Source organism: Rhodocista pekingensis (genome assembly GCF_042665545.1).
GTDB classification, from domain to species: domain Bacteria; phylum Pseudomonadota; class Alphaproteobacteria; order Azospirillales; family Azospirillaceae; genus Rhodocista; species Rhodocista pekingensis.
The window spans coordinates 1-111666 of record NZ_JBHTCM010000010.1 but is presented as its reverse complement, the minus strand read 5'-3'; the positions used below and the strand labels follow the sequence as shown (position 1 = coordinate 111666).

The following is a 111666-nucleotide window of genomic DNA, read 5'->3' as shown; positions in this document are numbered from 1 at the left end:
TGCGTGCTGGTACGTCGCCAGGAAGCGGCGGTCGATCCGGTCCTTCAGCCACCAGGCCGCCCGGCCGTGCCACCACAGCCGCCCGCGGGCGGCCAGCCCCGTGCCGTCGCCCAGGTTCATGATCCAGAGATAGCGTTGCTGCGGCCGGTAGGCGCGTAGAACGCCGTCCCCGGCGGCGGCCAGCAGGTTATGGAACAGCACCGGCGCCTGCCGGACGGCATGGACACCGACCTTCGGCAGCTCGTGTCCGTCCAGCGCGATGCAGTCCCCGGCACCGAACAGACGCGGGTCGGCGGGCGAGCGCAGATGCCGGTCCACGATCATCGCCCCCTCCCGGTCCAGCGGCAGGTCGAGGCCGCGCAGCAGCGGCGCGGGCTTCAGGCCGGTGGCGTTCACGAACAGGTCGAAGGGCACGGTGCCGCCGTCCTCCAGCACGGCCGCGCCGGGTTCCACCCGCGCGACCCGGGCCTGCCGCCGGCAGGTCACCCCGCGCGCGGCCAGCACGCGCTCCACCCGCGCCGCGGCGGCGGGGGAGAGCTGTCGGAGCAGGCGGTCGCCCGCGGCCAGCACCGTCACCCCGGCCAAGCCGCCGCGGCGGCGCACCAGGGCCTCGGCATTGGCCGCCAGTTCCAGCGCGGTGACGCCGCCCCCGGCCAGGACGATCCGCAGCGGCCGTGCCGGTGCGGCGGCGATCCGCCGTTCGATCTCCCGGCGCAGGGCCAGGAGCTGCGGCACCGGCTTCACGGCGAAGCAGCCGGGCGTGTCCGCGCTGCCGGGGATGGCCGGTGGGGCGCTGCCCAGGGTGAGCGACAGCAGGTCGAAGGGAAGGGGGGCGCCGTCGGCCAGATGCAGCAGGCCGGCCCGCCGGTCGATGCCGGTGACGCGGTCGCACACGAAGCGCCCGCCACCACGGTGGACCAGCGCCGCCACGTCCACCTGGTCCAGCTCCGGCGGATAGACACCGCCCAGCATTCCCGTCGCCAGACCGGAATACCAGAACGGCCCCGGCGCCACGACGGTCAGGTCGTGGCCGGCACGCGCGAAACAGGCGGCCCGCTTCAGGGAGAACAGATGGGCGTGCCCGGCCCCGACCAGGACGATGCGTCGCCCGGTCCGGGCCCGCCCGCCCGAGGTCAGCTCGCCACCTGGGGCTTCTGCACCTCCGTCGGGTCGCGCAGCACGTAGCCGCGGCCCCACACCGTCTCGATGTAGTTCTCACCCTTGGTCGCGGTGGTCAGCTTCTTGCGCAGCTTGCAGACGAACACGTCGATGATCTTCAGCTCGGGCTCGTCCATGCCGCCATAGAGATGGTTGAGGAACATCTCCTTGGTCAGCGTCGTGCCCTTGCGCAGGCTCAGCAGTTCCAGGATGCCGTATTCCTTGCCGGTCAGGTGCAGCGGCTGGCCGTCCACCTCCACCGTGCGGGCGTCCAGGTTCACGGTCAGCCTGCCGGTGCGGATGATGCTGTCGGAATGACCCTTGCTCCGCCGGACGATGGCCTGGAGGCGCGCGACCAGTTCGCGCTTGTCGAACGGCTTCGTCAGGTAGTCGTCGGCCCCGACGCCCAACCCTTTGATTTTATGGTCCAGTTCCGAAAGGCCGGAAAGGATGAGGATGGGCGTGGTGACACGCGCGGAACGCAGGCGCCGCAGCACCTCATATCCGTCGATGTCCGGCAGCATCAGGTCCAGGATGATGATGTCGTAGTCGTAGAGCTTGCCGATCTCCAACCCGTCCTCGCCCAGCTCCGTAGAGTCGACGATGTAGCCTTCCGAGTTGAGCATCAGCTCGATGCTCTTCGCCATCGAAGGATCGTCTTCCACCAGCAAGACTCTCATGGCATCTCCCTTCCGAAGAATGGTGGCAGACCGTTTTCTGGGCCTTCCGGCGTTGGGGTCTTTTTCCAACGAGGTTAACAGAGGATTGCCGTTCATGCCATGTGTGCAACGGGTCAGGTCGTTAACTTTTGGGGCCATGGAAAGCCGCTGTGCCCTTTAATCCGGCCATGGCATCCTGCGCTCCGGCGGGCAGGGGGTCAGGAGGACGGGCGTGGTGCCGGAGGTGGATCAGGTGATCGCGGAGATCGACGCGCTGCCGGACCACAGCATCTACGGGCGGGTCAGCTCCGTCCTGGGCATGCTGGTGGAGGTCGGCGGCGTCGAGAAGCGCCTGTCCGTGGGCGGGCGCTGCCGGGTCATCACCCGCGGCGGCCGGATCGTCCCGTGCGAGGTGGTGGGCTTCCGCGCCGGCAAGGCGCTGCTGATGCCGTTCGGCACGCTGGACGACATCGGCCTGGGCTGCCGTGCCGAGGTGGCGGAGGGACAGCCGACCATCACCCCCACGCCGGGCTGGCTGGGCCGGGTCGTGAACGCGCTGGGCGAACCGATCGACGGCAAGGGGCCGCTGCCGCAGGGGCCGCGCCCGACACCGATCCGCGCCAGCCCGCCGCCGGCGCACGCCCGCCGCCGGGTGGGCGGCAAGATCGACCTGGGCGTGCGCGCCATCAACACCTTCCTGACCTGCTGCAAGGGCCAGCGCATGGGCATCTTCGCCGGCTCCGGCGTCGGCAAGTCGGTGCTGATGTCCATGCTGGCGAAGTACACGGCGGCGCAGGTCAGCGTCATCGGCCTGATCGGCGAGCGCGGCCGCGAGGTGCAGGAGTTCCTGGAGGCCGATCTGGGGCCGGAGGGTCTGGCCCGTTCCGTCGTTGTCGTCGCCACCTCCGACGAACCGCCGCTGATGCGCCGGCAGGCGGCCTACATGACGATGGCGGTGGCGGAGTTCTTCCGCGACGAGGGGCAGGACGTGCTCTGCCTGATGGACAGCGTCACCCGCTTCGCCATGGCGCAGCGCGAGATCGGCCTCTCCGCGGGCGAACCGCCGACGACCAAGGGCTATCCTCCCACCGTCTTCGCCGAGCTGCCGCGCCTGCTGGAGCGGGCGGGACCCGGCACGGGGGAGGGGACGATCAGCGGCCTCTTCACCGTGCTGGTGGAGGGCGGCGACATGGAGGAGCCGATCGCCGACGCCGTGCGCGGCATCCTGGACGGCCACATCGTCATGGAGCGCCGCATCGGCGAGCGCGGACGCTACCCGGCCATCAACATCCTGCGCTCCGTCAGCCGCACCATGCCCGGCTGCAACACGGAGGAGCAGAACCTCCTGGTTACCCGGGCGCGGCGGCTGATGGCCGCCTATGCGGACATGGAGGAGATGATCCGCCTGGGCGCCTACCGCCGCGGCTCCGACAGCATGGTGGACGAGGCGATCCACTTCCAGCCGGCGCTGGAGAACTTCCTGCGCCAGGGCAAGGACGAGCGCAGCGATCTCGGCACCGGCTACAGCGAACTGGCGGCCATCCTGGGCATGCCGGCCGTCGGCAGCGCCGGCTGAGGCGCGGAAGGGACGGGACTGAATGAAGGACCTGAGCACCCTGATCCGGCTGCACAAGCTGGAGGTGGACGAGCGGCGGCGGGCGCTGGCCGAACGGCAGGCCGTGGAGGAACGGCTGTGCGGCGAGCGCGCCCGGCTGGAGGAGGAACTGGCGCGCGAGCAGAAGGTGGCCGCCGGTTCCTTGCAGGCGGCGGCCACCTACGGCGACTTCGCCCGCCATGTCATCCACCGGCGGGAGCGGCTGGACGACGCCATCGCCCGCGCCCGGGCCGAGGTGGCGCGGGCCGAGGAGTCGGTGGCCGAGGCGTTCCAGGAGCTGAAGCGCTACGAGCTGGCGCAGGAGGAGCGCCAGCGCCAGCGGCAGGAGGCACTGCGCCGCGCCGACACGCAGCGGCTGGACGAGATCGCCTCCATCCGCTTCCAGCGCGGCCGCGACAGCGCATCCTGAGAGCCGGCCCCTGACCAGTCCGGCCTGGCCTGCCCGCCGCGCTGGCGGTCAGGGCTCCGGCCAGGGCTCCGTCGCCGCGGCCGGGGGCCGGTCGGGCAGGTGGCGCAGCACCGTGTCGATGTAGTCGCGCAGCGCCGCCGCCGTGCCGACGTCGCGGCCCGCCGCTTCCGACAGATACCAGCGGTGCTCCAGGATCTGGAAGTACAGCTCCGGATCGTCCAGCCGGCCGCGCAGGTCGTCCGGCACGGAGTCCAGGGCGGCGGCATAGACCTCGTGCAGCCAGCGGTGCGCCACCGCGGCGTCGCTGAGCGGCCGGCCGCCGAGGAACTCCAGTCGCGCGCGGTAGCGGCTGATGTCGTTCAGGAGCTGGCGGCTCTGGTTCTCCTCCGCCTCCAGCCCGGTGAGCTGGTGCAGGCGCCGCCGGTGGTGCCCGGCCTCGACCACCCGCGGCCGCATCACCAGTCGCAGCCCCTCGCCGTCATCGGCCGTGACCAGCTCCAGCTCGTCCACGTCGAAGCCGAAGCCGTTCAGGGCGTTGATCCGGGCCTGGACGCGGTGCTGCTCCCCGGGGGCGAAGACCTCGTCCCGGGTCAGCTCGTGCCAGAGCCGGTGGTAGCGCGCCTCCAGCTCCTCGGCCACGGCGACCGGGTCCAGGTCCGCGGGCAGGCCGGGGCCGGCGGCCAGGTCCATCAGCTCGCCGGCGACGTTGTCGCGGGCCAGCTCCACGTCGTAGCGGCGCATCCCGTCGGAAAGCTCCGGTCGTAGCTCCCCCGTCTCGGCATCCACCAGATAGGCGGCCAGCCGGCCGGCATCGCGCCGGAACAGCGTGTTGGAGAGCGAGCAGTCGCCCCAGTGGAAACCCGCCAGATGCAGCCGGATCAGCAGGTCCACCAGCGCGTCCAGCAGCCGGTCGCCGCGGGCCAGCGGGTCGCCGCTGCCGAACAGCACGCGGTAGGGCAGGGCGCGGTCCAGGTAGCGGGTGACCAGCACCGTCTTCAGCGGCTGGCCGTCGCGGCCCGTCCGGTCGGTGACGAGGCCCGCCCCCTCCACCGCCGGCAGGCCGCGCTCGTGCAGTTGCCGCAGCAGCCCGTATTCGTGCAGCGCCACCCGCTCGGGCAGTTCCTTCAGGGCGAAGACGGACCCGCTCCCGCCGCGGACGAAGCGGACGACGTTGCGGCTGATGCCGCGCGGCATCTCCACCAGCAGGTCGGCCGGCCAGTCCGCCAGCGGCCGGTCCCAGGGCAGGCCGACACCGAAGCCGAAACTGTCCGCGGAGGCGAGTTTGATGCGCACGGTCCGCCTCCGCCCCGGCCGTTCAGGCCGGCATGACCCCCGCATCACCGGGGACGGCGAGCCGCCCGCTCGCCTCGGTCAGCTCGCGCAGGCGCCCGGCGAGCCCGTCCGTCAACTGCCCGGGGCGCAGGCGCCAGGTCCAGTTGCCGTCCGCCTGTCCGGGCAGGTTCATCCGCGCCTCCGTGCCCAGCCCCAGCACGTCCTGCACGGGGGCCATGGCGATGCGGGCGTTCGTCCCGAGGGCGAAACGCAGGAAGTCCCAGTGCGGCTCGCGCCCGTCGCTGCCCATGTAGTCCAGCATGGCACGGCCGGAACGGGACTGCTCCCCGCCGATGGAGCGGAACCAGCCCATGATCGTGTCGTTGTCGTGCGTCCCCGTATAGAACACCCGGTTCCGGGGGAAGCGGTCCGGATCGTAGCTCTCGGGGTGGAAGTCCTCGCCCCACTCGAAGGGGAGCACGCGCATGCCGGGGAAGCCGAAATGGTCCCGCAGCCGCTCCACCTCCGGCGTGATGATGCCCAGATCCTCCGCGATCACCGGCATGTCCCCGAACCGCTCCGTCAGGGACTGGAACAGCTCGTAGCCGGGAACGGGCACCCAGCGGCCATGGATCGCCGTCTCCTCCCCGGCCGGCACCTGCCAGCAGGCGTCGAAGCCGCGGAAATGGTCGATCCGGATCAGGTCCACCTGCTCCATGGTCTTGGCCAGCCGCCTCTGCCACCAGGCGAAGTTCTCCGCCCGGTGGGCGTCCCAGCGGTACAGCGGGTTGCCCCAGAGCTGTCCGGTGGCGCTGAAATAGTCCGGCGGCACCCCGGCCATCACGGTCGGGCAGCCCGCCGTGTCCAGCTCGAACAGCTCCGGTCGGCTCCAGACGTCGGCGCTGTCGGCGGCGACGAAGATCGGCATGTCGCCGATGATGCGGATGCCCTGGGCGCGGGCATGGTCGTGCAGCCGCTGCCACTGGCGGAAGAACAGGAACTGCTGGACCTTGACCTTGCGCACCTCGAACCCGAGCGTGTGCCGCGCCTCGCCCAACCCGATCGGGTTGCGGGTGACGTAGAGCGCGTTCCACTCGGTCCAGGCGCGGCCCCTGTGGCGGGCCTTCAGCGCCGTGTAGAGCGCGTACTCGTCCAGCCAGTCGGCCTCGTGGCGGGCGCGGAACAGGTCGTAGTCCACCCACAGCTCGTCATCCGACGGCCGCTTCAGGAAGGCGGCGCAGACCGTGTCCAGCGCCGCCAGCTTGCGCTCGATCACGGCGCCGTAATCGACATGCTCGCCGTTGCCGGGCAGGTCCTCCAGCACGGAGGGCGGGGCCAGCCCCTCCTCGACCAGATCCTCCAGGCTGATGAGCAGCGGATTGCCGGCGAAGGTGGAGAGGGCGGAATAGGGGGAGTTGCCGGCGCTGGTCGGGGCCAGCGGCAGGATCTGCCAGAAGGTCTGGCCGGCGGCCGCCAGCCAGTCCAGGAAGCGCCGCGCCTCCGGCCCCAGGTCACCGATGCCGTGTCCGCCGGGAAGCGAGGTGGGATGCAGCAGCAGGCCGCTGGCGCGCGCGTCGGTCATCGTCAAGGCTGGCTGTCTCTGGCAGGGGAGAGGGAGTCGCCGATGGCGGCGGGCCGGTCCCTGATAGTAGGGGCCGGGGATTCCCGGTCAAACCCCTTTGTTACGCCCGCCTTGTCACGTCGCCCCTGTTGCGCCGGCCGCCCCTCTGGCCGTCAGGCGGGGGGCTTCACGAAGATCACCGTGGCCAGCGGCGGCACCTCCACCTCGGCGCTGAAGGGCTGGCCGTCCCAGGGAACGCTCTCCGCCTCGATGCGGCCCCCGTTGCCGATGTTGGTCCCGCCATAGAGGGCGGAATCGGTGTTCAGCGCCTCACGCCAGGTCCCGCCCGCCGGCAGGCCGATGCGGTAGCGCGGCCGCGGCACCGGGGTGAAGTTGCACACCACCGCCGCGGCGCTGCCCGGCTGCCGGCCGAAGCGGGCATAGGCCAGCAGGGAATCGTCCGCCGACTGCCCCCGGATCCAGCGGAACCCGTCGGATTCGCAGTCCAGCTCGTGCAGCGCCGGCGTCTCGCGGTAGAGCCAGTTCAGATCGCGCACCAGGTCGCGCACGCCGCGGTGCCAGTGGACGTCCAGCAGATGCCAGTCCAGCCCGGCATCGTGGTTCCACTCCCGGCCCTGGGCGAACTCGCCGCCCATGAACAGCAGCTTCTTGCCCGGATGCGTCCACATGAAGCCGTAATAGGCGCGCAGGTTGGCGAACTGCTGCCAGGGGTCGCCGGGCATGCGCGCCAGCAGGCTGCCCTTGCCGTGGACCACCTCGTCATGGCTCAGCGGCAGGACGAAATTCTCCGAAAAGGCGTAGAGCAGCCCGAAGGTCAGGTCGTCGTGGTGGAACCGCCGATGGATGGGATCGCGCTTCATGTAGCGCAGGGTGTCGTGCATCCACCCCATGTTCCATTTATAGCCGAAGCCCAGCCCGCCGACATAGCTCGGCCGCGACACGCCGGGCCACGCGGTGGACTCCTCCGCCACGGTGACGGCGCCGCCGCCCTGGCCCTCGTCGCTGCCATAGACCAGCTCGTTCATGCGGCGCAGGAAGTCGATGGCCTCCAGGTTCTCCCGCCCGCCGAAGCGGTTGGGCACCCACTGCCCGGCCTGCCGGCTGTAGTCCAGGTAGAGCATGGAGGCGACGGCATCCACCCGCAGCCCGTCCACATGGTAGGCCTTCAGCCAGTAGAGCGCGTTGGCCGTCAGGAAGTTGGCCACCTCCGTCCGGCCGAAATTGTAGATCGCCGTGTTCCAGTCCGGATGGTAGCCCTGGCGGGGGTCGGAATGCTCGAACAGGTGCGTTCCGTCGAAGCGGTAGAGACCGTGGGCGTCGTTGGGGAAGTGCCCCGGCACCCAGTCGATCAGCAGGCCCAGCCCCTCCTGGTGGCAGGCATCCACGAAGGACTGGAAGTCGCTGGGCGTGCCGAACCGGCTGGTCGGCGCATAGAGACCCAGCGGCTGGTAGCCCCAGGAGCCGTCGAACGGGTGCTCGTGAACCGGCATCACCTCGATATGGGTGAAGCCCATGTCCCGCACATAGGGCACCAGACGGCGCGCCAGCTCGCCATAGCTCAGGAAGCCGCCATCCTCCCAGCGCATCCAGGAGCCCAGATGCACCTCGTAGATGCTGACCGGTGCCGAGCGGTCATGGCGGGCGGCGCGGGTCGCCATCCATTCCTGGTCGTGCCAGGTGTGGCGGTCGATGCGGGCCACGACGGACGCCGTGTTCGGCCGCATCTCCCCCTGGAAGCCGAAGGGGTCCGCCTTCAAGGGCAGCAGTTCGCCGCCGGGGCCGATGATCTCGTACTTGTAGACGGCCCCTTCCTCCAGGCCGGGGATGAAGATCTCCCAGATGCCGGCGCCCAGGCGCAGCCGCATCGGGTGGATGCGGCCGTCCCAGTCGTTGAAGTCGCCCACGACGGAGACCCGCTCCGCGTTCGGCGCCCAGACGGCGAAGCGCACGCCGGCCACGCCCTCGATCGTCGTGGGATGGGCGCCCAGCGCCTCCCAGGCTCGCCAGTGCCGGCCCTCGGCCAGCAGGTACTGGTCCATCTCTCCCAGGATCGGCGGGAAACGGTAGGGGTCGTCGATCTCCCGGCAGGTGCCGCCGCGGTCGATGCGCAGACGGTAGGCGAAACGCTCCTGACGGGCGAAGCGCATCTCGAAGAAGCCGCTCTCGTGCCGTCGGGGCATCACGCCCAGTTCCTCGCCCTCGGGGGTGAGCACCGTCACGGCGTCGGCGTCGGGGCGGAAGACCCGCAGCACCAGCCCTCCCTTGGCACCGGGATGGGGGTGCAGACCGAGCACGGCGAAGGGATCGGCATGGGTGCCGGCGGCGACGGCCGCGATCACGTCGGCCGCGATCACGTCGGTTCTGGGGGCCATGGGTCCGTCCTGGGGCTCAAGCGCTGACAAGCTGGCGGTCGTCGCGGAGGGCGGCGGCAGGGCGCCGCAGGGGATCGCCCGTATGTACACCGCGCCGAAGGGCTGCCGCTACCTGAAGGATATCGACGACGGCAAGGTGGGCGATGCGCGAGGTCATCGGGGTATAGGGGCTGCTGTCGTCCGTCGCGTCGACCAGCAGCGGCACCGTGGCCCGCTCGGCCAGCGGGGAGCCGCTGGCGGTGATGGCGACGACCCGCGCACCGCCCGCCAGCGCCAGATCCACGCTGCGCAGCAGCTCGCGCGTCCGCCCGGAGCGGGAGACCGCCAGCGCCACGCCCTGCGGCCCCAGCAGTGCCGCGGCCATCGCCTGGACATGGAAGTCGGTGTAGGCGACGACCGGCAGCCCCAGGCGGAAGAACTTGTTCTGCGCGTCCTGGGCGACGACGCCCGAGGCCCCGAAGCCGTAGCAGTCCAGCCGCCGCGCCTCGGCCAGCACCCCCACCGCCGCTTCCAGCGCGTCGGGGTTGAGCTGGTTGCGCAGCCGCGTCAGCGCACCGATGGAGCGGTTCAGCACCTTGGCCGCGATCTCCGCCACCGGGTCGCCCGGCCGCACCTCGTCCTCCGGCCGGGCGGGGCCGGCCGCGAGGTCCTGCGCCAGCCGCAGCTTGAAATCCTGATAGCCCGAACAGCCGATGGAGCGGCAGAACCGGACAACCGTGGGCTGGCTGACATCGGCGTCGTGCGCCAGCTCCGCCACCGAGGCGTTCACCACCGCATGCGGCTGGCGCAGCACGATGTCGGCGATCTTCTGTTCGGAGCGTCGCAGCCCCGGCCGCATGCTGCTGATCCGGTCGAGCATGTCCCTGTCCCCCCTGTCGGCCCCTGTCGGGGCGGTCGTCTCCAGGGGCGCCCGCCATGGCGGACAGGGGCGTGTAGGAAAACTACAGGCGTGGGCACGGGGGCGCCCTGGTTACCCTCCGAATATTGACCGGACGGCGGGGATGCACTGACCGGCAAAAGGTCGCAAGGGTCGGGCCGGGGGTCGGGCCGGGGTGGAACGGTCCGGTAATCGGATTACCGGAGCGGGAGAGCGCGACGATGGCAGGGCGATGGCAGAGCGTTCTCCGTCCGATGCTGCCCGATGCTGCGCCGCAAAGACCCCTCTTGCGATCCGGTCGCAAACCCGTCAGGCTTCATCGGACGGGGAGGCCTGCGGACAGGGCCTCCAGCGGCATGGATCGAGTGCGAATGGAAGCGGAGAACAGCCGGCCGGATGCCGAAACCCGCCGGATCAGGCGTCGCTGGCATCTGGTCTATGTCGGCCTCGGCTACACCTTCGTCGCCATCGGCGCGGTGGGCGTGGTTCTGCCGGTCCTGCCGACCACGCCGTTCCTGCTGCTGGCGGTCTGGGCCTTCATGCGCTCCAACCCGGAAGCCGCCGCCAAGCTGCTGAACCACAGCCGGTTCGGGCCGCTGCTGCGGGCCTGGCACGAGGAAGGGGCGATCCCCACCCGGGCCAAGATCATGTCCATCTCCCTGATGTTCGGGGCGTGGCTGATCGTGCTCTGGCGGTCGAACGGAATGCTGCTGCCCGCCATCGTCGGCACCATCCTGGTCGGCACCGGCACCTACATCCTGACCCGCCCGGCGCCGAAGAAGAAGCCGGCCGTCTCCTGACCCGCCGGCGCTGACGGACCGCTCACGGACCGCTGACAGACTGCGGCGGCCGCCGGGCTGCCTCCGCCCCGCGGCGGCCGAGGGCGCGCGTGCGGGCGTGTCCGACCACTGTGCGGACGGGGCCTTGCTGCGCCCGCCCGCAGCCCGGATGTCGCCGCCCTGGCGCTTGCAGTTCCCGCACGACCGTTCACAATTCCGCGCCGAACCGCCGCGGCGCCTGCGCGGCCAAGAACGAACGCTCACCGCAGCATCCAGGGAAGGAACGGCCATGCCCGACGCCTATATCTACGACCATGTCCGCACGCCCCGCGGCAAGGGCAAGAAGGACGGGTCGCTGCACGAGATCACGCCGATCCAGCTTGCGACCCAGGTGCTGGCGGGCCTGCGCGACCGCAACGGGCTCGACACTGCCGTGGTGGACGACGTCATCCTGGGCTGCGTCATGCCGGTGGGCGAGCAGGGCAGCAACATCGCCCGCGTCGCCGCCATCAATGCCGACTTCGACGAGACGGTGGCCGGCGTCCAGATCAACCGCTTCTGCGCCTCGGGCCTGGAGGCGGTGAACATGGCCGCGTCCAAGGTCATGTCCGGCCAGTCCGACATGACCATCGGCGGCGGGGTGGAGAGCATGAGCCGCGTGCCCATGGGCTCGGACGGCGGCGCCTGGCCGACCGATCCGGCCGTCGCCATCCGCACCTACTTCGTGCCGCAGGGCATCTCCGCCGACCTGATCGCCACGAAGTACGGCTTCAGCCGCGATGACGTGGACGCCTATGCCGTGGAGAGCCAGAAGCGCGCCGCCCGCGCCTGGGCGGAAGGCCGCTTCGACCGCTCCGTGCTGCCGGTGAAGGACGTCCTCGGCATGTCCGTGCTGGAGAAGGACGAGACGGTGCGTCCCGACACCACGATGCAGACGCTGGCCGCCCTCAACCCCTCCTTCACGGAGATCGGGGCGAACTACGGCTACGACTCCGTGGCCATCCAGAAGTACCCGCAGGTGGAGCGGATCAACCACATCCACCATGCCGGCAACAGCTCGGGCATCGTGGACGGGTCGGCCGGCGTGCTGATCGGCAGCAAGGAGATCGGGGAGCGCCTGGGGCTCAAGCCGCGCGCCCGCATCCGCAGCTTCGCCTCGATCGGCTCGGAGCCGACGATCATGCTGACCGGCCCCAGCTTCTCCGCCGAGAAGGCGCTGAAGCGGGCCGGCATGACGAAGGACGACATCGACCTGTGGGAGCTGAACGAGGCGTTCGCCTCGGTCGTGCTGCGCTTCATGCAGGCGCTCGACATCGACCATGACAGCATCAACGTCAACGGCGGCGCCATCGCCATGGGCCACCCGCTGGGCGCCACCGGCGCCATGATCCTGGGCATCCTCCTGGACGAGATGGAGCGCCGGGACCTGGAGACGGGCCTTGCCACCCTCTGCGTCGGGGCCGGCATGGGCACGGCCACCATCGTCGAGCGCGTCTGACGGTCCGGGGAGGAAAGAAGAATGACGAACGCCATCGCCTACGCCGTCGATGCCGACGGCATCTGCACCCTGACCATCGACCAGCCCGGCCGGTCGATGAACGTGATCGACGCCTCCTTCGCGGACGAATTCGCCGCCGCCGTGGACCGCGCCGTGGCCGATGCCGCGGTGAAGGGTGTCATCGTCACGTCCGGCAAGAAGGCCTTCCTGGCCGGGGCCGACCTGATGCAGCTCGAAGCCCGCTTCGAACAGGCGGCGAGCCTGCCGGTGGACCAGCTCTTCCGCCAGTTCTTCAGCTTCTCCGCCGCCCTGCGGCGGATGGAGACGAGCGGCAAGCCCTTCGCCTGCGCCCTCAACGGCACCGCCCTGGGCGGCGGGTTCGAGATCGCGCTGGCCTGCCACTACCGCGTCGCGGCGGACGATCCCTCGGCCAAGCTCGGCCTGCCGGAGGTGCAGGTTGGCCTGCTGCCGGGGGCGGGCGGCACCCAGCGCGTGCCGCGCCTGATCGGCATCGCGGCGGCGCTGCCGCTGCTGCTGGAGGGGCGCCAGCTCGCGCCGAAGAAGGCGCTCTCCAGCGGCCTGATCCACGCCGTCGTGCCGGCCGACCAGCTCCTGGCCGCGGCGAAGGAATGGCTGGTCAAGAGCCCGAACGCCGTGCAGCCCTGGGACGCCAAGGGCTACAAGGTTCCCGGCGGGGCCGGCGGCATGGACCCGAAGGTGGTCCCGGTCTTCATGGCCGGCAATTCCATGCTGCGGGAGAAGACCCAGGGCAACTACCCGGCCCCGGCCGCCATCATGTCCTGCGTCTACGAGGGCACCCAGCTCCCGATCGACACGGCGCTGCGGGTGGAGGTGAAGTACTTCGCCACGCTGTTCCGCAACCCGGTCGCCCGCAACATGATCCGCACCCTGTTCATCAACAAGGGCAAGGCGGACAAGCTGGACCGGCGTCCCGCCGGCGTGCCGCGGATCACGTTCCGCCGGATGGGCATGCTCGGCGCCGGCATGATGGGGGCGGGCATCGCCCATGTCGCCGCCGTCGCCGGGATCGAGGTGGAGCTGATCGACCAGAGCCAGGAGGCGGCGGAGAAGGGCAAGGCCTGGTCCGCCAAGCTGCTGGCGGACCAGGTCGCCAAGGGCCGGCTCACGCAGGAGGCCGCGGACGCCATCCTGGCGCGCATCCGCCCCACCACCTCCTATGACGGCCTTGCCGACGTGGACATCGTCATCGAGGCGGTGTTCGAGGACCGCACCATCAAGGCCGACGTGACGAAACGGGCCGAGGCGGTGATGCCGGCCACGGCCACCTTCGGCTCCAACACCTCCACCCTGCCGATCACCGGGCTGGCGGAGAATTCCTCCCGCCCGGCCCAGTTCATCGGCATCCACTTCTTCTCCCCCGTGGACAGGATGCCGCTGGTGGAGATCATCCGCGGCAAGGCCACGGACGACGCGACGCTGGCCCGCGCCCTGGACTTCGTGCAGGCGATCCGGAAGACGCCGATCGTCGTCAACGACGCCCGCGGCTTCTTCACCTCGCGCTTCTGCGGCACCTACATCAACGAGGGCCAGACCCTGTTGCAGGAGGGTGTCGTCCCGGCCCTGATCGAGAACGCCGGCAAGCAGGCCGGCATGCCGGTCGGCCCGTTGGCGCTGGCCGACGAGGTCGCGCTCGATCTCTCCTGGAAGATCCGGAACCAGTGGAAGAAGGATCTGGGCGAGCAGTACCGCCCGACCTCGGGCGAGGGCGTCAACGACATCATGGTCGAGAAGCTGGGCCGCATCGGCCGCAAGGGCCGGAAGGGCTTCTACGACTACCCCGAGGGCGAAAAGAAGCGCCTCTGGGCCGGGCTGGGCGAGGTCTGGCCGCAGCGGCCGGAGGCCGACCAGCCGGACGTGGAGGAGGTCAGGACGCGCCTGCTCTACGCCCAGGCCCTGGACGCCGTGCGCTGCCTGGAGGAAGGCGTGCTGACCGATCCGGCGGACGGCGATGTCGGCGCCATTCTCGGGCTGGGCTATGCGCCCTATACCGGCGGGCCTCTCTCCATGATCGACACGATCGGCGTCGCCCGCTTCGTGGCCGAGTGTGATGCGTTGGCCCAGAAGTACGGTGAGCGCTTCAGCCCGCCGACCCTGCTGCGCGACATGGCTGCCGACGGCCGCAGCTTCTACGGCAGCGCCGCCGCCGCCCGCGTCGCGGCGGAGTAAGACGCAGCCACCGTCCAAGGGTTGAAGGGCCGGTCCCCCCGCGGGGCCGGCCCTTTTCCTTTGGCGGGCGCCGCCCTGGGGAACGCCCGCGGGACGGGCCTGTTCGTTCCGGTGCCGGGCCGTCCAGGGGCGGCCGGAGGCCCCCGAGGGAGACGCCCATGACCGCCATCGCCGACCCCGCCGTCGCCAGCCGCCTGGGCCGCGGGTCCCCCGGCCTGATCTGGGCCGGCGGGCTGCTGGGATTCGCCCTGGGCGGGTTCTTCGACGGCATCCTGCTGCACCAGATCCTGCAATGGCACCATCTGCTGAGCGCCCTGGAGGGGGCGGCCTTTGCCGATCTGCGCGTGCAGGTGCTGGCGGACGGGCTGTTCCACGCCGCCATGTACGGGATCGCCGGGGTGGGGCTGTGGCTGCTCTGGCGCCAGCGCGCCCGCTTCGCCCGGCCCGGTGCCGACCGGCGGCTGGCCGGTGCCGCCCTGGTCGGGTTCGGCGTCTGGCATCTGGTGGATGCCGTGCTGTTCCACTGGACGCTGGGCTTCCACCGCATCCGCATGGATGCGGCCCAGCCGCTGGCCTGGGACCTGCTCTGGGCGGCCGTGTTCGGCCTTGGTCCCGTCCTCCTGGGGGTGCGGCTGTGGCGCGGGACGGGACGGGGCGATGGCTCCGGTTCCGGCGGCCCCCGGCGCCGCGCCGTCTTCCCGCTGCTGCTGGCGGCGGCCGTGCTGGTCGGTGGCCCCGTCGCCGCCCGTGCCCCGGACGATGGCAAGGGCTTCGTCACGGCACTGTTCCCGTCCGGACTGTCGCCGCGCGACGGCTTCCTGGTCGCGGCCGACCTCGACGCGCGGGTGGTCTGGAGCAGCGCGGACGGGCAGGTCTGGATGCTCGACCTGCCCGACCCGTCGCGGGTCCACCGGGTCTATGCCCATGGCGGCTGGATCGTCGCCGGGATCGGGCTGCCGGCCGGGTGCTTCAGCTTTGCCCGCCCGGCGTGAGCCGGGGTTCAGAGCCAACCGGCGTAAGCCGGGAGTCAGCGCCTGCCAGCGTAAGCCGATTCATCGGATGCCGTAAAGCTCGCCCGGCAGCCAGAGCGCCAGGGCGGGGAACTGGTACAGGATGAACAGGCTCAGCAGCACGATCGTCATGAAGGGCAGCATGCCGCGGAAGATGTGCGACAGCTCGATCCCCGCCGGTGCCACCCCCTTCAGATAGAAGGCGGACATGGCCATCGGCGGGGTCAGGAAGCTGGTCTGGATGTTCAGCGCCACCAGCACCCCGAAGAAGACCGGGTCGATCCCGTAATTGTCCAGCAGCGGCAGGAAGATCGGCACGAAGATCACGATGATCTCCGTCCATTCCAGCGGCCAGCCCAGCAGGAAGATCAGGAGCTGGGTCAGCACCAGGAACTGCCAGGGCTCCAGGTCCAGCGCCGTGAACCAGCCCTCCACCACATGGTGCCCGCCCAGCAGGGAGAAGACCGAGGCGAAGATGTAGCTGCCGACGAACAGCCAGCAGACCATCGCCGTGGCCCGGCCGGTCAGGAACACGGCCTCCTTCAGCTTGCTCCAGGTGAAGGCGCGGTAGGCGACGGCCAGCACGATGGCGCCCAGCGCGCCGATGCCCGCCGCCTCGTGCGGGGTGGCGAGCCCGAACAGGATGGCCCCCAGCACCGCCAGGATCAGCACCGTCAGCGGCACGAAGCTGGTCAGCAGCATCCAGACGACCCGGCCCACCGGCAGCCGCCCTTCCTCCGGCGGCAGGGGCGGCGCCCGCTCCGGCTTCAGCATCGCCATGCCGATCACGTAGACGATGTACAGCCCGGCCAGCATCAGGCCGGGGATGAGCGCCGCCGCGTACAGCCGCACCACCGATTCCGCCGCCATGGCGCCGTAGAGGATCAGCATGATCGACGGCGGGATCAGGATGCCCAGACAGCCGCCGGCCGCGATCACGCCCGTCGCCAGCCGCTTCTCGTACCCCGCCTTCAGCATCGCCGGCAGGGCCAGTACGCCCATCAGGGTGACGACCGCGCCGACGATGCCGGTCGCCGTGGCGAACAGCGCGCAGGTCGCCAGCGTCGCCACGGCCAGCGAGCCGGGGATGCGCCGGAGCGCGATCTGGATCGAGTAGAACAGCCTGTCCAGGATGTTCGAGCGCTCGATCATGTACCCCATGAAGAGGAACAGGGGCACGGAGATCAGTACGTCGTTCGCCATCACATTGTAGGCCCGCTGCACCAGCAGCGGGAAGATGGCGTCGCCCACGGCGTAGAAGCCGAACATCACCGAGAGCGCGATCAGGGTGAAGGCGATCGGGAAGCCCAGCAGGATGGTGAAGATGAACACCACCAGCATCAGGATGCCGACGGCAGGGTCGCTCATCGCAGACCTCCCGAAGTCTCGGTGTGTTCATGCGCCATGCGGTCGCTGTCGTCGGCGATGGCATGGCGGCGCAGCATCTCCTCCTCCAGCTCCACCACGTCATGCAGCCGTGGCGGCCAGGAGCCCGTGCGCAGGCAGACGATGCAGCGCGCCGCCTCGACCAGCCCTTGCAGCAGCAGCAGCACGCCGGCCGCCGGGATCAGCCCCTTGAAGGGATAGATCGGCGGCCCGTCGGGGGTGAAGGAGCTGTGCTCGTTCATCCGCCAGGACAGGTCGAAGAAGTTCCAGCCCGAATAGATCAGGGTCACGGCCGCCGGGAAGAAGAACAGCAGATAGAGCGCCAGATCGACGCCCGCCTGCACCCGCGGCGGCCACATCCGGTAGAGGAAATCCCCCCGCACATGGCCGTTGCGGGACAGCAGATAGGCGCCGCACATCACGAACAGGGCGCCGTACAGCATGTAGCTGGTGTCGTAGGCCCAGCTCGTCGGGGCGCCCAGCGCATAGCGCATGAGCACCTCGTAGCTGACGACCAGCGTCAGGGCCAGCACGCACCAGGAGAAGGCCTTGCCGACCAGGGTGCTGATCCGGTCGATCATGAAGAGAAGACGTCCCATCGGGTCCCCGCGCCTGTGGCCGGCCTGTCGGAAGGTGTCCGGGAAACTCGGGAAAGGGAAGATACGGTGCGGGGGCCGGGGGAGGGCGGCGCCGACAGCCGGCACCGCCCCGGACCCACCCCGGACCCGCTGCGGCCTCAGCCGAAGAAGTGCTGGAACGCGAGATCCTGCCGGACCTCGTACTCCTGCTCGAACGCGACGACGCGCCGCGCGAAGTCGCGCTGGCTGTCCACCACCTTCTTGAAGAAGGCGTCCTTGGACTTTTCCTCGATCACCTTGTCCCAGGCGGCGAGCTGCGCCTTCAGCACGCTCTCCGGGGTCTTGTAGACCTTCACGCCGGCCGCCTTCATCGCTTCCAGATCGCGGGAATAGCGGTCCATCGCCTTCCAGGACATGTCGGCCGAAGCGGCCTCCGAGGCAGCCTGGAGCACCGTCTGAAGCTCCTTCGGCAGGGCCTGGAACTTGGTCCGGTTGAAGATGACCTCGAAGCTCTCCGCCGCCTGATGGTAGCTGCCCAGCATGTAGACCTTGGACACGTCGGGGAAGCCCAGCGCCCGGTCGGAGGAGGGGTTGTTGAACTCCGCCCCGTCCAGCAGGCCGCGGTCCATGGCCGGCACGATGTCGCCGCCGCCCATGATGGTGACGGCCACGCCCAGCTCCTTGTAGAGGTCGGCCGCCAGCCCCACGGTGCGGTACTTCAGGCCCTTCATGTCCTCGATGGAGGTGATCTCCTTCTTGAACCAGCCCAGCGGCTGGGTCGGCATCGGGCCGTAGAGGAAGCCGACGAGATCGAGCTTCAGCACGTCCTGGAGCAGCTCGTTGTAAAGCTGCTGGCCGCCGCCGTACTTCACCCAGCCCAGCATCTGGTTGGCCCGCCAGCCCCAGGCCGGCGGCGTCCCGAACAGGGAGAAGGCGGGGTGCTTGCCGTACCAGTAGGCGGTGACGCTGTGGCCGCCGTCCAGGGCCCCGGCGATGATGGCGTCCTGCAACTGCAAGGCCCCCACCACGGCGCCGGCCGGCAGCAGGTCCAGCTTCAGCCGGCCGCCGGACAGGGCGTTGACCTTGGCCGCGTAGTCCTGCGCGAACTCGTGGAAGATGTCCCGCGCCGGCCAAGTGCTCTGGAAGCGCAGGGTGGTGCTCTGGGCCCGCGAGACGTTGGGCATGGCGACGGCGCCGACGGCCGTGCCCGCCACGGCCCCCGCCGCGGCGCCCAGGAAGCGGCGCCGGCTGCGGCCGGCCGTGCTGCCCGCCGTGGTGGCTGCCGTGCTGCCCGCCGCGCCCTTGTTCGGCTGTTCCTCAGACATGCGATGCGTCCTCCCGTTCGTTGTTCCAGCATTCCGGGGGACGTCCAGGCGGCCCACGGAAAGCGTCCGGCCCTTGGGGCCGGTTCACGACGCCGGAAGGATCGTAACTTGCTTTTCGGAGCTTTCCAATTTTCCAGAAGCTACCGGGGCCGCGACGCCTTCGTCAGCCGAACAGGGCCGAGAAAAAGCCGATCAGGAAGTCCCACAGCGCGGCCAGCGCCTCGGGGATGAAGGAGCCGACCTCGTAGGCGATGCGGTAGGCTTCCGTGCTGCCATCGGGGCCCGCCTCCGGGGGGACGAGACGCACCCCGTCCCAGAACCCGTCCAGGGCATCGCCGATGACGGGCAGCAGGCCCTGCGCTTCCTCGCCCGCCCGTTCGCCCAGATCGCGGGCCCGGCTGCCCTCTCCAGGGCCGGCCGGCCCGGTGCTGCCGGTAGCGTCCATCGCCGTTCCTCCGTTCCACGCCAGCCCTGCCACGGGCGGTCCGGACGGGGAAACGCCGCCGGCCCGCTCCGGGTTCACCGGCGGGCCGGCCGTGCTCCCGGGGGCGGGCGTCAGCCGGCCGCCCGCTCCCGGTTGGTCAGGCCGCAGGTGCGGTACTGCCGGCCGATCCAGGCCAGCACCTCCTCCTCCGTCGCTTCGACCCAGAGGTCGTCGGTGCCGTCGGCGAAGGCCGCGGCCTCGCTGCTGTCGATCCAGCGCCCGAAGCGCCAGCGCTGCGCCAGCCGGTCCCCGCCCGGCAGCGGCACGAAGCGGAAGGGCCAAGCGGTGCGGCCGGTGCTGTCCAGCGCGAAGAAATAGGCCGCCGGTCCGGTCCCCTCGGTCGGGTGGACGGCGGCGCCGGCGAAAAGCCGGCGCGCCGGATCGGCGGTATCGGAGCACGTCATCGGTGACTCTCCTTGAGGGGGCTCTGGCCCTCGGTGGCGTGTGGCCCCCCGGGTGTGTGCCCTGGGGACCGGCATCATGCGTCGATGGTGGAACGCGACAACGGGCGGGGACCCGTTCCGTTCCAGCAGCGACGGCGGGAGGATGGGCAGAAGTCCCACTACCGGGCTGTGCGAAATATCACTACCTCCGGCCCCCGCGACCCCTTGTCCGGCCACGGCGGCGGTTTCACCTGTCCGGAGAGCGGTGCCGATCAGGCGGGCGGGCGGAAAGCCCCCGGCTGAAGGCCGGGCGAAAGGCCCCCGGCTGAAGGCCGGGCGAAAGGATAGTCCGCCACACCCAGGGTTGACGTTCTTTTCATCTCCCCGTTCCATGGGGATCACCCGTGCGCCGGATGCCCGTTATGTCGTGCGGCCGACGGCCGCGTCACCGCTTCCGCGTGCCCTGCCGGCACGCCCGGACCCCTCTGCTTCAGGAGCCCGCGCCCCGTGACCGTTCCCGCCGACATCCCCCGTTCCGATTCCGGCCGACCCGATCCGGCCCCGTCCGGGCACGGCCCGGACGATATCATCTATCCGTCCACCATTCCCTTCGTGCTTGTGCATATCGCCTGCTTCGCGGCGATCTGGACGGGCGTGACGTGGCAGGCGCTGGTGCTCTGCGCCGGTCTCTACATCGTCCGGATCTTCGCCATCGGCGCCGGCTATCACCGCTACTTCTCGCACCGGGCCTTCAAGACGAGCCGCTGGTTCCAGTTCGTGCTGGCGCTGCTGGCCCAGTCCACGACGCAGAAGGGCGTGCTCTGGTGGGCGGCGAAGCACCGCCACCACCATCGCTGGTCGGATACCGAATTCGACGTGCATTCGCCCCGGCAGGTCGGTTTCTGGCGGGCGCATGTCGGCTGGATCTTCACGCCGCGGCACGAGGACACGGATCTGTCCGTCGTGGCCGACCTCGCCCGCTATCCCGAACTGGTCTGGCTGAACCGCTGGGCCAACGCGCCGGCCGTGGCGCTGGCGCTGCTCTGCTTCCTGCTGGGCGGCTGGTCCGGGCTGGTGGTCGGCTTCTTCTGGAGCACCGTGCTGCTCTACCACGCGACCTTCTGCATCAACAGCCTGGCCCATGTCCACGGCCGCCGCCGCTACGTCACCGGCGACGACAGCCGGAACAACTGGTTCCTGGCGATCCTGACGATGGGGGAGGGCTGGCACAACAACCACCACGCCTATCAGTCGGCAGCGCGGCAGGGCTTCCGCTGGTGGGAGTACGACCCGACCTACTACATCCTCAAGGCGCTCTCCTGGGCCGGCATCGTCTGGGACCTGCACCAGCCGCCGAAGTCCGTGGTGCGGAACGAACAGCGGCTGGGCCGCAAGGTGATCGAGAAGGCGGCGGCCCAGCTCGCCGCGAGTTTCGACACGGGCCGCATCGCCGCCCGCCTGCGCGAGGCGATGGCCGCCGCGCCCGGCCGCAGCGGGATGGAGGACCGCCTCGCCCAGGCCCGCCGCGCGGCGGGGGAGGCGCTGGCCGGGTTGCAGATGCCCGACCTGCACCTGCCGCACCTGCCCGGCCGGGACGAGATCCGGCAGCGGGCGCAGAAGATGTTCGCCCGCACCCCCAGCCTGGACGACATCGTGGACCGCGCCCGCGAGATGCTGTTCGACTCCGTCTTCGCGGAGCTGGAGCCCGACCGGGTGCCGGTGACGTCCCGCCGGCCCTGACGGTCTGTCTCCGGCCGGCCGGTCCGAATCCGGGCCGGTCAGTCCAGCCGGCGCCCGGTGAAGGGGTTCCAGCCCTCCGCCGCCAGCACGGCCCAGGCGGTGGCGCCCAGATGCGGGCGGCGGTAGTAGCGGAAGTCGGGTTCCGTGGAGTCCGGCCCCAGCGCCAGGCCCGTGCTGATGGACGGCGCCCGCGTGGCGTGGAGCAGGCCGCCCGGCGCCCGTTCCGCCAGGGCGACCGCCAGCAGCCGCCGTGCCTCGGCCCTGTGGTTCTGGCCCGCACGGCCGCTGCCCGCCCGGCGCCAGGCCAGCGCCCCCTGCGCCGTGCCCTCGACCCAGAGGCCGTCGCGGTCGCCGTTGAAGTCCAGCCCGCCCTCCGCTGTGTGGGTGGCGGCGACCATCTCCAGCACCCGGCCCCAGCGCTCCGGCCCGTCCGGGAAGGCCAGCAGCGGCCAGAGCTGGGCGTCCAGGTAGCTGCCGGCGCGCGAGGGCGTCACCCCGTCGGGCAGCGTGCCGGTCAGGAAGCGGGCTGCCCTGGCGTCCCACATGGCGGCGACGAAGCGGCCTGCCACCGCGGCCTCCACCTCCCAGCGGTTCTCGCCCGTGGCCCGTGCCAGCCAGGAGAAGGCGGCGAAGGCGTCGATGTTGTGCTCGGTGGAGACCCAGCCCAGCCGCACCGGCGCCGGTTCGTGGCCGTGGAACCCGCCAGTGAATCCACCCGCCGCGGCGGGGTTGCGCACCGTGGCCGCGACCCAGCCCAGCAGCCGCCGCGCCGCCCCCAGCCAGTCCGTCCCGCCGGGCGTTCCGGCTCCGGCGCCACTCCCGGCGTTTCCGGCATCCCCGGCGTTTCCGGTGTCGTCGTGCAGCGCCAGCAGGGCCAGCGCCGCCCAGCAGACATTGCCGGTGGCGGTGCCGACCATGGTCGCGTCCTCGGCCCAGGTGCCGCTGCCCGTGTCCCACCAGCCCGGCGGCAGGGGCGGGGTGCCTGCGGGGCCGGCGCGGTAGGCGTTGCGCACCCGGCCGTCGGCATAGTGCCGGTCGCCCGCGGCCGCCGCGGCCAGGGCCGCCCCCAGCCGCCGCGCCCGGGCCCGGTCGCCGCGCGCCAGCAGCGCCATGGCCGCCAGGGCGTTGTCATAGGTGAAGGCCGCCCCGCGCAGCGCCGGCTCCAGCGGCCCGGTGGCCGGGTCGGGCTCGTAGCTCGCCAGGAACACGGGCCCCTGTCCCGGCACCGCATCCACCCGCGCCGCCAGCGCCGCATGCAGCCCCGCCACGGCCTCGTCCGTCCCCGGCCCGTCCACCGGCCCGTCGCCCTGTGCGGTACCCCCCGCCAGCAGCAGCGGCCCGCCGGCCAGGACCGCCAGCACCCGGCGGCGGGAGAGGAAGGGGAGGGGCATGGGGGCTCCGGGTCTGCGATCGGGGGAGGGCTGCGAACCGCGTCGGCTCGGTATCTCTACCCGGCTTCCAGGCATGGATGACAGGAGATTGACCGCGCAAAGGGATGTGCACGTTGCCCACCAGCCAGGGCGGGGTGAACAACCGCGAAAGACGGCGGTCCGGGACGCTTTGGCGTTCCAGCCTCGCTCTTAAACCTGTGTGGATGACCTGTGCGGATAAACGAAAAGCCCGGCTAAAAGCCGGGCTTTTTCAATCGTTTAGCGGCCACATAGAATTTTGGCGTCCCCTAGGGGATTCGAACCCCTGTTACCGCCGTGAGAGGGCGGTGTCCTAGGCCTCTAGACGAAGGGGACGAGGCCGTCGTGGAGGGGGCTTATAGGGGAACCCTCCGGGGCGATCAAGCCTTTTTTTCACCTTTGTCGGCAGGGGCGCCGGAGGCCAGTTCCCGGGCGGCGGCGACCAGGGCGGCGACGTCCCCGGCCTGGGTGTTCCAGGCCGTCACCAGCCGCACCACGGCCCCGTCCCAGCGGTAGAACTGGAAGCCGCGCTCCAGCAGCCCCTCCGTCACCGCCTCGGGCAGCTCCACGAACACCTCGTTCGCCTCCACCGGCGCGCGCAGCGACGCCCCCGGCAGGGCGGCGAGCCCGGCGCCCAGCGCCTGGGCCATGGCGTTGGCATGGCCGGCCAGCCGCAGCCACAGCCCGTCCGTCAGATAGGCGTCGAGCTGCGCCGACAGGAACCGCATCTTGGAGAACAGGTGCCCGGCCCGCTTGCGCCGGTAGCCGAAGCTCTCCGCCAGCGCGCGGTCGAAGAACACCACCGCCTCCGCCGCCAGGGCGCCGTTCTTCGTGGCGCCGAAGGACAGCACGTCCACCCCGGCGCGCCAGGTCACCTCGGCCGGGTCGCAGCCCAGCGAGGCCACGGCGTTGGCGAAGCGGGCGCCGTCCATGTGGACCTTCAGCCCGTGCCGCTTCGCCACGGCACAGAGGGCGGCGACCTCGTCGGGGGTGTAGACGGTGCCCGCTTCGGTCACCTGGGTGAGCGAGAGGGCCGCCGGCTGGACCGCGTGGACGAATCCGACATGCGCCCGCGCCAGCGCGTCGGCCAGCCCCTGCGGGGTCAGTTTGCCGTGCGCGCCGGGCAGCGGGATCAGCTTGGCGCCGCTCGTGAACATCTCCGGCGCGCCGCATTCGTCCACGTTGATGTGCGCCTCGGCATGGCAGTAGACGGCGCCGTAGGGCGGCGTCAGCACGGACAGCGCCAGCGCGTTCGCCGCCGTGCCGGTGGCGACGGGGAAGGTGGTGACCGGCGTGCCGAACAGGGCGGTCATCCGCCCGTCCAGCCGCGCCGTCACGGGATCGGCGCCGTAGGAGGGCATCGCCCCGGCGGCGGAAACCTCGTTCAGTGCGGCCAGGATCTCCGGCGCCGCACCGCTGACATTATCGCTCATGAAGTTCATCGGAGAGGCCCCGGCGGAACGGTGGTGGGTGTATAAGAGAATCCTGTGACGGGCGTCACGGCGTCGCGGCCGGGCCAGCCGCCATGCTTGGCGGTGCCGTCACAGCGATGCGCACCCGACCGTTGGCAGGGTCGAGGACCTGAATCTGTTCACTGCCGTCCGGAAGCGTCACATGGTAGAGCACGCGGTTGTTGAGAACGAGCATCTGGCCGATCCGGCTGCCGGCGGGCAGCAGGGTGCCGGTGCCCGCGTCCGCGACCGCCGCGGGAGCGCCGGCCGCCGCCGGGGCGGCCCGGCCGAAGGCGCGCGGATGATCGGGGTCCGTGGCGCGTTGGTAGATCTCGAATCCCACGAACGCGAAGCCCAGGACGATCAGGACGCCCATGACGGCGAGGAGAGTTTTCATGGCCTGCACGGCGCCGATGCCTCCGAAGCGGGCCCGGCGGCGATGATCCAGGCGGCCGGGCAGGACTGGGTCGATCCGGACGACGCCCTGCCGGACGACCTTGCCGGCGAGGACGACCTGGAGGACGGGTCCCCGGCTGGCGGGCTCTCCGGCGACCGGCCGTCGGAAGCGGTCCGCCACCAGGTCGAGGTCGCCGCCGGACGGGCGGGGGACCGGCTGGACAAGGTGCTGTCGGACGCCCTGGCCGGGGCCGGCCTGTCGCGCTCGCGGCTGCGGTCGCTGATCGACCAGGGCTGCGTCTCCTCAGGCGGCGAGACCATAGACGACGCCTCCCGGCGGGTCAAACCCGGCCAGATCGTCGAGGTGCTGGTGCCTGCGGCGGAGCCGGCGGTGCCGCTGCCGCAGGCGATCCCGCTCGCCATCGTCCATGAGGACGACGAGCTGCTGGTGATCGATAAGGCGGCGGAGATGGTGGTGCATCCCGCCGCCGGGAACCCTGACGGCACCCTGGTCAATGCCCTGCTGGCCCATTGCGGCGACCGGCTGTCGGGCATCGGCGGGGTGCGCCGGCCCGGCATCGTCCACCGCCTGGACAAGGGCACCAGCGGCCTGCTGGTCGCGGCCAAGACGGACCGGGCGCACCAGGGACTGACGGCGCAGTTTGCCGACCGCAGCCTGTCGCGCACCTATCTGGCCGTCGTCTGGGGCGTGCCCGCGGCGCGCGAGGGCGTGATCGAGGGCAACATCGGCCGTCACCCCGCCGACCGCAAGCGGATGGCGGTGCTGTCGCGCGGCGGCAAGCCGGCGGTCACCCGCTACCGGGTGGTGCGCTCCTTCGGGCTGCTCGCCAGCCTCGTGGAATGCAAGCTGCTGACGGGGCGGACGCACCAGATCCGGGTCCACATGGCCCATCTCGGCCACCCGCTGGTGGGCGACCCGCTCTACGGGCGGCTGCGCCCGCCGCGCAAGGGAACCGCACCGGAGCCGGTGCTGCGCGCGCTGGCGGGGTTTCCCCGTCAGGCGCTGCACGCGGCGGCCCTGGAATTCCGGCACCCGGCTTCCGATCTGAAGCAGGGTTTCACGGCAGCCCTGCCGGAAGACCTCGCGGGACTGATTCAAGGTCTTGAAACGCTATGATGCTATTGCTGAGTGGAGAAGTCGGTTATTCTGACATGCCCGCCCAGTCCCCGCGGACCGGAACGCCGTTCCGCGGGCAATCCAGGCTGAGGGAGGCCCCGAGGGGGTGAAGCCATGAGCAGCACCTTGCCCGCCGTTCCTGTCATCAACTCCGAGAGCAACCTTGCGCGCTATCTCCAGGAGATCCGCAAGTTCCCCATGCTCGAGGCGGAGGAGGAGTACATGCTGGCCAAGAGCTGGCGCGAGCACGGGGACACCGATGCCGCGCACCGGCTCGTCACCAGCCATCTCCGCCTCGTGGCCAAGATCGCCATGGGCTACCGGGGGTACGGCCTGCCGCTCTCCGAACTGATCTCCGAAGGCAATGTCGGCATGATGCAGGCGGTGAAGCGGTTCGATCCGGACCGCGGCTTCCGCCTCGCCACCTATGCCATGTGGTGGATCCGGGCCGCGATCCAGGAATACATCCTGCATTCCTGGTCGCTGGTGAAGATGGGCACGACGGCCGCGCAGAAGAAGCTGTTCTTCAATCTGCGCAAGCTGAAGGGCCAGATGCAGGCGATCGACGAGGGCGACCTGCACCCGGAGACCGTGCGCAAGATCGCCGAGACTCTGGACGTGCCGGAGAGTGACGTCGTCAACATGAACCGGCGCCTCGCCAGCCCCGACCACAGCCTGAACGCGCCCTTGCGCGTGGACGGGGAGGGGGAGTGGCAGGACTGGCTGGTGGACGAGTCCGAGAGCCAGGAAATCCGCCTGGGCGAGCGGGAGGAGCTGGGCAAGCGCAAGGCCCTGCTGGCCGAGGCGATGAAGACCCTGAACGACCGCGAGCGCCACATCCTGGTGGAGCGCCGCCTGCGCGACAACCCCACCACGCTGGAGGACCTGTCGCAGCAGTACGGCATCAGCCGCGAGCGCGTCCGCCAGATCGAGGTGCGGGCCTTCGAGAAGTTGCAGAAGGCCATCCGCAGCGCCGCGGAGGAGCAGCGGCTGGTCTGATCCGGCCGCCGCTCCCCGGCTGGGGAGCGGTCTGTCCCGGACGGTCAGGCCGGGCCGATCCGGACAGGTCCGGCATCCGGGAACGCGGTGGCCTCGCCGCGCTCCCGCCAGGCCGCCAGCTCGGCGGCGCGGGCCGCCATGGTCCGCTCCCACAGCTCGTAGGCGTCGCTCCCCAGCATCAGGCGCAGTGGCGGGGCGTCGCTGTCCACCGCCTCGATCATCACCTCGGCGGCCTTCGCCGGGTCGCCGGCCTGTCGGCCTGCCTGCCCGTAGAGGAACGCCTCGATGGGGGCGACCACGGGCCGGTAGGCGTCGATGCTGCGGCAGGGACGCATGTTGGCGTCGCCCGCGAACCCGGTGCGGAAGGCGCCTGGCTCGACGATGGTGACCCGGATGCCCAGGGGCGCCACCTCGTCGCGCAGCGCCTCGCTCCAGGCTTCCAGGGCGAACTTGGAGGCGCAGTAGACGCCGAAGCCGCCCATGGAGACCAGCCCGCCGATGCTGGTCAGGTTCAGGATGTGGCCCGACCGCTGCGCCCGCAGGGTGGGAAGCACGGCCCGGGTCAGCTCGGCGGCGGCGAAGAAGTTCAGCTCCATCTGCCCGCGGAGCTGGCCGGCGTCAAACTCCTCGACGGCGCCCAGCGAGCCGCGGCCGGCGATGTTGGCCAGCACGTCGATGCGGCCGAAGCGGATCAGCGTGGCCTCCACGGCCCGTTCCCGGGCGATCGCGTCCGTGAGGTCCAGCGGCAGCGCCAGGGCGCGGCCCTCGTGCGCCGCGGCCAGCGGTTCCAGCAGTCCGGCCCGGCGCGCCGTCAGCACCGCGCGCTCCCCGCGGGCCAGCACCGCCTGCGCCAGGGCGTGGCCGAAGCCCGACGACGCCCCCGTGATGAACCAGACCCGATCAGCGTGCGCCATCGTTCTCCTCCGTCGCGGGCGTGGCGGTCGCGGTCGGGCGTCCGCCGGCTCAGGTGCCCCGGGCCGGGGCGGGCAGCAGGCCGCGGACGCGCTCCGTCTCGGCCGGCAGGTCGGCGGGGTCGGCCTCCGGCGTGCGGCCGGCGACCTCGGGACCCCACTCCTCGACCAGCAGGCGCCGCTGCTCCTCCATCTCGCGGATGCGGGTTCCGTCGCGCATGACGACGGCACCGGCGACCAGCGGCGGGATGCCGAAATAGAGCAGCCAGCCGATCGCCGCCCCGCCATACATGACCAGCCAGGTATAGGGGTCGGCCAGCATCCGCATGGTCAGCTCGATCGTGTGCCCGTCCTGCCAGAGCCGGATGGCGAAGGGCATGACGCCGCAGAGATTCATCGCCCCCACCGTCAGCGGCGCCGACTTCTCCGGATCGCGGTCCACGACATAGGCGACCAGGGTGGGGACCAGGGCGGCCAGCATCAGGATCGTCGTCGGCATGACGACCAGCCCGAAGGGCAGGATCAGGGCCAGCAGCAGCAACAGCCCGCCGCCGCCGCGCCGTTCGCCGGCGTACCGGTCGGTGTCGCGCCTCATGGGGTCCCCGCCATCAGCAGGACGATCACGATCAGCATCGCCATGGCGATGACGCTGGAGGTCACGGCGGCGATCTGCCGGCCGGTACCTTCGGCGATGACGCCGCGGTTGTCGATGCCGCGCTTCAGCTTGTCGATCTGGCGGGTCAGGGTCTCATGCTTCTGCATCGCCTGCATGAAGCCGCGCTCGTCGGCCTTCAGGGTCTGCGGATCGTCCAGCAGCTTCAGCAACGCCTCCAGCGAGCCGTCGCGCGCCAGCCGCTGCGCCTCCTGCTTGATCCGCTCCCGGGTCCGGCGGTTCTTGAACCGCTTCAGCGCCGGGTCCAGCAGCGACACCAGCCACTGGCACAGATTCGGCAGGCTGGACGGGCCGTAGCGGGACTGCACGTCGGCCAGGATGCTCAGGGTGGCGATCAGCCGCCGGGTGTTGTCCCCTACCGCCGCCAGCGGATTCAGCAGCCGGTCGTTCAGCCGCTTGTGGTGGGTGGCGATGAAGGCGGCGACGTGCCGGTCCATCGGGTCGCGGCCGTGCACCGGGCTGGTGGCCACCGTATCCAGCGCCAGCAGCATGTCGGACAGGGTCAGCGCGTGCTGGTCGGCGATCTGCGGGCTCAGGCAGTGCAGCGCCGGGTTCATCTCGTAGAGCACCCGCTCCAGCCCGAAGCCGGGGCCGGTCTGCTCCAGCAGGGTCCGCATGTAGTCGAAGGACTGCACCATCGGCACATGCTCGGGCCGGAAGTCCACCTGGCTGCTGACCCAGAACATGGGAAGCTGCGCCAGCAGGATCTCGGCGATGGACTGCTGCCCGCCGCCGCCGGTGGCGACGGCTTCGGCCAGCGCCGTGCCGATGCCGTCGGGCATCACGACGCGGCCCTTGTAGCGGATGGGGGCGGCAGGATCGAGCGCGATGCAGGTGCGGGCGACGACCCGGTCCTCCAGGCTGGCCGGGCGGGTGCCGGCCCCGGCGGACTCGATGGCGGCCTGCACCGCCTCGGCCCGCGCATCGTCGGACAGGCTGCGCCGAAGCCACTTGTCCAGGTCGCCGCGCTCGATGATCTGGGCCGCCACGGCCGGCTGCGCGGCCAGGGCGCGGGCCAGCGGCCGGCAATGGTACATCTCCTGCCCGTTCAGCTCGAACGGGCGACCGGCACGCTTGATCGTGCTGGCCTGCTTCGGCGTCAGCCGCCGCCCTTGCAGCCAGAGATCCAGGTCCTGCACGGTCCAGCGCTGGCGGGGATCGTCGATGGTCAGGCCGCGCAGCGGTTCGATCAGCGTCTGCGGCAGGCGGACGCCGCTGGCCAGCGTGATGTAGGTGCCGCGGTCGATCTTCGACTGGAGCAGCGATTCGTCGTCCAGGGCGCGGACCGGATTGCGGCCGACCGCCAGGATCAGCAGCGTGACGCCCAGGGCATAGAGATCGTCGCCGATGGTGCCGGGGCCGCGGCCCGACGGCTGCGCCATGGCCCGTTCCGCCGGCTCGAACAGCAGGGGCTGGGCATAGCCGGGCGGCACGCTGACGCAGTCGCCCAGCAGGATGCCGCCGGCCGCCGGATCGCGGAAGTACAGGTTGGTCGGCCGCACGGCGCCGCAGGTGATGCCGCGGCTGCCCAGATCCTTCAGGCAGGACAGCATCGCCGGCATGATCTGCCGCACGATCACGTCCTCGCCCATCGGGTCGCGCACGTCCGACAGGGTGTCCATCAGCCGGCGCCCGGCCGGCCGCTCGAAGACAATGGCGAAGCGCCGGCGCGACTCCAGGGGCCAGGTCACCGTGCCCCAGTCCACCACCCGCAGGATGTGGGGATGCTCCAGGCCGCGCAGGGTGGCCAGCACCTCGATCCGCGCCGGCACCGGCGTCTCGACGATGGTGGCGAACAGCTCCGTCCTGCGCTCGCGCTTGCTGCGCGCGACGAAGGATGGCCCGGCCGGGGAGTCCAGGTCGGGCAGCCGTGAGCCGGGCAGAATCTCGCAACGCCCGCCGAGATCGACGGGCTCGTAGACGAGGTCGGGAGCGGCTTTCTGTGCGGCGGTCGCCATCGTCCGGCCGGTGGTTGGGGCGGCGGGTCTGTCCTGCGGGTCTGTCTTATAGGGTATTTCGCCAATTATCACAGACACTTTACGGTTTCTCAACCGCACCGGCCGCCGGATTCTAACCCTTCTTTAATCCATGCGCCCGGTTCTTCGCGGGCCTGTCCCGCGTGCGCCGCCCTCTCCGCGCTCAGTCCTCGAACGGATCGCGCATCAGGATCGTGTCGTCACGCTCCGGGCTGGTGGACAGCAGCGTGACCGGCGCCTCCACCAGCTCCTCGATGCGGCGGACATACTTCACCGCCGTCGCCGGCAGGTCGGCCCAGGAGCGGGCGCCGCGGGTGCTCTCGCTCCAGCCCTGGAAGGTCTCGTAGACCGGCTCGACGGCCGCCTGCGCGGTCTGCCCGGCCGGCAGGTGGTGGATGATCTCCCCCTGGTAGCGGTAGCCGGTGCAGACCTTCAGCTCGGAGAAGCCGTCCAGCACGTCCAGCTTGGTCAGCGCGATGCCGGTGATGCCGCCGGTCTTGATCGCCTGACGCACCATGACGGCGTCGAACCAGCCGCAGCGGCGCTTGCGTCCGGTGACGGTGCCGAACTCGCGGCCGCGCAGACCGAGCTGCTCGCCGGTGGCGTCCGTCAGCTCGGTGGGGAAGGGGCCGGAGCCGACGCGGGTGGTGTAGGCCTTGGTGATGCCCAGCACGTTGCCGACGACCCCCGGCCCCATGCCGCTGCCGGCGGCGGCGTTGCCGGCCACGGTGTTGGAGCTGGTGACGAACGGATAGGTGCCGTGGTCCACGTCCAGCATGGCGCCCTGGGCGCCCTCGAACAGGATGCGCTTGCGCGCCCGCTTGGCCTCGTCCAGGCGCTGCCAGACGACGGCGGCGTAGGGCAGGATGCGCGGCGCCACCTCCGCGATCTGGGCCATCAGCTCGGCCTTGTCGATCTCGGCCGCCCCGAGGCCGCGCAGCAGCGCGTTGTGGTGGAACAGGAGCTGGTCCACCTTGTCCTCCAGCACCCGGTCGTCGGCCAGATCGCACAGGCGGATGGCGCGGCGGGCCACCTTGTCCTCATAGGCCGGGCCGATGCCGCGGCCGGTGGTGCCGATCTTCGAGGCGCCGCGCGCCTCCTCCCGCGCCCGGTCCACCGCCCCGTGCAGGGGCAGGATCAGGGCGCAGTTCTCCGCCACCAGCAGGGTCTCCGGCGTCACCGCCACGCCCTTGGCGCGGATCGCGTCGATCTCCCGCAGCAGGGCCCAGGGATCGACGACGACGCCGTTGCCGATCACCGACAGCTTGCCCGGCCGCACGACGCCCGAGGGCAGCAGCGACAGCTTGTACTCGACATCGCCGATCACCAGCGTGTGGCCGGCATTGTGGCCGCCCTGGAAGCGGACCACGACATCGGCCCGCGAGGACAGCCAGTCGACGATCTTGCCCTTGCCCTCGTCGCCCCACTGGGACCCGACGACCGCCACGTTGGCCATGCTGAAACTCCTCGACCGCTCTGGGTCGGACCGGGCGATGGCCGCGGGTCCGACGGATTGAACCATGGGGAACCGCCTACGGGCGGTCCTGGATTTCCTGAATCCGGCCGCCGGCCCAGAGATGGCCGCAGCCCTGCCGGCGCGCTTCGGCGGGCAGGTCGGCGCCGGGCTCCAGCACCGCCACCGTCTGCCAGCCCTCGTCGCGCAGCCGTGCCCCTTCGGCATAGGGGGTGCCGTGCGGCAGCAGGATGCGGCGCGGCGGCGGCGGGCCGGGGATGGCCCGCAGCACCGTGTCGGTATAGAGCGTGAAGCCGGTGGCCGGCTCCCCGTCGCCGCCGCTGCGGTAGCGGCCGCCGCGGCCCAGCTCGCCGGTGACGCCGCGGGCGAAGATGGTGAAGCTGAGCCCCGTCTGGTACTCGAAGCCGCGCTGTTCCACCGGGTCGATGGTCAGGTTCAGGTGCGGTGCCGCCGCCGTCAGCAGCTTGACCACCTCGGTCAGGCGCCAGCGGTCGGGCTCGGCCACGGTCGGCAGGTCCACGGCGGAGAGGGCGGCCACGGCCGCGGCCGCCGGGCCGGCGGCCCCCATGATCCGCACCAGCAGGTCCCCCGCCGGCCCGCCGATGGCGGCCACGGCCGCCGTGTCGCGGCGGTCCAGGGCGTCGCGCACGCGGCGCGTCTCGGCGTCCGTCAGGTTCAGGGCGCGGCAGACGGTGGGCACCAGGGTGGGCACCGTCAGGTCGATGGTGACGCTGTCGGCGCCCACGGCCGCCAGGGCGGAGGCGGCCAGCAGCACCACCTCGGCGTCGGCCTCCACCTGCATGCCGCCGATCAGCTCGATGCCGACCTGCCCGAACTGCCGTTCGGGGCGGAGCTGGCTGCCCTTAACCCGCAGCACCTGCCCGGCATAGGACAGGCGCAGGGGGCGCGGCGACTTCGGCATGCGGGTCGCGGCGATGCGCGCCACCTGCAAGGTCATGTCCGAGCGCACGCCCATCATCTGCTGGCTGATCGGGTCCATCAGCCGGAAGGTCTGCTTCGCCAGGGCACGGCCGGGGCCGGACAGCAGCCCCTCCTCGAACTCGATCAGGGGCGGCTTGACCCGCTCATAGCCATGGCGGGTGAACTCCTTCATCAGCCGGCCGACGACGCGGGCCTCGTGCTCGGCATCCGGCGGCAGCAGGTCACGCAGGCCCGCTGGCAGCAGGGCCATGGAAGGGGAGGTGGGATCGTCGGTCATCGGCGGCTCGGCGCGGTCGGTCTGCGGCGCGGACGGAACGGGCGCGGGGAAACGGTCCCAGCACCACGCACCGAGTGCCGTTTCGTAAACCCTCCCCGCCGGGCATGCAATGGAAAGGGTGGGGGCGGGGCAGCAGGGCAGGGATGCCCCGGCCGGCCCGTCCGTGGGGCGGCCGGGGTGCGGGACGGCAGACAGGGAAAGGGGCGGGAGTCTCCCCCCGCCCCGGTCCTGGCGTGCCCCCGCGGAGGTGGCGGGAGGTCCCGTCAGATCACGCGGACATTCTTGAACTGCCAGGGGTCGCTGCTGTCCACGTCTTCCGGGAACAGCTTGTTGCGGCCCTCCAGCGGGGTCCAGTCGGTGTAGGCGCCGACCACCGGGCCCAGATAGGGCATGCAGATGTCCAGGCAGCGGCGGTAGTCCATCTCGTCGGGCTCCACCACGCCGCGGCCGGGATTCTCGATGGCCCAGACCATGCCGGACAGCACCGCCACGCAGACCTGGAGCGAGGTGGCGCTGTTGTAGGGGACGAGCTGCCGCGCCTCCTCGATGGAGAGCTGCGAGCCGTACCAGTAGGCCCCCTTCTCATGGCCGGCCAGCAGCACGCCCAGCTCGTCCACGCCGTCGATGATCTCGTCCATGATCAGGCGCTGGGTCTCCTGCTGGACGTAGTTCTTGCCGGCGAACTCGTGGATCGACTTCACCGCGTCGTCGCAGGGGTGATAGGCGTAGTGGGCCGTCGGCCGGTAGACGACCGTGTCGCCCTCACGCACCGTCAGGTAGTCGGGGATGGAGATGGCCTCGCTGTGGGTGATGAGGAAGCCGTGGAACGGCCCCTCCATCGGGGTCCAGGTCCGCACCCGCTGCGTCACGCCCGGCCGGTTCAGGAAGATGGCCGCGCCGCTGCCGAACTCGTGGCGGGAGCCGTCGGGCGGGAAGGTCTTCTCATGGCTGCCCCAGCCCAGCTCCGCCGGCTGCGAGCCCTCGGAGACGAAGCCGTCGATCGACCAGGTGTTCACGAACTCGCCGCGCCGCTTCGGCACGGACGAGATCTGCGTATCACGCTCGGCGACGTGGATGACCTTGATGTTCAGGTCCTTCGCCAGCGCGGCCCAGCCCTCCCGCGTCGTCGGCGGGGTGGCGTCGCGGCCGGTGTCCTCAGCGATGTTCAGCAGCGCCTGCTTCACGAAGTGGGAGACCAGGCCCGGATTGGCGCCGTGGGTGATCACGGCGGTCGGCGCGTCGGGATGGCGCTGGCGCACGGCCAGGGCGCTCTCGCGCAGCGCGTAGTTGGAGCGCAGCGAGGGCGACACGCTGGTGTCCGTGTAGCCGCCGGGCCAGGGCTCGATGCAGGTGTCCAGATACATCGCCCCCTTCTCCGCCGCCAGCTCGACCAGCGCCACGGAGGAGACATCCACCGACAGGTTCAGCAGGAAGTCGCCGCGGCCCAGCAACGGGTCCAGCACGGTGCGATGGTTCTCCCGGGTCAGCGGTTCCTTGATGAAGCGGATGCCGTAATGCTCAGCCTCCGCACGCCCCCGCTCGTCGGCGGTCACGATCGTGATGCGCTCAGGGGCGATCTCGATGTGGCGCAGGATCAGGGGCAGGACGCCCTGACCGATGCTGCCGAAGCCGACCATGACAAGTCGGCCGTCTAGCGCGCAGTGCTTTGCGTACTCTTCCATAATCGACTGCTCCGGGCTGGAACGCTCGAAGGCTCGGTGCCTCCAGAAGCTCGTTGGGTGAAGGGAAACGACTGACGATTGACAACAGAAAGACGGGCCGCGGCGTCTTTCGACGGCGCGGTCCGCCAGACTTCACAGTGACGTAAGGTTACTTCGCTGGCAACCGTGCCGGGACCCCATGTCCCGGGGTTTCCAGCAGCGGGCAGTCCGCGACCTCGACAAGGCGGGCCTGGTCGAAGCCGTTGAACTCCGTGCGCAGTGTGGCGCCGTAGGCGCCGAGCTGGCCGATCTCGATCCAGTCGCCCTCGCGCACGTCCGCCGGCAGCAGGAAGGGGCCCTTCATGCGGTCGGCGCTGTCGCAGGTCGGCCCCCAGAAGCTGAACGGCATCAGGGGGGCCGTGCCCGTCCCCTCCGGCCGGACCAGCCGGCAGGGGAAGCGGAAGGCGGGGACGCCGGCGTCGGACAGGCTGCCGTAGACGCCGTCATTGACGAACAGCTCGTCGCCGCGGCGCCTCTCCACCTGGACGACGACGCTGGATCCGGCCGCCACCAGGGCCCGGCCGGGCTCGCACCAGACCCGGGTGCCGGGCGGCAGGCCCAGGCCGGCGATGCCGGCGCGGATGGCCTCCATGTAGGCATCCAGCGGCGGCGGGGTCATGTCGGGATAGCTGACGGGGAAGCCGCCGCCCACATCCACCACGTCCACCGGGACACCGCTGGCGCGGATCACCCCGCCGGCCAGCCGCAGGGCGTCGCCGTAGGACTCCGGCGTCAGGCACTGCGAACCGACATGGAAGCAGACGCCGATGCGCGGGGAGAGGGCGCGGGCGCGGCGCAGCAGGTCGGCCGCCGCGTCGGGGGCCGCGCCGAACTTGCCGGACAGGTCGTAGGTGGCGTTGCCCTTGGGCAGCGCCAGCCGGACGATCAGCCCCAGGTCGCGGGCATCGCCCGTCTCCTCGCGCAGCTTCTCCAGCTCCTCCACGCTGTCCAGGGCGAAGTCGCGCACGCCCAGCTCCCGGTAGGCCACCCGGATGGCGGCCCGGTTCTTCACCGGGTGCATGTAGTGGATGACCGCCTCGGGGAACATGCTGCGCACGACCCGCACCTCCGCCGGGGAGGCGCAGTCGAAATGGCGCACGCCGCCCTTCCAGAGGGCGCGCAGCACGGCCGGGTCCGGGTTGCACTTCACGGCGTACAGCACGTCGCCGCCGACCGCCTCGGCGAAGGCGTCCACGAAGCGCCGGGCCGTCGCCTTCAGCACGGCGGGGCGCAGGCAGTGCAGCGGTTCCGCCGGGCGCAGCGCGGCGACGGTGGAGTCCACGCCCGGCAGCTCGACCGGGCGGACGAAGCTGCGGCGCAGGGGGGAGACAGCGGAACGGTAGCGGATCTGACCCATGGAGCGACCCTCGATCCTCGCGCCGGGGCGAGGCCCTGTCCCGTCCGGCCCCAGGGCGCGGTCGGGATACGGTGAAAGCTGGTGTCCGGAGGGCCGGTGGCCTGCCGGAAGCGGCGATCAGAGTGGGGGGGGAGCCGGTCTCGCGTCGTGATTGCCGGGCCGGGAGCGCGAACGCGGGGGCCGCAAGGCGTCAACAGACGAGATTGGTGACCTGGCGGGGTCAGATACTCATGGCTCGGGCCTGCAAAGCGATCATTACTGCCTCCCTCTCGGGAACCGGCCCACGGTTGGCCGGGTCTGCCAAAAAGGACGCCTAACGTCGTTGCATAACCACGAGGGAGCGGGGCGCGCCGGTCGGAAGGAAGCCCTTCCGGGGAGCAGACCCTGCCCGGGCCAGGGGCACGTGCGGGTGCGTCGTGCTGCTAAAGTAGGCAATCCGTCCGCAGACGCAAGTGCTTATCGCGGCAGGCCCCGTGAATTCTCCGCGACACGGGCATGCAGGGGGCCGCGCGCCATCCAGGCCAGCAGGGCCAGCACCGCCAGCGGGGCGGCCAGCGCCGCCCAGGGTCGGCTCAAGGTCGCGGCCGCCACGGCCAGCAGCACGGCGTCCGCCGCCAGGATCGCCAGCACCACGCGGTCGTGCCGGCACAGCCGGTCCACGGCGCGCTGGTAGAAATGCTCCCGGTGCGGCTGCCAGACCCGCTCGCCGCGCAGCAGCCGGCGCAGCAGCGTCAGCGTGGCGTCGGCCAGATAGTAGAGCGGCAGGATCGCGGCGGGCAGCCACAGCCCCTCGGCCGCCGCCGTCAGCAGCAGCCAGCCGGTCAGATAGCCCAGCGGCACGCTGCCCACATCGCCCAGGAAGACCCGCGCCGGCCGCCAGTTCCAGGCCAGGAACCCGGCCGCGGCCCCGGCCAGGGCCAGCCCGTAGGCGGCCTCCGGTCCCGGCTGTCCGGCCAGCAGCAGCAGCAGCGCCACGCCCGCGCCGAGGAACAGGGTCTGGCTGCCGGTGATGCCGTCGATCCCGTCCATGAAGTTGTAGAGGTTCACGAACCAGAGCCAGCCGAGCGCCGCCAGCAGCCGGTCCGCCGGCAGTGGCAGCAGGCCCTGGAACAGCAGCGCGTCGCCGGGCAGGGCCAGCAGGCCCGCGGTCACGGCCAGCGCCTGTGCCGCCAGCCGCGGCAGGGGGGGCACCGGGCGCATGTCGTCGGCCCAGGAGACCAGCGCCAGCAGCGCGCTCGCCGCCAGCACCGGCCCGGTTCCGGCCAGTGCCCCGGCCTGCCACCCCAGCAGGGCCCAGGCAGCCCAGACCACGGGCAGCACGCCCCAGCCGCCGCCCCGTGGCGTCGGCAGGGTGTGGCTGGAGCGGTGGTTGGGCCGGTCCAGCACCTGCCGGCGGCGCAGCTCCGCCGTCACCCGTCCGGTCAGGACGCGGGCCGCGAGCCAGGGCAGCAGGAGGGCGGCGGGGTACAACCAGGCGGACGTCTGCATGCCGCCGATGTAGCGCAGGCGTCCGTCCCGCGCCAGCGGGTTCCGCCGTGCGCCGGCGGGTTGAGGGGGCGGGGGGCGGCCGGCTACGGGCCGGTCCGCCGCCGCTCTGCCGCCAGATCCTCGAACGTATCCAGGTGGCGGTTCAGCAGCGCCATGTTCTTCCGGTTGGCCTTGAAAGCCACGTCGAACACGGTGCCGACCACCGGGATCGAGCCCACGGCCCAGTCCACCCCGACGTTCCAGAGCATGCGCGCGATGGTCGGCGTCGGCACGCCCATGCGCCGCGCCTGCCAGACGATGTAGGCGGAGACGACGCCCGTCAGCGAATCGCCCACGACGGGCACGATGCTGGCGACGCCGTCCAGGCCGAAGCGGATGCCCGTCCCCGGGATGGTCCAGCGCGAATCGAGCAGGTGGGAGAGGTCGCGCAGATGCGCGATGACCGCGGGATCGACGGGCTGCGGATGGTGGCGGGACATCGGGGGTCGGGCGGGCCGGTCAGCGGACGGTGACGATCACCCAGATCGCATGGATGATGCCCGGAATATAGCCCAGGATCGTGAGCAGGATGTTGATCCAGAAATGCAGCCCGATGCCGACCTGGAGGAACACCCCCAGCGGCGGCAGCAGGATGGCCAGCACGATGCGCAGGACGTCCATGTCTCCCCTCTGTCTCGGTTTCTGATGCGGGACCCGTGGCCGGGGCCGGCCGGTGCGCGGCCTGCTGCCGTTAACCCTTCCGGCGGCCGTTCGTTCCGAGCTGCCCGTCAGCGTCCGGTTCTTCAGCGACCGGCCCGTCAGCGGTCGGGAGGGGGCGGGGGCTTGCGCGGCGGCGTCCGGCTCAGCGAGCGCTCCAGCGTCGCGCCGCCCCGACCCAGCCGGGGCGGCGGATAGCCGGTGCCGGGCAGGGGCTCCGGCCGCAGGGTGGAGTCCAGTTGCCTGTCCGTCGGGGCCAGGGGTGGCAACGGTCGCGCCGTCTGTTCCTGGCGGTACAGGCTGCGGCGCAGCTCTTCCGTCTCCCGCCGCTCGATCGGGTCCAGCCGGCCCAGCGCGTCCAGCCGCTCCCGCTCGCGCAGCTCCGGACCGACCTGATTGCCGTAGCTCCGCGCCCGCTCCTGCTCCAGGACCGACGGTGCGGTCGACCGCCGTCCGGTGCTGGTGTCCGGCGGGTCCAGCAGCGGGTTCTGCGCCGCGGCCGGCAGGGCGGCCGTCAGGGCAGCGGTCAGGGTCGCCAGGGCCGTCAGAACGGCGGTGAAGGGACGGGCGGGCTGCATTCCCCTCAGATGGCGCACGGCCCGGGCCTGGGCAACGGCATGCCGGCAGATACTGCCTAAAGGTTTATCCGTCTGCGAAAAATACTTGCAATGAGAGCGCTCTCATTACTATAATTGGCCAATCGAATACTTGTATTCATTTTGTGCGCCGGGGCTCCCCTGGCGCCGCCGCGGCCGTGCGCCCGGACGTTCCCAGCCCGTAACCCTTGCGACAGGAGGTCCTCATGCCGTCCTCACCCACCCCCATGCCCGCGCCGCGTGCCAAGCGCCGCCGCGGCATCCGCAGTCTTCCGGCCGCGCTGCTGGCCGGTGCCTGCCTGCTTCTGCCGGACCCGGCGCGGGCGGCGTTGACCTGCACGGCCGTGCAGCAGTCCGTCGATGGCGACTTCAATTTCCAGAAGCAGGGGGTGCTGAAGGACAAGAACGGCAAGACGTACAAGGCGTTCAGCACGGCCATAGACGCAAGCGTGCAGTCGAACTGTTCGGGCGACTGGACGAATCCTACGGACAACTGGCTCTATGGAGAGGATAATTTCCTCTACAAGAACAATCCGCTGAAATACACCTACAAGGAAGCGCAGCAGGCCGCCGCGGTGCGGACGCAGACGCAGCCCAGGCGCTACCAGTGCGTCGATAACGGGAACACGGTCGGCTACTACGCCTATTCCCGCAGCGGCAGCACGGTTGAGCTGGATTTCCTCTGTACCGTTCCGGCCTATCAGGGCCGTGGCTACGGGCTGGCGATGATCAACGACGCCATCGGGAACAACGTCGATCCGAACAGCGAGACGCCGAACTTCACCCTGAGCATCCTCGCCCACAATGCGGCCATCAGCTTCTACAACGGCCTGACCCTGAGCTGTTCGGAGGAGATGATGGAGGATGTGCAGGCCAACATCTACACGCGCCTGATCGCCGTGACCAAGGGGGTCGGCAACGCCCCCCCGACCTATACGACGATCGACCGCAAGGCCCGCTGCGTCGATCTCCTCCAGACCTCGACCACGCCGGAGTACAAGGGTCGGATCGACTATGCGGCGTCCTGCACCGGCCTCGCCGACTATCAGGCCGCGGCGGAGGGGGCGCAGGAACTGTCCGAAATCTTCGGCGAACCGGTCTTCACCAACGCCAGCCCCTGTCCGGGGGAGCCCTACCTCTACGGCTTCGGGGACGTGGCGACGGCGATCAAGGCCGCGGTTAAGGAGTATGGCGGGCAGTGACGGCCGGCGCTCACGCCAGCCGCAGCAGGGCCGACACGGCGCCATAGAGCATCAGCGCCAGCGTCGCCAGGTAGAAGACCTTCACCCCGCGGTCCAGCCTGTCTTCCCGCGGCCGGCGGCGGTCGTCGCGCTTGTCGTCGGTCATGCCCTCATCCGTCCTGTCGCTGCTCCCTCCCCGGGGGCGCTCGGACCGCGGCTTGGCGGCCGCGGTCCGGCCCCTGTATAGGTAACGTCGGTAACGCCCGACCGGGCGCCGGTGCCGCGTCGCCCAGGGAAGCGCCCCGATGCTCCAGATCACCCCCTTCATCGCCCTCGACGAGGCCGAGTTGCAGGAGAGCTTCCTGCGCGCCGGCGGTCCCGGCGGCCAGAACGTCAACAAGGTGGAGACGGCGGTTCAGCTCCGCTTCGACGTGGCCGCCTCGCCCTCGCTGCCGGAGTGGGTGAAGGCGAAGCTGCGCACGCTCGCGGGCCGGCGCATGACGGACGAGGGCGTGCTCATCATCACGGCGCAGAAATACCGCAGCCAGGAGCGCAACCGCGAGGACGCCCGCGCCCGGCTGGTGGAACTGATCGCCAAGGCGACCGAGCGCCAGCCCATCCGCCGCCCGACCCGCCCCACCCGGTCCAGCCAGATGGAGCGGATGCAGAAGAAGTCCGTCCGCGGGCAGGTCAAGAAGCTGCGCGGCCGGGTCGATCCCGACTGACGGGCGCCGTGCCGCTTGTGTGGTCCACTCGTTGCCAGTAGTTACGGCGGCACGAGCCGACTGCCGCGGCCGAATAGGGCCTTCCTTCCCCGTGACCCATTCCGACGTCCTCATCATCGGGGCCGGCGCCGCCGGGCTCTATGCCGCCATCTTCGCCGGCCGCCGCGGCCGGCGGGTGCTGGTGCTCGACCATGCCGACGCGGCGGGGAAGAAGATCCTCATCTCCGGCGGCGGACGCTGCAACTTCACGAACCTGGAGGCGGAGCCGCGCCGCTATCTCTCCGCCAACCCGCACTTCGCCATCTCGGCGCTGAAGCGGCACACGCCGCACGACTTCCTGGCGCTGGTGGAGCGGCACGGCATCCCCTGGCACGAGAAGAAGCTGGGCCAGCTCTTCTGCGACCGCTCTGCGGCGGACATCGTCACCATGCTGCTGGCCGAGGCGGCGGACGCGGGCGTGACGATCCGGCTGGGCTGCCGGGTGGAGGCGGTGTCCCGGCCGGACGGCAATGGCGGCGACAGCAGCCGCGGCTTCGCGGTGGAGACGGGCCACGGCCGTTTCACGGCGGACAGTCTGGTGCTCGCCACCGGCGGCCTCTCCATCCCGAAGATGGGGGCGACCGACTTCGCCCACCGCGTCGCCCGCCAGTTCGGGCTGCCGCTGGTGGCGCCGCGGCCGGGGCTGGTGCCCTTCACCTTCGCGCCCGACGATCTGGCCCGCACGCAGGACCTGTCCGGCATCGCGCTGGACGGCGCCGTCACCTGCAACGGGGCGCGCTTCCGCGAGGCGCTGCTGCTGACCCACCGCGGCCTCTCCGGCCCCTCCATCCTCCAGGTCTCCAGCTACTGGCGGGAGGGCGACCCGGTGCTGATCGACCTGTCGCCGGACCGCGACCTGCTGGCCCATCTCAAGGAGCTGAAGCGCGGCCGCCCCCGGGCCGAGCTGAAGACCGTGCTGGCGGAGCTGCTGCCCCGCCGCTTCGCCGAGCGGCTGCTGGAGGCGGAACTGCCCGCCCTGGGCGTCACGGGGCGCCCGATGGCGCAGATGCCCGACCGCGAGCTGGCGGCCCTGGCCGGCTTCCTGCACGCCTGGACGGTGCGGCCGGCGGGGACGGAGGGCTACCGCACGGCGGAGGTGACGGTGGGCGGGATCGACACGGCGGCGCTCTCCTCCCGCACCCTGGAGGCGAAGGCGGTGCCCGGCCTCTACGCCATCGGGGAGGCGGTGGACGTCACCGGCTGGCTGGGCGGCTACAATTTCCAGTGGGCCTGGAGCAGCGGCCACGCCTGCGGCATGGCGGCGTAAAGGGGGGCGGCGTAAAGGGGGGCGGCGTAAAGAGGGGGCGGCAGAGAGGGGCGGTCAGTCCGCCCCGTCCCGCGCGGCTTCCGTCGGACCCACCCCCGTCCGGCCCGCCCACGCCCGGAACGGATAGGCGAGCTGGCCCAGGAACCCCGCCGGCACCGGGTCGTCGCAGCCGATCCCGGCCGGCGGCCGCCGGGCGGGCAGGTAGCGGGTGCCGAACACCACGTCCCAGACGATCAGGTTCTCGCCATAGTTCCGGTTGCCCTCCACCGGGTCGCGGCTGTGGTGCCAGCGGTGCAGCTCCGGCGTGCTGAACACCCAGTTCAGCGGGCCGCAGCGCATGTCCACATTGCAGTGGGTCATGAAGCCGACATAGGTGGTGATCGCCAGCACCCAGAGGATCACGTCCTTCGGCGCCCCCACGGCCAGCGCCAGCACCAGGGCGAAGGAGGTCTTCCAGAGGGAGTCCAGGAAGTGGAAGCGCCCGGTGTTGACGACCCAGAGCCGGGTGACGCTGTGGTGGATGGCATGCCAGCGCCACGCCGCCGGCCATTCATGCGCCAGCCGGTGCGCCCAGTAGAGCCCGAACTCCGCCACCAGCAGGCCCAGCGCCACCTGTGCCGCCAGCGGCCAGCCGCCCGGCCAGAGGCCACCGGCCTCGACCGGCCCGGCCTCCGCCACCCCGGCCAGCGCGGCAGAGGCGGCGATGGCCTGTCCGATCCCCTTGTTCAGGGCGGTGTGGCCGATGTCGTTGAAGATCTGCCCGTCCGGCCGGGTCCAGCCGCGCTCGAAGGGCATCACCCGCTCCAGCACCAGCAGCACCGCGGCCAGTCCGAAATAGGTCAGGTTGAAGGCCAGGACGGGCCGGCCCGCGGCCCAGCCGATGCCATAGCCGACGATGCAGGCGGCCAGCAGCAGGGGCCACAGCAGGGCAGCGAGAAGATGGCGCATGGAACATCCCTTCGCTTAAATCGCGTTAGGTTATCGCCCGCGCCCCCACCTTCGCGCAAGCGCCGGGGGCGCACTGACCGTCCGGAGAATAGGCGTCGATCATGAACAAGCTGCGCATCGGTCTCGCCCTCGGCAGCGGGGCCGCCCGTGGGTGGGCCCATATCGGCGTGCTGCGCGCGCTGGAGGAACAGGGGCTGCGGCCCGATCTGATCTGCGGCACCTCCGTCGGTGCGCTGGTCGGTGGCGCCTGGCTGACCGACCAGCTCGACGATCTCCAGCACTGGGCCGAGGGCATGGGGATGATCGAGCTGCTGAAGCTGATCGACATCACCTTTTCCCGCGGCGGCCTCGTGGCCGTGGAGAAGGCGTTCGAACGCTTCCGCAACGAGAAGACGGACATCGCCATCGAGACGCTGCCGATCCCCTTCGCCACGGTGGCGACGGACATCGCCACCGGCCGCGAGATCTGGCTGCGCGAGGGGCACCTGCTGGACGTCGTGCGGGCGTCGGCCGCCATGCCCGGCCTGTTTCCGGCGGTGGAGCATGACGGACAGTGGCTGGTGGACGGGGCGCTGGTCAACCCGGTTCCCGTCTCCGTCTGCCGCGCCCTGGGGGCGGACGTGGTGATCGCCGTGAACCTGAACGGCGACCTTTCCACCCTGCCGCGGCTGGCGGCGGCCGCGTCCCCCGGACCCGCCGATCCCGGCGCCGTCCTGGCCGAGACGGTGCCGCCCGACCCCGCCCCGCCGCTGGTCAAGACCACCGTGCCGCGGCTGGGGGAGGGGCCGTTCGCCCAGATGCTGGGACGGCTGACCGCCACGGTGGGGGAGCGCACCCGCAGCCTTGCCCAGCAGGTCCTGGGGGAGAAGCAGCCGATGCCGAACGTATTGGAGATCCTGGCCGGCTCCATCGACATCATGCAGGACCGCATCACCCGCTCCCGCCTTGCGGGCGAGCCGCCGGACGTGCTGATCCAGCCCCGGCTGGGTCATATCGGCATCCTGGACTTCGACCGGGCGGAGGAGCTGATCGCCATCGGCCATGCCGCGGCGGTGGCGATGCGGCCGGCCATCGACTTCGCCGTGCGGCGGGGCTGACGCCAGCCTCGCCGCTTCTCCGCCGCTGTGACCGGCCCGTCTCTCAGCCGGCCGGGTCCAGCAGCATCCAGGTCAGTTCGTGCTTGTTGTGCGACAGGTGCAGCAGCCGCGATCCCCGGATCGCGGCGAAGGCGCGGGCGGTGGCGTGGTCCGTCTCGCCCTGGAACTTCAGGGTGCAGACGAAGTTGCGCACCAGCCCCGTCTCCCGCCAGCCCTCCACCAGCCGCAGCAGGCGCGTGGGGTAGCAGATCACGTCGCTGCACAGCCAGTCCAGCGGTCCCACCTCCGCCGGCTTCAGGCCGAAGGCGCTCTCCTGCCGGACCTCGACGCCGGGCAGTCCGGCGATGGCGGGATCGAGCGGCGCCTTGTCCACGGCCAGCACCCGCGCGCCCAGGGAGTGCAGCACCCAGGTCCAGCCGCCGGGGCTGGCGCCCAGGTCCAGGCAGAGCTGCCCCGGTCCGGGATAGCGGCCGGCCAGGGTGAAGGCTTCCCACAGCTTCAGATAGGCCCGGTTCGGCGGCGCCGTGCGGTTCTCCTCGAACACCACCTCGCCATTGCGGAACGGGCTGGAGCAGCGGGCGGCGGCCAGGATCGTCGTCTCGTCCAGCAGGGTCCAGGAGCCGAGCGGCGCCGTCGGCGCCGGGTCGGGGAAGGCCAGTGGCCTGGCCGAGACGTGCGGCAGGTTCTCCTGGATGAGCTGCGTCCGCCGGTGGTGCGCCGCGGCGTAGGGTGCCCAGTTGCGCTGGATGGCGCGCAGCGCCTTCGCCCCCTGCTTGATCGAGGCGATCGGGATGCGCACCGGGTCGTACCAGATGTTCTGCGCCCAGGCGGCGGGGCGCGGCGGCCCCTCGACCAGCACCAGCCGGCCGTGGACGGACCGCACGGGCCCCAGCTCCTCCAGCAGCGGGTCGAGATGGTCTTCGGCCGCAAGATAGGCGGTAAGCCCGGTCGGTTCACCGACCGGGACGGCAGCAGACGGGTCCGGATGGGTCACGGGGCACGCGCGGGCGGGACGGGGGAACGCGGGGAAGGGGAACTCGGGGGAGACTTCAGGGCTGCATGTCGGCCGAGGCGATGACCGCCTGGGTCCGGTTGCGCACGCCCAGCGACCGCATCACGGCGGTGACATGGATCTTCACCGTCCCCTCCGACAGGCCCAGCTCATAGGCGATCTGCTTGTTCGACTTGCCCTCGCGCAGGCAGCGCAACACGTCCCGCTGGCGCTGCGTCAGGGCCGGCATCCCCGGACCGGAGGCATGGCCGCCGCCCGGTCCGGCGGACCCGCTGGACTGTGCCTCGCCCTGGATCGCCGCCGGGGGCACGTAGATGCCGCCGGAGAAGACCAGATTGAGCGCGCTCAGCATGATCTTCACGCTGGAGGATTTCGGGATGTAGCCGGAGGCGCCGGCGTCCAGCGCCGCGCGCACGTCCGACTGGCTTTCCGAGGCGGAGACGATCACGACCGGCGTCCCCGCCTGAATCTCGCAGATCTGCTGGATGCCCGGAAAGCCCGGCCAGGACGGCATCTGGAGGTCCATCAGGATCAGGTCGAAATCCTGATCGCCCTGGCACAGCTCCATCACCTCGTCGAATGTGCCCGCCTCGAAGAATTTCGCATCAGCGTCGAGCTGGGTCAGCAGGCGGCACAGGCCCTCGCGGAATAGAAGATGGTCGTCGCCAATCAGAATGTTCATGTCAAATCCTGCTGAGCGTGCTTCCGGCCGCGCGCCGAGGGCAGTCCGGGACTACATCCCTGATTGAATCCGCCGATTCGTCGTCGGCGGTGGACGCGAGTTCCCGATGGCGACAACGGCCTACTAGTACAAAAGTTCGCCCCACCTGTCATCAGGCTTCGGCGCTGTCCATCCGACCCTCCGCTTCTCGTTCTAGACCGAAACGGGCACGGTGCGGGCAACCATTTCGTAGCGGCGCCCCTAGCCGTCCGGGCTAGGCTAACCCTCCAATACCGCGATCGAGAAGCCATGACCGGGCAGGGCCAGATGGCGGGCGTCGCCGGCGACCGCACCGGGGGCTCCGGCCTGCGCCACGATCACCGGCGCGGCATCGCCGGCCGGCTCCCAGACCGCGGGGGCGCGGCCCAGGTTGAACAGGCAGAGCAGGGGCGGCGCGCCCGCCACCTCCCGCACGAAGGCCAGGATCGGCTCCGGCGCGTCCAGGAAGCGGATCGTGCCTCCGGTCAGGGCCCGCTGTCCCTTGCGCCAGCGCAGGAAGGCGCGGGTGAAGGCCAGCACGCTGTCCGGGTCGCCCTCCTGGGCGGCGACGGACAGCGGCAGGTGCGCGGGCGCGACCGGCAGCCAGGGCTCGACCCCCGGGGCCGTGAAGCCGGCCGTCGGCGCCTCCGCCGTCCAGGGCATCGGGGTGCGGCAGCCGTCGCGGCCCTTGAACTCCGGCCAGAAGGTGCGGCCGTAGGGGTCCTGGAGCCGCTCGTAGGGCACGTCCGCCTCCGGCAGTCCCAGTTCCTCGCCCTGGAACAGGAAGACCGTGCCGCGCAGGCAGCCCAGCAGCGCCACGAGCTGGCGGGCGAAGGCGGCGTCGCGCTCCGGCCCGCCCCAGCGGGTCACCGGGCGCATGACGTCGTGGTTGCCGAAGGCCCAGGCCGGCCAGCCGCCGCCCGGCTGGCTCTCGAACGCCTCCAGATGGCCGCGCAGGCTGCCGGCATCGAACGGGCAGCTCAAGAGCGAGAAGCCGTAGGCCGTGTGCAGCCTGTCCACGCCCGCGACATAGCGGGCGCAGGTGCCGACGCTGTCGTCGTCCGACACCTCGGCCACGGTGAAGGTGCCGGGATATTCGTCCATCAGGCGGCGGAGCCGGCGTAGCACCTCCAGCGTCTCCGGCTGGGTCTTGTCGTAGAGGTGCGCCTGCATGCCGTAGGGGTTGCGCTCCGGCACGCCGTCCGTGGCCCGGGCCGTGCGCGGCGGATTGTCCCGCAGCAGGCGGTCGTGGGTGTAGAAGTTCGCCACGTCCAGCCGGAAGCCGTCCACGCCGCGCTCCAGCCAGAAGCGGCATTCGTCCATCACCGCCTCCACCACCTCCGGATTGTGCAGGTTCAGGTCGGGCTGGCTGGTCAGGAAGTTGTGCAGGTAGTACTGGGCGCGGCGCGGGTCCCAGGTCCAGGCCGACCCGCCGAAGACGGACAGCCAGTTGTTCGGCGGCGTGCCGTCCGGCTTCGGATCGGCCCAGACATACCAGTCGGCCTTCGGGTTGGTCCGGTCCCGCCGGCTTTCCACGAACCAGGCGTGCCGGTCGGAGCTGTGGCTCAGCACCATGTCGATCACGACCTTCAGCCCCCGCCCGTGCGCGGCGGCCAGCAGACGGTCGAAATCCTCCAGCGTGCCGAACATCGGATCGACCGCCCGGTAGTCGGCCACGTCGTAGCCGAAATCGTCCATGGGCGACCTGAAGAAGGGGCAGATCCAGATGCCGTCCACGCCCAGCGAGGCGACATGGTCCAGCCGGCGGGTGATGCCCTCCAGGTCGCCGATGCCGTCGCCGTCGGTGTCCAGGAAGCTGCGCGGATAGATCTGGTACAGCACCGCGCCGCGCCACCACTCCGCCTGCGCGCTGCCCGCCCGCCCGGTTATCGCCCGCCCGGTTTCCGCCTTGCCGCTGCCGTCCATCGGTCCGCTCCGCTTTTCAGGGTCTGTCGCCCGGGCCGGCCGTCCGCCGCCCGCAGGGTGCGTAACGCCACCTGTCCTAACAGAGTGCCGCCGCCCGCGCATCCATCGCCCGCATCCGGCTGCGACCGTCCTGCCGCCACGACCGGCCTTCTGGACCCCCGGCATCCGTGGCACCATCTGTCAGGAAACGAGCAACCAGCACGGGGACCCCATGGCGGACCGCACGTTGCCGACCGGGACGGAGGATGCCGGGACCGACACCCGGAGGCAGGTCGACGCCTTCCTGCGCAAGGTGGCGACGCTCTCGCCGCGGCCGGCGCCGGGCCGGCGGGGCCGGCTGGTCTTCGCCCTGGACGCCACCGCCAGCCGGCAGCGGACCTGGGATCGCGCCATGCACATCCAGGCGGAGATGTTCGGTGCCGCCGCCGGGCTGGGCGGGCTGGCGGTGCAGCTCGTCTTCTATCGCGGCTTCGGGGAGTGCAAGGCCGGCCCCTGGGTGACCGAGGCGCCGGAGATGCTGCGGCGGATGACCGCCGTCACCTGCCAGGGCGGCCAGACCCAGATCGGCAAGGTCCTGTCCCATGCGCTCCGGCAGACCCAGGCGGAGAAGGTGGCGGCCCTGGTCTTCGTCGGCGACGTCTGCGAGGAGGACCCCGACGGGCTCTGCCACCGGGCGGGGGAGCTGGGGCTGCTCGGGGTGCCGGTCTTCATGTTCCAGGAGGGCGGGGACATCGCCGCCCGCAGCGTCTTCCAGCAGATCGCCCGGCTTTCGGGCGGGGCCTGGTGCCCGTTCGACGCGGGCAGCGCGCAGCAGCTCAAGGACCTGCTCCAGGCGGTCGCGGTGTTCGCCGCCGGTGGCCGCCCCGCGCTGCGGGACTGGAGCCGCGGCCGCTCGGAGTCCGTGCTGCGGCTGACGCACCAGCTCGGCAAGGATTGAGATGGCGTATCTTCTGCTCGGCACCGGCCTTCTCCTCGGCCTCTATCTCCTGGTCCGCGGCCTCGCCACGGCCGACCCGCACCGGCTCGCCGTGGCGTTGCGCTGGGCGGCCGTGGCGGTGGGTGTCGTGGTCGTCGTGCTGCTGCTGGTCAGCGGCCGCATCGTCCAGGTGCTCTACGCCCTGCCGCTGCTCCTGCCCTTCTTCCTGCGCTGGCGGACTCTGCTGGCACGGGCGAAGGCCGCGCTGGGGCCGACGCCGGGCCAGTCCAGCACGATCGAGACCGCCGCGCTGCGCATGTGGCTCGACCATGACAGCGGGCAGATGGACGGGGAGGTCCGGGCGGGCGCCGCCGCCGGGCGCACCCTGTCGCAGATGTCGCAGGCCGAGCTGTCGGACCTGCTGGAGGAGCTGCGCACCCTCGATCCCCCGTCCGTGCCGCTGCTGGAAGCCTATCTGGACCGCGCCCATCCGGACTGGCGCGGCGACACAGACGGGGCGGAGTCGGCCGGGGAGGACGCGGCCGGTGCAGGGCAGGGGGGCGCAGGGCAGGGGGGCGCGGGCGCTGCCCGCGGCGGCTCCGGCGGCATGACGCGGGCCGAGGCGTGGCAGATCCTGGGGCTGGAGCCGGGGGCGGACGAGGCCGCCGTGAAGGAGGCGCACCGCCGCCTCATGCTGAAGAACCACCCCGACCAGGGGGGCTCCACCTACATCGCTGCCAAGATCAACCAGGCGAAGGACATCCTTCTGGGCAGGGCGCGGGCCGGTTCCTAGACTTCCGTTCCGATCCTCCCGCGATCCGGCTCAGTTGCCAGTGTGTTTAGGGCTGTGGCACAAGAAGGGCGGCCGGACGGTCCGCCCGTGCCCCGCTCTGCGAGTTCCCCAACCTCATGTTTCCGCCACGGAAATACCAGGGATCGTGATGTCCAGACCTGTGCGCAAGGCCGTCTTCCCGGTCGCGGGCCTCGGGACCCGCTTCCTTCCCGCGACCAAGGCCATCCCCAAGGAGATGCTGCCGCTCGCGGACAAGCCTCTGATCCAGCATGCGGTGGACGAGGCGAAGGCGGCCGGGATCGAGATGTTCTGCTTCGTCACCAGCCGCGGCAAGAGCCCGCTGGAGGACCATTTCGACCTCAACTTCGAGCTGAACGAGACGCTGCGCAGCCGGGGCAAGACCGACCTGCTGAAGATCGTCGAGGACATCCAGATCGAGTCCGGCAACCTGTCCTACGTGCGTCAGGCGCAGCCGCTGGGCCTGGGCCACGCCGTCTGGTGCGCGCGCGAGTTCATCGGCAACGAGCCGTTCGCCGTGCTGCTGCCCGACGAGCAGGTGCTGGGGGAGCGTCCCTGCCTCGTGCAGATGATGGACGCCTACCGGGAGGTCGGCGGCAACCTGCTGTCCGTCTTCGAGGTCCCGCGCGAGCAGACGAACAAGTACGGCATCCTGGACGTGGACGGCGACGCCTCGGGCCGCACCATCAAGGTGAAGGGCCTCGTGGAGAAGCCGGACCCGTCGGTGGCGCCGTCCAACCTCTCGATCCAGGGGCGCTACATCCTCCAGCCGGAGATCTTCGACCACCTGTCGCGCTTCGAGAAGGGCGCGGGCGGGGAGATCCAGCTCACCGACGCGATGGCCCGGCTGATCGGCCGCCAGCCCTTCCACGGCTTCCGCTTCGAGGGCCGGCGCTTCGACTGCGGCGACAAGCTGGGCTTCGTGCTCGCCAACGTGGCCTATGCGCTGGAGCGGCCGGACATGGCCGCGAAGGTCCGCGCCGCCCTGAAGGAGATGCTGTGACGGGTCCCGTCGCCCCGGCCCCGGACCGGGGCCGGAGCGTCCGGTCCGGGTTCAGGCGATAAGGAGTCCCCATGCGCATTGCCATGATCGGGACGGGCTATGTCGGCCTCGTCTCCGGCGCGTGTTTCTCGGAGTTCGGCGTCGATACCGTCTGCGTCGACAAGGACCAGTCCAAGATCGAGCGCCTGAAGCGCGGCGAGATCCCGATCTACGAGCCCGGGCTCGACGATCTGGTGGCGAAGAACGCCAGGGCCGGCCGGCTCTCCTTCACCACCGACCTCGCCGAGGGCGTGCGCGGCGCGGATGCCGTGTTCATCGCCGTCGGCACCCCCTCGCGCCGCGGCGACGGCCATGCCGACCTGTCCTATGTCTATGCCGCGGCGGAGGAGATCGCCCGCGCGCTGGACCCGGACAGCTACACCGTCATCGTCACGAAATCGACCGTGCCCGTCGGCACCGGGCGGGAGGTGGCGCGGATCGTCCGCCGCACCCGGCCGGAGGCGGACTTCGACGTCTGCTCCAACCCCGAGTTCCTGCGCGAAGGTTCCGCCATCGGCGACTTCCTGCGCCCCGACCGGGTGGTGATCGGTACCGACAGCGACCGGGCGCGGGCGGTGATGCGCGGGCTCTACCGGCCGCTCTACCTGATCGAGACGCCGATCGTCATGACCAGCCTGGAGACGGCGGAGCTGATCAAGTACGCGGCGAACACCTTCCTCGCCACCAAGATCACCTTCATCAACGAGATCGCCGACCTCTGTGAGCGCGTCGGCGCGGATGTCCACGATGTCGCCAAGGGCATCGGGCTGGACGGCCGCATCGGCAGGAAGTTCCTGCACCCCGGCCCCGGCTACGGCGGCTCCTGCTTCCCCAAGGACACGCTGGCCCTGGTCCGCACCGCCGCCGATGCCGGGTCGCCCCTGCGCATCGTCGAGACGGTGGTGGATGTCAACGACCGGCGCAAGAAGGCCATGGCAGACCGCGTCATCGCCGCCTGCGGCGGCTCCGTCGAGGGGCGGCGGATCGGCGTGCTGGGCGTGACCTTCAAGCCCAACACCGACGACATGCGCGACGCGCCCTCGCTGGACATCATCCCGGCCTTGCAGGCCGCCGGGGCCGCGGTCCATGCCTTCGATCCCGCCGGCATGCATGAGGCGGCGCGGATGCTGCCCGACGTGGTCTGGTGCCCGGACGCCTACGCCGCCCTGGACGGGGCGGACTGCGCCGTCATCATCACCGAATGGAACGAGTTCCGCGCGCTCGACCTGCGCCGCGTGCGCGAGGTGATGAAGGCGCCCGTGGTGGTCGATCTGCGCAACGTCTACACGGCCGAGGACATGGAAATGGCCGGTTTCGACTACCATTCCATCGGCCGTCCCTCCCTTCTCAAGAAGCCCGCCCGCGAGCAGGCGTGATCTGAACAGGTGCCGACATGAGTCTTGCCTATCAGTTCCATCCCACCGTCCTGCGCGAATACGACATCCGCGGGGTCATCGGCAAAACCCTCGGGCCCGACGATGCCCGCGCCATCGGCCGCGCCTTCGGCAGCATGGTCGTCCGCAGCGGCGGCAAGCGCATCGCCGTCGGCTATGACGGGCGCCTCTCCTCGCCGGGGCTGGAAGCGGCTCTGGTCGAAGGGCTGACCTCCACCGGTCTGCACGTCGTCCGCATCGGCCTCGGCCCGACGCCGATGCTCTACTTCGCCACCCGGCACCTGCCGGCCGACGCCGGCATCATGATCACCGGCTCGCACAACCCGCCGGACTACAACGGCTTCAAGATGATGCTGGGCAAGGCCCCGGTCTTCGGCGAGACGATCCTGGAGATCGGCAAGGTCGCCGCCGCCGGTGACTTCGTGACCGGCGAGGGCAGCGCCGAGACGGTGGACATCCGCGATGTCTATGTGGACCGGCTGGTCCAGGACTATGACGGCACGACGCCGCTCAAGATCGTCTGGGACGCCGGCAACGGCGCCACCGGCGACATCCTGCGCCGGCTGGTGAAGAAGCTGCCGGGCGAGCACGTCACCCTCTACGACGACATCGACGGCACCTTCCCGAACCACCATCCGGACCCGACGGTGCCGGAGAACCTGGAAGACATCATCGAGCGCCTGCACGCCGAGAAGGCGGCGATCGGCATCGCCTTCGACGGCGACGGCGACCGCATCGGCGCCATCGACGAGAAGGGCCGCATCGTCTGGGGCGACCAGCTCATCGCCATCTATGCCGCCGACGTGCTGAAGACGCATCCCGGCGCCACCATCATCGCCGACGTCAAGGCCAGCCAGACGCTGTTCGACGAGATCGCCCGCCTGGGCGGCCATCCGTTGATGTGGAAGACCGGCCACTCGCTGCTGAAGGCGAAGATGGCCGAGACGGGCAGCCCGCTGGCGGGCGAGATGTCCGGCCACATCTTCTTCGCGGACAAGTACTACGGCTTCGACGACGCGCTCTACTGCGCCGTCCGCCTGATCGGGCTGGTCAGCCGCACGGGTCCGCTCTCGGCCCTGCGCGACCGGCTGCCGCCGGTGCTGAACACGCCGGAGGTCCGCTTCCAGGTGGATGAGGAGCGCAAGTTCGCCTCCGTCCGCGAGATCCAGGAGCGGGTGCGCGCCTCCGGCGCCCAGGTCAACGACATCGACGGCGTGCGCGTGACGACGCCGGACGGTTGGTGGCTGCTGCGCGCCTCCAACACCCAGGACGTGCTGGTCGCCCGCGCCGAGGCGTACAGCGCCGAGGGGCTGGAGCGGCTGAAGGCGTCGATCCGGGAGCAGCTCAAGCTCAGCGGCATCGCGGCGCCGGAGGGGTTCTGACCCCTCCGCACCCGGCCGGGTGACGTTCTGGAACGGGGCGCCGCCGCAAGGGGCGCCCCGTCTGCTTTCCGGGGGGCCGCGGGAGAGGGCCGGGGGCGCTACGCCCCCGTCCTGCGCACCCAGCCCAGCCGGAAGCCGATGAAGAAATAGGCGGCCATGACGACGGCCAGCGACAGCAGATCGGGCCAGCCGATCGTCAGGTCCGCCGTCTGCGCCAGCGCCGGCTTGTCCGGCGCGATGCTGCCGACCAGCAGGATCGCCATCGTGTTCTGGGCGAAATGGATGCCGACCGCGGCTTCGATCCGGTCGGCCGCCACCGTCACCGCCGCCAGGAACAGCCCCAGCAGGACGAACAGCGGATAGGCCAGCATGCCATGCTGGGCATCCGCTCCCAGATGTCCCAGGGCGAACAGCAGGGCCGGCGGCACCGCCGCCCAGAGGGGGCGCAGCAGCAACAGCCGCGTTCCCTGGAACAGGTAGCCGCGGAACAGCAGCTCCTCCGCCGCGACCTGCAAGAGGATCACGGGCAGCAGCACGGCCGCGTAGAGCGCCAGCCGCAGCGGCGCGATCCCGGTCGGCAGCAGCGTGTCGGGGGTGCCCAACGCCGCCTCCAGCGGCATCCGGACCAGCGCATCGACGATGGCCAGCCCGACCCAGAGCAGGGCGGAGCGGCCCAGCATGCCCCAGTCGATGCCGCGCCGGGGGCCGGGCGCGATCAGGTCCCGGAAGGGGCGCCGGTGCAGCCAGGGCAGCACGACCGCCAGGAAGGGCACCAGCGTGCCCAGACTCAGCAGCAGCGGCAGCACGCTGGTGAGATCGCCCACCAGGGTGGCCGCGACGCCGGGCGTCATGCTCTCCGCCAGCCGGTGCAGGGCCGGGTCGAGCAGCAGCAGCAGCACCGCCGTCGTCGCCAGCAGCCAGATCACGGCCAGCAGCAGGCCCACCGGATAGCGCCAGAAGCGGTCCCCGGCGGCGACCGCCATGTCGGCATAGTGGACGGCGGGTGGGGCGGAACCGGCGACGGAGCGGGCATCCCCCGCGGGTCGGGTCGGGTTCATCGACGGCTTCATCGGGCCGGCGGAACGGGTCCGGTGATGCCGCCGGGCCTCACAGGCCCTGCTGCGGCGGCACGGTCAGGCAGCCCTGGCCGGCCTTGGCAAGCTGGGCGCAGGCCCGGCGGGCCGTTTTCTCGTCCAGCCCCATCAGCCGGGCGCGGTACAGGCTGCCCTTGCCGGTGCTGACCTCCATCACATGGGGGATGGCACGGTCCAGCAGGGCGGGGGCACGCTGCGTCGCGTTGGCGACGGCGCGTTGGCTGGTGCCGCGGTCGTTGAAGGCACCGACCTGGATGCCCCAGCCGCCGGGGGCCTTCTTCGCCGTCGGGACGGCCGGCGCGGCGATGGCGGAACTGACCAGTTGCAGGTCGCCGGCGCTGCGGGCCACGGCTTCGGCCGCGTTCGCCACGGCGGTGACGACCGAGCCGCTCTCTTCCGGCTTGCGGCCGGGGGTGGGGCTGGCCGTGGTGCGGCGCGACGCCTTGCCCGGTGCCTGCACCCGCTCGGCCGAGGCGACCAGCATCGGCGTCGCGCGGCCCTCGAAGGCCTTGTCCAGCAGGTCGGCCATGTGGTTGTCGCGCCAGACGGCCGTCTCGCCGCCGAAGACGACACCGATCAGGCGGCGCCCGTCGCGCACGGCCGAGGCCGCGAGATTGAAGCCCGAGGCGCGGATGAAGCCGGTCTTCAGCCCGTCCATGCCGCGGTAGCGCGCCATCAGCCGGTTATGGTTGCCGTGGGTGACGCCCTTGTAGGTGAACTGGCGGGTGCTGAAGTACGGATAGTACTTCGCATGGTCCTGGATCAGGGCCTGCGCCAGCCGCGCCATGTCCCGCGCGGTGGAGAGCTGGCCGGCGTTGGGCAGGCCGGAAGCGTTGCGGAAGGTGGTGCGGCGCATGCCCAGCGCCCGCGCCCGGTCCGTCATCATGCGGGCGAATTCGGTCTCCGTGCCGCCGATCGCCTCGGCCAGCACGACGGCGCAGTCGTTGGCCGACTTGGTGACCAGGGACAGGATGCAGTCCTCGGTGCGGATGGTCTCGCCCGGCTTCAGTCCCAGCTTCGATGGCGCCATGCCGGCGGCGCGCGACGACACCTTCAGCCGCTGGTCCAGCGTCAGCTTGCGCGCGTCGAGCGCGTCGAAGGTCATGTAGAGGGTCATCATCTTCGTCATCGAGGCGGGGAAGTTCCGCGTGTCGGCGCTGGCCGCATGCAGGATCTCGCCGGTCTCGGCATCGATGACGATGGAGGCGTACTTGGCCAGCGCCGTGCCGGGCGCCGCGAGCAGGACCGCCAGAAGGGGAAGCAGCAGGAACAGCCGTCCCAATCGGACCGTTGCCGCCAACGGTCGGTTCACGCTCGTCGTCGTCACGATGGAATGCCCCCTCGCCGAAGCCGCCCCCAACCTTCGCAGTCAGGGTAAATGCGAAGCAAATCAGTGTCTACCAGAGATTCGTTGAGAGGGGGTTTCGACTTCGGTCACATTTCCGCCCTCTGCTGTGACATCCGCATGTACCATCCCGGGCCGCTGCCGGCCTGTGACAAGCACCTCGCCGCCGGCGACCGGCGTTCCCATGTTGTCCCCATGCGACAGTCCCCGACACTCGCGGCCCTGGCGGTTCTGCTGGCCGCATCGCTGGCGGGATGCGGCACCGCCCCCGTCCCGCCGCCCCCGGCCCGGCCGCCCGCCGGGCTGACCTGGGGCGGCTATCTGCACGGCGAGGATCTGCGGCAGGACTGCCGCGCCGGCACGACGGACCGTTACCGCATGGTCTTCAACAGCGCCCGCCCGGGCGAGCCGGTGCGGGTCTTCGATCTGGCCGGACTGCCCGAGGCGGGCGGGGTCTTCGAGGCGCGGGAGCTGGCGGTGCCCAGCGTCGCTGCCATCGGGCCGGGCGATCCCTTTACCGCCTGGCGGGGCCACGTCCACCGGCTGGACCTGACGGCGGAGCAGTTCCAGGCGGTGGTGCTGCGCCTCGCCCTCGGCGGGGCCTTCCGCGGGGAGGCGTCCCGGCTGGATCTCAGCGCCAGCAGGCTGCGCTGGTTCGCCACCGGTTGCCACGGGGGTTTCTACTTCCTGGCCGCCTACACCGCCGGGCCGGGGCAGGCGGACGATGTGGGCTTCCGTCCCGGTGCGGGTTTCGGCCCCGGGGTCGTTCCCCGCCTCTTGGTCCGGTCCTGACCGTCGGCCGGATCGTCAGGACGGATCGGTCGCCGTCTCCGGCAGCAGCCGGTCCACCCAGGGCGTGTCCGGCAGGGCCTTGGCCAGCTCGGTGATGTGCCGGTTCCACCAGTGCCGCTGTTCGATCAGGTCGTCATAGTCGAACTGGGCCTCGCGCCAGCGCCGGTCGCGGGCATGCAGGGTGACCAGATCGACGGGATAGCCGACGTCGGCCGAGCTGAAGCGGCTGCTGTCGAAGGACAGGTAGGCGATCTTCAGCGCCGTCGCCATCGGCGTGTCGGTGCGCAGCGCCCGGTCCAGGATCGGCTTGCCGTAGGTGGTGGCGCCGATGCTGAGATAGGGGGTGCGCTCGTCCACCTCGATCCAGTTCCCCTCGGGATAGACCAGGTACATGGTCGGTTCGGCATCGTCGCGCAGCCGGCCGCCCACGATGGCGTGCAGGTTGAAGGCCAGCTTGGACTCCTCCAGGCTGGCCTTGTCCTCCTTCGCCACGGCGCGCAGGCAGGCGGTGAAGGCGCTCACCGCCTCCAGCATCGTCGTCAGCGGCCGCGCGCCCGGCTGCGCCATGTCGCGGCGCAGATAGGCCAGGGTCTTGTCGCGCACGCTGCGCAGGCCCGAGGTCATGACGAAGAAGCGGTGGTCGCCGTCGCCCACCATGACGATCTTGCGCGCGGCCGAGACCTGCGTGCCGCTGGTGATGCGTCCGTCGGACAGGCCGATCAGCCCGTCACGGATCTTGATGCCGAGGCAGTAGGTCATGGCTGGGGCCGGTCGTTCCGCACTGCGGACATCCTGTCACGCCTCCCGCCCGGGCTCAAGCAGCCACTCTCCCCGTGCGGGTATGGTGCCCGTGCGGGGCATGTTGCGGCGCAAAAAAAGCCGGGTTGACCGGATGCCGGGAGTGACGATATAAGGGTTGTGCTGCACTGCAACATGATCCCGCCCGGTCCCGTGGTCCGCCACGGTCCGGCCTGCCCTGGTTCCGCCCGGCGCCGTCCGGGCCGGCGCCTCCGGCCTGAAGGGTCCGACACGCAGTCGGCACACCGCCGGCCGGCGGGGTAGCCGCGGCCGGCAGGACCAACCAGGGGACCCCGGGGCCCGCGACGGGACCGGCGTCCGGAGGAGATCAGCGATGACGACGCGCACGAGGAAGGCCGCCGACGCGGCGGGTGTGGAGCAGACCGCCGGCACCACGGAAGCGACCATGCAGGGTGCGGATGCCGCGACCCGCAAGGTCGAAGAGGCGCTGACCTACACCAAGGGGCAGGTCGAGAAGGCCACCCGTCAGGCGTTCCGGGTCTATGACGACGCCGCCGGCTTCCAGAAGGACAATATCGACGCCCTGATGCGGTCCGGTACCATCATGGCCCGCGGCTTCGAGAACCTGTCCAAGGCCATGCTCGCCTTCACCCAGACCCAGGTGGAGCAGAACGTCTCCGCGGCCAAGGCCATGCTGGGGGTGAAGACCCTGCGCGAGCTGGTCGATCTCCAGACCGAATTCGCCCGCACCAGCTTCGACAGCCTGATCGCCGAGGCGACGAAGGTGTCCGAGATGTCCGTGAAGGTGACGAACGAGGCGCTGGAGCCTCTCTCCGCCCGCGTCAACGCCGCGGTGGAGCAGATGGCGAAGCCCAAGCTCGCCGCCTGACCGCCCACGGGCGTGACATCCGCGGGACGGTGCGCCGTGCCGCCTCCAGGGAAACCCGGCGGCAACCAACCGCCGGGTTTTCTGTTTCGGGTCCGGGGAGGGTGTCCGGACGGATCGCCACGGGGCTGTCCGTAAGGATTCCGTAAGGATATTGCAAGGGTTGTCCGGTCTGCGGCGCAAGTCGCCCCTTCCAACCGGCGCCCCGGATTTCATATGATTGGACGTAGGAAGACCGTTCGTGACCGCGACCCCAGAAAGCCATGGCTGACAGTGACAAGCACGGGGACGAGGGAACTTCGACGGGCGTGGTCGTCAAGGCCAAGCCCAAGACCAAGAAGCCCTCGATGTACAAGGTTCTGATGTTGAACGACGACTACACGCCGATGGAGTTCGTCGTTCACGTGTTGGAGCGTTTTTTCAACAAGAACCGGGAGGAGGCCACGCGGATCATGCTGCACGTCCACCGCCGTGGCGTGGGGGTCTGCGGTGTCTTCACCTACGAGGTGGCGGAGACGAAGGTCACGCAGGTGATGGATTTCGCCCGCCAGCATCAGCACCCTCTGCAATGCACCCTGGAGAAGGATTAGCCCGGAATGCTGTCGCGTAACCTCGAGCAGACGCTCCACCGAGCCCTGGCCTTCGCCAATGAGCGCCGCCACGAGTACGCCACCCTCGAACATCTCCTTCTTGCCCTGACAGAAGATCAGGACGCGGTCGCCGTCCTGCGCGCCTGCGGCGTGGACATGCAGAAGATCCGCGCCGACCTTGTCGAGTACCTCGACAACGAACTCTCCAACCTGATCACCAACCGTCCGGATGACGCCAAACCGACCGCAGGCTTCCAGCGCGTCCTGCAACGGGCAGCGATCCACGTCCAGAGTTCCGGCCGGGAAGAGGTGACGGGAGCCAATGTGCTGGTTGCCTTGTTCTCCGAACGCGAGAGCCACGCGGTCTATTTCCTGCAAGAGCAGGAGATGACCCGGTTCGACGCGGTCAACTACATCTCTCACGGCATCGCCAAGGCTCCCGGCCGCTCCGAAACGAAGCGCGCCTCGGGGGCGGACGATGACGCCCAGGCGGAGAAGGTCGTGAAGAAAGGCACCGAGGCCCTCGAAGCGTACTGCGTCAACCTCAACAAGAAGGCGGCCAGCGGCAAGATCGACCCGCTGATCGGCCGGGAGCAGGAGGTGGAGCGGACCATCCAGATCCTCTGCCGCCGCTCCAAGAACAACCCGCTCTATGTCGGCGATCCCGGCGTGGGCAAGACCGCCATCGCCGAGGGTCTGGCCCGCCGCATCGTCCATGGCGAGGTGCCGGAAATCCTGAAGAACGCCACCATCTTCGCGCTCGACATGGGCGCGCTGCTGGCCGGCACCCGCTACCGCGGCGACTTCGAGGAGCGGCTGAAGAGCGTCATCTCCGAACTGGAGGCGCTGGAAGGCTCGATCCTCTTCATCGACGAGATCCATACGGTGATCGGCGCCGGCGCCACCTCCGGCGGGGCGATGGACGCCTCGAACCTGCTGAAGCCGGCCCTGGCCAGCGGCGCGCTGCGCTGCATCGGCTCGACCACCTACAAGGAATACCGCAACTACTTCGAAAAGGACCGGGCGCTGGTCCGCCGCTTCCAGAAGATCGACGTCAACGAGCCGTCGATCGACGACGCGGTGAAGATTCTGGAAGGGATCAAGCCCTACTACGAGAAGTACCACCGCATCCGCTACACGCGCGACGCCATCCGCTCGGCGGTGGAGCTGTCGGCCAAGTACATCGGGGACCGCAAGCTGCCCGACAAGGCGATCGACGTGATCGACGAGGTCGGCGCCGCCCAGGCCCTGGTGCCGGAGTCCAAGCGGAAGAAGACCATCACCCAGAAGGACGTGGAGGCCGTGGTCGCCAAGATCGCGCGCATCCCGCCGAAGTCGGTGAGCCGCGACGACAAGGAGGTGTTGCAGAACCTGGAGCGCGACCTGAAGACCATGGTCTTCGGCCAGGACCAGGCGATCGACACCCTCGTCTCCGCCATCAAGCTGGCCCGAGCCGGTCTGCGCGATGCGGAGAAGCCGATCGGCAACTATCTCTTCTCCGGCCCGACCGGCGTCGGCAAGACCGAGGTGGCGAAGCAGCTCGCCCGCACCCTGGGCATCGAGCTGACCCGCTTCGACATGTCGGAATACATGGAACGCCACACGGTCAGCCGCCTGATCGGCGCCCCGCCGGGCTATGTCGGCTTCGATCAGGGCGGCCTGCTGACGGATGCCGTGGACCAGCACCCGCACTGCGTCCTGCTGCTGGATGAGATCGAGAAGGCCCATCCGGACCTGTACAACATCCTGTTGCAGGTCATGGACCACGGCAAGCTGACCGACCATAACGGCAAGACGGTCGATTTCCGCAACGTCATCCTGATCATGACCACCAACGCCGGCGCCGCCGACATGGCGAAGGCCGCCATCGGCTTCGGCCGCGAGGTCCGGGTCGGCGAGGACGAGGAAGCGATCAAGAAGATGTTCACGCCGGAGTTCCGCAACCGCCTGGACGCCATCGTCGCCTTCGCCGGGCTGGCCCAGGACACGGTTGCCCGCGTCGTGGACAAGTTCGTGATGGAGCTGGAGGCCCAGCTCAGCGACCGCGGCGTCACCATCGAGCTGTCGGACGAGGCGCGCGACTGGCTGGCGCGCAAGGGCTACGACCCGGTCATGGGCGCCCGCCCGCTGGCCCGCACCATCCAGGAGCACGTCAAGAAGCCGCTGGCGGAGGAACTGCTGTTCGGCCGTCTCGCCAAGGGCGGCGGGGTGAAGGTGGAGGTGAAGGACGGCAAGCTGGACTTCACCTACATCGAACCCAAGCCCGGCCGCGAGGAGGAGAAGGTCCCCGAAATGGTCGAGTGAGGCGCCTCACCGGAACCGCCTGCACGACGGGCCCCGGGAGCGATCCCGGGGCCCGTTCTGTCTGGTCATCCGGAATCCCGGCAGGCCCCGGTCCCACCCCCTGGTATGATGCCGGACGACGGTTCCGCGACGGAAGGGACGGGTCCATGGCGAAGAACACGATCTGCCTCTGGTACGACAGGGACGCCGAGGCGGCCGCCCGGTTCTATGCCGGGGTGTTTCCAGACAGCGCGGTCACCGCCGTCCACCGCGCCCCCGGCGACTACCCCTCCGGCAGGGAAGGCGATGTGCTGACGGTGGAGTTCACCGTCGCCGGCATTCCCTGTCTCGGCCTCAACGGGGGGCCCGACTTCCCGCACAGCGAAGCCTTCTCCTTCCAGATCGCCACCGACGACCAGGAGGAGACCGACCGCTACTGGAACGCCATCATCGGCAATGGCGGCCGGGAGAGCGCCTGCGGCTGGTGCAAGGACAGGTGGGGCGTCTCCTGGCAGATCACGCCGCGGGTGCTGACCGAGGCGCTGGCCGCCGGCGGGGACGAGGCGAAGCGTGCCTTCGCCGCGATGATTGGGATGACGAAGATCGACGTCGCCGCGATCGAGGCCGCCCGCCGCGGCTGACGGTTCCGCCGCCGGCCCCTCACTCCCGGGCGGTCGCCGTGGCAGGCGCGGCGTCGGCCACGGGCAGGGTAGCGGCCACGGGCAGGGCGTCGCCCCTGTCGTCGGGGGCGCCCGCCGGTCGGCCGCCGGTCTCGCCGTGGCGCAGGGTGAAGGCGGCGACGCCGGCCGCGCTCACCAGCATGGCGGCGCCGAACAGGAACGGCATGCCCGGCAGATGCACCGGCGCATCGGGGGCGGAGAAGACTGCCAGCAGGGTGCTGGCGATCATCGGCGCCACGATCATGGTCAGGCTGTTCAGGCTGGCCATGGCGCCTTGGATGGAGCCCTGCTCGTCGGCCCCGACGATGCGGCTGATGATGCCCTGCATCGCCGGCCCGGCGATGCCGCCCAGGGCCCCCAGCGCGATCCCCGACAGGAAGACCCAGCCCGCCGGGGCCAGGGCGTAGACGGCATAGGCGGCGGCGTTGGTCAGGGCCCCGGTGATCAGCGCACGCCGGTCGCCCAGCTTCGCCACCAGCGGCCCGACCAGCGCCCCCTGCACCAGGGCGGTCGCCAGCCCGACCGTGGTCAGCGACAGGCCGTTCTCGAAGCTGCCCCAGCCGAAGCGGGCCGTGGTGGAGAGCACCCAGACCGAGTGCAGCGCCCCGAAGGCCAGGAAGTTGCAGACATTCGCCGCGGCCAGCCCCTTCACCACCGGATGCCGGGCCAGGGCCTTCAGCGACCCGGCCGGGTTCGCCCGCCGCCAGGAGAAGGCGCGGCGGTGCTCCGCCCGCAGCGACTCCGGCAGGATGATCAGGCCGTAGAGGAAGCTCAGGAAGGACAGGCCCGCCGCCGCCAGGAAGGGCAGGCGCGGGTCGATCGAGCCCAGCAGGCCGCCGGCCAGCGGCCCCAGCACGAAGCCGATGCCGAAGGCCGCCCCCAGCATCCCGAACGCCTTGGCCCGCCTTTCCGGCGGGGTCACGTCGGCGATGTAGGCGTTGCAGGTGGTGAAGCTGGCCGCCGTCACCCCGCTCAACAGGCGTCCGGCCAGCAGCCACCAGATGGTGGGGGAGAAGGCGACGATCAGATGGTCCACCGCCGTTCCGATGGCGGAGGCCAGCAGCACCGGCCGGCGCCCGAAACGGTCGCTCAGCGCCCCCAGCACCGGCGCGAAGAGGAACTGCATCAGCGAGAAGCCGGCCAGCAGGATGCCGGTCCAGGTCGCCGCCACGTCCAGATCGCCGCCGACCAGCCGGCGCACCAGCTCCGGCATCACCGGGATGGCAAGGCCGAAGGCCAGCACGTCGAGCAGCAGGGTGACGAGGATGAAGGGGGCGGCGGCGCGGTGGGCGGACAAGGCGGGGGCGTCTCCAGGCCCGGCCCCCCGATGCTGGGAGAGGGGGGAGGCCGGCGGGGGATGGCGGGTCGGGTTCCGGGCCGCACTCTACGCGACCCGGACGCGCCCCGCATCCCCCGCCGCAGCGGGTCCCCTCAACGACTCACGGGCATCCCGGCTCAGCGGCCTCCCGGTTCAGCGGCTGACCGGCTGGGCACCGCCACCGCCGCCCGCGGGCAGGGTGGCGGCCGGCGCATGCCGGGCCAGGTTGTCGTCGGAGTTGCGGTCGATCAGCTTGTTGTACGGATCGACGCCCACCGCTGCCGGCTCGTGGTCCACCACCAGCTCGATCACGGGATCGGCACTGTCGATCCGGTGCTTCTGGAGATAGATCACGTCGGCTGCGGAGAAGGCGGGGTCCGCCGGGTCCTTGGCGAACACACCGATGTCGATGCGGTCGTCGAGCGGAAGCGGCGTCTCGCGCCCCTCGCCATCGGCCTCCGCCTTGCCGGCGGCCAGAGTCAGCCGGACCTTGAACCTGCCGTCCTCGGTCCGCTCCACCGTGTGCGACGCCACCTTCAGGTCGTAGAGCACGATCCGCTCGAACAGGTCGGTGATGAGCTGCTGGTGCTCCGGCCCCGCCTCCTCGCGCAGGATGCGCAGCAGGTCCAGGCTGGTCGGGTAGGGATCGGACCTGTAGCCGGTCTCCTTGATCAGCCGGGCCAGGGCGCGGTTCACCACGTCCTCCCCGATCTGATCCCGCAGCGCGTACATCACCAGCGAGCCCTTGCGGTAATGGATGTACTGCTGGTTCTCCACCCGGTAGATCGGCAGCTCCTCGCGGTCCTCGCTGCCGCGTCCCCGCAGGTAGCGGTCAAGCTCGTACTTCAGGAAGCGGCGGATCTTGTCGGGGCCGTATTCCTTCTCCATCACCATCAGGGCGGAATACTGCGACAGCGACTCCGACAGCAGGGTCGAACCCTGCACGTCGCCGCCCATCACCTGGTGCGCCCACCACTGATGCGCCACCTCGTGCGCCGTGACGTAGAAGACATAGTCGATGTCTTCCGGATCGCGGTTGTCGGCGATGAAGCCGATGGATTCCGAATAGGGCACCGTGTTGGGGAAGGACTGTGCGAAGCTCTGGTAGGCCGGGAACTCCAGGATGCGGAGCTGCCGGTGCTGGTAGGGCGAGAAGGCGACCGTGAAGTAATCCAGCGACTTCTTCATCGCGTCCAGCATGCGCGGCACGTTGTAGGCGTGCGGCGCATGGTAGTAGACGGACAGATCGACATCCTTCCACTTGTCCGTCGCCACCGTGTAGCGCGCCGACAGCCAGGAATAGAAGTTCAGGATCGGCGCATCCATCCTGTAATGGAAGTAGCGCCGGCCGTTCTCCATCCACTCCCGTTGCAGGTAGCCGGGAGCGATGGCGATCTGGTCGGGGCTGGTGGAGACGGTGGTCTCGAACCCGACCCAGTGGCTGTCCTGGCGCAGATAGTTGTGCCGGCGTGCCGCCTCGTCCTCCAGCTTCGCCATGCGGTCCAGCGGCTCCAGCCCGCGCTTGCGCCGCTCGTTGCGGTCCTTCAGCAGCATGTCGCGGGAGAAGCCGATGAAGGGCGCCACCTCCATGTTGTTCAGGAACGACCCGTTGTAGAGGATGCTGGTCACGTCCCCGTCGTTCTTGAAGCCCGGATTCTCCTGCCGCGTGGTGAAGGAGAGGTCCAGGGTCCCACCGGGCGGGAGCGGCGTGTCCAGCGCGAAGATGAAGTAGTTGAAGTCGCGGTCCTCATGCGTCGTCCGGGCGCCGGGGATGGCCTGCGCCACCACGTCCACGTCGGGGCTGTAGAGGACATGGACCTCGCCCAGCGGCTGGCCGGTGCGGTTCTCCAGCACGTAGCGGCCGCGTGCCTCATAGCGGCGGATCTCCGGGTAGAGGTCGATATCGACCTTCACGTCGGTGATGATCGGCTGCGGCACGGCTTCGTACTGGCGGTAGGTCCGCTCGAACTCCGCCCGCCGGTCGAGTTCCGCGTCGTTGGAGACGACCTCGTTCAGGACATGCGTGTTGTAGGCGATCCAGCCGCCCGTCGCCACGAAGCCGACCAGACACGCCGCCGCCAGGGCACCGGAGCCGATGGTCCAGCCACGCCCCAGCCCCTTCAGCCGCTGGCCCAGCGGCGCCGGCACGGCCCCCGGCCAGAGCCGGTGGGCCAGCACCATCAGCAGACCGGCGGCGAAGCCCCAGTACAGCATGAACCACAGCGCGGCCTTGGCGAAGTGGCCCCAGCCGTTCATGTCCGACAGCGGCACCGACGGCGTGCTGGCATAGATCAGCAGGTTGTCCGACAGCCCCATCTGGGCGGCGACGATGGTCAGCAGGAAGAAGCCGACCACCAGCAGCATGCCGACGAACTTGTTCGGCGACAGGGCCTGCACCAGGATCGACAGCACGCCGATGAACATCAGCGGCACGCCGAAGAAGAAGAACAGCTGCCCCAGATAAAGCTCCAGCTCGATGGCCGTGTAGCCGCGCAGGAGCTGGCTGACGATGCCGACCAGCGTCGCCACCGTGAACAGCGCGGCCACCACTACGGTCATCGCCGTCAGCTTGGACAGGACGAAGACCCAGCCCGGCACCGGGCAGGCGGTGACGATCTCATGCGTCTTCTGCTGCCGGTCGCGCCAGACCAGCTCGGCCGAGTAGTAGACCAGGACGATCAGGGGCACGATGCTGAACGAGCCCATGATCAGGTTCGCCACCACCCGCGTCACCGGATAGACCTCGGTGCCGTAGAGCCGGTCCATCCCGGTCAGGGCACCCACCGTGTTGAAGACGCCCAGCGCCAGGATCACCAGGAAGCCGGGGCTCTTCATCACGCCCACGGCCTCCAGCCGGGTGCGGGCGGCAAGCTGGCGCCATGCCGCGCTGCCGGGGGTCGCGCGGGAGGTGACGGGCGGGCGCAACGCCGGGGCGGCCGGGGCGGCTTCCGCCGCCTCTGCCAGCCGCCGGCGGCGGCGCTCGCTGCGCGGCTGCGTCTTGAAGCGGAACAGCGCCAGGGCGACTCCGACCAGCACGACGGCGATGCCCAGCCAGAGCAGCCGGTTCCAGAGCAGCAGCCCGTCGAACGGCACCAGCATCCCGTTGCGCTCGAACACCGTCCAGTAGCGCATCACCTGTCCGCTGGCGACGATGCCGAACGGGTCCAGCATGGCCTCCAGCGTCTGCGTCTCCGGCCCGTCGATGAGCTGGCGGGAGGTGACCCAGAGCACCAGCAGCGCGATCAGGCTGGTGTAGACGGCGAACTGGCTGCGCGTCGCGGCGGCCACGGCGAAGAACAGCCCGCTGGTCACCAGCAGGTTGGGCATCACCATCACGCCCAGGGCATAGAGGTAGTCGCCGGGGCGGAACGGCCCCAGCGTCTCCGGGTCAAGCCACCACATGAAGCTGCCCAGGGCGGTGCCCAGCGGCGCTCCCAGGAAGCCCAGGATCACGGCGATGTAGGCGCCGGTGAAACGCCCCAGCAGGAAGGGCAGGGGGCGGAGCGGATAGGAATAGACGATGCCCGCCATCCCCGACTCCGGGTCGCGCAGGACCGTGCCGGGGATGATGGAGACGGGGATGAACATGCCGATCAGGCTCATGATCAGCATGGTCTGGACCACGGCGAAGGGCGAGTTGGCGTGCGTGCCCCCACCCGATCCGATCTGCACGTTGTCGATCACCATCGACAGGAAGGTCAGCAGGAAGAAGCTCAGGAAGCTGACCCAGAAGGCGGGCTGGCGGAGCTGGTAGCGCAGCTCGAAGGCGGCGATGCGGCCGAACATGGATGGACCCCCGGTGCCGGCTGCGGATCAGGCCGCGGTGCGGGCCGGGCCGGCGGCCCGGGTTTCCGCCAGCGTGGCGAAGTAGACGTCCTCCAGGTCGCCCGGCACCGGCTCGAACCCCTCGCCCGGATGCGCGTCGGCCAGGACATGCAGCACGGTGCGGCCGGCCACCAGCCGGGTGGCGATGACGCGGAAGCCGCTGCGGTAGGCATCCACCTCCTGGCGCGCCACGACCTTGCGCCAGACCCGCCCGCGCATGGCCTCGACCAGGGCGTGCGGCTCGCCCTCGGCGACGATGCGGCCGCCGACGATGATCGCCATGCGCGGGCAGAGGTCGGCCACGTCCTCCACGATGTGGGTGGACAGGATGACCACGACGTTCTCGCCGATCTCCGCCAGCAGGTTGTGGAAGCGGTTGCGCTCCTCCGGGTCCAGGCCGGCCGTCGGCTCGTCCACGATGATCAGCGCGGGGTTGCCGATCAACGCCTGGGCGATGCCGAAGCGCTGGCGCATGCCGCCGGAGAAGCCGGTCAGCGCCTTCTTCCGGACTTCGTACAGGTTCGTCTGCTGCAACAGGGCGGCCACCAGCTCCTTGCGCTCACCCTTGCTCACGATGCCCTTCAGCATCGCCAGGTGGTCCAGCATGTCCTCGGCCGAGACGCGGGGATAGACGCCGAACTCCTGCGGCAGGTAGCCCAGCGTCTGGCGCAGCCGCATCGGCTCGGCCAGCACGTCCATCCCGTCGAAGCGGATGCTGCCCGCGGTCGGCGTCTGCAAGGTGGCGATGGTCCGCATCAGCGTGGACTTGCCCGCCCCGTTCGGCCCCAGCAGGCCGAACATGCCGCGCGGCACCTCCAGGTTGATGCCGTCCAGGGCGCGGACTCCATTAGGGTAGGTGTGGCAAAGGCCGGTGATCGTCAGCATCCAGGGTCCCTGTCGTGGTCCGGCCCGGCTTCCGCGGGCCTGGGTTGTATTACCGGGGAGACTACGCGCGATCAGCGACGGGCGGCAAGGTCCGCAACGGGTCCCCTATGCCGGACTGCTTTATCGCCGGCCGTGCCGGGGCTATACAGGGGGCCGCCGGCATGGCCCGCCTCCGGAGGCCGCGGCGGCAGGATGGATCGGCCGTGGCCCAGCAGCGCACCTACACCGACAAGGAAGTGAAGGATCTGCTCGCCGCCCTGGAGGGGCAGGCGCGCGAGGCCGTGCGGCTGGCGAAGAATGCGGAGGAGGAGGCGGCGAAGGACAGCTTCCTCGCCTACAACGACTTCCGCAACAAGGTGGGGGAGTTCAAGGCGCTCTGCATCCTGATCGAAGGGCGGCTGAAGCACCTCGCCTCGCCCCGTCTCCAGGAACTGCGGGAGGAATATGCCCGGCTGGACATGCTGATGCTGGGCCTGCTGGTCCGCGCCTCCATGCGCTTCTTCTTCGTGCTGTCGGCCAAGACCATGCTGCCGGTGGGGGCGCGGGACATCTTCATCGCCGAGCTGCGCAGCCTGCACGAGGCGCACGAGAAGCTGTCCCGGCCGGACTATGCCGGCAAGCTGGACGCGGCCCTGACCCAGGACCTGGACACGGCGGAGATGATCCTGGAAGAGATCATCCACAAGGCACCGTCGCTGTTGAAATTCGGATGAGAACCATGCAGGCGCAGGACGCCCTTTTCCTCCGCCGGGCGGCGGAACTGGCCCGCTTCGGCATGGACGCCGGGGCCGGCGGCCCGTTCGGGGCCGTGATCGTGCTGGACGGCGCCGTGGTGGGGGAGGGCTGGAACCGCGTCACCTCCGGCAACGACCCGACCGCGCATGCCGAGATCGTCGCCATCCGGGAGGCCTGCGCCCGGCTGGGCCGCTTCGACCTGCGCGGCGCCACCGTCTATTCCAGTTGCGAGCCCTGTCCCATGTGCCTTGCGGCCATCCACTGGGCGCGGCTGGACCGGCTGGTCTATGCCAACACCCGGGACGAGGCCGCGGCCATCGGCTTCGACGACGCCCTGATCTACGACCAGATCCCGCTGCCCCCGGCCGAGCGCCGGCTGCCCTGCCATCACCATCCGCTGGCAGAGGCGCGGGAGGTCTTCCGGGCATGGGCGGAGAAGCCCGACCGCGTTCCCTACTGACCCGCCTCAGCCCCCGATCCCGTCGCTGCGGATCAGGCGCACGCCGGCCGCCGCCAGCCGCGCCCGCGCCGCCGCCAGCGACCCGCCGGTGTCGATGGCGCGGCAGCCATCCTCCACCACCAGCGCCTCGAAGCCGCAGCGCACCGCGTCCTCGGCCGAACAGGCGACGCAGAAGTCCAGCGCCAGCCCGGCGAAGACGCAACGGCGCACGCCGCGCTCGCGCAACTGGCCGGCCAGCCCGGTCGGCGTGCGGCGGTCGTTCTCGAAGAAGGCGGAATAGCTGTCGATCTCCGGGCGGAAGCCCTTGCGGATCACCGCCTGCGCCATCGGCACGTCCAGGCCGGGGTGGAACTCCGCTCCTGCCGTGCCCTGCACGCAATGGTCGGGCCACAGCACCTGGGGGCCGTAGGGCATCTCCACCGTCTCGAACGGTGCCCGGCCGGGATGGGCGCTGGCGAAGGAGCGGTGGCCGGGCGCGTGCCAGTCCTGAGTCAGGATCACATGGGCGAAGCGCCGGGCCAGCCGGTTCGCCACCGGCACGACGGCATCGCCGTCCGGCACGGCCAGGGCGCCGCCGGGGCAGAAGTCGCGCTGAATGTCCACCAGCACCAGCAGGTCGGTCTCGGCCGGAACGAAGCGGTCGGTCATGCTCTCTCCCTTCCGCCCTGACGGGGGACGCCCCTGGGCGGCGCACCGTCGCGCCCTGCGGCTCCGGCGTCAATCCCGGTGATGGTGCCGCCGTCAGGACCCGGTGGGCAGAACCGTCCGGCCCGGCAGCGCCAGTGAGGCGGCGACGCTGCCGGCCAGCGTCCAGGCGGCGCGGGCGTCGTGGGCCAGCAGCGACCGCAGGGCCGCCCGCAGGCAGCGCCCGCGCAGGGCGCCCAGCCCGGGTGCCCCCTGGCCTGATGAGGCCGCTGTAGTGCGCCCCCGGCCCAGCCGCAGGGCGGCGTCCAGGTCCAGCGCCGGCCCGGCTGCGGCGCGGAACCCGCCGGCCCCGGCCAGCGCGGCCCGGCGCCAGAGGATCGCACCGTCGGGCAGCGGGCCGGCCGCCCCGGCCATGACCGCCGCCGGGTCGTCGCGCAGGGCCGCCGTCAGGGCGGCCAGCGTGCCGGGTGGCAGCCTGTCCCCGGCCGCCAGGAACAGGACCAGCTCTCCGCGGGCGCAGCGCAGCCCGGCGTTGCGGGCGGCGGCGGTGCCGCGGCGGCCGTCATGCAGGGTCCGCACCGGCAGCCGGCGGGTGACGGCCGCCAGCGCGTCGCGGGAGCCATCATCCACCACGATGATCTCATGCGGCGGCGGCGTCTGCGCCAGCACGGCGGCGACGCTGCCCGGCAGCAGGGCCGCGGCGTCGCGCGCCACGATGACGATGCTGACCGTCTCCCCGCCGGCCGCGCCGCTGCCGGCTCCGTTCCTGCCTGTTCCGTCCATCGCCCGCCCCCCTTGCCGGCTGGCTCACCCCTGCGGCCGGGGCCCACCATGCACCCGCGGGCGGGGCCGGCGCAGGCGCGCCGTCGGGGAGGCGGCGGGGCAGGGGCGGTCGGCCATCGGGCCGGGTCCGCCCGTCCGGCGGGTCAGGACCGGCGGGCGGCGTGGCGCAGGATGGCTATGGCTTCCGCGTCGGAAACCTGGTCGAAGTCCACGTAATGCGCCCCCACGGCGCCGAAGTCGGCCGGGCTCTCCAGGCAGACGATCCCGTCCGCGGCGTCGGCCAGCCCGGCCAGCACGTCGGGCGGCGCCACCGGGACCGCCACGATCAGCCGGGCCGGCCCGTGCCGGCGCAGGGCGCGCAGGGCGGCGCGCAGGGTGCCGCCGGTGGCGATGCCGTCATCCACCACGATGACGGTCCTGCCGGCGATGGGGATGGCGGGCCGGCCCTCGCGGTAGTGCGCGGCACGGCGCTCGATCTCGGCCAGTTGCCGCCGCTCCTCCGCGGCCAGATAGCCCGGCGCCACCCGCAGCAGCCGGATCAGCCGCTCGTCCAGCACGGTCACCGGCCGCTCCCCGCCGCCGCCGACCACGGCGCCCAGCCCCAGTTCGGGGTCCTGCGGGGCGCCGATCTTGCGCACGTTCACGAAGTCCAGCGGTGCCCCCAGCGCCGCCGCCACCGGGGCCGCCACCGGCAGCCCGCCGCGCGGCAGGGCCAGCACCACCGGATCGGCCGGGGGCTCCGCCCGCAGCCTCTCCGTCAACCTTTCCGCCAGCCGCCGCCCGGCCTCGTCCCGGTTCAGGAACATCGTCCGCCCCTCCCGGCCCGTCCGCCGGCCTTCGGCCGGTTCCCGTCTACCGGCTCCCGGTCCGCCGCCGCGCCACAGCCGTCAGCCGCCGCACCACGTCCGCCACCGGGCCGTCCCACAGGCCGGGGCGGCGCTGGCGGAACAGGCGCAGACCCGGATACCAGGGCGTGCGGGCGCCTTGCCAGCCCCAGCGCCAGTCGGCCTCCGCATGCAGCAGGACCCAGGCCGGCACACCCAGGGCGCCGGCCAGATGCGCCGCCATGGTATCGACCGTCAGCAGCAGGTCCAGGCGCCGCAGCGTGGCGGCCAGGGTGTCGATCCCTGCGCTGGACGCATCGCTCGCCAGCGCCGGCGGCGGCCGGTCCTCCTCCTCCCCCCGTTGCAGGCTGACGAAGCTGACGCCGGGCACGGCCAGCACGGGGGCCAGCTCCGCCGTCGTCAGGGACCGCCGCGGGTCCCAGTCCCCCGCGCGCCAGACCAGCCCCACCCGCAGCCCGCCGTCGGCCGGGGGCAGGGGGGCGGGGGCCGCGTCGCCGGGGTCCAGATAGGGCACGGCCGCCGCTGCTTCGGGTCCGCAGCGGCAGGCATGGAACAGCTCCATGCTTTCCACCTCGGCATCCCGGTCCAGCCCGTCGCCCTCGCCCAGCGGCACGGCCCGGTCGATCGCCGGGTGCCGGGCCAGCAGCGGCAGCAGTTCCGGCTGCGCCTCGACCAGCACGGTACAGCCGCGCGCCTTCAGCACGGCGGCATAGCGGATGAACTGCACGCTGTCGCCCAGCCCGTGGTAGCAGCGCACCAGCACCCGGCGGTCCTCCAGCGGGGTGCCGTTCCAGACGCAGCGGGTATGGTAGGGCGTCCAGGGCCGGTTGAACTCGTCCGCTGCGCGCCGGGCCAGCACGGCATCGGACAGGGCCCAGGCGCGGGCATGGTCGCCCAGCAGCATGTGCGTCTTCCAGCGCGCCTCCACCGCTTCCAGCGGGTCCATGCCCAGGGCCAGGGCGCGCGCGAAGCTGCGGGCCGCCGCGGGCACGGCACGGGCGCGCAACTCGGCCTGCCCGCGCAGCAGCCAGCCGCGCCAGTCGGCCGGGGCCGCGCCGGACATCCGGCGCCCGAGCAGAGCCGCCTCGGCCAGCCGGCCGCTGCCGACCAGCCGCATGCCCTCCCGCAGCAGGTCCGCCGCCGCATCGTCGCCGGCCTCCGCCCTGGTCGCCGCCGTCCCGGCTGCCGTCACCGCCGGCGGCGGCACCAGGTCATGCACGGCCACCCCCGCGAATCGCGCCGCAGGGGCGGTCGGCGGGCGGCCGTTCCGGGTCCAGCCGCTTCGTCATCACCCACTGGTCCAGCGGAATGCGGCGCAGCTCGCCCTGCGGCGTGCGGTAGCTGTAGCAGTCCCGCGCCTCGCCGCTGGTCCGGTAGCCCAGGCGCTCGTAGAAGCGGCGGGCGTCGGGATTGGTGCGCTCGACCGTCAGGGTCAGCAGTCTCCGCCCACGGGCGACGACCAGCCGTTCGGCTGCCAGCATCAGCCGGGCACCGATGCCCTGGCGGTGCAGGGGCGGCAGCACGCGCACGGCCCAGAGCGAGGCGGAGTCCGCCTCCCCGCTGCGGCGGAAGTCGATCCAGACCTGGCCGACCGGAAATCCGTCCAGGTCCGCCACCAGCATGGTGACCTCGCCCAGCCGCTGCCGCTCGAACGCGGCGCGGATGATCTCCCGGTGCTCGCTGTAGAGTCCGAACCATTCCAGCCGGTCCAGATCGGCTTCGCCCGTCCGCCGGATGGCCAGTTCCAGGTCCAGCCGGAAGCGGCAGCCGGGGGCGGGTCCCGGGATGGTGGCTTCCGGCCGCTGGCCTGACGGGTCCTGCGCTGCCATGCGCGGTCGATCCTCCCCTTCGGACGGTCCCCGCCGACGGCCGGCCCGGCGGTCCGGGCGGCGTCCGCGTGCGGGTACGCGCCGGGTCAACGGCCCCGGTGGGGTCGGGTTCCCGCCTGAGTGGCGCGATTTCGCGGGCGCAGGCGGGCAGGGGCAGGGGCAGGGCTGGCGGGTCCGGTCAGAGCGTCTCCAGGTGCGCCACCTCTCGCCCGCGGCCGGCCAGCCGCATGAAGCGGACATGCTCGGGGTTGTCCCGGCCGTAGCTGCGGTAGCGCTCCATCGCGGCGGCGACCAGCCGGCCGTCCAGCCCCAGCAGGGCGTCGCCCATCTCCAGCAGGCGCAGGTTCGGCCAGGTCTGCGGCCTGATCCGGACCACCTCGGCCAGCGCCTCGGCCGGCGGCCGGTCGGGGCGGGCCTGGGCCAGGATCAGGCTCATCGACGCGGTGGAGCGGGAGACCCCGGCGTGGCAGTGGACCAGCAGGTGCGGTCTCTGCGTTCCGGCGGCGGCCTCCGCCGCCAGTCCGCGGCCGAAGGACAGGATGGCCGCCACATGGTCGGGCTGCGGGGCCTGCTTGCCCGGCATCTCCTCGATCACGTCGTCGAAGCGCAGGTCCAGCCGGGCGTGCTCGCCGAATCGGCCGAAGGCGGGAGGCGGCGGCAGGTCCGGGTCCAGGATGGAGAGGACATGGCTGACCCCCTGCGCGCAGTGGGAGTCCAGTTCCTCAAGGCCGCAGACGGTGATCCGGAAGGGCGCGAAGGAGGTCACGGGGAAGCGTCTCCGGTGGCGGTCCCGGCGGGATGCCGGGGCAGGGCAGGGCAAAGCGGGGCGGGCAGGGCAGGCCGGGCGACTCAGCGCGGGGCTGCCTGCTTGTCGCCGGCATCCACCGGGGTGATCGACACCACGGTCAGGCGCCGCCCGTCCGCGACCACGGCGCCGCTGGTGCGGCACAGGTCGCCCAGGCTGTTGCCCACCAGCTTGATCCTGGCGCGGGAACCCAGGGCGGCAACCTCCGCCGAGGCGCCCAGCTCCACGCGGTAGAGCCGGTTGGCGCCGACCCGCAGCTCGATGACTCGGTCGCCAATGACCGACCAGCCGTTCACCTCGTCCACCTCGACGCAGGTTTCCGGGGCAGCGGGCAGGGCAGCGGGCGGTGTGGCGGACGGGGCCGGCGGCTGGGCTGCGGCGGGCGCGGCGGACAGCAGCAGGGCGATGGCGGCGAAACGGATACGGGACATCACGGCCCTCCGTGGCAGCGTCGGACTGTTTCTCCGGCGCAGCATACAACGGCCGTGCGGCGCTTCCGTGTCGGCCGTCACGCGGCGGCCGGGGGATACGGACCGGAAAACGAAAAGCCCGGCGGTTACCCGCCGGGCTTTTCAACTGGTCGGAGAGAGAGGATTCGAACCTCCGGCCCCTGCCTCCCGAAAGCAGTGCTCTACCAGGCTGAGCTACTCTCCGGTCGATCTCCCCGGCGGCGCCGGAGAGGTGTCGGCCCCGGCATCGCCGGGGTGGCGGCGTATATAACGAAGGTAAGCCGCCACTGCAAGGGTTCTGTTGCATCCCCGGAGCGGTTTCCGCACCGGGGGCCGGACCCCTGCCTGTTCCGTCAGAAATCCCGGCTCACGACGAAGTCGATCACGTCCAGCAGGGCGCGCTTGATCCGGCTGTTCTGGAACAGGCCCAGCGCATCGCGGGCGACAGCGCCGTAGTGGCGGGCGCGCTCGACCGAATCATGCAGGGCGTTGTGCCGGGTCATCAGCGCGATGGCGTGCTCCAGGTCGCCCTCGCGCTGGTCCAGGTCCTCCATGGTGCGGCGCCAGAACTGCCGCTCCTCCTCGTCGCCGCGGCGGAAGGCCAGGACGACGGGCAGGGTGATCTTGCCCTCGCGGAAATCGTCGCCGATGGTCTTGCCCAGGCGCGCCTGCACCGCGGAATAGTCCAGCACGTCGTCCACGAGCTGGAAGGCGATGCCCAGATTCATGCCGTAGCTGCGCAGCGCCTCCTCCTCGGCGGGGGGGCGGTCGGCCACGATGGCGCCCAGCTCACAGGCGGCGGCGAACAGCTCCGCCGTCTTCGCCTTGATCACCTCCAGATAGGCTTCCTCGCTGGTGTCGGTGTCGTTCGTCGTGGTGAGCTGGAGCACCTCGCCCTCGGCGATCACGGCCGAGGCCGTGCAGAGGATGCGCAGCACGTCCAGCGAGCCGTCCTCGACCATGATCTGGAAGGCGCGGGCGAACAGGAAGTCGCCGACCAGCACGCTGGCCTTGTTGCCGAACACGGCGTTGGCGCTGGCCTGGCCGCGGCGCAGGTCGCTTTCGTCCACGACGTCGTCGTGCAGCAGCGTCGCCGTGTGCAGGAACTCCACACAGGCGGCCAGCGCCGTCTGGCGGGTGCCCTGGTAGCCGCAGAGCTGCGCCGCGGCCAGGGTCAGCACCGGGCGCAGGCGCTTGCCGCCGCCGGCCACGATGTAGCCGCCGAGCTGCGGGATCAGCTCGACAGAGGAGTGCATCCGCGAGAGGATCTGTTCGTTGACGGCGTTCAGATCGTCGGCCACCAGCGCGATCAGCGCTTCCAGGGCATCCGAGCCTGCGTTGCTGCGCTTGGGGTCGAGATTGGCGACGACGGCCACTGCCGGATACTCCTGTTGTTCTACTGCGTTAAACGCGACGACGGGACGTGTTACAGCGGTGTCCGTTGACGGCCCGGACTGTGTCCGCGAGCATAATCTCCGGTCCCGAGGGGTCAAGGGCCGCCGGGCGAAGCGTCGCATAACCTTTCGCGCCGGTCTCCGCAATTCCACGGTAACCATCCGTCCATCCTTCGCCGCAGGGACGGGCTCGGTCGCAGTGACGCACATCACAGCCGGCACGGCCGCCGCACGGCCGGGAACGGGGTGGCATGAAGGTGCTTCTGGCGAGCAACGACGCGGTCGAGATCTCCTTCGTCCGCGCCCTCCTGGCCGATGCCGGCATCGACGCGCTCGTGCTCGACGATTTCACGGCCGGCATGGAAGGCTCGATCGGCGCCATCCCGCGCCGGATCATGGTCGCGGACCCGGACATCGGCGCGGCGCGGAACCTGCTGTGCGCCGCCGGGATCGGCACGGCGGCCAGGGCTGACGGGAGGGGGCTGACGGGAGCGGGCGGGACGATGACGGACGGTGACATGGCGGCCACGCTGGACGGCTGGGCGGAGGAGGCGCTGCTGGGCGGCCGGGTGCGGCTGCTGCAACCGCACCGCGGCTATCGCGCCGCCATCGACCCGGTGCTGCTGGCCGCCGCGGTCCCCGCGCGGGACGGCGAGGCGGTGCTGGAGCTGGGTGCCGGGGCCGGCGCCGCCACCCTCTGCCTTGCGGCGCGCGTGCCCGGCTGCCGCCTGACGGCGCTGGAGCGGCAGCCGGAGGCGGCGGCGGCCCTGCGGCAGGGCGTCGCCCTGAACGGCTGGCAGGACCGGATCGCCGTGCTGGAGGGCGACCTGCGGACACCGCCCCCGGGCCTGCCGCTGAACGGATTCGACCGGGTGCTGATGAATCCGCCCTTCTACGAGGCGGGCCGCCATACGCCGTCGCCCGCGCCCGGCAAGGCCGCCAGCCACGGGGAGGGGGAGGCGACCCTGGCCGACTGGGTGCGGGCGGCCCTGCGCCACCTCAAGGGCCGCGGCACCCTGACGCTCGTCCACCGGGCCGACCGGCTGGACGCCATCCTGGCCGCCCTGCACGGCCGTTTCGGCGGCATCGTCGTCTTTCCGCTCTGGCCGCGGGCCGGGCAGCCGGCGAAGCGGGTGCTCGTCCACGCCGTGCGCGACGGCCGCGGCCCGCTCAGGCTGGCGTCCGGGCTCGTGCTGCACGGGGCGGAGGGGCGTTTCACCCCGGCGGCGGACGACGTGCTGCTGCACGCCGCCCCCCTGGAGCTGTAGGCCCTGCCTTCCCATATGGCCACCATGCTGATCCGCCGCCTCCGCCGCCTGCTCGGCCAGACCCCGCCCCCCATCGTCTCCGTCGTCCGCCTCTCCGGCATCATCGGGGGCGTGGGCGGATTCCGCCCGGGACTGACCATTGCCGCCACCGCCCCCCTGCTGGAGCGCGCCTTCGCCCCCAGGGACCAGGTCGCCGTCGCGCTCATCATCAATTCTCCCGGCGGTTCGCCGGTGCAGTCGGCCCTGATCGGCGGCCGAATCCGGGCGCTGGCGGACGAGAAGAAGCTGCCCGTCATCGCCTTCGTGGAGGATGTGGCGGCGTCCGGCGGCTACTGGCTGGCCTGCGCCGCGGACGAGATCGTGGCCGATGCCAGCTCCGTCGTCGGCTCCATCGGCGTCGTTTCCCGCGGTTTCGGCTTTCCCGAGGCGCTGCGCCGGCTGGGGATCGAGCGGCGGGTCCACACCTCGGGCACCAACAAGAACATGCTCGACCCCTTCCAGCCGGAGCGGGCCGAGGATGTGGAGCGCCTGAAGTCCCTCCAGGAGGAGGTCCACGAGTCCTTCAAGGACTGGGTGCGCCGCCGCCGCGGCCCGAAGCTGACGGTGCCGGAGGCGGAGCTCTTCACCGGCGAGTTCTGGACCGGCACGCGCGGCCTCACGCTCGGGCTGGTGGACCGGCTGGGCGATGCCCGCACCGTGCTGCGCGAGCGTTACGGCACGGACGTGAAGATCCGCATGGTCGGCCAGCGCCGGTCCCTGGTCCAGCGCCTGGGCGGCGGCGAGTCCCGCATCGCCGGCCTGCCGGGGTCGGCCGATCTCGGCGCCGGCATCGCGGCCGGCCTGCTCGCCGCGGCGGAGGAGCGGGCGCTCTGGCAGCGCTACGGCCTCTGACGTCCGTCCCCGCTCCGTCGGTCCCTGCCGCACCGCGGTGAAGCCCTGCCGCGGCGCACGCGGCACGCTTCCCGTCGCGGCGGAAGCGCGCTAGCCTCCGCCCCTCGCAGGGCATAGGACCCTGTGCGCAATGAACAGGGAACAAGGAACAGGGCAATGGCGACAGCGCGGCAGGTCTTGGCGGCGGTCCTGGGGACCGTCTTCATCGGGGGGGCGATGGCGGGCGGTGCGCTCGCCCAGCAGCCGGCGCCCACCGCTTCGGCGCCCTCGGGCCTGGCGGCGGTGGAACCCGCCAGCATTCCGGAGTCGGCCATCGCCATCGCCCGCGGGCTTCAGCAGAAGGCGCTCACCGATCCCACCTCCTATGCGCTCGTCGAATCGCTGACCACCCGGGTCGGCCCGCGCCTGCCCGGCACGCCGGGCGACCGCGCGGCCGTGGCCTGGGCGGTGCAGGCCATGAAGGACATCGGCCTGAAGAACGTCCGCACCGAGGAGGTGCCGGTGGTCGGCTGGCTGCGCGGCGGGGAGAAGGCGGAGGTGCTGGCGCCCGCGCCGCAGCCGCTGGTCGTCACCGCCCTGGGCTACAGCGCGGCCACGCCGCCGGGCGGCATCACGGCCGAGATCGTGCAGTTCGACAGCTTCGCCGATCTGCGCGCCGCCCTGCCGGGCAGCCTGGAGGGCAAGATCGCCTTCATCTCCGGCCGCACCGTCCGCACCCAGGACGGGGCGGGCTACGGCGCCGCCGTGGTGGCGCGCTCCCGCGGGCCGGCGGAAGCCGCGAAGAAGGGGGCGGTCGGCCTCATCATCCGCTCCATCGGCACGGAGTCGCACCGGCTGGCCCATACCGGCATGATCAGCATTGAGGGCGGGCTGCCGCCGCTGCCGGCGGCGGCCGTCTCCAACCCCGACGCCGACCAGCTCGAACGGCTGCTGAAGCTGGGCCCGGTCCGCATCCGGCTGGAGCTGACTCCGACCCTGCCGGGGCAGGTGACCAGCCACAACGTGATCGGGGAGATCCCCGGCCGCGAGGCGCCGGAGGAGATCGTCCTGCTCGGCGCGCATCTGGACAGCTGGGATCTCGGCACCGGCGCCATCGACGACGGGGCCGGCGTCGGCATCGTCATGGGGGCGGCCAAGCTGATCGGGGAGCTGCCGCAGAAGCCGCGCCGCACCCTGCGCATCGTCCTGTTCGCGGCGGAGGAGGTCGGGCTGGTCGGCGCCAAGGCCTATGCCGAGGCGCACAAGGCCGAGCTGGCGAACCATGTCGTCGGCACGGAGGCCGATTTCGGCGCCGGCCCGGTCTACCGCTTCGCCACCTTCTTCTCCCCGGAGGGCAAGGCCGCGGGGGACGCGATCCAGGCGGCGCTGGCTCCCATCGGCGTTCTGCCCGGCCCGAACAACGCCTCGGGCGGGCCGGACATGGGGCCGTTGCGCCGGCTGGGCGTGCCGGTGGTCAGCCTCGCCCAGGACGGATCGGACTATTTCGATGTCCACCACACGCCCGACGACACGCTGGACAAGGTGGACCCGAAGAAGCTGGCGCAGAGCACGGCCGCCTTCGCCACCTTCGGCTGGCTGGCGGCGGAAGGTCGCGGCAGCTTCCGGCCGACGCCGCTCCAGCCGGAATAAGCGGCCGGGGCAAGGGCGGCACCGGGAACGGCAGGGCCGCGCACAGGAGGGCGCACACAGGAAGGCGCACACAGGGGGGACGCGCAGGGGGGGCGCACAGGGGCCGGTGTCCGCCGGCCCCGACTTTCCGTCTTGCGCTACGGCGCGTCGTCCCCAAGTCTGGCCCGCCGCCGTTCCCTCCGCCCTGTTCGCTCCATTCCGGTCTTCGCCCATGCTCTCCTTCGCCAAGCTCCTCACCCTCGCGGCCCTGGTCGCCGCCGTCTGGTACGGCTTCAAGCTGGTGACGGCGCTCCAGCGCCGGCGCGACGGGCTGCTGCGCGAGCAGGGGCGCGACCGGCCGGAGCGTCCGTCCCGGCGGGGCCGCGGCTCCCCGTCCGCTCCGGTGACGGAGGACGTGGTGGAATGCCCCGTCTGCGGCGTCTATGTGGCGGAAGGCACGGGCGCCTGCGGCCGGCCCGGCTGCCCGCGCCGCGGCTGACGCGGGTCCGCCTTCACCGGTCCGGGCGCGCAGGTTCCCCCAGCGCCTGTCCGGGCGCGCATGCCGGGAGCGCGCCCCGGCCTTTCCTGGCCCTGCCTTGATTCCGTCGGTTGCGGCCACTAAGGTGCGCCGCACCGCAACGAAAACTAAAAGCACCAGGCATGGCGGCCACCGGCGACGGCAGGAAACCCCTCAGTTTCCAGGGGCTCATCCTCACTCTTCAGCAGTTCTGGTCCCGCCAGGGCTGCCTGATCCTCCAGCCCTACGACATGGAAGTGGGGGCGGGGACCTTCCATCCGGCCACCACCCTGCGCGCGCTGGGTCCCGATCCCTGGAACGCGGCCTATGTGCAGCCCTCGCGCCGGCCGAAGGACGGCCGCTACGGCGAGAACCCGAACCGCTTGCAGCACTACTACCAGTTCCAGGTGATGATGAAGCCGTCGCCGGCGGACATCCAGGAGCTTTACCTGGAGTCCCTGCGGACCATCGGCATCGACCCTGACCTGCACGACATCCGCTTCGTCGAGGATGACTGGGAGAGCCCGACGCTGGGCGCCTGGGGCCTGGGCTGGGAGGTCTGGTGCGACGGCATGGAGGTGACGCAGTTCACCTACTTCCAGCAGGTCGGCGGCATCGAGTGCGATCCCGTGGCGGCCGAACTGACCTACGGGCTGGAGCGGCTGTGCATGTATCTCCAGGGCGTGGAGAACGTCTACGACCTCGCCTTCAACGACCACGGCGTGAAGTACGGCGACGTGTTCAAGCGGGCGGAGATCGAATACAGCGCCCATAACTTCGAATACGCCGACACCGCGATGCTGTTCCGCCACTTCCAGGACGCGGAGACGGAGTGCCGGGCGCTGCTGGAGAAGGGGCTGGCGCTGCCGGCCTACGACCAGTGCATCAAGGCCAGCCACCGCTTCAACCTGCTGGACGCGCGCGGCGTGATCTCCGTCGTGGAGCGCCAGAGCTACATCCTGCGTGTCCGCGACATGGCCCGCCGCTGCTGCGAGGCATGGCTCGCGGATGCCTACCGCACGTCCCGGACGAAGGCCGCCTGACCCATGGCCGAGCTGCTGATCGAACTCTTCATGGAGGAAATCCCCGCCCGCATGCAGGTGCGCGCCGGGGAGGACTTCAAGCGCCTCGTCACCGACCGGCTGGCCGCCGCCGGCATCCAGTTCCAGCGGGCCGAGGTCCACACCACGCCGCGCCGTATCGCGCTGGCGGTGGAGGGCATCCCGACCCGGCAGGCCGATGTGCGGGAGGAACGCAAGGGCCCCCGCGTCGGCAGCCCCGAGCAGGCCCTCCAGGGCTTCCTCCGCGCCGCCGGCCTGACGGACATTTCGCAGGCGGAACAACGCGACACCGGCAAGGGCGTGTTCTATTTCGCGGTGATCGAGAAGCCGGGCGGGGCCACCATCGACGCGCTGCCGGCCCTGATCGACGGCGCTATCCGGGAGCTGCCCTGGCCGAAATCCATGCGCTGGGGGGCGAACCAGTTCCGCTGGGTGCGCCCGCTGCACGGCATCGTCGCGCTGTTCGACGGGCAGGTGGTGCCCGGCGGGCTGACCATCGGCACCATGGAACCGCACCCGGAGGCGTCGGAGGGCAACGCCTGCCTTGCCGGAGAGGCCACGGCCAGGGTCATCCGTTACGGTAACGAAACGAAGGGTCACCGCTTCCTGTCGCCGGGCACGCTGACCGTCACCTCGTTCGAGGACTACAAGGCGAAGCTGCGCGGCGCCCATGTCATCCTGGACCGGGAGGAGCGCAAGCAGCTCATCCTGGCCGGCGCCCGCGCCGCGGCGGAGGCCGAGGGGCTGGTGCTGAAGGACGATCCGGGCCTGCTGGAAGAGGTGGCGGGGCTGGTCGAATGGCCGGTCGTGCTGGTCGGCGGCATCGACGCGCAGTTCATGGATGTGCCGGCGGAGGTGCTGACCACCTCCATGCGCACCCATCAGCGTTATTTCGCTCTCGAAACGACCGAGGGTCGGCTTGCCCCGCGCTTCGTCGTCGTGGCGAACCGGCCGACCGTGGACGGCGGTGCCGCCGTCGTCGCGGGCAATGAACGGGTGCTGCGCGCGCGCCTCTCCGACGCCAAGTTCTTCTGGGACCAGGACCTCGCCACCCCGCTGGAGACCCGGCGGGAGGCGCTGGCCGACATCAAGTTCCACGAGAAGCTCGGCACCATGCTGGAGCGGACGGAGCGGATCGAGGCCCTGGCGGTGGAGATCGCCGGCACCCTCGGCCTCGACACCGGCGCGCTGGAGCGGGTCCGCATCGCCGCGCGCCTGTGCAAGGCCGACCTCGTGACCGGCGTGGTGGGCGAGTTCCCGGAGGTGCAGGGCATCCTCGGCGGCCATGTCGCCCGCGCCCAGGGCCTGCCGGCGGACGTGGCCGACGCCATCGCCGACCATTACCGCCCGCTCGGCCCCTCCGACCGCGTGCCCACCGATCCGGTCGCCGTGGCCGTGGCGCTGGCCGACAAGATCGACACCCTGGTCGCCTTCTTCGGCATCGACGAGAAGCCGACCGGCAGCCGTGATCCCTTCGCGCTGCGCCGGGCCGCCCTGGGCGTGATCCGGCTGCTCGTGGAGAACGGGCTGCGTGCCAGCCTGCTGCCGCTGTTCGGCAGGGCCGCCGTCGCCGTTCCCGCGCAGGCCGGCGACACCGTCGGCACCGACCTCCTCTCCTTCTTCGCCGACCGCCTCAAGGTGGCGCTGAAGGAGAAGGGGGTCCGGCACGACCTGATCGACGCCGTGTTCGGGCTGGGTGGGCAGGACGATCTGGTGCTGCTGCTGAAGCGGGTGGACGCGCTGGCCGGCTTCGTGGCGTCGGAGGACGGCGCGAACCTGCTGGTCGCCTACCGCCGCGCCGCCAACATCCTGCGCATCGAGGAGAAGAAGGACGGGGTCAGCTACAGCGGCGGCGGCATCGATGCCGCCCGGCTGGAGCAGGCGGAGGAGCGCGCGCTGGCCGCGGCGCTGGACGCTACCGCCGCCGATCTGGCCCCGCTGCTGGCGGCGGAGGATTTCGGCGGCGCCATGCGCCGGCTCTCCGCCCTGCGCGCTCCGGTGGACGCCTTCTTCGACAAGGTCACGGTCAACGCGCCGGACGCCGTCCTGCGCGCCAACCGCCTGCGCCTGCTCGCCCGCATCCGCGACACGCTGAACGGCGTCGCGGACTTTTCGCGGATCGAGGGCTGAGGATGCTTGACGATGCTGCCGGCGGGGCGGCACGGCGGTCCGGGGCGGGGTCGGAACCCCGCACGGGCTCCGTCCGTTCCCCCCGCCGGTCGGAGTATGCGCGCGACACCGGCCGGCGCAACATGGGCGGTCGATCTGTTGCGCAGTGTTGCGTATCCTGTGGATAACTTTCCCCACCACTGAACCAGGATCGGTACGGACCATGAGCAGCAAGTGGGTGTACAGCTTCGGCGAAGGCAGGGCCGAGGGCCGGGCGGAGATGAAGAATCTGCTCGGCGGCAAGGGCGCCAACCTGGCGGAGATGAGCAATCTCGGCCTGCCGGTCCCGCCGGGCTTCACCATCACGACCGAGGTCTGCACCTGGTTCTACGCCAACGGCCGCAGCTACCCGGCCGATCTGCGCGCCCAGGTGGACGCGGCGCTGGCGGCGGTGGAGGCGGTCGTCGGCATGCGCTTCGGCGATGCCCGGAACCCGCTGCTGGTCTCCGTCCGCTCCGGCGCCCGCGCCTCCATGCCGGGCATGATGGACACGGTGCTGAACCTGGGCCTGACGGATGCCACGGTGCAGGGTCTGGCCGACCGCTCCGGCGACGCCCGCTTCGCCTATGACAGCTACCGCCGTTTCATCCAGATGTACGGCAACGTCGTGCTGGGCGTGGAGCACCACCATTTCGAGGAGGTGCTGGAGGAGGTGAAGCGCGAGCGCGACTACACCTTCGATACCGAGCTGAAGGCCGAGGACTGGCAGGCCGTCATCGCCGGCTACAAGGCGGTGGTGGACCGCACCCTGGGCCGGCCCTTCCCGCAGGACCCGGTGGAGCAGCTCTGGGGTGCGATCGGCGCCGTCTTCGGAAGCTGGATGAACCAGCGCGCTATCACCTACCGCAAGCTGCACGACATCCCCGCCGACTGGGGCACGGCCGTCAACGTCCAGGCCATGGTGTTCGGCAACATGGGCGACGACTGCGCCACGGGCGTGGCCTTCACCCGCAATCCCTCGACGGGCGAGAACAAGTTCTACGGCGAGTACCTGATCAACGCCCAGGGCGAGGACGTGGTGGCCGGCATCCGCACGCCGCAGCACCTGACCATCGCCGGGAAGGAGGCCAACGGCTCCACGCTCCCCTCCATGGAGGAGAGCATGCCGGAGGTGTTCCGCCAGCTCGACGCGGTGCGCCTGAAGCTGGAGCGGCACTACCGCGACATGCAGGACATCGAGTTCACGGTGCAGCAGTCGAAGCTCTACATGCTCCAGACCCGCACCGGCAAGCGCACCGCTGCGGCGGCGCTGAAGATCGCCGTGGACATGGCGCGCGAGGGGCTGATCGACGAGCGCACCGCGGTGCTGCGGATCGAGCCGAAGTCGCTCGACCAGCTCCTGCACCCCACGCTCGACCCCAAGGCGAAGAAGCAGATCATCGCCAAGGGCCTGCCGGCCTCGCCGGGGGCCGCCTCGGGCAAGGTCGTCTTCACGGCGGAGGAGGCGGAGCGCCTCTCCGAACTGGGGGAGAGCGTGATCCTCTGCCGGGTGGAGACCTCGCCGGAGGACATCCACGGCATGCACGCCGCCCGCGGCATCCTCACCACCCGCGGCGGCATGACCAGCCACGCCGCCGTGGTGGCGCGCGGCATGGGCCGCGCCTGCGTCGCCGGGGCAGGGGAGCTGCGCATCGACTACAAGCGCGGCACCATGCTGGTGCGCGGCGTGGAGGTGAAGGCGGGCGACATCCTCACCATCGACGGTTCCACGGGTGAGGTGATGCTGGGCGAAGTGCCGACCATCCAGCCCGAGCTGTCCGGCGACTTCGCCCTGCTCATGGGCTGGGCCGACCGCTTCCGCCGCATGAAGGTCCGCACCAACGCGGAAACGCCGCTGGACGCCCGCACGGCGCGCAAGTTCGGGGCGGAGGGCATCGGCCTCTGCCGCACCGAGCACATGTTCTTCGACGCGGACCGCATCGTCGCCGTGCGCGGCATGATCCTGGCGGACAACGAGGCCGGCCGCCGCGCCGCGCTCGCCCGGATCGAGCCGATGCAGCGCCAGGATTTCGTGGAGCTGTTCAAGATCATGACCGGCCTGCCGGTCACCATCCGCCTGCTCGACCCGCCGCTGCACGAATTCCTGCCGGCGTCGGAGGCGGAGATGGAGGAGGTGGCGGCCTCGACCGGCACCGATCTCCAGAAGGTCCAGCACCGCGCGCACCAGCTCCACGAGGCGAACCCGATGCTGGGCCATCGCGGCTGCCGTCTCGGCATCTCCTATCCGGAGATCTACGAGATGCAGGCCCGCGCCATCTTCGAGGCGGCGGTCGTGGTCTTCCAGGAGACGGGCGAGACCGTGACGCCCGAGATCATGATCCCGCTGGTCGGCACCCGGAAGGAACTGGACATCCTCAAGGCCGTGATCGACCGCGTGGCGACGGAGGTGTCGCAGCGCAGCGGCCGGCCGCTGGAATACCTGGTCGGCACCATGATCGAGCTGCCGCGCGCCGCCCTGCGTGCGGCCGAGATCGCGCGCACGGCCGAGTTCTTCAGCTTCGGCACCAACGACCTGACCCAGACCACCTTCGGCATCAGCCGCGACGACGCGGCCTCCTTCCTGCCCGACTACCAGCGCACCGGCATCTTCGAGCAGGACCCGTTCGTGACCCTGGATACCGACGGCGTGGGCGAACTGGTGCAGATCGCCGCCGAGCGGGGCCGCGGTGCCCGCCCCGGCATCAAGCTCGGCATCTGCGGTGAGCATGGCGGCGATCCGTCGTCCATCTACTTCTGTGAGAAGGTCGGGCTCGACTACGTGTCCTGCTCGCCCTACCGCGTGCCCATCGCCCGCCTCGCCGCCGCCCAGGCCGCGATCCTGGGAGAGAAGGCGGCCAGCGAGGCCTGATCCCCGCGCGGGACGGATCTGGACAGGGGGGCCGCCGAGCCCCCTTTTCCATGCCTGCCCCTCTTGCGTGCCTGCACGGCGGTCGGGGCGCGGGCACGGGCAAGGAGCGGGCAAGGAGTGCGCAAGGAAAAGGCCCCCGGGCGGCTGCCCGGGGGCCTTCCATGTCCGCGGTCGGATTCCGCGGCGGGTGTGTTACTGGCCGCTGCCCGACCCCGAGCGGGTGGTGGTCGTGGTGCTGTTCGTCTCGCTCTGACCGCGGTCGCGGCTCAGGGAGACGGTGTTCTCGTCATACTCGAACTCCGGCATCTGCTCGACCTGGTTGCGGGTCAGGCCGGTGACGGTGATCTCCTCGCTGCCCTGCTGGATCTGGGCCTGCTGGAACGGCACGGCGATGTCCTTCGCGCCGATGCCCAGGAAGCCGCCGCTGGAGATGACGATCTGGCGGGCCTCGCCGGTGTTGGCGTCCATGATGACGTCCTTCACGTCGCCCAGCTCCTCGCCCGAGGCGTCCACGACGGTCTTGCCCATCAGCTTCTCGGCCGAGGTCCGGCCGGCGGTCGCGCTGCCGCCCATCGTGCTGCCGGACGTCGTGCCCTGCGCCGTGGAGCCCTGGGTGGTGGTGCTGGGAGAGGTCATGCCCGGCGAGGTCGAGGTCGTGCCCTGGCCCATGGTGCCCGGCGAGGTCGAGCCCTGGGTGGTGGTGCTCTGCGTCGTGGTCGTGCTCCGGTCGTCGGGCTGGGTCGCCGTGCTCTGCGCCCAGGCGGTGCCGCAAACCAGCAGCGCGGCGGCCGAAGCGGCGCCGATCAGTTCCTTACGCATGTGGTCTTCCTCCGTCTGGATGGTCTCTTTCAGTGCGCCGTTCCGCGCACCTGCATCCCGACGAACACGCGCCCCCGTCGCCTATTCCCGGCCCGGTCGGGACAAAAAAGGGACAGGCGACATCCGCTGCCGGTCCTGCCCCGCGTCAGTCCGCCACCGGCTCCGGCAGAAGGGCGGCACGGGGGGCCGCGGCAGTGCCCGCGGTCGCCCCCTGCATCCCGGTCGCCCCCTGCATCCCGGTGGCCGTGGCGCGGAGCTGGTCCGCGATCTCCGCCAGCCGCAGGCCCAGCTCGCGGGTTGCGGCCTGGGTCGCAGTGGCCGCGGCCGCAGCGGCTTCGGCTGCGGCGGCCTTCTCCGCGGCGTCGGCCGCGGGCGCTTCGGCCGCTTCGGCGGCGGCGCGCTCCGCCGCGGCGCGCTCGGCCCCGGCCGTGTCGCCGCGCTCGGCCAGCGCCTGCAAGGCGGCCGTCGTCTCGGCCAGCGCGCCGGCCACCCGCTCCAGCCCGGCCAGCCGGGTGCCCAGGTCCCCGGCCAGGGCCGACAGGGCGGCGGTGGCGGCGTCGCTCCGTCCGGGCAGTCCGGTCAGCGGGGCCAGCCCGTCGGCAACGCCGCGCAGGGTTTCCGTCGTCGCCTCCTGCCGGACCAGCGCCGCCGTCAGACTCGTCTCCAGGGCGGTGGTGGCCGCCGCGGCTTCCGTCGCCACGGCGCGGCTCTGCTGGTGCAGTTCGGCCGCGGCATCGCGCAGCCGCAGGGTCACCGTGTCCAGCCCGTCCGCCAGCATCCGGCTCAGCCGCTCCGCCGTGCCGCCGGCCGCCTCCGCCCGCTGGGTCAGGAGTGCCGCCGTCTCGTGCAGCCGGTCCAGCACCTGCTCGGCGAGCTGGGCCTGCACCGGCTCGGCGCGGCGGCGCTCCATCTCCCCGGCCAGCCCGTCCGCCAGCCCGTGGATCTCCCCCACCGCCTTGGACAGCAGCCCGGTGCGCGACGCCAGCTCGGCGGCGGTGGCGCTCAGCGCATCCTCGATCCGGCCGATCCGTTCCACCACGGGGGCCAGCCGGTCCTCCTGCACCCGGGCCGACTGCTCCACCGTCCGCGCGGCGGTGTTCAGCTCCTCGATGGCCGCGTCCATGCGGTCGCCGTTGCTGCGGCCGCGCTCCTCCAGGATGCCGGCGGTGCGGGCGATCTGGTCGGTGGCGCCGTCCATGCGGCGGGTGGCGGCGTCCAGCGCCCCGTTCAGCCGGCCCGTCGCCCCCTCCAGGGCCAGATCCAGGCGCTGGGCCGCGTCCTCCATGACGCCGTCCAGCCGCCGGGTGGCCTCGCCCATGGCCCCGTCCAGCCGGTTGGTAGCCTCGGCCAGGGCGGCGGCCAGGGCATGCTCGGCGTCGCCCACGGCGGCCACGATGCGGCCGACATCCGCGCCGGCGGTGCCGGCCGTGCCGGTGAGAAGCTCTCCCGCCGCCCGCATCACCTTGACCGCCGCCAGCATCTTCGTCTGCACGTCGGCCAGGGCCTCGGACAGCGCGCGGGTGGCGGCGCGGGCCTGTTCGGAGCTGTCGTGGATGTCCGCGGCGCTGCCGGTCAGGCCGCGCAGGGTGTGCCCGACCTCCTGCCCGGTGTCGGCCAGGGTCTCGGCCAGCCGCTCGGCGTTGCGGCGGAGATTGTCCACCAGCCCGTCCAGCCCGCCGCCGGGGCCGCGGGCGTCGAAAGCACGGACCTGGGCGGCGGCGTGGGCCAGCAACTCGCCCGACTGGCGGATCTCCCGGTTGCTCTCGCCGGAACTGCGGGCGACGGCGGCGCACAGGGTCTGCACCTGCGCCAGCGCCACCTCCAGCTCGCCCTTCATCCGGGCCAGGGTCTGCTCGGCCTCCGTGCCGCTGGCGGCCAGGGCGGTGCCGGCCTCGCGCAGGCGGCCCTGCACGGCCTGGAACAGGTCGCCGGCCCCGCCTTCGAACTTCAGCCGGACGCGGCCCTCCTCCGTCAGGACAGAGATGTCGGGCAGGTCCGCGACCTGCCGGCGGAACCCCTCCAGGCTCCGGGCCAGTGCGCCGAACTCGTCCGTCCGCTCCGTGCCCCACAGGCCGCCGCGCCAGTCGCCGCGGGACAGCGCCTCCACCGACCGGCGCAGCTCCGCCAGCGGCGCCAGCACCCGCACCCGGAGCAGCAGCAGCAGGGCCAGCGCCAGCAGCACCGCCACGGCCGCTGCCGTCAGGCCCAGCCAGAAGCCCTGCATCGCCAGCGGGGTCAGCCGGGCCGCGGCCTCGGCGTCGCGCTCGCCGTGGAAGGCGGCGATGCGGTCGGCCAGTTCGGCATGACGCAGGGCCAGCAGCGTGCCGGCGGGGCCTGCCAGCGCGTCGGGGCCGGCGGCCAGGGCCTGCCGGTATCCCTCCAGCAGCTTGCGCAGGTCGCGCGCCAGCGCGGATTCGGAGGCGCCCAGGCGGCGGGACTCGAAGGCCCGCAGGTCGCGCTCGGCCGACTCCAGTGCGGCGTCCATGGCGGCGCGCGGTTCCGCGGCGCGGCTGCTCTGGTAGAGCCAGAGGCTCTGGAGGAAGCCGCTCTGTCCCAGCCGCTCGCGGAAGGACTCCAGGCTCGCCTCCTTCGCCGCGGTATCGGCGGGAAGCGCGGCCAGGCTGGCCGACACCTGCCCGAACCGGGCCAGATTGAAGGCGCCTGCCGCCAGAAGCCCGCCGCCGCCCAGCACGGCGGCCAGCGCCAGCGCCGCGCTCAGCCCGCGCACCGTCCATCCTGCCCGGATCAGCGGCATGCCGCCCTTCCTTCCCCCCGGTTCCGTCCGGGGTAAGGTTACCCAAACAGGTTGCCAAATACACCCGTCCGCAGCGTCCGCCGCGTCAGCCCATCCAGGACGGGCGGCGCGGCGACAGCGTCGTCTCGCCGGCGCGGAAGGACAACCCCTCCGCCGCGGCCCGTTCCACCTCCTCCAGCCGCAGCAGGGCCAGGGCCTGACCGCCGTGCCCGCTGCGCATCTCCCCGGCCTCGCGCTCGCCCAGGAAGACGGGCGTGCCCGGCGCTGGCAGCGGGCCGCAGACCTCGACCGGCAGCAGGCGCTTGCGGATCAGGCCGCGGTAGCGGGTGCGGGCGGTCAGCTCCTGGCCCATCCAGCAGCCCTTGTCCCAGGCCACGCCGTGCAGCTCGTCGAAACCGTTCTCCAGCAGGATGGACTTCTCCGGCACCAGGTCGCGGCTGCCGTCGGGGACGCCCAGCGCCAGCCGGGCCGAGTCCCAGTCGGCCTCCCCGCCCTGGCGGAAGCCGGCCAGGACCGTCCCGCCGTCCTCCCGCGGCAGGATCAGCCGCAGCCCCAGGGCGGCGTGGCGGGGATCGACGAAGGCGGTGCCGCCGGCGACCGTCCGCGCGGCGCCGGGCTCGGCCGGTAGCTCCAGGGCGGCCGGGGCGGCGGTGCCGACCAGGGCGGACACCGCCAGGGTGTCCGTGCGGTCCTCCAACGTCACCTGCGCCCGCAGCCGGTAGGGGCGCAGCCGGCGCAGCAGGTCGTCGCGCCGGGCCGCCTCGCAGTCCAGCAGCAGCTCTTCGCCCAGGGCGGCGATGCAGAAGTCGTGCAGATACTTGCCCTGCGCCGTCAGCAGCGCGGCCCAGACGGCGCGCCCTTCCGCTACCCGGGCCACGTCGTTGGAGACCAGCCCTTGCAGGAAGCTCACGCGGTCCGGCCCGCCGACGGCCAGCACACCCCGCTGCGGCAGGGGAACGGCAAGGGGCGGCTCGGTCGTCATCGCTATCTCCCGGTCAGGCTCTCGACGGGATGACGTAGGCAGGCGGCGGGGACCGGACAAGCCTGCGCCGCGGCATGGCCGCAGAGCGGGGCAGGGCAGAGCAGGCAGGGCAGAGCGGGACGGGCCGGGCGGGGCAGGGGGGCGGGCCGCCTTGGCAATCCGGCGCGGCGGGGGCTATAAGGTCGCCCGCTGCCGCCCCCTGGCGGGATGGGACGGGCAGCCGTTGCCGGGCCCCTCGGCCGGGCGTTCCGACAGGACGACGATCCGCGTGGACATCCTCTTCATCACCTCCAACCGCCTGGGCGATGCGGTGCTCACCACGGGCCTGCTCGGCCATCTGGTGGACACCCGCCCGGAGGCCCGCTTCACCATCGCCTGCGGCCCGATCCCGGCGCCGCTGTTCCGGGCCGTGCCCCGGCTGGCCGACCTGATCGCCCTGCCGAAGCGGCGCTGGGCCGGACACTGGCTCACGCTCTGGCGCCGCACCGTCGGCCGCCACTGGGGGCTGGTGGTCGATCTGCGCGACTCCGCCGTCTCCCGGCTGATCCGGGCCGACCGGCGGGCCGTCTACCGCATGTCGGGACAGGGGCTGCACAAGGTCGAGGATCTGGGCCGGCTGTTCAGGCTGACACCACCGCCGCCGCCGCGGCTCTGGTTCGACGACGCGGCCCGGGCCCAGGCCGCGGCCCGGCTCGGCGGTCCCGGCCCGTTCCTGGCGGTCGGGCCGGCAGCCAACTGGCCGGGCAAGGAATGGCCCGCCGACCGCTTCGCCGACCTCGCGGACCGGCTCACCGGGCCGGCAGGGCCGCTCGCCGGCGCCCGCACCCTCGTCCTGGCCGGCCCAGGGGAGGAGGCGCGCTGCCGCCCGGTGCTGGACCGGCTGGGGCCGGACCGCGCCGTTGACCTCGTCGGCCGCACCGACCCGCTGCTCGCCGGCGCCTGCCTCGCCCGCGCCCGTCTCTACATCGGCAACGATTCCGGGCTGATGCATCTCGCCGCCGCGGCCGGCACCCCGACGCTCGGCCTGTTCGGCCCGACCCCGGCCGACATCTACGGCCCCTGGGGGCCGCATGCGGCCCTTGTGCTGGCACCCGACGCGCCGCAGCCGGAGGAGCGCATGCGCCGGCTGGAGCCGGCGGCGGTGGAGGCAGCCGCGCTGGCCCTGCTCGCCCGCACCGGAGACCGGCCATGAGCCCCCGCGACCTGCGCGGGAGGTCCGCTTCCGATCCCTTCGCCCGCCCCGTTCCAGGCATCCTGCTGGGCATGGTCGGGCTGGGCACGGCCCTGTTCGCGCCGCTGCTGCCGCTGGGCATGGCGCCGATCTTCATCGCCGGGGCGGTGCTGGCCGGCGGCACGGTGCTCTGGCGCTGCCGCCGGCTGCCGCCGCTGGACCGCGGCCTGCTGCTGCCGCTGCTGCTGTTCTGGCTGGCCGGCGGTCTCAGCATCGCCTGGACTCCGGTGCTGATCGACGGTCTCGCCCAGACGATCACCTTCGCCTACGAGTTCGTGCCCGGCATCCTGCTGATCGCCCTGACCGCCGGGCTGGAGGCGGAGCGGCGGCGGCGGATCGAGCGCTGGCTGCTGGCCGGCATCGCCATCGGGCTCGCCGTCTACGCAGTGGAGGTGCTGGCCGGCCAGCCCCTCTATTCCCTGGGCAAGCTGGGCGACCCCACGCATATCGGGCGCATCCGAGCGCTGAACCGGCCCGCGGTCATCCTGGCCATGCTGGTCTGGCCGGCGGCGTTGCTGCTGCACCGGCGGGGTTTCGTGCGTACCGCCTGGCTGCTGCCCGCCGGCTACTTCCTGCTGACGCTGGCGACGCCCAGCGCTTCCGCGGTGGCGGGGATGCTGGCCGGGCTGGTCGTGCTGGCCCTGGCGCTGTGGTCGCCGGCGGCGGCGCGGCTCCTGATCGGCACGGTGCTTGTGGCCGGCTTCGTCTTCGGCGTGCCGATCGCGCACGGGCTCTACCGTGCCGGGGTGGCGGAGGTGGAGGAGCTGCCCTGGAGCTTCCGTCACCGGATCAAGATCTGGCAGTACGCCGCCGACCGGGTGGCGGAGAATCCGCTGTTCGGCTGGGGGCTGGACGCCTCCCGCTCCTTCCCGGCCGAGGGGATGGAGGGGCTGCCGTTGCACCCGCACAATCTGTTCCTGCAATCGCTGCTGGAGCTGGGGGTGGTGGGATCGGCGCTGCTGCTCTGGTTCCTGCTGGTTCTGCTCGACCGCACCCGCCGGCTGGGGACGGCGCAGCCCTACGCGCTGGCCGCCTTCGCCTCGGCCCTCATCATCGCCAACTTCGCCTATGGCGCCTGGCAGACCTGGTGGATCTGTTCGCTGCTGCTGACGGCGTTCCTGCTGGTGCTGGTGGCCGCGGGCGGTGCCGGGGCCGCGGGCGGGGTCAGCGCCGGCGCACCAGGCAGTCGCGGCCCGCGTCCTTGAACCGGGCGCAGGCCGCGGCGGCCTCCGCTGCGGTCGGGAAGCTGCCGGCCAGGATGCGGGTGTAGACGCCGCGCGTCCCCAGATCGACGGGTACGAAGCGCACGTCCCCCGCCGGGAGCAGGTCCGGGTGGCGCTGCCGGATCGCCGCCCATTCCCGCCGGGCCTCCGCCTCGCTGGGCAGGGCGCCGAGCTGCACCGACCAGCCGCTTGCGGCGGTGGCGGCGGGCGGACCCGCCGGGGCTGGCGCGGGCGGCGTCTCCGGCGCCGGGACGGGCGGCGCGACCGCCGTCATCGCCGTGGCCGGAGGGGCGGGCGCCGCCTTCTGTGCCGGGGCGGGGGCAGGCACCGGCGCTGCGGGACCCAGCAGACGCTGCGCCTCGGCCCTCTGCGCCACGCTCAGGTCGCGCTCGATCTCGGTGCGCAGGCGGATCGCCTGGAGCATGCCCTGCCGCTCCGCTCTCGTCGTCCAGACCAGGGCCTGCACCGGGTCCGGCTCCGTACCCAGCCCGAAATAATAGAGCACGCCCAGATTGTTCTGCGCCTCGGCATCGCCCGCCTCGGCGGCCGGGCGCAGCAGGGCGAAGGCGCGGCCGAAGTCGGCCTTCACCCCGTCGCCGGAGGCGTAGAGCGAGCCGGCCGCCGTCATCGCCTCCACATTGCCCGCCGCCGCCGCCCGCTCCAGCCAGACCAGCCCGCCCGGCACGTCGCGCGCGGTGCCCTGGCCCAGCGCCGTCATCTGCCCCACCAGGTACTGCGCCTCGGCGTTGCCGGCCTCGGCCTCCTTGCGGAACTCCGTCAGCGCCGCCGCCATGTCGCCGGCGCGGAAGGCGGTCCGGCCCGTCTCCATGTCGGCGCGGGCGGCCGGGGCCAGGGCGGGCAGCAGGCAGGCCCCGGCCACGGCGGCGGCCAGGAGAAGACCCGGAAGCAGAGGGGGGTGGGAACGGCGGGCCATGGGAATCCGGTCGGGAAAGCGTCCCGGAAAGATGACAAGCCTGATCGGAAGCGCAAGCGGGAACGGCCCGGACGGGGAACACCGGGGGTTGACGCCGGCGCCGCCGCGCGCTTCAACCCGCGGCTGGACAGAACCCCGTCCGACGATGCCGGAGCCCGTGCCCGATGGCCGCCAGGAAGAACCCGCTGAACCTCAATGCCCTGCAACTCAAGACCCTGACCCTGTTCCAGGCGCTCGCCGGGCTGGACGGGCTCGGCCGTCCGACGGAGGACGGCGGCATCCGGGTGGACGAGCTGCCCCATGCCCACGGCAACCATTTCCACCTCGGCCCCTGGGTCGTCTCCTCGGCCGACGCCACCGGCCTGACCAACCCCGCCCCCTGGGCGGCGCTGGAGCGCAAGGGCCTGATCCGTTCCGACTATCCCTACGGCTTCGTGCTGACCCCCGCCGGGCGCGACTACGACACCGGGCTCAGGAACCAGATCCTGCACGGCTCCGACCACTGACGCCGGCATACCACGCCGCCGTGCGCCGCAGGGCCTCGCCCTGCGGCAGCGGCGGCTGCCAGTCGTAGACCCGGCGGAAGCGCCCCCCGTCGATCTCCAGATCGCCGGTCAGCCGCGCCACGGCCCCCCCGACGCGCGGCAGCCGCGCCGCCGCGGCCAGCAGGGCCGGCGGCAACGGCCACAGCCGCGCCTCCCGACCCATGCCGGCCGCCAGCGTGCGGACCAGGTCGGCCGTGGACAGGGCGGGCGCGTCCGCCACCAGATACGGCCCCGGCTCCGCTCCCGGCCGCTCCAGAGCCCGCACCACGGCGTCGGCCAGGGTGCCGACATGGATCAGGGAGCGGCGGTTGCGCACCGCCGCCAGCGGCAGCGGCACGCCCCGCTCGATCGCCCGCAGCAGGGTCAGGAGGTTCGCTCTCACGCCCGGCCCGTGGACCAGCGGCGGGCGCAGGCTGACCGCCGCCATCCCGGTTCCCGCCGCGGCCGCGGCCAGCCGCCGCTCCCCCTCCAGCTTGGAGCGGCCGTAGGCGTCCGCCGGGGCGGGCGTGTCCGCGTCCGTCAGGGGCCGGCCAGGGCTCGATTCGCCCAGGGCCTTCACGCTGCTCAGGAAGACGAAACGACCGACGCCTGCCGCCGCCGCGGCCGCCGCCAGCCGCCCGGTCGCCTCCGCGTTCACGGCGTGGGCGGCGCGGTCCGCCTCGGCCCCGCGCTGGCCGGGCCGGTGGACCCAGGCGGCCAGATGCGCCACCGCGTCGATTCCCTCCAGCCAGGGGCGCCAGTCCGCCACCGCGGCGATGTCGCCGACCACGGCCTCCGCGACATCCGGCCGGCCCAGCGGCTGCCGCACGGCCGCCACTGCCGTATGCCCGCGGGCGGCGAGCGCCGGCAGCAGCGCGCGCCCGACGAAACCGCCCGCCCCGGTGACCAGGACCCGCATGCCGTAACCCCTGAAAAGCCGGACGCGCCGGCCCTGCGGCGCGCGATGGACCGCGATGGACCGTCCGGCCCTGTCTAGCGTTGCAGCGGGGGAGCGCCAACCGCATTCCGGCCCATCGAGTTGCAGCCCATCGACTTCCGGGAGGACAGCATGGCAGAGGACGGAGCCGCCCGCCGCGGCAACCCCGCTCATCCGGTTCCCGACCATCCCGTTCCCGACCATCCCGTTCCCGACCCTGGGGCCGCGGTCGAGCGGCATGTGCTGGCGCCCCGCGCCGGGGCGCCGAACAACCCGCATCTGCCGCTGCTGGTCTACCGCGGCGCGGTGGGGGAGGGCGACCGGGCAGCCGCCTTCGAATCGCTGTTCGCCGGCAACGGCTGGGGCGGGCTCTGGCGCGACGGCATCTATGGCTGGCACCATTTCCACACCACGGCGCACGAGGTGCTGGGAATCGCCACCGGCCGGGTACGGGTCCGCTTCGGCGGGGAGGAAGGGATCGAGGTCGCGCTCGCGGCCGGGGACGCCGTGCTGATTCCCGCCGGCGTGGCGCACCGGAATCTGGAGAGCAGTCCCGACTTTCTGGCCGTCGGCGGCTATCCGCCGGGGCAGGAGCCCGACATGAAAGGCACGGGGGAGGCGGCGCAGGCGCTGCCCCGCATCGGCCGCGTGCCGGTTCCGGCAACGGACCCGCTCTACGGGCGCGACGGACCGCTGACGCACCTGTGGCACCCGGAGGCCGGTGCGATCTGACAGATTTCAGAAGGGAAGGGGGAGAATGGTGCTGCCGATTGGAATCGAACCAACGACCTCGTCCTTACCAAGGACGCGCTCTACCGACTGAGCTACGGCAGCATCTGGCGGCGTTCCCCGGTGGGGCGCCCCGTGTGGCGGCGGTATGTGCCACAGGGCGGCGGGGGATGCAAGCGTTCCGAACACCGGGGCGGGATTTTTTTCGGGAGGCCCGGAAAACCGCGGCCCCGCCGCCCGATACCGCCGCGGGTTGACGGCATCGCTTGACGCCGGCGCGGCACTGCCGCCTGAATCCCGGCGATCTTCCCTACCGCCCGGGAGCCGCCGCCGTGACCGACGACCCGTCGCCGCATACCTCTTCCGCCGCCGACCGTCCGCCCGTGCCCGAAGGCAAGGAGACCGGGAGCGCCAGGAGCGCCGGGAACCCCGGGACGAAGGAGGCCGGCCCGAAGGACGACCGGGCCGAGCGCCTCGCCCGGGCGCTGCGGGACAATCTGCGCCGCCGCAAGGAGCAGGAGCGCGCCCGCGGCGACTCCTGACAGGTCGGCCGCGCGCCCCTGTCGCTTGAGCGCCCCCCGGCGCTGGGCTACAAGGCCGCTCTTTCCCGCATCCGCGACTCCGGAGACCCCGCCCCCATGCCGATCATGCCCGACACCTGGATCCGCGAGATGGCCACGACCAAGGGCATGATCGAGCCGTTCACCGAAGCGCAGAAGCGCGAGGGCGTGATCTCCTACGGCCTCTCCTCCTACGGCTACGACGCGCGGGTGGCCGACGAGTTCAAGATCTTCACGAACGTGGACAACGCCATCGTCGATCCCAAGCAGTTCGACGCGACCAGCTTCGTGGACCGCAAGACCGACGTCTGCATCATCCCGCCCAACAGCTTCGCCCTGGCGCGGACGGTCGAGTATTTCCGCATCCCGCGCGACGTGCTGGTGATCTGCCTGGGCAAGTCCACCTATGCCCGCTGCGGCCTGATCGTGAACGTCACGCCGCTGGAGCCGGAGTGGGAGGGGCACGTCACCCTGGAAATCTCCAACACCACGCCCTTGCCCGCCAAGGTCTACGCCAACGAGGGGCTGTGCCAGTTCCTCTTCCTCAAGGGGGAGGGAACCTGCGAGGTCTCCTATGCCGACCGCGCCGGCAAGTACATGCGCCAGCGCGGTGTGACATTGCCGCGCCTCTGATCCGGATCCGGGCCGCGGCAGGGGCTTCTTGACCATGCTGCGGCCACACTCCGGGTCCAGGGAACCCCTCCCGACCCCGTCCCCCTCCAGCCATCCCGCAGCGACGCACAGCCATGGACAAGCTCCGGATTCGCGGTGGCCGCCCGCTCAAGGGCAGCATCCCCATCAGCGGCGCCAAGAACGCGGCCCTGCCGCTCATGGCCGCCTGCCTGCTGACCGACGGCACCCTCACCCTCGCCAACCTGCCGCATCTGGCGGACATCACGACGATGGCCAACCTGCTGGCCCAGCATGGCGTGGACATCCGGCTGAACGGCCACGCCCAGGGCGGCGGCGGCAGCCAGGGCCGTGTCGTCGAGCTGACGGCCGCCACCATCGCCAGCACGACGGCGCCTTACGATCTGGTGCGCAAGATGCGCGCCTCGGTGCTGGTGCTGGGGCCGCTGCTCGCGCGCTGCGGTCAGGCGAAGGTCAGCCTGCCCGGCGGCTGCGCCATCGGGCCGCGCCCGGTGGACCTGCACATCAAGGGCTTGCAGGCCATGGGCGCGATCATCGAGATCGAGGGCGGCTACGTCATCGCCAGCGCGCCCGCGGGCGGCCTGCGCGGGGCGGAGATCGTCTTCCCCCAGGTCTCCGTCGGGGCGACGGAGAACCTGATGATGGCTGCGGCCCTGGCGAAGGGCGAGACGGTGCTGGTGAACGCCGCGCGTGAGCCGGAGATCACGGACCTTGCCCACTGCCTGATCGCCATGGGGGCGGAGATCGAGGGGGCGGGCACCGACCGAATCCGCATCCGCGGCCGCGACCGGCTGTCCGGGGCGCGCCACACCATCATCCCCGACCGCATCGAGACCGGCACCTTCGCCATGGCCGCCGCCATCACCGGCGGCGACGTGGAACTGGTCGGGGCCCGGCTGGATCACATCCGGTCCGTGGCCCGGATCCTGGCGGGGGCGGAGATCGATTTCGAGGAGACGGAGGCCGGCCTGCGGGTCCGCCGCCGCAACGGCGTGCTGGTCGGGGTGGACGTGATGACGGAGCCGTTCCCCGGCTTCCCGACCGACCTCCAGGCCCAGATGATGGCGCTCATGTGTACCTGCACGGGGGCGGCCATGATCACCGAGTCGATCTTCGAGAACCGCTTCATGCATGTGCCCGAGCTGGCACGCATGGGTGCCAACATCACCGTGCATGGCGCTTCGGCCCTGGTGCGCGGGGTGCCGCGGCTGACCGGGGCGCCGGTGATGGCGACGGACCTGCGCGCCTCCGTGTCGCTGGTGATCGCCGGCCTCGCCGCGGCGGGGGAGACGGTGGTGAACCGCATCTACCACCTCGACCGCGGCTATGAGCGCATCGAGGAAAAGCTGGTCGCCTGCGGCGCGGATATGGAACGGGTGCGGGAGACTCCCTAAATCAGGCCGTGCGGGCTCTCTCTGTGTCCCGCGGATGAACGGTTGCCTCAAGGGACGGGTACGATGTCTGGTGGGCTGAAACTGCGCGCGTGCGACGAGGAAGACCTGAAGGTCGTCTCCGCCTTCTTGCAGGACGCGATCGTCCCGATCGGCGACACGGCGTTCCTGCCCGACGAGCACCGCTTCGTCCTGATCGCCAACCGCTTCCGCTGGGAGACGGCGGACGGTGCCCCCGCGGGCAAGGCCGCCCGGCGCGCCGCCGTCGGTCCCACGCCCGACGAGGACTGCCCCTACGAGCGGACCAACTGCGCCGTCCGTTTCGACGGAGTGGCGAAGGTTTCCTGCCGCAATCTCGACCGCAGCGACCGTACCGCCATGCTGTCCCTGCTCGCCATCGAGCGGGCGGACGGGGCCGTGCTGCTGCATTTCTCCGGCGGCGCCTGCATCCGGCTGGAGACCCCGGCCCTGGACTGCCGGCTGGAGGATGTCGGCCGGCCCTGGCCGACCAGCGCCCGGCCCCGCCATGTCGAGGCCGAGGGGCGGGCGGCAGAGTAGACTGCGGCCGGTCCTCCGTCTCTCTTCGCGCCGTCAACCCGTCCGGGTCACCCCGTCCGCGCCGCTGCGCACCCCTGGCTTTCCCCGCCGCGACTGGACGCCGCTGCCGGCCCGTGCCAAGTAAAGGCTTCTCCGTTTTCCGCCGGAGCTGCTGCCGCCGTGACGTTCCCAGCCGTTTCTCCCGAACCCGCGACCGACGACCGACTCGTCCTGGCTCTGCCCAAGGGCCGCATCCTGGACGAGGTGCGGCCCCTCCTGGAGCGGGTCGGGATCGTGCCGGACCCCGATTTCGACAATCCGAAGAGCCGGGCGCTGCGCTTCCCGACCAGCCTGCCGAATGTCGAGATCATCCGCGTCCGCTCCTTCGACGTGGCGACCTTCGTCGCCTTCGGCGCGGCCCAGCTCGGGGTCTGCGGCAACGACGTGCTGATGGAGTTCGATTATCCCGAACTCTACGCGCCGCTCGATCTGGGCATCGGCCGCTGCCGCATCGCCGTGGCGGAGCCGGTGGAGATGGTGACCGGGGACGACCCGTCGCGCTGGTCGCATGTCAGGGTGGCTACCAAGTATCCGGAGATCACCCGGCGCCATTTCGCCGCCCGCGGCGTTCAGGCCGAGTGCATCAAGCTGAACGGGGCGATGGAGCTGGCGCCCAGCCTGGGCCTGTCCCAGCGCATCGTCGATCTGGTGTCCACCGGCTCCACCCTGAAGGCCAACGGTCTGGTCGAGATCGAGCACATCGCCGATATCACCTCGCGCCTGATCGTCAACCGCGCCGCCTACAAGACCCGGCACGGGGAGATCCAGGGCTGGATCGACCGTTTCCGCGAGGCCGCCCATGCCGCTTAGGCTCTCCACCCGCGATCCCGGCTTCGAGGCCGGGTTCGCCACCCTGCTCGCCGCCAAGCGCGAGGTGCAGGAGGACGTGAACGCCGCCGTCGCCGCGATCCTGGCCGACGTGCGGGCACGCGGCGACGCGGCGGTGATCGAGTACACGCGGCGCTGGGACCGGCAGGACCTGACGCCGGAGACGCTGCGCATCACCGCGGCGGAGATCGACGCGGCGGTCGCCCGCTGCGATGCCGCCACCCTCGCCGCCCTGCACGAGGCCGCGGCGCGGATCGAGGCGTTCCACCGCCGCCAGCAGCCGGAGACGCTGTCCTTCACCGATGCGCAGGGTGTCCGCCTGGGGGCCCGCTGGACGCCGGTGGGCGCCGTCGGCATCTACGTGCCCGGCGGCACGGCGGCCTATCCCAGCTCCGTCCTGATGAACGCCATGCCGGCGCGGGTCGCGGGCGTTCCGCGCATCGCCATGGTGGTGCCGACGCCCGACGGTGTGCTGAACCCCCTGGTTCTTGCCGCCGCGCGGGCGGCGGGGGTGACGGAGATCTACCGCGTCGGCGGCGCCCAGGCCGTGGCGGCGCTCGCCTACGGCACGCACACCGTCGCCCCGGTGGACAAGATCGTCGGCCCCGGCAACGCCTATGTCGCCGCCGCCAAGCGGCAGGTCTTCGGCACCGTCGGCATCGACATGATCGCAGGCCCGTCGGAGATCCTGGTGGTCGCCGACCGTGAGAACGATCCCGCCTGGATCGCCGCCGACCTGCTCTCGCAGGCGGAGCACGACGAAAGCTCCCAGGCCATCCTGCTGACCGACGACGCGGCCTTCGCGGACGCCGTCGCCCGGGCGGTGGAGGCGCATCTGGCGACCCTGCCGCGGGCGCGCATCGCGGCGGCAAGCTGGCAGGCGCACGGCGCCATCGTCGTGCTGCGCGACCTGGCGGAGGCGCCGGCCCTGGTGGACCGGCTGGCGCCGGAGCATCTGGAGCTGGCCGTGGCCGACCCCGACGCCCTGGCCGCGCGTGTCCGCAACGCGGGCGCCATCTTCCTCGGCCGCCACACGCCGGAGGCCATCGGCGACTATGTGGCCGGGCCGAACCATGTGCTGCCGACCGCGCGCAGCGCCCGCTTCTCCAGCGGGCTCAACGTGCTGGACTTCATGAAGCGGACGACGCTGGTCGGCTGCGACGCCGGCAGTCTGGCTGCCATCGGGCCTGCCGCGGTGACGCTGGCGCGGGCCGAGGGACTTGAGGCGCACGCGCTGTCGGTGGCGATCCGCCTCGGCCGCGCCGCGGAGTAGGGGAGGGACCGTGAGCCAGCCGTCCAGCCAGCGCATCATCCATGTCGAGCTGGTGGAGAAGCACGTCGTGCGCCGCAGCCCGGAGGTGGAGCACGAGCGGGCCGTGGCCCTGTTCGACCTGCTGGAGGAGAACCGCTTCCAGCTCGTGGAACAGCCCGAGCAGGGGCCGTTCCGGCTCTATCTCGCCATCGAGGACAACCGACTCATCTTCGACGTGCGCGGGGACGACGATGTCGAGCTGTGCAAGGTCACCCTGCCGCTGACCCCGTTCCGCACCATCGTCCGCGACTATTTCCTGATCTGCGACAGCTACTACAAGGCCATCCGCACCGCGTCGCCCTCGCAGATCGAGGCGATCGACATGGGCCGGCGCGGAGTCCACAACGAGGGCTCGGAGCTGCTGCGCGAGCGGCTGGCCGGCCGCATCGAGCTGGACATGCAGACCGCCCGCCGCCTGTTCACGCTCATCTGCGTCCTGCATATCCGCGGATAGGGCCGGGCGCATGGCCGAGACTCTCCCGCCGAGCATCACCAGCGTCCTGTTCGCCTGCACCCACAACTCGATCCGCTCCCCCATGGCGGAGGCGATCCTGAAGCGGCTGCACGGCACGCGCCTCTATGTGGACTCGGTGGGCGTGCGCGAGGGCGATCTGGACCCCTTCGCGGTGGCGGTGATGGCGGAGATCGGCATCGATCTCGCCCGCCACCGCTCCAAGAGCTTCGACCAGTTGGAGGACACCTCCTTCGACCTCGTCGTCTCGCTCTCGCCGGAGGCCCAGCATCGTGCGGTGGAGATGACCCGCACCATGGCCTGCGAGGTCGAATTCTGGCATACCTTCGATCCCTCCGTCGTGGAGGGCTCGCGGGAGGTGCGGCTTGCCGCCTACCGCAGCGTCCGCGACGGACTGATCCGCCGGATCGGGGAGCGGTTTCCGTCGCAGCCCGAGGGGCGGGTGAGTCCCGCAGCGGCTTCGCCGTAAGGGGCGTGGCGGTTCGCCGCGTGCCCCATATGGACAAGCCAGGGCTGCGTTCCGGGAAAACACTTGACCGGCGGCCCGGCGCCAATCACCTATGTGCCCGCAATTCACAGCCTCCGAAAGGAAGTTATGGCCAAAGAGGACCTGATCGAGTTTTCCGGCACGGTGACCGAGCTGTTGCCCAACGCGATGTTCCGCGTGAAGCTCGACAACAATCATGAAGTTCTGGCCCACACGTCCGGCAAGATGCGCAAGAACCGCATCCGTGTCCTGGCGGGCGACCGGGTCAACGTCGAGATGACGCCCTACGATCTGACCAAGGGCCGCATCACCTTCCGCTTCAAGTAAGCGGTATCCGTGACCATGGCGTCCCCCGGCGCCGGCCCCGTGCTGGTGCTCGCGTCCAGCTCGCCGCGCCGGCGCGACCTGCTGGCCCAGATCGGTATCGTGCCTGCGGCGGTCGATCCCGCCGACATCGACGAGACCCCGCGGAAGGACGAGCTGCCGTCCCCCCATGCCCTCCGTCTGGCCTGCGGCAAGGCCGAGGTCGTGGCCGCCCGGCATCCGGGGGCCATCGTGCTGGCGGCCGACACCGTCGTCGCCGTCGGCCGGCGCATCCTGCCCAAGACGGAGGAGGAGGCGGACGCCCGCCGCTGCCTGGAGCTGCTTTCCGGCCGTCGCCACCGAGTCTTCGGCGGCGTCTGTGTCATCACCCCCGACGGCCGCCGCCTGACCCGCACCGTCCAGACCGCGGTGCTGTTCAAGCGCCTCTCCGACGCTGAGATCGAGTCCTACATCCGCAGCCGCGAATGGCAGGGCAAGGCCGGCGGCTATGCCGTGCAGGGGCTGGCCGCGCTGTTCGTGCGCGGCATCGTCGGCTCGCATCCCAACATCGTCGGCCTGCCGCTGTTCGAGGTCGCGGGCCTGCTGCGCGCCGCGGGACTCGATCCGCTGGCGCCCCCGCCCGCCGCCGGGGCATGATCGGCCGGCCATGAGCCGTGCCCTCCACATCGACCGTTCCGGACCGCTCGCCCGTGCCGCCCTGCTGCGGGACGGCGAGCTGTCCGACCTCCACCTCGACCGCCTCGACCGGCCGGCCTGGCTGGGCTCGCTGCGCCTGGGCCGGGTGGTCCGTGTCGTCGCCGGGCTGGACGCCGCCTTCGTGGAGATCGGCGACCGCCTGCCGGGCCTGCTGAACGCGGCCGACGTGCGGCCGCTGCCCTCGGGCCGCGAGCGGCGCGAGGCGCGCATCGGCCAGCTCCTGCGCACCGGGCAGGCCGTGCTGGTGCAGGTGAAGGCCGACGCCCACGGCGACAAGGGGGCGGTCCTCACCATGGACGTGACGCTGCCCGGCCGCTTCCTCGTCCATGCCCCGCTGGGCTCGGGCCTCCACCTGTCGCGCCGGCTCGGGCGCGGGCCGGAACGGGCGCGGATGCAGGCCACCCTGCGCGATCTGCTGCCGGCGGAGGGTGGCTGGATCGTCCGCGCCGATGCGGCGGCGGCCGACCCCGGGCTGCTGGCGCTGGAGGCGGAGTCGCTCTGGGCCGACTGGCGGCAGGCGGCGCGGGCCGCCGAAGGGGCGGGGGCGCCGGCGCTGCTGCTGCCCGCGCCCACGGCTCCCGTGCGGGCACTGCTGGAATTCGGCGGCGCCGGTTTCGACACCATCCGGCTGGAGGGGGCGGAGTCGGTGGCGGAGGTCCGCGCCTGGTGCCGCGACCGCGCCCCCGACCTGGAGCCGCTGCTGCGGCCGCATGTCGCCCGTCTGGCCCTGTTCGAGGAGGGCGACCTGGCCGGCGCCATCGCCGCCCTGGCGGAGCGGCGGGTGCCGCTGGCCCAGGGCGGCTCGCTGGTGATCGAGCGGACGGAGGCGCTGACCGTGATCGACGTCAACGGCGGGGAGCGCGGCAATCCCCTGTCCACGAACCTGGACGCGGCGCGGGAGATCGCGCGCCAGCTCCGGCTGCGCAATGTCGGCGGCATCGTCGTGGTGGACTTCGTCAACATGGCCGCCGCCGCCGACCGCGAGCATCTGCTGCTGACGCTGACGCAGGCGGTTTCCGAGGACCCGGCGGGCACCCATGTCTATGGTCTGTCCAAGCTGGGCCTGATGGAGATGACCCGGGCCCGCCGCGGCCCGCCCGTGGCCGACCTGCTGGCCGGGCTGGACTGACGCCTCACCCCTGCCTTCACGCCGCTGCCTTCACGCCTGCCGCCCCGCCCCGGATGACGACCCGCCCCGACCGATGCCCGACGATCCCGTGAACCTGACCGACGCCCGGCAGCGCCGGCGTGCCGCCTGTCCCGTCTGCGGCCGCCCCGCCGACCCGGCGCTCAAACCCTTCTGCTCCCGCCGCTGTGCCGACGTGGACCTGTCCCGCTGGCTGGGCGGGGTCTACCGCGTGCCCGTGGTGGACCGGGACGAGGATGCCTTTCCCGATCCGGACGCCCCGCCGTCCCCCTCCTGACGCGCACCGCCGGCGGGACGCGCATGCGCACGCGGGTCGGACCCCCCGGACCGCCCCGCGTGTGGCGGCTTTCCCCGTCAGGCCTGCCGGCGCCGCCGGGACAGGACCCCCGCGCCCAGCAGTGCGCCCGCGACGAGCCCCAGCGCCGCGGGCTCCGGCACCTGCGCTGCCGTGAAATCGGCGGTGACGTAGAGGCGGGAGGTGTCCCCCTCCGGGTTCTTCCAGATGTTGTTGACGAAGGAGCCGGCCCCGCCGACCGCGTATTTGATGTCGGAAATGATCACCCCGTTCAGGCTGAACGACAGGTTGGACAGGTCGGCCAGGGTCATGCCGGCAATCCGGTCCCCCGGCGGATTCGTCGGATTGGTGATCCGCAGGTTGAACAGCTCCGAATCGCTCGATCCGTTCGGCTGGGTGAAGTTGACGGTCAGGGTGTAGTCCACCGTGAAGAGATCGGGGGTGCGGAAGTCGGAGGTGGCCAGGTTCGTCCAGACCAGCTCGGCGATGATGAAATCGTCCAGGTCGGTGCTGGTGTTCCAGACACGGTCCACGGCGGTCAGCGTCGAGCCGCCGCTGATGAGGCCGTAGCCCCATTCGACCTGGGTCGCGGGACCGTTCACGGTGCCGTTGATCCGGCAGGTCTCGAATCCGGTGCAGTTGTCGACATTGCTGAAGCTGCCGCCGGACGTGCCGGCGATCGGGATGGCATGGGCCGACGCGGTGGCGAGGAGAAGTCCGAGCGCGGCGGCGAGGCCGAGGGTCTTTGCGGCCATGGAGGCGTCCTTTCTGGTCCAGACGGGATCGGTGCCAAGCGGCGCCCCCTTCCAGGCAACCGCCGTGCCAGGGCGGAAAAGGCCGCGGAATCAAGGCACGGCCACGGGGGCCGGACTCCATGTGTCCGATTGCTGGACAGGTCTCCCCTGAACGGCGCGCGGGCCGGGCGCGACGGGTAGGGCCGGGAGGGGTGTCCGCGGGGCTGTCCGGCCCGCTTCCGCCCGGGTCGGAGGGCGCCCGGAAAAAACGTGCGGACAGGGTGTTCGAAAGCGCTGGACAGCCCTCGGGAACTTGTCTATATGCAGCGGCCTCGGCCGACGGCGCCCACAAGCGCAGCCGCCGAGGCGCCGGAAACGGCGCGGCACGGTGACGATCCGGCACGCCCGGACAGGCCGCTGCCACCGTCCGTTCGTGGTGGGCCCAGGTAGCTCAGCTGGTAGAGCAGGGGACTGAAAATCCCCGTGTCGGTGGTTCGATTCCGCCCCTGGGCACCACGAATTTTGCTTATAAATCAATCGCTTGGCGGCGACAGATGTCAGATCGAGGCTTACCTGAGAGTCGGTGGCCTATAAGCGGCAAGCAGGCCCTTTCCGTGGGAGAAGACGGAAATAGGGCTTCGCCGAAAATCGCAGGCAGCTGAAAGCGTTAGGTGTCTCTGCCCGTCCTGGGCATCCGAATCTGGCCGACGCTGCGGGTCGGGAGCGGCGATACGCTCCGAACTGGATTCCTCGCACGCATAGCCCCTGCTGGCGGATAACGCCGTCTGAGCCGCTGGCCCCGCGCAGGCAACTTCCGAATCGCAGACATATGTAGGCGTTTGCCTCCGCGACGGACGTGCGCCGTAGTGGCCACGATGCCCTCGATCTTCGACGGGGGCAGGCATGTGGAGTGGATCGCGACTGTGGCCGGGCAGACCGGCGCCGCTGCAGGGAGAGTCGTTCAGCTCCTGGTTCGTGCGCGTGGCAGGTGCCAATGGACACCGTCCCAGGGAGCTTTACCGCGTCTGCATGCCGGCGGGAGACCGTTCTCCACCGGATTTGGACCGTCATGCCGATCCACTCCTGATCCGCGACCTTGCGGAAGCGACAGGAATTCCGGTCGGGTCGATTAGCGGAGGCACTTTCGACCAGTTCGCCGGTATGGCGTTCGAACGCGACGAGGATGGGCGCAACGTCCTGCCCTGGCTGCCACCGGCGGGCCGGTATGCCGGCAAGCGCTGCTTCGGCCAGCAGGTCTGCCCACGATGCCTGGCGGAGGATCCTGTCCCCCATTTGCGCCTGACTTGGCGGCTGGGCGTAATGACGAAGTGTCCGAAGCACGGCACGTTGCTGCTCGACCGGTGTCCGGAGTGCCGTGAACCGATCGCGGTGCTGCGTCAGGACGGCCGCAGCGCGTTCTTCTGCTGGTCCTGCGGATCCGCGGTCCGTGCCTGGCGTGCAGGTCTCCCGCCCGTGGACATCCAACCTGTCCAGGCAACCTGGATGGAGATCGTCAGCCGCGGGTGGACGAAGCTGGGCGCGTACGGGCCCGTCTACTCCTTCGCAGCGCTGGAAATCCTGGCTCTGCTCATGCGCCTCCTTGCAGGTGGCCAGCATGCCTATCCGCTCCGCGCCTGGGTTGGGGAGAGGGCGCCCGGCGCTTGCGTTCCGCCGACGGCCATACCGCGCGTGCGGGATTTGGCGCATTTGGCACCCGCGCCACGCTCCATCCTGCTGATGATGGCGGACTGGCTGATGCAGGACTGGCCGCATCGGTTCGTCGCCGCAGGCCGGTCCGTTGGGTTGGCCACCAGCCACATCCGCCGACGCCACGGGGACACGGCTCCCTTCGCTTTCGCTCACGCGGTCGACTGGCACCTTAACGCTGCGCAGCGGACTGGTACTCGGGCCGAGATCGAAAGAGCCAAGGAGATCCTGACGGAGCGCGGCGTGTCGCCGACCTGTCGCAACCTGGTGGAACTCGTGGGCACGAAACTGACTGCCATTGAGGAACTGGCCGAGCCCGCGTCGGACGGCGCCCCGTGGGGCAAGGGCCGGTACTGGAAGCTGGACGGGGTGTCGCCCGAGGTGAAGGAGGCGGCGCGGACCGCGGCGCACCGCGCCGGCGAGGGCGTCGGGCCCTGGCTGGATGCACTGTTGCGCGAAAGACTCAATCTTCCCGCAAAACGCGAGCATCCGGAAACTTGCAGCAACACGCCTATAATTTCCCGCTAGCGTAGTTTTGGGAGGCAAACGGCATATGCCTGTGCGCAAGATCGGCCTGTGCCGTCGCAGCGTCGGTGGGCGCGTACCCCGCGGCGGCGGGCGCCGGGGCATCGACGTGGAGTCGACCCTGGAGCGGGACTTCGTTCTGCTGCAGCGCTTCGACCCCGCCGTGGCCGACATCGAGGAGCGGCCGGTTCGCATCCCGCTGTTCCGGCTGGACGGGCGCGCAGGGCACTACGTCCCCGACTTCCTGGTGACCTACCGCGACCCGGCCCGGCCGCCGCGGCTGGTGGAGGTCAAGCACTCCGACGACCCGGCCTTGCTCGCCGGCGAGCTGGAGGCGCGCCTCGCCGCCGCCCGGGCCCATGCCTCCGACCGGGGCTGGCGCTTCGATCTGGTCACCGAGCGGGAGATCCGCATACCGCGGCTGGACGCCGCCAAGTTCCTGCTGCCCTACCGCGACCGCGCCGTGGGGCCCGAACTGCGGGACCGGCTCTTGGCGCTGGCCGCCAAGCCGCGGGCCACGGTGGCCACGCTGCGCGACGCCGCGGCGGCCGATCTTATGGCCCGGGCGCAGATCCTGCCCGACATCTGGACCCTGGTCGCTCGTCGCGAGCTGCTGGCCGACCTGGACTGTCCCCTGTCGCTCGCCACCCGTCTGCATCCACCTACAGGAGGTCCGCCATGGCCGCCCGCCTGATCCCCTTGCCGCCGAGGCCCTTGGAGCTCCGGGTGCATCTCCCGGCACCAGCCGCGGGAGGCTGCGCATGAGCGCCGTGGTCAGCTTCCAGCCCGGATCCGTGGTGCGCTGGCGGCGCAAGCTGCACCAGATCGTGGAGGCGGTCACGGCCACGTCTGTGCTGCTGGAGGATCCGGAGGGCGGCGATCCGCACGTGGTGCCGGTCTGGGAGCTGGCCGCGCCGGAGAAGAAGCCGGCCGACGACCAGGATCGTCGCCTGCTGGACGCGCTGCATCCCGACGATCTGGCCGAAGCCAGGCGGCGATTCGCAATCATCAAGCCCCTGGTCCGGACGGACCGGCGGACGCATGAGGCGGTGGTGGCCGCGGCCAAGGCGCACAATGTCGGCCCATCCACCGTCTATCGCTGGATCAAGACCTATGAGGGCCGGCGGCTCATGTCGGACCTGGCCCCGCGGCGCAAGGGCCGGCCCATGCCCAAGCGACTGGACCCGAAGGTCGAGGCGGTGATCGAGAGCGTGATCCAGGAATTCTACCTGACCCGGCAGAAGCCCGACGGGCAGCGCACGATCGAGGAGGTGCACCGGCGGTGCCGGGCCGCCGACCTGCCCAGCCCCGACCCGGCGACCGTGCGGGCCCGGCTCAAGGCCATCGATCCCAAGGAGAAGGTGCGCCGGCGCGAGGGGGCCAAGGCGGCGCGCGAAAAGCACGCCCTGGTGAAGGGGGAGTTTCCCGGCGCCGACGCGCCGCTGGCTGTCGTCCAGATCGACCACACGCTGCTTGACATCATCGTGGTGGACGAGGAGATGCGCGAACCGATCGGCCGGCCTTGGCTGACGCTGGCCATCGACGTCTTCAGCCGCATGATCTTCGGCTACCACCTGTCCCTGGACAAGCCGAGCGCCTTCGCCGTCGGCCTTTGCCTCACCCACGGCATGCTGGAGAAGCAGGAGGAGCTGAAGAGCCTGGGCATCAAGGGGGAATGGCCGGTCTGGGGCAAGCCCCGCATGGTCCACGCCGACAACGGCAAGGACTTCCGCAGCCACACCGTCCGGGACGCCTTGGACGAGCACGACGTGCGCTACGAGTTCCGTCCCGTCGCGACACCGCATTACGGCGCGCATATCGAGCGGCTCTGCGACACGCTGGAGAACCACATCCACGCCGTTCCCGGCTCCACCTTCTCCAACACCAAGGACCGGGGCGACTACGACGCCGAGGCGAAGGCGGTGATGACGCTGCAGGAGCTGCGGCGCTGGCTGCTGAACCTGATCGTCGGCGCCTACCACAACCGCAAGCACTCCACGCTGCGCATGCCCCCGATCGCCCGCTGGAAGGAGGGCATCGTCGGCAGCGAGCGCTTCACCCGGCCGACGGGCCTGCCGGACAGGATCGCCGACGAGCGGCGGCTGCGCCTGGACTTCCTGCCCTACACGATGCGCTCGGTGCAGTCGGAGGGCATCGTCTGGGACAAGATCTGGTACCGCGACCCGCTGCTGTCCCAGTACGTCCGTGTGCGCGACCGCGGCCGGCCCCTGCGCTTCAAGCTGCGGCGCGACCCGACCGACATCAGCAAGCTCTACTTCCTGGACCCCGGCCTCCGCGACTATGTGGAGATTCCGTACCTGAACTACGGCCGGTCCTCCATCTCGCTGTGGGACTACAAGGCGGCGGTGAACTGGCTGGAGCGGCAGGGCAAGAAGGCCGAGGACGAGCAGGCGATCTTCGACGCGTTCGAGGAGATGCACCGCATCACCGACATGGCCAAGCGGGAGACCAAGAAGGCGCGGCGGCAGCGAGCCAAGCGGGATGAGATGAAGCGGCACCGCGCCGAACTCACGCTCGACCCGCCGGGCATTACGGCGGCGGCGCCGGGAGACCCGGCCATGATCGGCGCCGCGGCTGCCGCAGGTGGCGCGACGTCCGCGCGCCGCGGCAAGGCGGGCAAGGAGCACCTGGCCCTGGTGGTCAACAACACGGGGACGGGCAAACCGGCCGGGCCGCCCACGCAGGCTTCCGATAGCGGCGGCATGTTCGACTTTTCCGACGAGGACATCGCCCGGGGGGTGGAGACGTGGTGAGCCATCCCGACCTGTTCCAGCCGCGCCAGGGTATCCTGGGCTTCGAGATCCCGCACTCGCCGGACCTGGAGGACCGGCTGCGCCGAATCCGCAGCCCGCGCTACGTCCAGTACGACGCCGGCAGCCTGATCCTGCGCCGCTTCGCCTGGCTGTACGAGCATCCGGAGGTGCCGCGGCCGCCCTGCAACCTGATCTACGCCGACACCAACAACGGCAAGACGGCGCTGGCGCTGAAGTTCATGCACGACTGCACGCCCAAGGAGGGCGACCCGCAGTTCGGCAAGCAGCCCGTGGTTTACTGCCACGCGCCGCCCTACGCCGACCTGGTCGGGCTCTACGACGCGATCCTGCGCGCGCTGAACGCGCCATACCGGTCATCGGCCCGGCCCCAGAGCAAATGGGACCAGATCCTGCACCTGCTGCCGGCCGTTGGCGCGCGCCTGCTGATCGTGGACGAGGTGAACAATCTGCTCGTCGGCAAGCCGGACATGCGCACCATGGTGCTGAACTCGATGAAGTCGCTGAGCAACGAGCTGCGCATCCCGCTCGTGGCCATGGGCACCCAGGACGCCGCGCGCGTGTTCCAGACCAGCCCGGAGTTGGGCAACCGCTTCGAGCCGATCGGCATCCCGCGCTGGTCCATGAGCGCCGACTACGGTCTCTTCGTTGCCCGGTTCGTGAAGAGCCTGGAGCTGAAGAACGACAGCGACTTCCGCTCCCGCGACCTGGTCGGCCGCATCCACCGCATGGCCGAGGGCCTGACCGGCGAGAGCTGCAAGCTCCTGGCCATCGCCGCGGAGGTCGGCATTCAGACCGGCAGGGAGGTGATCGACATGGAGACGCTCGACAAGGTGCCGTGGATCATGCCGAGCGAAAGGCGGCGGGCGGCGAGGTAGGCCCAATCACGGACCAACTGGCGGCTTCTTTGCTAGGGCTGGGACCCATAAAGGGGCTTGCCACGGCTGCGGTGGGCTGATTCAAGGTCTCCG

101 protein-coding genes, 4 tRNA genes and 1 pseudogene (1 of these 106 only partly in view) are annotated in these 111666 nt (G+C 71.3%); 53 read left to right on the top strand and 53 right to left on the bottom strand.

The genetic code is table 11. The annotated features are described in order from the left end of the window. Positions 1-1197, bottom strand: the 5' portion of a protein-coding gene (locus tag ACFQPS_RS08750) for an NAD(P)/FAD-dependent oxidoreductase (RefSeq protein ID WP_377358204.1). 12 nt of this gene lie to the left of the window's left edge; only the first 1197 of its 1209 coding nucleotides appear in the window; the start codon lies at positions 1195-1197; its stop codon lies off the left edge, out of view. Beyond that, the gene (ctrA, locus tag ACFQPS_RS08745) at positions 1134-1838 is read right to left on the bottom strand and encodes a response regulator transcription factor CtrA (protein WP_377358203.1); all 705 of its coding nucleotides are present in this window, start codon (positions 1836-1838) and stop codon (positions 1134-1136) included. Before ctrA ends, ACFQPS_RS08750 begins: the two co-directional genes overlap by 64 nt. Before the next feature lie 214 nt (positions 1839-2052). Between ctrA and fliI the strand changes: the two genes are divergently transcribed. Next, complete coding sequence (gene fliI, locus ACFQPS_RS08740; RefSeq protein WP_377359558.1) at positions 2053-3393, top strand: flagellar protein export ATPase FliI; 1341 nt, start codon at positions 2053-2055, stop codon at positions 3391-3393. A gap of 22 nt (positions 3394-3415) precedes the next feature. Next, positions 3416-3841, top strand: a complete 426-nt coding sequence (locus tag ACFQPS_RS08735; protein ID WP_377358202.1) for a flagellar FliJ family protein — start codon at positions 3416-3418, stop codon at positions 3839-3841. 48 nt (positions 3842-3889) lie between these two features. On the opposite strand, the gene ACFQPS_RS08730 is transcribed toward ACFQPS_RS08735, so the two are convergent. The 4 genes from ACFQPS_RS08730 to ACFQPS_RS08715 form a co-directional block, all read right to left on the bottom strand. Then, entirely contained in the window at positions 3890-5134 is a 1245-nt protein-coding gene (locus ACFQPS_RS08730; RefSeq protein WP_377358200.1) for a DUF4032 domain-containing protein, read from the bottom strand. Positions 5135-5156: 22 nt separating this feature from the next. After that, the gene (gene malQ, locus ACFQPS_RS08725; protein ID WP_377358198.1) at positions 5157-6701 is read right to left on the bottom strand and encodes a 4-alpha-glucanotransferase; all 1545 of its coding nucleotides are present in this window, start codon (positions 6699-6701) and stop codon (positions 5157-5159) included. A gap of 146 nt (positions 6702-6847) precedes the next feature. Continuing rightward, positions 6848-9067 carry a 1,4-alpha-glucan branching protein GlgB gene (gene glgB / locus ACFQPS_RS08720; protein WP_377358196.1) on the bottom strand — a complete coding sequence of 740 codons (2220 nt, stop codon included), beginning with the start codon at positions 9065-9067 and terminating at the stop codon, positions 6848-6850. A 16-nt stretch (positions 9068-9083) separates the two neighbouring features. Then, positions 9084-9926 (bottom strand): MurR/RpiR family transcriptional regulator, encoded by an 843-nt coding sequence (locus ACFQPS_RS08715; RefSeq protein WP_377358194.1) that lies wholly within the window; start codon positions 9924-9926, stop codon positions 9084-9086. Positions 9927-10300: 374 nt separating this feature from the next. Between ACFQPS_RS08715 and ACFQPS_RS08710 the strand changes: the two genes are divergently transcribed. The 4 genes from ACFQPS_RS08710 (at position 10301) to ACFQPS_RS08695 (ending at position 15421) form a co-directional block, all read left to right on the top strand. Beyond that, the gene (locus tag ACFQPS_RS08710) at positions 10301-10744 is read left to right on the top strand and encodes a YbaN family protein (RefSeq protein WP_377358192.1); all 444 of its coding nucleotides are present in this window, start codon (positions 10301-10303) and stop codon (positions 10742-10744) included. 268 nt (positions 10745-11012) lie between these two features. Then, positions 11013-12221: an acetyl-CoA C-acetyltransferase gene (locus ACFQPS_RS08705; protein WP_377358191.1), complete on the top strand. Its 1209-nt coding sequence runs from the start codon at positions 11013-11015 to the stop codon at positions 12219-12221. A gap of 21 nt (positions 12222-12242) precedes the next feature. Then, positions 12243-14429 (top strand): 3-hydroxyacyl-CoA dehydrogenase NAD-binding domain-containing protein, encoded by a 2187-nt coding sequence (locus tag ACFQPS_RS08700; RefSeq protein WP_377358190.1) that lies wholly within the window; start codon positions 12243-12245, stop codon positions 14427-14429. Between the two features lie 158 nt (positions 14430-14587). Next, complete coding sequence (locus ACFQPS_RS08695) at positions 14588-15421, top strand: DUF2243 domain-containing protein (protein WP_377358188.1); 834 nt, start codon at positions 14588-14590, stop codon at positions 15419-15421. A gap of 60 nt (positions 15422-15481) precedes the next feature. Here ACFQPS_RS08695 and ACFQPS_RS08690 read toward each other — a convergent pair whose 3' ends face one another. The 5 genes from ACFQPS_RS08690 to ACFQPS_RS08670 all read right to left on the bottom strand — a co-directional run bounded on the left by ACFQPS_RS08690 (position 15482) and on the right by ACFQPS_RS08670 (position 19616). Next, positions 15482-16807 (bottom strand): TRAP transporter large permease, encoded by a 1326-nt coding sequence (locus tag ACFQPS_RS08690; RefSeq protein ID WP_377358187.1) that lies wholly within the window; start codon positions 16805-16807, stop codon positions 15482-15484. Next, a complete protein-coding gene (locus ACFQPS_RS08685; protein ID WP_377358184.1) occupies positions 16804-17424 on the bottom strand; it encodes a TRAP transporter small permease subunit in 621 nt (206 codons plus the stop codon). Before ACFQPS_RS08685 ends, ACFQPS_RS08690 begins: the two co-directional genes overlap by 4 nt. A gap of 137 nt (positions 17425-17561) precedes the next feature. Beyond that, on the bottom strand, positions 17562-18728 hold the full coding sequence (locus ACFQPS_RS08680) for a TRAP transporter substrate-binding protein (protein ID WP_377358182.1): 1167 nt from the start codon (positions 18726-18728) through the stop codon (positions 17562-17564). Between the two features lie 163 nt (positions 18729-18891). Then, entirely contained in the window at positions 18892-19173 is a 282-nt protein-coding gene (locus ACFQPS_RS08675; RefSeq protein ID WP_377358180.1) for a hypothetical protein, read from the bottom strand. 110 nt (positions 19174-19283) lie between these two features. Further along, entirely contained in the window at positions 19284-19616 is a 333-nt protein-coding gene (locus tag ACFQPS_RS08670; protein WP_377358178.1) for a hypothetical protein, read from the bottom strand. Positions 19617-20102: 486 nt separating this feature from the next. Between ACFQPS_RS08670 and ACFQPS_RS08665 the strand changes: the two genes are divergently transcribed. After that, positions 20103-21335: an acyl-CoA desaturase gene (locus ACFQPS_RS08665; RefSeq protein ID WP_377358174.1), complete on the top strand. Its 1233-nt coding sequence runs from the start codon at positions 20103-20105 to the stop codon at positions 21333-21335. A 38-nt stretch (positions 21336-21373) separates the two neighbouring features. On the opposite strand, the gene ACFQPS_RS08660 is transcribed toward ACFQPS_RS08665, so the two are convergent. The 4 genes from ACFQPS_RS08660 to ACFQPS_RS08645 all read right to left on the bottom strand — a co-directional run bounded on the left by ACFQPS_RS08660 (position 21374) and on the right by ACFQPS_RS08645 (position 24601). Beyond that, the gene (locus ACFQPS_RS08660; RefSeq protein ID WP_377358172.1) at positions 21374-22726 is read right to left on the bottom strand and encodes a hypothetical protein; all 1353 of its coding nucleotides are present in this window, start codon (positions 22724-22726) and stop codon (positions 21374-21376) included. A gap of 278 nt (positions 22727-23004) precedes the next feature. Further along, positions 23005-23080: transfer RNA gene (locus ACFQPS_RS08655), tRNA-Glu, on the bottom strand. Between the two features lie 44 nt (positions 23081-23124). Then, the gene (locus tag ACFQPS_RS08650) at positions 23125-24186 is read right to left on the bottom strand and encodes a threonine aldolase family protein (protein WP_377358170.1); all 1062 of its coding nucleotides are present in this window, start codon (positions 24184-24186) and stop codon (positions 23125-23127) included. 55 nt (positions 24187-24241) lie between these two features. Beyond that, complete coding sequence (locus ACFQPS_RS08645; RefSeq protein ID WP_377358168.1) at positions 24242-24601, bottom strand: hypothetical protein; 360 nt, start codon at positions 24599-24601, stop codon at positions 24242-24244. A 33-nt stretch (positions 24602-24634) separates the two neighbouring features. On the opposite strand from ACFQPS_RS08645, the gene ACFQPS_RS08640 reads away from it, so the two are divergent. Both ACFQPS_RS08640 and rpoH read left to right on the top strand, forming a co-directional pair. Beyond that, positions 24635-25729 carry an RluA family pseudouridine synthase gene (locus tag ACFQPS_RS08640; RefSeq protein ID WP_377358167.1) on the top strand — a complete coding sequence of 365 codons (1095 nt, stop codon included), beginning with the start codon at positions 24635-24637 and terminating at the stop codon, positions 25727-25729. Positions 25730-25843: 114 nt separating this feature from the next. Further along, complete coding sequence (gene rpoH / locus ACFQPS_RS08635; protein ID WP_012566907.1) at positions 25844-26728, top strand: RNA polymerase sigma factor RpoH; 885 nt, start codon at positions 25844-25846, stop codon at positions 26726-26728. Between the two features lie 44 nt (positions 26729-26772). Here the strand turns inward: rpoH and ACFQPS_RS08630 are convergent, their stop codons facing one another. From ACFQPS_RS08630 to ACFQPS_RS08580, 11 genes are all read right to left on the bottom strand, one after another. After that, positions 26773-27642 carry an oxidoreductase gene (locus ACFQPS_RS08630; protein ID WP_377358164.1) on the bottom strand — a complete coding sequence of 290 codons (870 nt, stop codon included), beginning with the start codon at positions 27640-27642 and terminating at the stop codon, positions 26773-26775. Between the two features lie 49 nt (positions 27643-27691). Further along, the gene (locus tag ACFQPS_RS08625; protein ID WP_377358163.1) at positions 27692-28234 is read right to left on the bottom strand and encodes a hypothetical protein; all 543 of its coding nucleotides are present in this window, start codon (positions 28232-28234) and stop codon (positions 27692-27694) included. Next, on the bottom strand, positions 28231-30270 hold the full coding sequence (locus ACFQPS_RS08620; RefSeq protein WP_377358162.1) for a protein kinase family protein: 2040 nt from the start codon (positions 30268-30270) through the stop codon (positions 28231-28233). The genes ACFQPS_RS08625 and ACFQPS_RS08620 overlap by 4 nt, the downstream gene beginning before the upstream one ends. A 181-nt stretch (positions 30271-30451) precedes the next feature. Beyond that, positions 30452-31744: an adenylosuccinate synthase gene (locus ACFQPS_RS08615; RefSeq protein WP_377358160.1), complete on the bottom strand. Its 1293-nt coding sequence runs from the start codon at positions 31742-31744 to the stop codon at positions 30452-30454. 76 nt (positions 31745-31820) lie between these two features. Beyond that, entirely contained in the window at positions 31821-32981 is a 1161-nt protein-coding gene (locus tag ACFQPS_RS08610) for an ATP phosphoribosyltransferase regulatory subunit (RefSeq protein WP_377358159.1), read from the bottom strand. Between the two features lie 263 nt (positions 32982-33244). After that, entirely contained in the window at positions 33245-34663 is a 1419-nt protein-coding gene (locus ACFQPS_RS08605; RefSeq protein WP_377358157.1) for a homospermidine synthase, read from the bottom strand. Between the two features lie 148 nt (positions 34664-34811). Then, positions 34812-36059, bottom strand: a complete 1248-nt coding sequence (locus ACFQPS_RS08600) for a type III PLP-dependent enzyme (protein WP_377358156.1) — start codon at positions 36057-36059, stop codon at positions 34812-34814. Positions 36060-36515: 456 nt separating this feature from the next. Beyond that, entirely contained in the window at positions 36516-37547 is a 1032-nt protein-coding gene (locus tag ACFQPS_RS08595; protein ID WP_377358154.1) for an MraY family glycosyltransferase, read from the bottom strand. Positions 37548-37630: 83 nt separating this feature from the next. Then, a complete protein-coding gene (locus ACFQPS_RS08590; RefSeq protein WP_377358152.1) occupies positions 37631-38026 on the bottom strand; it encodes a DUF4112 domain-containing protein in 396 nt (131 codons plus the stop codon). A 19-nt stretch (positions 38027-38045) separates the two neighbouring features. Beyond that, on the bottom strand, positions 38046-38207 hold the full coding sequence (locus ACFQPS_RS08585) for a YqaE/Pmp3 family membrane protein (RefSeq protein ID WP_377358150.1): 162 nt from the start codon (positions 38205-38207) through the stop codon (positions 38046-38048). A gap of 137 nt (positions 38208-38344) precedes the next feature. Continuing rightward, on the bottom strand, positions 38345-38821 hold the full coding sequence (locus ACFQPS_RS08580) for a hypothetical protein (protein ID WP_377358148.1): 477 nt from the start codon (positions 38819-38821) through the stop codon (positions 38345-38347). Between the two features lie 224 nt (positions 38822-39045). On the opposite strand from ACFQPS_RS08580, the gene ACFQPS_RS08575 reads away from it, so the two are divergent. Then, on the top strand, positions 39046-40041 hold the full coding sequence (locus ACFQPS_RS08575) for a GNAT family N-acetyltransferase (protein ID WP_377358147.1): 996 nt from the start codon (positions 39046-39048) through the stop codon (positions 40039-40041). 10 nt (positions 40042-40051) lie between these two features. Here the strand turns inward: ACFQPS_RS08575 and ACFQPS_RS08570 are convergent, their stop codons facing one another. Next, positions 40052-40186 (bottom strand): hypothetical protein, encoded by a 135-nt coding sequence (locus tag ACFQPS_RS08570; protein ID WP_377358145.1) that lies wholly within the window; start codon positions 40184-40186, stop codon positions 40052-40054. Positions 40187-40325: 139 nt separating this feature from the next. Here ACFQPS_RS08570 and arfB point away from each other — a divergent pair, with 139 nt between their 5' ends. Then, positions 40326-40745 carry an alternative ribosome rescue aminoacyl-tRNA hydrolase ArfB gene (gene arfB / locus ACFQPS_RS08565; RefSeq protein WP_377358143.1) on the top strand — a complete coding sequence of 140 codons (420 nt, stop codon included), beginning with the start codon at positions 40326-40328 and terminating at the stop codon, positions 40743-40745. 91 nt (positions 40746-40836) lie between these two features. Continuing rightward, positions 40837-42051 carry a BaiN/RdsA family NAD(P)/FAD-dependent oxidoreductase gene (locus ACFQPS_RS08560; RefSeq protein ID WP_377358141.1) on the top strand — a complete coding sequence of 405 codons (1215 nt, stop codon included), beginning with the start codon at positions 40837-40839 and terminating at the stop codon, positions 42049-42051. Positions 42052-42105: 54 nt separating this feature from the next. On the opposite strand, the gene ACFQPS_RS08555 is transcribed toward ACFQPS_RS08560, so the two are convergent. After that, entirely contained in the window at positions 42106-42999 is an 894-nt protein-coding gene (locus ACFQPS_RS08555; protein WP_377358139.1) for a sterol desaturase family protein, read from the bottom strand. A 101-nt stretch (positions 43000-43100) separates the two neighbouring features. Between ACFQPS_RS08555 and ACFQPS_RS08550 the strand changes: the two genes are divergently transcribed. After that, positions 43101-44096, top strand: a complete 996-nt coding sequence (locus ACFQPS_RS08550; RefSeq protein ID WP_377358137.1) for a patatin-like phospholipase family protein — start codon at positions 43101-43103, stop codon at positions 44094-44096. A gap of 43 nt (positions 44097-44139) precedes the next feature. Here ACFQPS_RS08550 and ACFQPS_RS08545 read toward each other — a convergent pair whose 3' ends face one another. The 3 genes from ACFQPS_RS08545 to ACFQPS_RS08535 form a co-directional block, all read right to left on the bottom strand. Further along, complete coding sequence (locus ACFQPS_RS08545; RefSeq protein WP_377358135.1) at positions 44140-45090, bottom strand: SAM-dependent methyltransferase; 951 nt, start codon at positions 45088-45090, stop codon at positions 44140-44142. A gap of 55 nt (positions 45091-45145) precedes the next feature. Continuing rightward, complete coding sequence (locus tag ACFQPS_RS08540) at positions 45146-45790, bottom strand: LuxR C-terminal-related transcriptional regulator (RefSeq protein ID WP_377358133.1); 645 nt, start codon at positions 45788-45790, stop codon at positions 45146-45148. 258 nt (positions 45791-46048) lie between these two features. After that, a complete protein-coding gene (locus ACFQPS_RS08535; protein WP_377358132.1) occupies positions 46049-47734 on the bottom strand; it encodes an alpha-glucosidase in 1686 nt (561 codons plus the stop codon). A gap of 211 nt (positions 47735-47945) precedes the next feature. Here ACFQPS_RS08535 and ACFQPS_RS08530 point away from each other — a divergent pair, with 211 nt between their 5' ends. From ACFQPS_RS08530 to pgmG, 5 genes are all read left to right on the top strand, one after another. Then, on the top strand, positions 47946-48671 hold the full coding sequence (locus ACFQPS_RS08530; protein ID WP_377358131.1) for a vWA domain-containing protein: 726 nt from the start codon (positions 47946-47948) through the stop codon (positions 48669-48671). 1 nt (position 48672) lies between these two features. Beyond that, the gene (locus ACFQPS_RS08525; RefSeq protein WP_377358130.1) at positions 48673-49443 is read left to right on the top strand and encodes a DnaJ domain-containing protein; all 771 of its coding nucleotides are present in this window, start codon (positions 48673-48675) and stop codon (positions 49441-49443) included. Between the two features lie 148 nt (positions 49444-49591). Beyond that, complete coding sequence (galU, locus tag ACFQPS_RS08520) at positions 49592-50464, top strand: UTP--glucose-1-phosphate uridylyltransferase GalU (protein WP_012566882.1); 873 nt, start codon at positions 49592-49594, stop codon at positions 50462-50464. Between the two features lie 71 nt (positions 50465-50535). Further along, the gene (locus tag ACFQPS_RS08515; protein WP_377358129.1) at positions 50536-51879 is read left to right on the top strand and encodes a UDP-glucose dehydrogenase family protein; all 1344 of its coding nucleotides are present in this window, start codon (positions 50536-50538) and stop codon (positions 51877-51879) included. Positions 51880-51896: 17 nt separating this feature from the next. Beyond that, complete coding sequence (pgmG, locus tag ACFQPS_RS08510; protein ID WP_377358127.1) at positions 51897-53279, top strand: phosphoglucomutase/phosphomannomutase PgmG; 1383 nt, start codon at positions 51897-51899, stop codon at positions 53277-53279. Between the two features lie 98 nt (positions 53280-53377). On the opposite strand, the gene ACFQPS_RS08505 is transcribed toward pgmG, so the two are convergent. Both ACFQPS_RS08505 and ACFQPS_RS08500 read right to left on the bottom strand, forming a co-directional pair. Then, the gene (locus tag ACFQPS_RS08505) at positions 53378-54337 is read right to left on the bottom strand and encodes a CPBP family intramembrane glutamic endopeptidase (RefSeq protein ID WP_377358126.1); all 960 of its coding nucleotides are present in this window, start codon (positions 54335-54337) and stop codon (positions 53378-53380) included. A 49-nt stretch (positions 54338-54386) separates the two neighbouring features. Next, a complete protein-coding gene (locus ACFQPS_RS08500) occupies positions 54387-55700 on the bottom strand; it encodes a serine hydrolase (protein ID WP_377358125.1) in 1314 nt (437 codons plus the stop codon). A gap of 213 nt (positions 55701-55913) precedes the next feature. Between ACFQPS_RS08500 and ACFQPS_RS08495 the strand changes: the two genes are divergently transcribed. Continuing rightward, positions 55914-56510: a hypothetical protein gene (locus ACFQPS_RS08495; RefSeq protein WP_377358123.1), complete on the top strand. Its 597-nt coding sequence runs from the start codon at positions 55914-55916 to the stop codon at positions 56508-56510. Between the two features lie 15 nt (positions 56511-56525). Here the strand turns inward: ACFQPS_RS08495 and ACFQPS_RS08490 are convergent, their stop codons facing one another. Next, positions 56526-57269 carry a proteasome-type protease gene (locus ACFQPS_RS08490; protein WP_377358122.1) on the bottom strand — a complete coding sequence of 248 codons (744 nt, stop codon included), beginning with the start codon at positions 57267-57269 and terminating at the stop codon, positions 56526-56528. Positions 57270-57642: 373 nt separating this feature from the next. Here ACFQPS_RS08490 and ACFQPS_RS08485 point away from each other — a divergent pair, with 373 nt between their 5' ends. From ACFQPS_RS08485 to ACFQPS_RS08470, 4 genes are all read left to right on the top strand, one after another. Next, entirely contained in the window at positions 57643-58158 is a 516-nt protein-coding gene (locus ACFQPS_RS08485; RefSeq protein WP_377358121.1) for a phasin family protein, read from the top strand. Between the two features lie 260 nt (positions 58159-58418). Next, positions 58419-58745, top strand: a complete 327-nt coding sequence (gene clpS, locus ACFQPS_RS08480; RefSeq protein WP_377358119.1) for an ATP-dependent Clp protease adapter ClpS — start codon at positions 58419-58421, stop codon at positions 58743-58745. Positions 58746-58751: 6 nt separating this feature from the next. Next, positions 58752-61049 (top strand): ATP-dependent Clp protease ATP-binding subunit ClpA, encoded by a 2298-nt coding sequence (clpA, locus tag ACFQPS_RS08475; RefSeq protein WP_377358118.1) that lies wholly within the window; start codon positions 58752-58754, stop codon positions 61047-61049. 146 nt (positions 61050-61195) lie between these two features. Next, positions 61196-61669, top strand: a complete 474-nt coding sequence (locus tag ACFQPS_RS08470) for a VOC family protein (RefSeq protein ID WP_377358116.1) — start codon at positions 61196-61198, stop codon at positions 61667-61669. Positions 61670-61688: 19 nt separating this feature from the next. Here ACFQPS_RS08470 and ACFQPS_RS08465 read toward each other — a convergent pair. From ACFQPS_RS08465 to ACFQPS_RS08455, 3 genes and pseudogenes are all read right to left on the bottom strand, one after another. Further along, a pseudogene (locus ACFQPS_RS08465) lies at positions 61689-63014 on the bottom strand (TCR/Tet family MFS transporter); the annotation flags it as partial. A gap of 165 nt (positions 63015-63179) precedes the next feature. Beyond that, entirely contained in the window at positions 63180-66812 is a 3633-nt protein-coding gene (locus ACFQPS_RS08460; protein WP_377358114.1) for a M1 family aminopeptidase, read from the bottom strand. Positions 66813-66839: 27 nt separating this feature from the next. Then, positions 66840-67736, bottom strand: coding sequence for an ABC transporter ATP-binding protein (locus ACFQPS_RS08455; RefSeq protein ID WP_377358112.1), 897 nt, complete (start codon positions 67734-67736; stop codon positions 66840-66842). Between the two features lie 203 nt (positions 67737-67939). Between ACFQPS_RS08455 and ACFQPS_RS08450 the strand changes: the two genes are divergently transcribed. Beyond that, positions 67940-68449 (top strand): hypothetical protein, encoded by a 510-nt coding sequence (locus ACFQPS_RS08450; protein WP_377358111.1) that lies wholly within the window; start codon positions 67940-67942, stop codon positions 68447-68449. Between the two features lie 5 nt (positions 68450-68454). Then, positions 68455-68931: a nucleoside deaminase gene (locus ACFQPS_RS08445; protein ID WP_377358109.1), complete on the top strand. Its 477-nt coding sequence runs from the start codon at positions 68455-68457 to the stop codon at positions 68929-68931. Between the two features lie 6 nt (positions 68932-68937). Here ACFQPS_RS08445 and pncA read toward each other — a convergent pair whose 3' ends face one another. The 9 genes from pncA to ACFQPS_RS08400 all read right to left on the bottom strand — a co-directional run bounded on the left by pncA (position 68938) and on the right by ACFQPS_RS08400 (position 75663). Then, positions 68938-69579 (bottom strand): bifunctional nicotinamidase/pyrazinamidase, encoded by a 642-nt coding sequence (gene pncA / locus ACFQPS_RS08440; protein WP_377358108.1) that lies wholly within the window; start codon positions 69577-69579, stop codon positions 68938-68940. Positions 69580-69672: 93 nt separating this feature from the next. After that, positions 69673-70359, bottom strand: coding sequence for a glycosyltransferase family 2 protein (locus tag ACFQPS_RS08435; protein ID WP_377358106.1), 687 nt, complete (start codon positions 70357-70359; stop codon positions 69673-69675). 143 nt (positions 70360-70502) lie between these two features. Next, positions 70503-71165 carry a phosphoribosyltransferase gene (locus tag ACFQPS_RS08430; protein WP_377358105.1) on the bottom strand — a complete coding sequence of 221 codons (663 nt, stop codon included), beginning with the start codon at positions 71163-71165 and terminating at the stop codon, positions 70503-70505. 46 nt (positions 71166-71211) lie between these two features. After that, entirely contained in the window at positions 71212-72429 is a 1218-nt protein-coding gene (locus tag ACFQPS_RS08425) for a hypothetical protein (protein ID WP_377358103.1), read from the bottom strand. Beyond that, complete coding sequence (locus ACFQPS_RS08420; protein ID WP_377358101.1) at positions 72416-73033, bottom strand: GNAT family N-acetyltransferase; 618 nt, start codon at positions 73031-73033, stop codon at positions 72416-72418. The genes ACFQPS_RS08425 and ACFQPS_RS08420 overlap by 14 nt, the downstream gene beginning before the upstream one ends. Positions 73034-73211: 178 nt before the next feature. Then, on the bottom strand, positions 73212-73799 hold the full coding sequence (locus ACFQPS_RS08415; RefSeq protein ID WP_377358099.1) for a tyrosine phosphatase family protein: 588 nt from the start codon (positions 73797-73799) through the stop codon (positions 73212-73214). 83 nt (positions 73800-73882) lie between these two features. Then, positions 73883-74269 carry a DUF6491 family protein gene (locus ACFQPS_RS08410; RefSeq protein WP_377358097.1) on the bottom strand — a complete coding sequence of 129 codons (387 nt, stop codon included), beginning with the start codon at positions 74267-74269 and terminating at the stop codon, positions 73883-73885. A gap of 146 nt (positions 74270-74415) precedes the next feature. Further along, a tRNA-Pro gene (locus ACFQPS_RS08405) sits at positions 74416-74492 on the bottom strand. 148 nt (positions 74493-74640) lie between these two features. After that, positions 74641-75663 (bottom strand): polyprenyl synthetase family protein, encoded by a 1023-nt coding sequence (locus ACFQPS_RS08400; RefSeq protein WP_377358095.1) that lies wholly within the window; start codon positions 75661-75663, stop codon positions 74641-74643. Positions 75664-75932: 269 nt separating this feature from the next. Between ACFQPS_RS08400 and ACFQPS_RS08395 the strand changes: the two genes are divergently transcribed. The 7 genes from ACFQPS_RS08395 (at position 75933) to ppdK (ending at position 86043) form a co-directional block, all read left to right on the top strand. Beyond that, entirely contained in the window at positions 75933-76949 is a 1017-nt protein-coding gene (locus ACFQPS_RS08395; protein ID WP_377358093.1) for a putative signal transducing protein, read from the top strand. Positions 76950-76973: 24 nt separating this feature from the next. Beyond that, entirely contained in the window at positions 76974-77840 is an 867-nt protein-coding gene (locus ACFQPS_RS08390; protein ID WP_377358091.1) for a S49 family peptidase, read from the top strand. 156 nt (positions 77841-77996) lie between these two features. Next, positions 77997-79469, top strand: a complete 1473-nt coding sequence (locus tag ACFQPS_RS08385; RefSeq protein ID WP_377358090.1) for a M20/M25/M40 family metallo-hydrolase — start codon at positions 77997-77999, stop codon at positions 79467-79469. A 211-nt stretch (positions 79470-79680) separates the two neighbouring features. Continuing rightward, positions 79681-79947 (top strand): hypothetical protein, encoded by a 267-nt coding sequence (locus ACFQPS_RS08380; protein ID WP_377358088.1) that lies wholly within the window; start codon positions 79681-79683, stop codon positions 79945-79947. A gap of 161 nt (positions 79948-80108) precedes the next feature. Further along, the gene (locus tag ACFQPS_RS08375; RefSeq protein WP_377358086.1) at positions 80109-81008 is read left to right on the top strand and encodes a glycine--tRNA ligase subunit alpha; all 900 of its coding nucleotides are present in this window, start codon (positions 80109-80111) and stop codon (positions 81006-81008) included. Between the two features lie 3 nt (positions 81009-81011). Beyond that, a complete protein-coding gene (gene glyS / locus ACFQPS_RS08370; protein WP_377358084.1) occupies positions 81012-83156 on the top strand; it encodes a glycine--tRNA ligase subunit beta in 2145 nt (714 codons plus the stop codon). 202 nt (positions 83157-83358) lie between these two features. Next, a complete protein-coding gene (gene ppdK, locus ACFQPS_RS08365; protein WP_377358082.1) occupies positions 83359-86043 on the top strand; it encodes a pyruvate, phosphate dikinase in 2685 nt (894 codons plus the stop codon). A 192-nt stretch (positions 86044-86235) separates the two neighbouring features. Here the strand turns inward: ppdK and ACFQPS_RS08360 are convergent, their stop codons facing one another. The 3 genes from ACFQPS_RS08360 to ygfZ all read right to left on the bottom strand — a co-directional run bounded on the left by ACFQPS_RS08360 (position 86236) and on the right by ygfZ (position 90599). Further along, positions 86236-86862 carry a PRC-barrel domain-containing protein gene (locus ACFQPS_RS08360; protein ID WP_377358080.1) on the bottom strand — a complete coding sequence of 209 codons (627 nt, stop codon included), beginning with the start codon at positions 86860-86862 and terminating at the stop codon, positions 86236-86238. A gap of 145 nt (positions 86863-87007) precedes the next feature. Beyond that, positions 87008-89617: a hypothetical protein gene (locus ACFQPS_RS08355; protein ID WP_377358078.1), complete on the bottom strand. Its 2610-nt coding sequence runs from the start codon at positions 89615-89617 to the stop codon at positions 87008-87010. Positions 89618-89702: 85 nt separating this feature from the next. Then, complete coding sequence (gene ygfZ, locus ACFQPS_RS08350) at positions 89703-90599, bottom strand: CAF17-like 4Fe-4S cluster assembly/insertion protein YgfZ (RefSeq protein ID WP_377358076.1); 897 nt, start codon at positions 90597-90599, stop codon at positions 89703-89705. A gap of 268 nt (positions 90600-90867) precedes the next feature. Here ygfZ and ACFQPS_RS08345 point away from each other — a divergent pair, with 268 nt between their 5' ends. Together ACFQPS_RS08345 and ACFQPS_RS08340 are read left to right on the top strand one after the other, a co-directional pair. Beyond that, positions 90868-91791, top strand: a complete 924-nt coding sequence (locus ACFQPS_RS08345; RefSeq protein ID WP_377358074.1) for a glycosyltransferase family 9 protein — start codon at positions 90868-90870, stop codon at positions 91789-91791. Then, a complete protein-coding gene (locus tag ACFQPS_RS08340) occupies positions 91788-93035 on the top strand; it encodes an O-antigen ligase family protein (RefSeq protein ID WP_377358073.1) in 1248 nt (415 codons plus the stop codon). Before ACFQPS_RS08345 ends, ACFQPS_RS08340 begins: the two co-directional genes overlap by 4 nt. Here ACFQPS_RS08340 and ACFQPS_RS08335 read toward each other — a convergent pair. Beyond that, complete coding sequence (locus ACFQPS_RS08335; RefSeq protein ID WP_377358071.1) at positions 92995-93987, bottom strand: SPOR domain-containing protein; 993 nt, start codon at positions 93985-93987, stop codon at positions 92995-92997. The two genes, ACFQPS_RS08340 and ACFQPS_RS08335, sit on opposite strands and share 41 nt — an antisense overlap. A 164-nt stretch (positions 93988-94151) precedes the next feature. On the opposite strand from ACFQPS_RS08335, the gene ACFQPS_RS08330 reads away from it, so the two are divergent. Continuing rightward, positions 94152-94493, top strand: a complete 342-nt coding sequence (locus tag ACFQPS_RS08330) for a hypothetical protein (protein WP_012566844.1) — start codon at positions 94152-94154, stop codon at positions 94491-94493. On the opposite strand, the gene ACFQPS_RS08325 is transcribed toward ACFQPS_RS08330, so the two are convergent. Then, on the bottom strand, positions 94459-95430 hold the full coding sequence (locus ACFQPS_RS08325) for an NAD-dependent epimerase/dehydratase family protein (protein WP_377358069.1): 972 nt from the start codon (positions 95428-95430) through the stop codon (positions 94459-94461). The genes ACFQPS_RS08330 and ACFQPS_RS08325 overlap by 35 nt on opposite strands. A gap of 150 nt (positions 95431-95580) precedes the next feature. Here ACFQPS_RS08325 and ACFQPS_RS08320 point away from each other — a divergent pair, with 150 nt between their 5' ends. Continuing rightward, entirely contained in the window at positions 95581-96180 is a 600-nt protein-coding gene (locus ACFQPS_RS08320; RefSeq protein ID WP_377358068.1) for a cupin domain-containing protein, read from the top strand. Positions 96181-96206: 26 nt separating this feature from the next. On the opposite strand, the gene ACFQPS_RS08315 is transcribed toward ACFQPS_RS08320, so the two are convergent. After that, a tRNA-Thr gene (locus ACFQPS_RS08315) sits at positions 96207-96282 on the bottom strand. Between the two features lie 227 nt (positions 96283-96509). Here ACFQPS_RS08315 and ACFQPS_RS08310 point away from each other — a divergent pair. The 12 genes from ACFQPS_RS08310 (at position 96510) to ACFQPS_RS08255 (ending at position 104919) form a co-directional block, all read left to right on the top strand. After that, on the top strand, positions 96510-96719 hold the full coding sequence (locus tag ACFQPS_RS08310) for a hypothetical protein (RefSeq protein WP_377358066.1): 210 nt from the start codon (positions 96510-96512) through the stop codon (positions 96717-96719). A gap of 96 nt (positions 96720-96815) precedes the next feature. Continuing rightward, the gene (dcd, locus tag ACFQPS_RS08305) at positions 96816-97370 is read left to right on the top strand and encodes a dCTP deaminase (RefSeq protein ID WP_377358065.1); all 555 of its coding nucleotides are present in this window, start codon (positions 96816-96818) and stop codon (positions 97368-97370) included. Between the two features lie 113 nt (positions 97371-97483). Further along, positions 97484-98782 (top strand): UDP-N-acetylglucosamine 1-carboxyvinyltransferase, encoded by a 1299-nt coding sequence (gene murA / locus ACFQPS_RS08300; protein WP_377358063.1) that lies wholly within the window; start codon positions 97484-97486, stop codon positions 98780-98782. 63 nt (positions 98783-98845) lie between these two features. After that, positions 98846-99337 carry a DUF2948 family protein gene (locus ACFQPS_RS08295; RefSeq protein ID WP_377358061.1) on the top strand — a complete coding sequence of 164 codons (492 nt, stop codon included), beginning with the start codon at positions 98846-98848 and terminating at the stop codon, positions 99335-99337. Between the two features lie 159 nt (positions 99338-99496). Beyond that, positions 99497-100186, top strand: a complete 690-nt coding sequence (gene hisG / locus ACFQPS_RS08290) for an ATP phosphoribosyltransferase (protein WP_377358059.1) — start codon at positions 99497-99499, stop codon at positions 100184-100186. Then, a complete protein-coding gene (hisD, locus tag ACFQPS_RS08285; protein ID WP_377358057.1) occupies positions 100176-101477 on the top strand; it encodes a histidinol dehydrogenase in 1302 nt (433 codons plus the stop codon). The genes hisG and hisD overlap by 11 nt, the downstream gene beginning before the upstream one ends. 10 nt (positions 101478-101487) lie before the next feature. Beyond that, a complete protein-coding gene (locus ACFQPS_RS08280; protein WP_377358055.1) occupies positions 101488-101970 on the top strand; it encodes a UPF0262 family protein in 483 nt (160 codons plus the stop codon). A 10-nt stretch (positions 101971-101980) separates the two neighbouring features. Then, positions 101981-102457 (top strand): arsenate reductase ArsC, encoded by a 477-nt coding sequence (locus tag ACFQPS_RS08275; RefSeq protein ID WP_377358053.1) that lies wholly within the window; start codon positions 101981-101983, stop codon positions 102455-102457. 126 nt (positions 102458-102583) lie between these two features. Next, complete coding sequence (gene infA, locus ACFQPS_RS08270) at positions 102584-102802, top strand: translation initiation factor IF-1 (RefSeq protein WP_012566833.1); 219 nt, start codon at positions 102584-102586, stop codon at positions 102800-102802. Positions 102803-102817: 15 nt separating this feature from the next. Continuing rightward, positions 102818-103435: a Maf family protein gene (locus ACFQPS_RS08265; protein ID WP_377358051.1), complete on the top strand. Its 618-nt coding sequence runs from the start codon at positions 102818-102820 to the stop codon at positions 103433-103435. A 10-nt stretch (positions 103436-103445) separates the two neighbouring features. Beyond that, positions 103446-104624, top strand: a complete 1179-nt coding sequence (locus ACFQPS_RS08260; protein ID WP_377358049.1) for a ribonuclease E/G — start codon at positions 103446-103448, stop codon at positions 104622-104624. Positions 104625-104697: 73 nt separating this feature from the next. Beyond that, entirely contained in the window at positions 104698-104919 is a 222-nt protein-coding gene (locus ACFQPS_RS08255; RefSeq protein WP_377358047.1) for a DNA gyrase inhibitor YacG, read from the top strand. Positions 104920-104996: 77 nt separating this feature from the next. Here ACFQPS_RS08255 and ACFQPS_RS08250 read toward each other — a convergent pair whose 3' ends face one another. Beyond that, positions 104997-105692, bottom strand: a complete 696-nt coding sequence (locus tag ACFQPS_RS08250) for a choice-of-anchor K domain-containing protein (RefSeq protein WP_377358045.1) — start codon at positions 105690-105692, stop codon at positions 104997-104999. A gap of 419 nt (positions 105693-106111) precedes the next feature. Here ACFQPS_RS08250 and ACFQPS_RS08245 point away from each other — a divergent pair. The 5 genes from ACFQPS_RS08245 to ACFQPS_RS08225 all read left to right on the top strand — a co-directional run bounded on the left by ACFQPS_RS08245 (position 106112) and on the right by ACFQPS_RS08225 (position 111573). Then, positions 106112-106187, top strand: a tRNA-Phe gene (locus ACFQPS_RS08245). A 387-nt stretch (positions 106188-106574) separates the two neighbouring features. Continuing rightward, positions 106575-107906, top strand: coding sequence for a TniQ family protein (locus tag ACFQPS_RS08240; protein ID WP_377358043.1), 1332 nt, complete (start codon positions 106575-106577; stop codon positions 107904-107906). 25 nt (positions 107907-107931) lie between these two features. After that, positions 107932-108597, top strand: a complete 666-nt coding sequence (locus tag ACFQPS_RS08235) for a TnsA endonuclease N-terminal domain-containing protein (protein WP_377358041.1) — start codon at positions 107932-107934, stop codon at positions 108595-108597. Between the two features lie 67 nt (positions 108598-108664). Then, positions 108665-110677, top strand: coding sequence for a helix-turn-helix domain-containing protein (locus ACFQPS_RS08230; RefSeq protein WP_377358039.1), 2013 nt, complete (start codon positions 108665-108667; stop codon positions 110675-110677). Then, entirely contained in the window at positions 110674-111573 is a 900-nt protein-coding gene (locus tag ACFQPS_RS08225; protein ID WP_377358037.1) for a TniB family NTP-binding protein, read from the top strand. Before ACFQPS_RS08230 ends, ACFQPS_RS08225 begins: the two co-directional genes overlap by 4 nt. Positions 111574-111666: the final 93 nt, after the last annotated feature.

Excerpts from the sequence above, each read along its gene's own strand:
- ctrA (WP_377358203.1), bottom strand. The coding sequence starts at position 1,838 with ATGAGAGTCTTGCTGGTGGAAGACGATCCTTCGATGGCGAAGAGCATC.
- ACFQPS_RS08735 (WP_377358202.1), top strand. The coding sequence starts at position 3,416 with ATGAAGGACCTGAGCACCCTGATCCGGCTGCACAAGCTGGAGGTGGAC.
- glgB (WP_377358196.1), bottom strand. The coding sequence starts at position 9,067 with ATGGCCCCCAGAACCGACGTGATCGCGGCCGACGTGATCGCGGCCGTC.
- ACFQPS_RS08715 (WP_377358194.1), bottom strand. The coding sequence starts at position 9,926 with ATGCTCGACCGGATCAGCAGCATGCGGCCGGGGCTGCGACGCTCCGAA.
- ACFQPS_RS08710 (WP_377358192.1), top strand. The coding sequence starts at position 10,301 with ATGGATCGAGTGCGAATGGAAGCGGAGAACAGCCGGCCGGATGCCGAA.
- ACFQPS_RS08705 (WP_377358191.1), top strand. The coding sequence starts at position 11,013 with ATGCCCGACGCCTATATCTACGACCATGTCCGCACGCCCCGCGGCAAG.
- ACFQPS_RS08700 (WP_377358190.1), top strand. The coding sequence starts at position 12,243 with ATGACGAACGCCATCGCCTACGCCGTCGATGCCGACGGCATCTGCACC.
- ACFQPS_RS08695 (WP_377358188.1), top strand. The coding sequence starts at position 14,588 with ATGACCGCCATCGCCGACCCCGCCGTCGCCAGCCGCCTGGGCCGCGGG.
- ACFQPS_RS08690 (WP_377358187.1), bottom strand. The coding sequence starts at position 16,807 with ATGAGCGACCCTGCCGTCGGCATCCTGATGCTGGTGGTGTTCATCTTC.
- ACFQPS_RS08685 (WP_377358184.1), bottom strand. The coding sequence starts at position 17,424 with ATGGGACGTCTTCTCTTCATGATCGACCGGATCAGCACCCTGGTCGGC.
- ACFQPS_RS08680 (WP_377358182.1), bottom strand. The coding sequence starts at position 18,728 with ATGTCTGAGGAACAGCCGAACAAGGGCGCGGCGGGCAGCACGGCAGCC.
- ACFQPS_RS08675 (WP_377358180.1), bottom strand. The coding sequence starts at position 19,173 with ATGGACGCTACCGGCAGCACCGGGCCGGCCGGCCCTGGAGAGGGCAGC.
- ACFQPS_RS08670 (WP_377358178.1), bottom strand. The coding sequence starts at position 19,616 with ATGACGTGCTCCGATACCGCCGATCCGGCGCGCCGGCTTTTCGCCGGC.
- ACFQPS_RS08660 (WP_377358172.1), bottom strand. The coding sequence starts at position 22,726 with ATGCCCCTCCCCTTCCTCTCCCGCCGCCGGGTGCTGGCGGTCCTGGCC.
- ACFQPS_RS08650 (WP_377358170.1), bottom strand. The coding sequence starts at position 24,186 with ATGAACTTCATGAGCGATAATGTCAGCGGTGCGGCGCCGGAGATCCTG.
- ACFQPS_RS08640 (WP_377358167.1), top strand. The coding sequence starts at position 24,635 with ATGATCCAGGCGGCCGGGCAGGACTGGGTCGATCCGGACGACGCCCTG.
- rpoH (WP_012566907.1), top strand. The coding sequence starts at position 25,844 with ATGAGCAGCACCTTGCCCGCCGTTCCTGTCATCAACTCCGAGAGCAAC.
- ACFQPS_RS08630 (WP_377358164.1), bottom strand. The coding sequence starts at position 27,642 with ATGGCGCACGCTGATCGGGTCTGGTTCATCACGGGGGCGTCGTCGGGC.
- ACFQPS_RS08625 (WP_377358163.1), bottom strand. The coding sequence starts at position 28,234 with ATGAGGCGCGACACCGACCGGTACGCCGGCGAACGGCGCGGCGGCGGC.
- ACFQPS_RS08620 (WP_377358162.1), bottom strand. The coding sequence starts at position 30,270 with ATGGCGACCGCCGCACAGAAAGCCGCTCCCGACCTCGTCTACGAGCCC.
- ACFQPS_RS08615 (WP_377358160.1), bottom strand. The coding sequence starts at position 31,744 with ATGGCCAACGTGGCGGTCGTCGGGTCCCAGTGGGGCGACGAGGGCAAG.
- ACFQPS_RS08610 (WP_377358159.1), bottom strand. The coding sequence starts at position 32,981 with ATGACCGACGATCCCACCTCCCCTTCCATGGCCCTGCTGCCAGCGGGC.
- ACFQPS_RS08605 (WP_377358157.1), bottom strand. The coding sequence starts at position 34,663 with ATGGAAGAGTACGCAAAGCACTGCGCGCTAGACGGCCGACTTGTCATG.
- ACFQPS_RS08600 (WP_377358156.1), bottom strand. The coding sequence starts at position 36,059 with ATGGGTCAGATCCGCTACCGTTCCGCTGTCTCCCCCCTGCGCCGCAGC.
- ACFQPS_RS08595 (WP_377358154.1), bottom strand. The coding sequence starts at position 37,547 with ATGCAGACGTCCGCCTGGTTGTACCCCGCCGCCCTCCTGCTGCCCTGG.
- ACFQPS_RS08590 (WP_377358152.1), bottom strand. The coding sequence starts at position 38,026 with ATGTCCCGCCACCATCCGCAGCCCGTCGATCCCGCGGTCATCGCGCAT.
- ACFQPS_RS08585 (WP_377358150.1), bottom strand. The coding sequence starts at position 38,207 with ATGGACGTCCTGCGCATCGTGCTGGCCATCCTGCTGCCGCCGCTGGGG.
- ACFQPS_RS08580 (WP_377358148.1), bottom strand. The coding sequence starts at position 38,821 with ATGCAGCCCGCCCGTCCCTTCACCGCCGTTCTGACGGCCCTGGCGACC.
- ACFQPS_RS08575 (WP_377358147.1), top strand. The coding sequence starts at position 39,046 with ATGCCGTCCTCACCCACCCCCATGCCCGCGCCGCGTGCCAAGCGCCGC.
- ACFQPS_RS08570 (WP_377358145.1), bottom strand. The coding sequence starts at position 40,186 with ATGACCGACGACAAGCGCGACGACCGCCGCCGGCCGCGGGAAGACAGG.
- arfB (WP_377358143.1), top strand. The coding sequence starts at position 40,326 with ATGCTCCAGATCACCCCCTTCATCGCCCTCGACGAGGCCGAGTTGCAG.
- ACFQPS_RS08555 (WP_377358139.1), bottom strand. The coding sequence starts at position 42,999 with ATGCGCCATCTTCTCGCTGCCCTGCTGTGGCCCCTGCTGCTGGCCGCC.
- ACFQPS_RS08550 (WP_377358137.1), top strand. The coding sequence starts at position 43,101 with ATGAACAAGCTGCGCATCGGTCTCGCCCTCGGCAGCGGGGCCGCCCGT.
- ACFQPS_RS08540 (WP_377358133.1), bottom strand. The coding sequence starts at position 45,790 with ATGAACATTCTGATTGGCGACGACCATCTTCTATTCCGCGAGGGCCTG.
- ACFQPS_RS08535 (WP_377358132.1), bottom strand. The coding sequence starts at position 47,734 with ATGGACGGCAGCGGCAAGGCGGAAACCGGGCGGGCGATAACCGGGCGG.
- ACFQPS_RS08530 (WP_377358131.1), top strand. The coding sequence starts at position 47,946 with ATGGCGGACCGCACGTTGCCGACCGGGACGGAGGATGCCGGGACCGAC.
- ACFQPS_RS08525 (WP_377358130.1), top strand. The coding sequence starts at position 48,673 with ATGGCGTATCTTCTGCTCGGCACCGGCCTTCTCCTCGGCCTCTATCTC.
- galU (WP_012566882.1), top strand. The coding sequence starts at position 49,592 with ATGTCCAGACCTGTGCGCAAGGCCGTCTTCCCGGTCGCGGGCCTCGGG.
- ACFQPS_RS08515 (WP_377358129.1), top strand. The coding sequence starts at position 50,536 with ATGCGCATTGCCATGATCGGGACGGGCTATGTCGGCCTCGTCTCCGGC.
- pgmG (WP_377358127.1), top strand. The coding sequence starts at position 51,897 with ATGAGTCTTGCCTATCAGTTCCATCCCACCGTCCTGCGCGAATACGAC.
- ACFQPS_RS08505 (WP_377358126.1), bottom strand. The coding sequence starts at position 54,337 with ATGAACCCGACCCGACCCGCGGGGGATGCCCGCTCCGTCGCCGGTTCC.
- ACFQPS_RS08495 (WP_377358123.1), top strand. The coding sequence starts at position 55,914 with ATGCGACAGTCCCCGACACTCGCGGCCCTGGCGGTTCTGCTGGCCGCA.
- ACFQPS_RS08490 (WP_377358122.1), bottom strand. The coding sequence starts at position 57,269 with ATGACCTACTGCCTCGGCATCAAGATCCGTGACGGGCTGATCGGCCTG.
- ACFQPS_RS08485 (WP_377358121.1), top strand. The coding sequence starts at position 57,643 with ATGACGACGCGCACGAGGAAGGCCGCCGACGCGGCGGGTGTGGAGCAG.
- clpS (WP_377358119.1), top strand. The coding sequence starts at position 58,419 with ATGGCTGACAGTGACAAGCACGGGGACGAGGGAACTTCGACGGGCGTG.
- clpA (WP_377358118.1), top strand. The coding sequence starts at position 58,752 with ATGCTGTCGCGTAACCTCGAGCAGACGCTCCACCGAGCCCTGGCCTTC.
- ACFQPS_RS08470 (WP_377358116.1), top strand. The coding sequence starts at position 61,196 with ATGGCGAAGAACACGATCTGCCTCTGGTACGACAGGGACGCCGAGGCG.
- ACFQPS_RS08460 (WP_377358114.1), bottom strand. The coding sequence starts at position 66,812 with ATGTTCGGCCGCATCGCCGCCTTCGAGCTGCGCTACCAGCTCCGCCAG.
- ACFQPS_RS08455 (WP_377358112.1), bottom strand. The coding sequence starts at position 67,736 with ATGCTGACGATCACCGGCCTTTGCCACACCTACCCTAATGGAGTCCGC.
- ACFQPS_RS08445 (WP_377358109.1), top strand. The coding sequence starts at position 68,455 with ATGCAGGCGCAGGACGCCCTTTTCCTCCGCCGGGCGGCGGAACTGGCC.
- pncA (WP_377358108.1), bottom strand. The coding sequence starts at position 69,579 with ATGACCGACCGCTTCGTTCCGGCCGAGACCGACCTGCTGGTGCTGGTG.
- ACFQPS_RS08435 (WP_377358106.1), bottom strand. The coding sequence starts at position 70,359 with ATGGACGGAACAGGCAGGAACGGAGCCGGCAGCGGCGCGGCCGGCGGG.
- ACFQPS_RS08430 (WP_377358105.1), bottom strand. The coding sequence starts at position 71,165 with ATGTTCCTGAACCGGGACGAGGCCGGGCGGCGGCTGGCGGAAAGGTTG.
- ACFQPS_RS08420 (WP_377358101.1), bottom strand. The coding sequence starts at position 73,033 with ATGGCAGCGCAGGACCCGTCAGGCCAGCGGCCGGAAGCCACCATCCCG.
- ACFQPS_RS08410 (WP_377358097.1), bottom strand. The coding sequence starts at position 74,269 with ATGTCCCGTATCCGTTTCGCCGCCATCGCCCTGCTGCTGTCCGCCGCG.
- ACFQPS_RS08395 (WP_377358093.1), top strand. The coding sequence starts at position 75,933 with ATGAAGGTGCTTCTGGCGAGCAACGACGCGGTCGAGATCTCCTTCGTC.
- ACFQPS_RS08390 (WP_377358091.1), top strand. The coding sequence starts at position 76,974 with ATGCTGATCCGCCGCCTCCGCCGCCTGCTCGGCCAGACCCCGCCCCCC.
- ACFQPS_RS08385 (WP_377358090.1), top strand. The coding sequence starts at position 77,997 with ATGGCGACAGCGCGGCAGGTCTTGGCGGCGGTCCTGGGGACCGTCTTC.
- ACFQPS_RS08380 (WP_377358088.1), top strand. The coding sequence starts at position 79,681 with ATGCTCTCCTTCGCCAAGCTCCTCACCCTCGCGGCCCTGGTCGCCGCC.
- ACFQPS_RS08375 (WP_377358086.1), top strand. The coding sequence starts at position 80,109 with ATGGCGGCCACCGGCGACGGCAGGAAACCCCTCAGTTTCCAGGGGCTC.
- glyS (WP_377358084.1), top strand. The coding sequence starts at position 81,012 with ATGGCCGAGCTGCTGATCGAACTCTTCATGGAGGAAATCCCCGCCCGC.
- ppdK (WP_377358082.1), top strand. The coding sequence starts at position 83,359 with ATGAGCAGCAAGTGGGTGTACAGCTTCGGCGAAGGCAGGGCCGAGGGC.
- ACFQPS_RS08360 (WP_377358080.1), bottom strand. The coding sequence starts at position 86,862 with ATGCGTAAGGAACTGATCGGCGCCGCTTCGGCCGCCGCGCTGCTGGTT.
- ACFQPS_RS08355 (WP_377358078.1), bottom strand. The coding sequence starts at position 89,617 with ATGCCGCTGATCCGGGCAGGATGGACGGTGCGCGGGCTGAGCGCGGCG.
- ygfZ (WP_377358076.1), bottom strand. The coding sequence starts at position 90,599 with ATGACGACCGAGCCGCCCCTTGCCGTTCCCCTGCCGCAGCGGGGTGTG.
- ACFQPS_RS08340 (WP_377358073.1), top strand. The coding sequence starts at position 91,788 with ATGAGCCCCCGCGACCTGCGCGGGAGGTCCGCTTCCGATCCCTTCGCC.
- ACFQPS_RS08335 (WP_377358071.1), bottom strand. The coding sequence starts at position 93,987 with ATGGCCCGCCGTTCCCACCCCCCTCTGCTTCCGGGTCTTCTCCTGGCC.
- ACFQPS_RS08330 (WP_012566844.1), top strand. The coding sequence starts at position 94,152 with ATGGCCGCCAGGAAGAACCCGCTGAACCTCAATGCCCTGCAACTCAAG.
- ACFQPS_RS08325 (WP_377358069.1), bottom strand. The coding sequence starts at position 95,430 with ATGCGGGTCCTGGTCACCGGGGCGGGCGGTTTCGTCGGGCGCGCGCTG.
- ACFQPS_RS08320 (WP_377358068.1), top strand. The coding sequence starts at position 95,581 with ATGGCAGAGGACGGAGCCGCCCGCCGCGGCAACCCCGCTCATCCGGTT.
- dcd (WP_377358065.1), top strand. The coding sequence starts at position 96,816 with ATGCCGATCATGCCCGACACCTGGATCCGCGAGATGGCCACGACCAAG.
- murA (WP_377358063.1), top strand. The coding sequence starts at position 97,484 with ATGGACAAGCTCCGGATTCGCGGTGGCCGCCCGCTCAAGGGCAGCATC.
- ACFQPS_RS08295 (WP_377358061.1), top strand. The coding sequence starts at position 98,846 with ATGTCTGGTGGGCTGAAACTGCGCGCGTGCGACGAGGAAGACCTGAAG.
- hisD (WP_377358057.1), top strand. The coding sequence starts at position 100,176 with ATGCCGCTTAGGCTCTCCACCCGCGATCCCGGCTTCGAGGCCGGGTTC.
- ACFQPS_RS08275 (WP_377358053.1), top strand. The coding sequence starts at position 101,981 with ATGGCCGAGACTCTCCCGCCGAGCATCACCAGCGTCCTGTTCGCCTGC.
- infA (WP_012566833.1), top strand. The coding sequence starts at position 102,584 with ATGGCCAAAGAGGACCTGATCGAGTTTTCCGGCACGGTGACCGAGCTG.
- ACFQPS_RS08265 (WP_377358051.1), top strand. The coding sequence starts at position 102,818 with ATGGCGTCCCCCGGCGCCGGCCCCGTGCTGGTGCTCGCGTCCAGCTCG.
- ACFQPS_RS08260 (WP_377358049.1), top strand. The coding sequence starts at position 103,446 with ATGAGCCGTGCCCTCCACATCGACCGTTCCGGACCGCTCGCCCGTGCC.
- ACFQPS_RS08255 (WP_377358047.1), top strand. The coding sequence starts at position 104,698 with ATGCCCGACGATCCCGTGAACCTGACCGACGCCCGGCAGCGCCGGCGT.
- ACFQPS_RS08250 (WP_377358045.1), bottom strand. The coding sequence starts at position 105,692 with ATGGCCGCAAAGACCCTCGGCCTCGCCGCCGCGCTCGGACTTCTCCTC.
- ACFQPS_RS08240 (WP_377358043.1), top strand. The coding sequence starts at position 106,575 with ATGTGGAGTGGATCGCGACTGTGGCCGGGCAGACCGGCGCCGCTGCAG.
- ACFQPS_RS08235 (WP_377358041.1), top strand. The coding sequence starts at position 107,932 with ATGCCTGTGCGCAAGATCGGCCTGTGCCGTCGCAGCGTCGGTGGGCGC.
- ACFQPS_RS08230 (WP_377358039.1), top strand. The coding sequence starts at position 108,665 with ATGAGCGCCGTGGTCAGCTTCCAGCCCGGATCCGTGGTGCGCTGGCGG.